The organism is Moorena bouillonii PNG (assembly GCF_001942495.1).
GTDB lineage: Bacteria > Cyanobacteriota > Cyanobacteriia > Cyanobacteriales > Coleofasciculaceae > Moorena > Moorena bouillonii.
Map to the genome: position 1 here is coordinate 510,918 of NZ_MKZS01000001.1, position 115,343 is coordinate 626,260.

Annotated in this window: 100 protein-coding genes, 2 tRNA genes and 4 pseudogenes (1 of these 106 only partly in view); 51 read left to right on the plus strand and 55 right to left on the minus strand. The window is 43.2% G+C overall.

Annotation, left to right across the window (positions count from 1 at the left end; all coding sequences use genetic code 11):
- Positions 1-92 precede the first annotated feature (92 nt).
- Positions 93-452 carry a Nif11-like leader peptide family natural product precursor gene (locus tag BJP37_RS02180; RefSeq protein WP_075896114.1) on the minus strand — a complete coding sequence of 120 codons (360 nt, stop codon included), beginning with the start codon at positions 450-452 and terminating at the stop codon, positions 93-95.
- Positions 453-1,481: 1,029 nt separating this feature from the next.
- Here BJP37_RS02180 and BJP37_RS02190 point away from each other — a divergent pair.
- From BJP37_RS02190 to BJP37_RS02210, 5 genes are all read left to right on the plus strand, one after another.
- The gene (locus BJP37_RS02190) at positions 1,482-2,279 is read left to right on the plus strand and encodes a PD-(D/E)XK nuclease family protein (RefSeq protein WP_198953935.1); all 798 of its coding nucleotides are present in this window, start codon (positions 1,482-1,484) and stop codon (positions 2,277-2,279) included.
- 268 nt (positions 2,280-2,547) lie between these two features.
- On the plus strand, positions 2,548-2,736 hold the full coding sequence (locus BJP37_RS02195) for a hypothetical protein (RefSeq protein ID WP_075896118.1): 189 nt from the start codon (positions 2,548-2,550) through the stop codon (positions 2,734-2,736).
- A 197-nt stretch (positions 2,737-2,933) separates the two neighbouring features.
- Positions 2,934-3,185, plus strand: a complete 252-nt coding sequence (locus tag BJP37_RS02200; RefSeq protein ID WP_143727430.1) for a hypothetical protein — start codon at positions 2,934-2,936, stop codon at positions 3,183-3,185.
- A gap of 12 nt (positions 3,186-3,197) precedes the next feature.
- Positions 3,198-5,354, plus strand: a complete 2,157-nt coding sequence (locus tag BJP37_RS02205; RefSeq protein ID WP_075896122.1) for an AAA family ATPase — start codon at positions 3,198-3,200, stop codon at positions 5,352-5,354.
- 167 nt (positions 5,355-5,521) lie between these two features.
- On the plus strand, positions 5,522-6,118 hold the full coding sequence (locus tag BJP37_RS02210) for a hypothetical protein (protein WP_075896124.1): 597 nt from the start codon (positions 5,522-5,524) through the stop codon (positions 6,116-6,118).
- Positions 6,119-6,215: 97 nt separating this feature from the next.
- Here BJP37_RS02210 and clpB read toward each other — a convergent pair whose 3' ends face one another.
- Positions 6,216-8,855 carry an ATP-dependent chaperone ClpB gene (gene clpB / locus BJP37_RS02215; RefSeq protein WP_075896126.1) on the minus strand — a complete coding sequence of 880 codons (2,640 nt, stop codon included), beginning with the start codon at positions 8,853-8,855 and terminating at the stop codon, positions 6,216-6,218.
- A 323-nt stretch (positions 8,856-9,178) separates the two neighbouring features.
- On the minus strand, positions 9,179-10,030 hold the full coding sequence (gene fghA, locus BJP37_RS02220; protein ID WP_075896128.1) for an S-formylglutathione hydrolase: 852 nt from the start codon (positions 10,028-10,030) through the stop codon (positions 9,179-9,181).
- A 140-nt stretch (positions 10,031-10,170) separates the two neighbouring features.
- Here fghA and BJP37_RS02225 point away from each other — a divergent pair, with 140 nt between their 5' ends.
- The 3 genes from BJP37_RS02225 to BJP37_RS02235 all read left to right on the plus strand — a co-directional run bounded on the left by BJP37_RS02225 (position 10,171) and on the right by BJP37_RS02235 (position 14,137).
- Positions 10,171-10,428 (plus strand): glutaredoxin family protein, encoded by a 258-nt coding sequence (locus BJP37_RS02225; protein ID WP_075896130.1) that lies wholly within the window; start codon positions 10,171-10,173, stop codon positions 10,426-10,428.
- A gap of 647 nt (positions 10,429-11,075) precedes the next feature.
- Complete coding sequence (locus BJP37_RS02230; protein WP_075896132.1) at positions 11,076-12,596, plus strand: UDP-N-acetylmuramoyl-L-alanyl-D-glutamate--2,6-diaminopimelate ligase; 1,521 nt, start codon at positions 11,076-11,078, stop codon at positions 12,594-12,596.
- A 104-nt stretch (positions 12,597-12,700) separates the two neighbouring features.
- Positions 12,701-14,137 (plus strand): DICT sensory domain-containing protein, encoded by a 1,437-nt coding sequence (locus BJP37_RS02235; protein WP_075896134.1) that lies wholly within the window; start codon positions 12,701-12,703, stop codon positions 14,135-14,137.
- 13 nt (positions 14,138-14,150) lie between these two features.
- On the opposite strand, the gene BJP37_RS02240 is transcribed toward BJP37_RS02235, so the two are convergent.
- The gene (locus tag BJP37_RS02240; RefSeq protein ID WP_075905685.1) at positions 14,151-15,881 is read right to left on the minus strand and encodes a sensor histidine kinase; all 1,731 of its coding nucleotides are present in this window, start codon (positions 15,879-15,881) and stop codon (positions 14,151-14,153) included.
- Positions 15,882-16,183: 302 nt separating this feature from the next.
- Between BJP37_RS02240 and BJP37_RS02245 the strand changes: the two genes are divergently transcribed.
- Both BJP37_RS02245 and BJP37_RS02250 read left to right on the plus strand, forming a co-directional pair.
- A complete protein-coding gene (locus tag BJP37_RS02245) occupies positions 16,184-17,368 on the plus strand; it encodes an NAD(P)H-quinone oxidoreductase subunit H (RefSeq protein WP_075896136.1) in 1,185 nt (394 codons plus the stop codon).
- 392 nt (positions 17,369-17,760) lie between these two features.
- Entirely contained in the window at positions 17,761-18,105 is a 345-nt protein-coding gene (locus tag BJP37_RS02250; protein WP_075896138.1) for a hypothetical protein, read from the plus strand.
- 60 nt (positions 18,106-18,165) lie between these two features.
- On the opposite strand, the gene BJP37_RS35395 is transcribed toward BJP37_RS02250, so the two are convergent.
- Positions 18,166-18,375 (minus strand): hypothetical protein, encoded by a 210-nt coding sequence (locus BJP37_RS35395; protein ID WP_143727431.1) that lies wholly within the window; start codon positions 18,373-18,375, stop codon positions 18,166-18,168.
- A gap of 390 nt (positions 18,376-18,765) precedes the next feature.
- On the opposite strand from BJP37_RS35395, the gene BJP37_RS02255 reads away from it, so the two are divergent.
- Positions 18,766-20,034 carry an MFS transporter gene (locus BJP37_RS02255; protein WP_075896140.1) on the plus strand — a complete coding sequence of 423 codons (1,269 nt, stop codon included), beginning with the start codon at positions 18,766-18,768 and terminating at the stop codon, positions 20,032-20,034.
- Between the two features lie 9 nt (positions 20,035-20,043).
- Here the strand turns inward: BJP37_RS02255 and BJP37_RS02260 are convergent.
- Positions 20,044-20,117: transfer RNA gene (locus BJP37_RS02260), tRNA-Arg, on the minus strand.
- A gap of 75 nt (positions 20,118-20,192) precedes the next feature.
- Between BJP37_RS02260 and moaC the strand changes: the two genes are divergently transcribed.
- The gene (gene moaC, locus BJP37_RS02265) at positions 20,193-20,687 is read left to right on the plus strand and encodes a cyclic pyranopterin monophosphate synthase MoaC (protein ID WP_143727432.1); all 495 of its coding nucleotides are present in this window, start codon (positions 20,193-20,195) and stop codon (positions 20,685-20,687) included.
- Positions 20,688-20,789: 102 nt separating this feature from the next.
- On the opposite strand, the gene moaB is transcribed toward moaC, so the two are convergent.
- Positions 20,790-21,311, minus strand: coding sequence for a molybdenum cofactor biosynthesis protein B (gene moaB / locus BJP37_RS02270; RefSeq protein ID WP_075896144.1), 522 nt, complete (start codon positions 21,309-21,311; stop codon positions 20,790-20,792).
- 92 nt (positions 21,312-21,403) lie between these two features.
- Here moaB and BJP37_RS02275 point away from each other — a divergent pair, with 92 nt between their 5' ends.
- Positions 21,404-21,682 (plus strand): 2TM domain-containing protein, encoded by a 279-nt coding sequence (locus BJP37_RS02275; RefSeq protein WP_070390954.1) that lies wholly within the window; start codon positions 21,404-21,406, stop codon positions 21,680-21,682.
- Between the two features lie 284 nt (positions 21,683-21,966).
- Complete coding sequence (locus tag BJP37_RS02280) at positions 21,967-22,281, plus strand: DUF3181 family protein (RefSeq protein ID WP_075896146.1); 315 nt, start codon at positions 21,967-21,969, stop codon at positions 22,279-22,281.
- A 136-nt stretch (positions 22,282-22,417) separates the two neighbouring features.
- Here BJP37_RS02280 and fba read toward each other — a convergent pair whose 3' ends face one another.
- The 4 genes from fba to BJP37_RS02295 all read right to left on the minus strand — a co-directional run bounded on the left by fba (position 22,418) and on the right by BJP37_RS02295 (position 25,168).
- Positions 22,418-23,497, minus strand: a complete 1,080-nt coding sequence (fba, locus tag BJP37_RS02285; RefSeq protein WP_070390956.1) for a class II fructose-bisphosphate aldolase — start codon at positions 23,495-23,497, stop codon at positions 22,418-22,420.
- Between the two features lie 47 nt (positions 23,498-23,544).
- Positions 23,545-23,709, minus strand: coding sequence for a hypothetical protein (locus BJP37_RS38225; protein WP_158069360.1), 165 nt, complete (start codon positions 23,707-23,709; stop codon positions 23,545-23,547).
- Between the two features lie 451 nt (positions 23,710-24,160).
- Positions 24,161-24,232, minus strand: a tRNA-Lys gene (locus BJP37_RS02290).
- 66 nt (positions 24,233-24,298) lie between these two features.
- Positions 24,299-25,168 (minus strand): aldose epimerase family protein, encoded by an 870-nt coding sequence (locus BJP37_RS02295; RefSeq protein WP_075896148.1) that lies wholly within the window; start codon positions 25,166-25,168, stop codon positions 24,299-24,301.
- Positions 25,169-25,248: 80 nt separating this feature from the next.
- On the opposite strand from BJP37_RS02295, the gene BJP37_RS35400 reads away from it, so the two are divergent.
- Both BJP37_RS35400 and BJP37_RS02305 read left to right on the plus strand, forming a co-directional pair.
- Entirely contained in the window at positions 25,249-25,470 is a 222-nt protein-coding gene (locus tag BJP37_RS35400) for a hypothetical protein (RefSeq protein ID WP_143727433.1), read from the plus strand.
- A 954-nt stretch (positions 25,471-26,424) separates the two neighbouring features.
- Entirely contained in the window at positions 26,425-26,736 is a 312-nt protein-coding gene (locus BJP37_RS02305) for a DUF6679 family protein (RefSeq protein WP_008182036.1), read from the plus strand.
- A gap of 376 nt (positions 26,737-27,112) precedes the next feature.
- On the opposite strand, the gene BJP37_RS02310 is transcribed toward BJP37_RS02305, so the two are convergent.
- From BJP37_RS02310 to BJP37_RS45310, 3 genes are all read right to left on the minus strand, one after another.
- The gene (locus tag BJP37_RS02310; RefSeq protein ID WP_075896152.1) at positions 27,113-28,747 is read right to left on the minus strand and encodes an MBL fold metallo-hydrolase; all 1,635 of its coding nucleotides are present in this window, start codon (positions 28,745-28,747) and stop codon (positions 27,113-27,115) included.
- 10 nt (positions 28,748-28,757) lie between these two features.
- A complete protein-coding gene (locus tag BJP37_RS38230) occupies positions 28,758-28,934 on the minus strand; it encodes a hypothetical protein (RefSeq protein ID WP_158069361.1) in 177 nt (58 codons plus the stop codon).
- Positions 28,935-29,382: 448 nt separating this feature from the next.
- On the minus strand, positions 29,383-29,505 hold the full coding sequence (locus tag BJP37_RS45310) for a DUF8629 family protein (protein ID WP_044492584.1): 123 nt from the start codon (positions 29,503-29,505) through the stop codon (positions 29,383-29,385).
- Between the two features lie 599 nt (positions 29,506-30,104).
- On the opposite strand from BJP37_RS45310, the gene BJP37_RS02315 reads away from it, so the two are divergent.
- The 3 genes from BJP37_RS02315 (at position 30,105) to BJP37_RS02325 (ending at position 33,111) form a co-directional block, all read left to right on the plus strand.
- Positions 30,105-31,157: an ABC transporter substrate-binding protein gene (locus tag BJP37_RS02315; RefSeq protein WP_075896154.1), complete on the plus strand. Its 1,053-nt coding sequence runs from the start codon at positions 30,105-30,107 to the stop codon at positions 31,155-31,157.
- 243 nt (positions 31,158-31,400) lie between these two features.
- A complete protein-coding gene (locus tag BJP37_RS02320; RefSeq protein ID WP_075896156.1) occupies positions 31,401-32,159 on the plus strand; it encodes an ABC transporter ATP-binding protein in 759 nt (252 codons plus the stop codon).
- A 121-nt stretch (positions 32,160-32,280) separates the two neighbouring features.
- Positions 32,281-33,111, plus strand: coding sequence for an ABC transporter permease (locus BJP37_RS02325; protein WP_075896158.1), 831 nt, complete (start codon positions 32,281-32,283; stop codon positions 33,109-33,111).
- Positions 33,112-33,311: 200 nt separating this feature from the next.
- On the opposite strand, the gene BJP37_RS38235 is transcribed toward BJP37_RS02325, so the two are convergent.
- Both BJP37_RS38235 and clpP read right to left on the minus strand, forming a co-directional pair.
- Positions 33,312-33,455 (minus strand): hypothetical protein, encoded by a 144-nt coding sequence (locus BJP37_RS38235; RefSeq protein WP_158069362.1) that lies wholly within the window; start codon positions 33,453-33,455, stop codon positions 33,312-33,314.
- A 39-nt stretch (positions 33,456-33,494) separates the two neighbouring features.
- Positions 33,495-34,097 carry an ATP-dependent Clp endopeptidase proteolytic subunit ClpP gene (clpP, locus tag BJP37_RS02330; RefSeq protein WP_070390968.1) on the minus strand — a complete coding sequence of 201 codons (603 nt, stop codon included), beginning with the start codon at positions 34,095-34,097 and terminating at the stop codon, positions 33,495-33,497.
- A 705-nt stretch (positions 34,098-34,802) separates the two neighbouring features.
- On the opposite strand from clpP, the gene BJP37_RS38240 reads away from it, so the two are divergent.
- The 3 genes from BJP37_RS38240 to BJP37_RS02345 all read left to right on the plus strand — a co-directional run bounded on the left by BJP37_RS38240 (position 34,803) and on the right by BJP37_RS02345 (position 37,871).
- Positions 34,803-34,943: a QAALIT motif small membrane protein gene (locus BJP37_RS38240; protein WP_158069363.1), complete on the plus strand. Its 141-nt coding sequence runs from the start codon at positions 34,803-34,805 to the stop codon at positions 34,941-34,943.
- A 667-nt stretch (positions 34,944-35,610) separates the two neighbouring features.
- Positions 35,611-36,663, plus strand: a complete 1,053-nt coding sequence (gene lpxD, locus BJP37_RS02340) for a UDP-3-O-(3-hydroxymyristoyl)glucosamine N-acyltransferase (protein ID WP_075896162.1) — start codon at positions 35,611-35,613, stop codon at positions 36,661-36,663.
- Between the two features lie 422 nt (positions 36,664-37,085).
- Complete coding sequence (locus BJP37_RS02345; RefSeq protein WP_143727434.1) at positions 37,086-37,871, plus strand: hypothetical protein; 786 nt, start codon at positions 37,086-37,088, stop codon at positions 37,869-37,871.
- Positions 37,872-38,004: 133 nt separating this feature from the next.
- Here BJP37_RS02345 and BJP37_RS02350 read toward each other — a convergent pair whose 3' ends face one another.
- The gene (locus BJP37_RS02350) at positions 38,005-38,592 is read right to left on the minus strand and encodes a peroxiredoxin (RefSeq protein WP_075896166.1); all 588 of its coding nucleotides are present in this window, start codon (positions 38,590-38,592) and stop codon (positions 38,005-38,007) included.
- A 169-nt stretch (positions 38,593-38,761) separates the two neighbouring features.
- Here BJP37_RS02350 and BJP37_RS02355 point away from each other — a divergent pair, with 169 nt between their 5' ends.
- Complete coding sequence (locus tag BJP37_RS02355) at positions 38,762-38,914, plus strand: CAB/ELIP/HLIP family chlorophyll-binding protein (RefSeq protein ID WP_070390973.1); 153 nt, start codon at positions 38,762-38,764, stop codon at positions 38,912-38,914.
- A 423-nt stretch (positions 38,915-39,337) separates the two neighbouring features.
- Here BJP37_RS02355 and rpoD read toward each other — a convergent pair whose 3' ends face one another.
- Positions 39,338-40,459 (minus strand): RNA polymerase sigma factor RpoD, encoded by a 1,122-nt coding sequence (gene rpoD / locus BJP37_RS02360; protein ID WP_075896168.1) that lies wholly within the window; start codon positions 40,457-40,459, stop codon positions 39,338-39,340.
- Positions 40,460-41,387: 928 nt separating this feature from the next.
- Positions 41,388-42,056, minus strand: a complete 669-nt coding sequence (locus tag BJP37_RS02365) for a polysaccharide deacetylase family protein (RefSeq protein ID WP_075896170.1) — start codon at positions 42,054-42,056, stop codon at positions 41,388-41,390.
- Positions 42,057-42,082: 26 nt separating this feature from the next.
- Here BJP37_RS02365 and BJP37_RS02370 point away from each other — a divergent pair, with 26 nt between their 5' ends.
- A complete protein-coding gene (locus BJP37_RS02370) occupies positions 42,083-42,631 on the plus strand; it encodes a hypothetical protein (protein ID WP_143727435.1) in 549 nt (182 codons plus the stop codon).
- A gap of 81 nt (positions 42,632-42,712) precedes the next feature.
- On the opposite strand, the gene BJP37_RS02375 is transcribed toward BJP37_RS02370, so the two are convergent.
- Positions 42,713-43,234, minus strand: a complete 522-nt coding sequence (locus BJP37_RS02375) for a DUF4330 domain-containing protein (protein ID WP_075896172.1) — start codon at positions 43,232-43,234, stop codon at positions 42,713-42,715.
- A 431-nt stretch (positions 43,235-43,665) separates the two neighbouring features.
- Here BJP37_RS02375 and BJP37_RS02380 point away from each other — a divergent pair, with 431 nt between their 5' ends.
- Entirely contained in the window at positions 43,666-44,574 is a 909-nt protein-coding gene (locus BJP37_RS02380; RefSeq protein WP_075896174.1) for a M48 family metallopeptidase, read from the plus strand.
- 61 nt (positions 44,575-44,635) lie between these two features.
- Here BJP37_RS02380 and BJP37_RS02385 read toward each other — a convergent pair whose 3' ends face one another.
- Positions 44,636-45,382: a metallophosphoesterase family protein gene (locus tag BJP37_RS02385; protein ID WP_075896176.1), complete on the minus strand. Its 747-nt coding sequence runs from the start codon at positions 45,380-45,382 to the stop codon at positions 44,636-44,638.
- A 577-nt stretch (positions 45,383-45,959) separates the two neighbouring features.
- On the opposite strand from BJP37_RS02385, the gene BJP37_RS02390 reads away from it, so the two are divergent.
- Entirely contained in the window at positions 45,960-46,559 is a 600-nt protein-coding gene (locus BJP37_RS02390; RefSeq protein ID WP_075896178.1) for a MiaE family protein, read from the plus strand.
- Between the two features lie 120 nt (positions 46,560-46,679).
- Here the strand turns inward: BJP37_RS02390 and BJP37_RS02395 are convergent, their stop codons facing one another.
- Together BJP37_RS02395 and BJP37_RS02400 are read right to left on the minus strand one after the other, a co-directional pair.
- Positions 46,680-47,333, minus strand: a complete 654-nt coding sequence (locus BJP37_RS02395; protein ID WP_075896180.1) for an HAD-IA family hydrolase — start codon at positions 47,331-47,333, stop codon at positions 46,680-46,682.
- A gap of 54 nt (positions 47,334-47,387) precedes the next feature.
- Positions 47,388-48,584, minus strand: coding sequence for an NAD(P)/FAD-dependent oxidoreductase (locus tag BJP37_RS02400; RefSeq protein ID WP_075905689.1), 1,197 nt, complete (start codon positions 48,582-48,584; stop codon positions 47,388-47,390).
- A gap of 131 nt (positions 48,585-48,715) precedes the next feature.
- On the opposite strand from BJP37_RS02400, the gene BJP37_RS38245 reads away from it, so the two are divergent.
- Together BJP37_RS38245 and BJP37_RS02405 are read left to right on the plus strand one after the other, a co-directional pair.
- Positions 48,716-48,865, plus strand: coding sequence for a hypothetical protein (locus BJP37_RS38245; RefSeq protein ID WP_158069364.1), 150 nt, complete (start codon positions 48,716-48,718; stop codon positions 48,863-48,865).
- Between the two features lie 97 nt (positions 48,866-48,962).
- Positions 48,963-49,607, plus strand: coding sequence for a hypothetical protein (locus BJP37_RS02405; RefSeq protein WP_075896183.1), 645 nt, complete (start codon positions 48,963-48,965; stop codon positions 49,605-49,607).
- Between the two features lie 410 nt (positions 49,608-50,017).
- Here BJP37_RS02405 and BJP37_RS02410 read toward each other — a convergent pair whose 3' ends face one another.
- Positions 50,018-51,439, minus strand: a complete 1,422-nt coding sequence (locus BJP37_RS02410) for an IS200/IS605 family element transposase accessory protein TnpB (protein WP_075896185.1) — start codon at positions 51,437-51,439, stop codon at positions 50,018-50,020.
- A 78-nt stretch (positions 51,440-51,517) separates the two neighbouring features.
- Between BJP37_RS02410 and tnpA the strand changes: the two genes are divergently transcribed.
- A complete protein-coding gene (gene tnpA / locus BJP37_RS02415) occupies positions 51,518-51,940 on the plus strand; it encodes an IS200/IS605 family transposase (protein WP_075896187.1) in 423 nt (140 codons plus the stop codon).
- 417 nt (positions 51,941-52,357) lie between these two features.
- Here tnpA and BJP37_RS43195 read toward each other — a convergent pair whose 3' ends face one another.
- Positions 52,358-52,480: a hypothetical protein gene (locus tag BJP37_RS43195; protein ID WP_269086935.1), complete on the minus strand. Its 123-nt coding sequence runs from the start codon at positions 52,478-52,480 to the stop codon at positions 52,358-52,360.
- Positions 52,481-52,758: 278 nt separating this feature from the next.
- Here BJP37_RS43195 and BJP37_RS38250 point away from each other — a divergent pair, with 278 nt between their 5' ends.
- From BJP37_RS38250 to BJP37_RS44500, 3 genes are all read left to right on the plus strand, one after another.
- A complete protein-coding gene (locus BJP37_RS38250) occupies positions 52,759-52,941 on the plus strand; it encodes a hypothetical protein (protein WP_075896191.1) in 183 nt (60 codons plus the stop codon).
- A 137-nt stretch (positions 52,942-53,078) separates the two neighbouring features.
- Positions 53,079-53,456: an ISAs1 family transposase gene (locus tag BJP37_RS34120; RefSeq protein WP_081431037.1), complete on the plus strand. Its 378-nt coding sequence runs from the start codon at positions 53,079-53,081 to the stop codon at positions 53,454-53,456.
- Positions 53,389-53,655 (plus strand): ISAs1 family transposase, encoded by a 267-nt coding sequence (locus tag BJP37_RS44500; RefSeq protein ID WP_143727436.1) that lies wholly within the window; start codon positions 53,389-53,391, stop codon positions 53,653-53,655. The genes BJP37_RS34120 and BJP37_RS44500 overlap by 68 nt, the downstream gene beginning before the upstream one ends.
- Before the next feature lie 186 nt (positions 53,656-53,841).
- Here BJP37_RS44500 and BJP37_RS02435 read toward each other — a convergent pair whose 3' ends face one another.
- The 3 genes from BJP37_RS02435 to BJP37_RS38255 form a co-directional block, all read right to left on the minus strand.
- Complete coding sequence (locus BJP37_RS02435) at positions 53,842-54,144, minus strand: hypothetical protein (protein ID WP_075896193.1); 303 nt, start codon at positions 54,142-54,144, stop codon at positions 53,842-53,844.
- Positions 54,145-54,453: 309 nt separating this feature from the next.
- Positions 54,454-54,588, minus strand: a complete 135-nt coding sequence (locus BJP37_RS43200) for a hypothetical protein (RefSeq protein ID WP_269086936.1) — start codon at positions 54,586-54,588, stop codon at positions 54,454-54,456.
- Positions 54,589-55,277: 689 nt separating this feature from the next.
- Positions 55,278-55,442: a hypothetical protein gene (locus BJP37_RS38255; protein WP_158069366.1), complete on the minus strand. Its 165-nt coding sequence runs from the start codon at positions 55,440-55,442 to the stop codon at positions 55,278-55,280.
- Between the two features lie 225 nt (positions 55,443-55,667).
- Between BJP37_RS38255 and BJP37_RS02440 the strand changes: the two are divergent.
- From BJP37_RS02440 to BJP37_RS02455, 4 genes and pseudogenes are all read left to right on the plus strand, one after another.
- Positions 55,668-55,847 (plus strand): annotated as a pseudogene (locus BJP37_RS02440) (MerR family transcriptional regulator); the annotation flags it as partial.
- A gap of 928 nt (positions 55,848-56,775) precedes the next feature.
- On the plus strand, positions 56,776-57,126 hold the full coding sequence (locus BJP37_RS40635; protein WP_198953936.1) for a hypothetical protein: 351 nt from the start codon (positions 56,776-56,778) through the stop codon (positions 57,124-57,126).
- A gap of 150 nt (positions 57,127-57,276) precedes the next feature.
- Entirely contained in the window at positions 57,277-57,663 is a 387-nt protein-coding gene (locus tag BJP37_RS40640) for a hypothetical protein (RefSeq protein WP_075896197.1), read from the plus strand.
- 244 nt (positions 57,664-57,907) lie between these two features.
- Positions 57,908-58,189 (plus strand): annotated as a pseudogene (locus BJP37_RS02455) (DNA-binding protein); the annotation flags it as partial.
- 169 nt (positions 58,190-58,358) lie between these two features.
- Here BJP37_RS02455 and BJP37_RS02460 read toward each other — a convergent pair.
- A complete protein-coding gene (locus BJP37_RS02460; RefSeq protein WP_075896199.1) occupies positions 58,359-60,710 on the minus strand; it encodes a hypothetical protein in 2,352 nt (783 codons plus the stop codon).
- Positions 60,711-61,713: 1,003 nt separating this feature from the next.
- On the opposite strand from BJP37_RS02460, the gene BJP37_RS02465 reads away from it, so the two are divergent.
- Complete coding sequence (locus BJP37_RS02465) at positions 61,714-61,950, plus strand: ribbon-helix-helix domain-containing protein (RefSeq protein ID WP_075896201.1); 237 nt, start codon at positions 61,714-61,716, stop codon at positions 61,948-61,950.
- Between the two features lie 221 nt (positions 61,951-62,171).
- On the opposite strand, the gene polA is transcribed toward BJP37_RS02465, so the two are convergent.
- The gene (gene polA, locus BJP37_RS02470; RefSeq protein WP_075896203.1) at positions 62,172-65,177 is read right to left on the minus strand and encodes a DNA polymerase I; all 3,006 of its coding nucleotides are present in this window, start codon (positions 65,175-65,177) and stop codon (positions 62,172-62,174) included.
- A 307-nt stretch (positions 65,178-65,484) separates the two neighbouring features.
- Positions 65,485-65,667 carry a hypothetical protein gene (locus tag BJP37_RS35420; RefSeq protein ID WP_143727437.1) on the minus strand — a complete coding sequence of 61 codons (183 nt, stop codon included), beginning with the start codon at positions 65,665-65,667 and terminating at the stop codon, positions 65,485-65,487.
- 492 nt (positions 65,668-66,159) lie between these two features.
- Here BJP37_RS35420 and BJP37_RS02475 point away from each other — a divergent pair, with 492 nt between their 5' ends.
- From BJP37_RS02475 to BJP37_RS02490, 3 genes are all read left to right on the plus strand, one after another.
- A complete protein-coding gene (locus BJP37_RS02475; RefSeq protein ID WP_008178810.1) occupies positions 66,160-66,336 on the plus strand; it encodes an NblA/ycf18 family protein in 177 nt (58 codons plus the stop codon).
- Positions 66,337-66,829: 493 nt separating this feature from the next.
- Positions 66,830-67,708, plus strand: coding sequence for a universal stress protein (locus BJP37_RS02485; RefSeq protein ID WP_075896207.1), 879 nt, complete (start codon positions 66,830-66,832; stop codon positions 67,706-67,708).
- Between the two features lie 81 nt (positions 67,709-67,789).
- Complete coding sequence (locus BJP37_RS02490; protein WP_075896209.1) at positions 67,790-69,031, plus strand: SH3 domain-containing protein; 1,242 nt, start codon at positions 67,790-67,792, stop codon at positions 69,029-69,031.
- 218 nt (positions 69,032-69,249) lie between these two features.
- Here BJP37_RS02490 and BJP37_RS02495 read toward each other — a convergent pair whose 3' ends face one another.
- Positions 69,250-70,236 (minus strand): aldo/keto reductase, encoded by a 987-nt coding sequence (locus BJP37_RS02495; RefSeq protein WP_075896211.1) that lies wholly within the window; start codon positions 70,234-70,236, stop codon positions 69,250-69,252.
- Between BJP37_RS02495 and BJP37_RS38260 the strand changes: the two genes are divergently transcribed.
- Together BJP37_RS38260 and BJP37_RS44190 are read left to right on the plus strand one after the other, a co-directional pair.
- On the plus strand, positions 70,235-70,381 hold the full coding sequence (locus BJP37_RS38260) for a hypothetical protein (RefSeq protein ID WP_158069367.1): 147 nt from the start codon (positions 70,235-70,237) through the stop codon (positions 70,379-70,381). The two genes, BJP37_RS02495 and BJP37_RS38260, sit on opposite strands and share 2 nt — an antisense overlap.
- A 1,448-nt stretch (positions 70,382-71,829) precedes the next feature.
- Positions 71,830-71,952, plus strand: a pseudogene (locus BJP37_RS44190) (ACT domain-containing protein); the annotation flags it as partial.
- A gap of 232 nt (positions 71,953-72,184) precedes the next feature.
- Here BJP37_RS44190 and BJP37_RS02505 read toward each other — a convergent pair.
- The 3 genes from BJP37_RS02505 to BJP37_RS02515 all read right to left on the minus strand — a co-directional run bounded on the left by BJP37_RS02505 (position 72,185) and on the right by BJP37_RS02515 (position 76,429).
- Entirely contained in the window at positions 72,185-74,410 is a 2,226-nt protein-coding gene (locus BJP37_RS02505) for an NHLP family bacteriocin export ABC transporter peptidase/permease/ATPase subunit (RefSeq protein ID WP_075896215.1), read from the minus strand.
- 90 nt (positions 74,411-74,500) lie between these two features.
- The gene (locus BJP37_RS02510) at positions 74,501-74,692 is read right to left on the minus strand and encodes a hypothetical protein (protein WP_075896217.1); all 192 of its coding nucleotides are present in this window, start codon (positions 74,690-74,692) and stop codon (positions 74,501-74,503) included.
- 123 nt (positions 74,693-74,815) lie between these two features.
- On the minus strand, positions 74,816-76,429 hold the full coding sequence (locus tag BJP37_RS02515) for an NHLP bacteriocin system secretion protein (RefSeq protein WP_075896219.1): 1,614 nt from the start codon (positions 76,427-76,429) through the stop codon (positions 74,816-74,818).
- A gap of 309 nt (positions 76,430-76,738) precedes the next feature.
- Here BJP37_RS02515 and BJP37_RS02520 point away from each other — a divergent pair, with 309 nt between their 5' ends.
- On the plus strand, positions 76,739-77,560 hold the full coding sequence (locus tag BJP37_RS02520; RefSeq protein WP_075896221.1) for a SirB1 family protein: 822 nt from the start codon (positions 76,739-76,741) through the stop codon (positions 77,558-77,560).
- A gap of 49 nt (positions 77,561-77,609) precedes the next feature.
- Here the strand turns inward: BJP37_RS02520 and BJP37_RS02525 are convergent, their stop codons facing one another.
- Positions 77,610-78,074 carry an SRPBCC family protein gene (locus tag BJP37_RS02525; protein ID WP_075896223.1) on the minus strand — a complete coding sequence of 155 codons (465 nt, stop codon included), beginning with the start codon at positions 78,072-78,074 and terminating at the stop codon, positions 77,610-77,612.
- A 972-nt stretch (positions 78,075-79,046) separates the two neighbouring features.
- Between BJP37_RS02525 and BJP37_RS02530 the strand changes: the two genes are divergently transcribed.
- A complete protein-coding gene (locus BJP37_RS02530; protein WP_075896225.1) occupies positions 79,047-80,666 on the plus strand; it encodes a mechanosensitive ion channel in 1,620 nt (539 codons plus the stop codon).
- Between the two features lie 128 nt (positions 80,667-80,794).
- Here the strand turns inward: BJP37_RS02530 and BJP37_RS02535 are convergent, their stop codons facing one another.
- Positions 80,795-82,288, minus strand: a complete 1,494-nt coding sequence (locus tag BJP37_RS02535) for a GTP-binding protein (RefSeq protein WP_075896227.1) — start codon at positions 82,286-82,288, stop codon at positions 80,795-80,797.
- Between the two features lie 214 nt (positions 82,289-82,502).
- Between BJP37_RS02535 and BJP37_RS02540 the strand changes: the two genes are divergently transcribed.
- The 3 genes from BJP37_RS02540 to BJP37_RS02550 all read left to right on the plus strand — a co-directional run bounded on the left by BJP37_RS02540 (position 82,503) and on the right by BJP37_RS02550 (position 89,368).
- A complete protein-coding gene (locus tag BJP37_RS02540) occupies positions 82,503-82,778 on the plus strand; it encodes a hypothetical protein (protein WP_075896229.1) in 276 nt (91 codons plus the stop codon).
- Between the two features lie 78 nt (positions 82,779-82,856).
- A complete protein-coding gene (locus BJP37_RS02545) occupies positions 82,857-84,218 on the plus strand; it encodes a P-loop NTPase fold protein (protein WP_075896231.1) in 1,362 nt (453 codons plus the stop codon).
- Entirely contained in the window at positions 84,164-89,368 is a 5,205-nt protein-coding gene (locus BJP37_RS02550; RefSeq protein WP_075896233.1) for a WD40 domain-containing protein, read from the plus strand. The genes BJP37_RS02545 and BJP37_RS02550 overlap by 55 nt, the downstream gene beginning before the upstream one ends.
- Here BJP37_RS02550 and BJP37_RS38265 read toward each other — a convergent pair whose 3' ends face one another.
- The 4 genes from BJP37_RS38265 to BJP37_RS02565 all read right to left on the minus strand — a co-directional run bounded on the left by BJP37_RS38265 (position 89,369) and on the right by BJP37_RS02565 (position 96,703).
- Positions 89,369-89,527 (minus strand): hypothetical protein, encoded by a 159-nt coding sequence (locus tag BJP37_RS38265; RefSeq protein ID WP_158069368.1) that lies wholly within the window; start codon positions 89,525-89,527, stop codon positions 89,369-89,371.
- A gap of 211 nt (positions 89,528-89,738) precedes the next feature.
- Positions 89,739-93,356: a two-partner secretion domain-containing protein gene (locus BJP37_RS02555; RefSeq protein ID WP_075896235.1), complete on the minus strand. Its 3,618-nt coding sequence runs from the start codon at positions 93,354-93,356 to the stop codon at positions 89,739-89,741.
- A gap of 44 nt (positions 93,357-93,400) precedes the next feature.
- Positions 93,401-94,921, minus strand: a complete 1,521-nt coding sequence (locus BJP37_RS02560; protein WP_075905691.1) for a group II intron reverse transcriptase/maturase — start codon at positions 94,919-94,921, stop codon at positions 93,401-93,403.
- Positions 94,922-95,452: 531 nt separating this feature from the next.
- Positions 95,453-96,703, minus strand: a complete 1,251-nt coding sequence (locus BJP37_RS02565; protein WP_075896237.1) for an acyl carrier protein — start codon at positions 96,701-96,703, stop codon at positions 95,453-95,455.
- Between the two features lie 190 nt (positions 96,704-96,893).
- On the opposite strand from BJP37_RS02565, the gene BJP37_RS02570 reads away from it, so the two are divergent.
- Positions 96,894-98,057 (plus strand): IS4 family transposase, encoded by a 1,164-nt coding sequence (locus BJP37_RS02570; RefSeq protein ID WP_075896239.1) that lies wholly within the window; start codon positions 96,894-96,896, stop codon positions 98,055-98,057.
- On the opposite strand, the gene BJP37_RS02575 is transcribed toward BJP37_RS02570, so the two are convergent.
- The 11 genes and pseudogenes from BJP37_RS02575 to BJP37_RS02615 all read right to left on the minus strand — a co-directional run bounded on the left by BJP37_RS02575 (position 98,026) and on the right by BJP37_RS02615 (position 111,346).
- Entirely contained in the window at positions 98,026-99,657 is a 1,632-nt protein-coding gene (locus tag BJP37_RS02575; protein ID WP_075896241.1) for an AprA-related methyltransferase, read from the minus strand. The genes BJP37_RS02570 and BJP37_RS02575 overlap by 32 nt on opposite strands.
- 434 nt (positions 99,658-100,091) lie before the next feature.
- Positions 100,092-101,072 carry a class I SAM-dependent methyltransferase gene (locus BJP37_RS02580; RefSeq protein WP_075896243.1) on the minus strand — a complete coding sequence of 327 codons (981 nt, stop codon included), beginning with the start codon at positions 101,070-101,072 and terminating at the stop codon, positions 100,092-100,094.
- Positions 101,073-101,389: 317 nt separating this feature from the next.
- Positions 101,390-101,997, minus strand: a pseudogene (locus tag BJP37_RS35435) (IS1 family transposase); the annotation flags it as partial.
- Between the two features lie 1,156 nt (positions 101,998-103,153).
- Positions 103,154-103,684 (minus strand): hypothetical protein, encoded by a 531-nt coding sequence (locus BJP37_RS02590; RefSeq protein ID WP_229415167.1) that lies wholly within the window; start codon positions 103,682-103,684, stop codon positions 103,154-103,156.
- A 133-nt stretch (positions 103,685-103,817) separates the two neighbouring features.
- The gene (locus BJP37_RS40650) at positions 103,818-103,958 is read right to left on the minus strand and encodes a hypothetical protein (protein ID WP_198954357.1); all 141 of its coding nucleotides are present in this window, start codon (positions 103,956-103,958) and stop codon (positions 103,818-103,820) included.
- 462 nt (positions 103,959-104,420) lie between these two features.
- Complete coding sequence (locus tag BJP37_RS43205; protein ID WP_269086937.1) at positions 104,421-104,555, minus strand: hypothetical protein; 135 nt, start codon at positions 104,553-104,555, stop codon at positions 104,421-104,423.
- Positions 104,556-104,610: 55 nt separating this feature from the next.
- Complete coding sequence (locus BJP37_RS02595) at positions 104,611-104,874, minus strand: hypothetical protein (protein ID WP_198953937.1); 264 nt, start codon at positions 104,872-104,874, stop codon at positions 104,611-104,613.
- A 42-nt stretch (positions 104,875-104,916) separates the two neighbouring features.
- Positions 104,917-105,780 (minus strand): DNA alkylation repair protein, encoded by an 864-nt coding sequence (locus BJP37_RS02600; RefSeq protein ID WP_075896244.1) that lies wholly within the window; start codon positions 105,778-105,780, stop codon positions 104,917-104,919.
- 315 nt (positions 105,781-106,095) lie between these two features.
- Complete coding sequence (locus tag BJP37_RS02605; RefSeq protein ID WP_075896246.1) at positions 106,096-107,505, minus strand: hypothetical protein; 1,410 nt, start codon at positions 107,503-107,505, stop codon at positions 106,096-106,098.
- Entirely contained in the window at positions 107,505-107,948 is a 444-nt protein-coding gene (locus BJP37_RS02610; RefSeq protein WP_075896248.1) for a hypothetical protein, read from the minus strand. The genes BJP37_RS02605 and BJP37_RS02610 overlap by 1 nt, the downstream gene beginning before the upstream one ends.
- Positions 107,949-107,959: 11 nt before the next feature.
- The gene (locus BJP37_RS02615) at positions 107,960-111,346 is read right to left on the minus strand and encodes a CHAT domain-containing protein (protein ID WP_081431438.1); all 3,387 of its coding nucleotides are present in this window, start codon (positions 111,344-111,346) and stop codon (positions 107,960-107,962) included.
- Positions 111,347-111,788: 442 nt separating this feature from the next.
- Here BJP37_RS02615 and vapB point away from each other — a divergent pair, with 442 nt between their 5' ends.
- The 3 genes from vapB to BJP37_RS02630 all read left to right on the plus strand — a co-directional run bounded on the left by vapB (position 111,789) and on the right by BJP37_RS02630 (position 112,775).
- The gene (gene vapB, locus BJP37_RS02620; protein ID WP_075896252.1) at positions 111,789-112,019 is read left to right on the plus strand and encodes a type II toxin-antitoxin system VapB family antitoxin; all 231 of its coding nucleotides are present in this window, start codon (positions 111,789-111,791) and stop codon (positions 112,017-112,019) included.
- Positions 112,016-112,405 (plus strand): type II toxin-antitoxin system VapC family toxin, encoded by a 390-nt coding sequence (locus BJP37_RS02625; RefSeq protein WP_075896254.1) that lies wholly within the window; start codon positions 112,016-112,018, stop codon positions 112,403-112,405. Before vapB ends, BJP37_RS02625 begins: the two co-directional genes overlap by 4 nt.
- A gap of 169 nt (positions 112,406-112,574) precedes the next feature.
- A complete protein-coding gene (locus BJP37_RS02630) occupies positions 112,575-112,775 on the plus strand; it encodes a hypothetical protein (protein WP_075896256.1) in 201 nt (66 codons plus the stop codon).
- 259 nt (positions 112,776-113,034) lie between these two features.
- Here the strand turns inward: BJP37_RS02630 and BJP37_RS42110 are convergent, their stop codons facing one another.
- The 3 genes from BJP37_RS42110 to BJP37_RS02645 form a co-directional block, all read right to left on the minus strand.
- Positions 113,035-114,723, minus strand: coding sequence for a mechanosensitive ion channel family protein (locus BJP37_RS42110; protein ID WP_229415168.1), 1,689 nt, complete (start codon positions 114,721-114,723; stop codon positions 113,035-113,037).
- Positions 114,724-114,952: 229 nt separating this feature from the next.
- On the minus strand, positions 114,953-115,102 hold the full coding sequence (locus tag BJP37_RS41870) for a hypothetical protein (protein ID WP_214607739.1): 150 nt from the start codon (positions 115,100-115,102) through the stop codon (positions 114,953-114,955).
- A gap of 7 nt (positions 115,103-115,109) precedes the next feature.
- Positions 115,110-115,343, minus strand: partial view of an AI-2E family transporter gene (locus tag BJP37_RS02645; protein ID WP_075896260.1) — the final stretch only. 867 nt of this gene lie beyond the right edge of the window; only the last 234 of its 1,101 coding nucleotides appear in the window; its start codon lies beyond the right edge, outside the window — the gene reads right to left on this strand; the stop codon is at positions 115,110-115,112.

Sequence of the window (115,343 nt, forward strand, 5' to 3'; positions counted from 1 at the left end):
AGCGGGCTATAGAGTTTGCACTGTGTACGTTATAAGCTTTATGTCCCCCTGTCAGGTGTCGGAATCAACCTGAGCTTATTGCTCAAACTTCCTTAGATAGTATCGTCTATGACAACGCCATACATTGGCTGAGGCCACCAATCTTTAGGCGGCCAAAAAACCACTCCATACATTGGCTGAAAAATAGGTGGTTTTATGCCCATACCTGTAGTAGCTCCACCAAAAACAGCTTCTAGTTCTTGTTGATCAAGATCCCTCAGACCATCCTCAGCAGCACTTGACTCCAACAATTGGCCAGTATAGTCTTCAAGCTCCTCTTGGGTGAAGTCATAGCCAGCGCTTTGCACGATTTGGCGACATTCATCTTTACTGTTTACTCCTTGAATTTGGGCACGGAATGCTTGATCAGTGCCTAGCCTTTCGTAGAAGGCTTTAACATTTTCTAAAGACATAGTTTTCTCCTGAAATTACTGAAATACTGTTGGTAGCATCGGTTAAAAAACAGTACCGTAGCTAGGGCAGTATTTTCTGAAATAGATGAAGTTTTCATCGATAATAAAATTTTATTCAATATAAAAATTAATTAAGTAGGCTTTTAAAATTTTGTTGCGACAAAACTTTAAAATTATGTCCCAAACCTTGCTGTATGGGATAAGAAAATTATTTCCTTAGGGGGAGGATAGCAGCATCATTACTATGGCAGCAACACATGACGATAGTGATCAGGACTTACCCACAACTGCATCATCAATAATATATTAAGTAATAATACCCATTATTAAAAGTATAAGGACAGCTCCAGATGGGAAGATGGGCTGAGGGGGTGACAAGCAAGGTAAAACCGTTACTGGGTAATAATTTCAGGCCATCTGTAACAAAAAGATACATGCTGTTTTGGGCTGACGTTGGACGTAGTTATAAAGGTTTGAGCTTGCCATTAAATCATTCGTAGGGTCAATTTGGGAGTTTATCTTTACTGATATAATTGGCATCAAAGTCTTATATAGTAAGCTTTTCAGGGCTCATGTCACCCCCTCAGGAAGATGGGGAAGCTTTTTATTAAGGGGAATTATACGGAGATGAGATGACAATAAAAACAACTAAATTTCGAGATATAACTAAAACAATTATGTCCCTAAAATCTGTGGCAATCAAATTTTCGATTGGCGAGTTAGCCCCAGGGGGAAGCGATCGCGTAGCGTGGCCAAACGCGCCCCGCGTGGCCAATAGGCCAAGGCCAATCGCATTCGATATCTGTGTGGAAACTTCCACCTCTTCCGCTAAACTAGCTAATATAGCGTTTCTAAATGAAATCTAAACCTAGGAAGTATTTTTTTCTTGTTCAAGAAAAGTCTGTATATCTTTCCCCTATTGCCTTTTGCCCGCCCCCCTTATTAAGGGGGGTTAGGGGGGATTCCTCTTGCCTTTTTCAGCAATTCGTGTGTTTACAACCCAGATACAAACGCCCTTATCATTGACCAGTGTCTCCTCCTGCACCTCTGACTCGTCTATCCCAAGGACAGCTGAACGTATTAGAAACCTGTCCCCGTAAGTTCCAACACATTTACTTTGACCAGTTGGGAACACCCGTGTCTCCCGAACAACAAGAGCGTCTTACTTGGGGAAGCCGCTTTCACCTACTAATGCAACAGCGGGAACTTGGGTTACCAGTCACATCCTTAGTAGAAGAGGATACCCAACTCGACTACTGGCTCACTGGTTTAGTCAATGCCGCACCAGAACTTTCCCACCCAGAGCCTGAAAGCTTCCGGGAAGCCGAACATTGCCGAACCCTGTATTTTCAAGGTTATCTGCTTACTGTGATCTATGACTTATTGATTGCAGGGGAAGACACTGCTCAAATTCTTGATTGGAAGACCTATCCTCAACCTAAAAACCGCGAGTGGTTAGGCCAAGACTGGCAAACACGCCTGTATCTCTACGTCTTAGCTGAAACTAGCGATTATTGGCCAGAACAAATTTCCATGAGTTACTGGTTTGTCAAATCCAAACCCTCTGCCCAGAGTCTTAAATTTACCTACAATAGCGCACAACACCAGAAAACTAGGGAGGATTTGACTCAGTTGTTGACCCAGTTGGCTGGGTGGCTACAAGGCTACCAAGATCAAGGTTTAGCTTTTCCTCAAGTAGCAGCATCCCTTGGTCGATGTGGTGATTGTACCTTTGCAGTGCGTTGTCAGCGTTACGGGAATAGGTTGAGTAACGATAGTACGGAATTACTACCCAATTTAGCTGATATCCAAGAAGTTTCCCTTTGAGCTACCACCCCTGACTGGGTTTGCTAGTAGCACGAGTAAGAGTTACAAAGAGTTAAGCAGAGATCCCTGGGGAACCTCTGCTGTAGCTAGTGCGCTAACCAGCCCATAGGCTACAAAGTCTGGTCGAACTAGATTTAAGCAGACTCAGTGCCGCTGGCTTCTTTGCGTTTCCTAAGGTTATAATAACACAAAATATCTAAATAACACAAAAAACTTAAAATACCTATTGAATTGTTTACCCCTTAGTAGGATAATTGGGAGGTCAAAGTTGTCAAAAGATGTGTCAGAAGAAAAACAAGTTAGCTATAAACTATTTTTGCCTGAATCCTTACGGGCAAAATTCAAATCTATGTGCGCTCTCAAGGGAGTCACCATGAATCATATCTTATTGGAGTTGATTGAAGAATGGATAGAGGAAAATAAACCTGCTTCATCCCCTAAGCAGAAGAAGAGTTAATCCGCTGATCTAGGTTGAACAGTGCTGAATGCGAAATGGTAAGTACTAAGTGCTGAGTTATTTATAACCAGCTCATAGTCTATTATGATAGCGCTGCTCTTCCTGACGGTCACACCGTAAGCCTATGCGCTACTTGAGGGGCTACTTGAGGTGCTATCAGCCTATGGGCGTAGCGCATAGGCTTACAGGAATAATTAATGCGATTGGCCGTAGGCCACGCTACGCGAACGCTAATGAAAGACAATTCTAAATTATTTGAGGAACTGAAAGATCAAGCCATTGATTCAGACCATGAGCAAGGGTTGATAGCCCTTAGTGAGGAATTGCTCAAAGAGTTTGATAGCGGTTCATCACAAGCGGTGACTGGTATGGCTCGTTATCGGTTGGAAAAACATCGAAGTGCTTACAAAAAAGCCTACACAAAACTGATGGCTACCATTGGTCTATGAGGAAGGGTTTCTATGGAAAACTATCGACTGGTATCAGTCAAGGTAAAGGGGTTTAGAGGCTTTCCTGAACAAGCCGGAGAACGGGAATTTCGCTTTGATCAAGCCTGCACATTAATTGTAGGAGCTCAGGGGGGAGGCAAAAGTAGTACCCTGAATGCGATTGAGTGGTGTCTATTTGGCAAAGATGTCGCTAATAAAAGTGCTACTAAAATTGAAGAGCGCAAGAATTGGTTAGTGAAAAACCAATCTTCAAGGGAGACTACTGTCGAAGTTATCTTTGAAGGGAATGGGGAAATCCTAAAGGTATATCGGAGTGACCGCAAACGTCGTGGTAATCCCAAGTTTTACTATCAGATTAATAATGGCTCGTGTCATGAAGATGAAACTGAATTGCGGGTGCTACTGGGTGTAGAATTGTCTGACTACATGAGTTGTGTGTACCTACATCAAGAAACTATCAGTGCGCTACTGATTCAGGAACCAAAAGAGCGCAAAAATGCTCTGGATCGCCTCATGGGTTTGACGGATTGGCGCAATTTATTGGATGGAATTAAGCGAGCTAAAGCCCAGGAAGAATTTAAGAAAATTGATCAAGAGTTTAGTCAGATTATCAGCAAAATTGAGACAGCAAAAGCGATTAAGGAAAATGACTTAGGTCTAGCGGAAGAAGAAGCAATTTTTCATGATATTCCCCTGAGCCAACTATCCCTCAATGGAGCAAAAGCTATTTGCCAAGGGGTTGAAAATGCAGTTGAGACGTTTGCCAAAGACTATGGATTGCTGGTTCCCTCTTTACCAAAATACCAAACTAGTGATGATTTGGAACGATTTGTAGATGGTGGTAAGGAAGCAATTAAGCAATTACGTAATGCGCAACCCGACTGGGAACGGCAGAAAGAATTGCTGAATCAGCAAAGTGAATTAAATCGTTTGAAAGCTAACGTTGAGACCAAGGTTATGGAACTCAACCAAAAAGAAAACGAGATTCAGCAACTGGAAGCTCAATACGGCACGCTCTCAGGAGTTGTGGAAAAAAAAAATCAAGTTGAACAAGAAGAGTTACCGGCAAAGAAAGCGAGTCGAGACACTATCAACAATCGTGCCGGTATCATTATCGAAACCCTGAAATTTTTGGATTCAGTACAGCCAGATAAAGCACAGAATTGTCCCGTTTGCTCTACACCAATTAATCCAGTTCAGTTGCGTCAGGAATTAGAATCCTGGCAGCAAGACATGGCGTTACAGCTAAAACCGATTCAGAAGGAAATTCGGAAATTAGAAACAGCAGTAGAGGAGTTCCAGAGATTGATTAAAACCTTGGAGCGGTTGCAACGGGAACGATTAGATAAGGATAAGAGATTACAACAAGCAAAAAATGCGATCGCAGTAGCTTTAGAAACAGAAATTAATGACTCTGCTCACGCTCTGGCTCTCCTCAATCAAGCCATTACTGACGTAGATCAGGAATTAGGTAGGATTCGTACCGCAGTTGAGCAAAGTAATCAGCGTATCGATAGCATTGATCAAGACTTAGAAAACATTAAACGGATTATTACTGTCCTTCGTTATCGCCAAGAGGTGGATAATTTGTTTTCGATTCAAGATTGCCCTGAATATAAAGAAGTTGAAGCAGCAAAAGCTGACTTGGAAGCCTTCTGTGACCGATTGTTGACTATTGGTGAAGCTGTACAGGAAGTGCTAGGAAACTCAGCTAAAGAAAAAATCGATGCTACCAGAGCAGCAATTTCTAGTATCTATCGTCAGCTAGCCCATCGTAGTGACTTTCCAGATATTGAGATTGACCCAGACAAATATGAAGTGATGGCGGTGGGATATGGAGAGTCAGAAGTTGCATTACGACTGTTGAACAAGGGTGATATTAATTGTGCTGCTTTGAGTATATTTCTAGCCCTAGCCACCTCAGAGCAATTGACTCATAATATCGGCTTCATGGTGCTAGATGACCCGTCGCAAAATCTAGACCCAGTCCATAAAGAACGGTTGGCTGAGGTGTTGGATCAGGTATTGGATAAAAAACAATTGATTATTGCCACTTCAGAAGATGATTTCGTCGAGCAGCTGAGTTTCAAGCTAACTAAGCCCAACCAACTCTACCGATTGGGACAGTGGACACCAACTCGTGGACCAACTATCGAGGCTAATGGGTAATAGAATGTAAAATTAAGAATGTAGAATTAAGAATGTAGAATTATATATTCTGGCTTCTGGCTTCTGGCTTCTGGTTTCTGGCTTCAACCTTTAATTTTAAATTTTATCCCTTCTCAATTCTCAATTCTCAATTCTCAATTCTCAATTCTTCATTCTTCATTCTGCATATGGATGCATCAACATTAAACCATTTAAGCAGCATTAAACAACACCTGAATAGTCGGTCTAGAAAGGACAATGGGTTTGGCAAAACTTGTCAAATTTTCCTAGCGATTACCTTCTGTCGCTTGGGTTTTCAGGTAGAAAACTATTCCTCTCAAGGTGTAGATATCGATAGTTGGAATCACTCCTACTTTCCTAATATTTCCATTGAAGTGAAGACTACCACCAAACATACGGTGACACTAGGACAGAAGGATGTGGATGGTTTGAAGAAAAAAGCGAGAGAAGGATATGAACCTATCTTTGCGGTTTTGAGATTAGAGTTATTGTCAAGTTGGATTATCGCTAAAGCCAAGGGAATTAAGGCAGGTAATCATCCTTTAGGGAGACTACAAACCTCAGTAAGGGCAATGCCCGAATTGCAAGATCAGGTGAATCAGATATTCTCTAGGGTTGTCAATGACTATGGCGCTATAGTATCAAGTATTCCAGCGGAAGAAGTTCTCACCTACTTGGATAAATGTTTGGATAGGGAGAAACTAAAAGTATTGCCAAAAGGAAGTGTTATGGGACTGCCTGCAGGGCATAGGTTTCAGGGTTAGGGTGTGTTTTTTGCCCTAAGCATTCAGCTGATAGCTGATCGCTAATAGTTGAATCCTTAGGGTTGCAGCACACCATAGCCTTGAACCTTTCTCAACTTCAATTAGACTCACTAATAGACTCACTAATCAACAACTGAGCAGGCAATCGCTGAAAGGAAAGCCGTTCATTGTTCACATCCACAAAGATAGTGTCCCCATCATTAAATTCACTCCTGAGAATTCCCTTAGCGATAGGAGTTTCCAACTCCCGCTGAATAGCTCGCTTCAGGGGTCGTGCTCCAAACACCGGATCATACCCTAATTCAGCTAAAAAGTCAAGAGCTGCATCGGAGAGTTTCAGGGACATCTTGCGCTCTGCTAACCGTTGCTCTAAGCGCAGGGTTTGCAGCTGGACAATATTGCGCAACTGATGTTTTTGTAAGGTATGGAAAATAATAACCTCATCAATCCGATTGAGGAATTCAGGGCGGAAACTAGAGCGCATGGCTTCCATGACCCGACTCCGCATTTCCTCATACTTGGAGTCATCCCCAGCTACATCCAGAATATACTGGGAGCCAATATTGCTGGTCATGATAATAACGCTATTCTTGAAATCTACGGTATGCCCTTGAGCATCAGTCACTCGACCATCATCAAGGATTTGCAGCATGACATTAAAGACATCCGGGTGTGCTTTTTCGATTTCGTCAAATAGAATTACCGCATAGGGACGTCTACGGATGGATTCGGTTAACTGACCTCCTTCTTCGTAACCCACATATCCTGGAGGAGCACCAATCAGTCGGGAAACGGTATGCTTTTCCATATACTCGGACATATCGATTCGCACCATAGCCTCTTCGGTGTCAAACAGATAGGCTGCTAAGGCTTTTGCCAATTCTGTCTTACCCACACCGGTAGGACCGAGGAAAATAAAGCTAGCGGTGGGACGATTGGGGTCAGCTAATCCAGCACGCGATCGCTGAATAGCATCGGCAACAGCAGTAACGGCTTCCTCTTGGCCAATCACCCGCTTGTGTAGTTCTTCTTCCAGGTGCAGTAGCTTCTCTTTCTGAGACTCTACCAGCTTACTAATCGGAATTCCAGTCCACTTAGAGATAATTTCCGCAATGTCAGCTTCTGTAACTTCTTCCCGCAGCAGGGATTGACTACTGGTTTGGTTCTCGGCTAGCTGTTGCTCAACAGTTTCCAGGGATTTTTGCAACTCGGCTAACTTGCCGTATTTTAGCTTAGCGGCTCGGTTGAGGTCATAATCCCGTTCTGCCTGTTGAATTTCTACATTAACTCGATCAATCTCTTCCTTAATCCCCTGAATCCGGTCAATCACATCTTTTTCTGATTGCCACTGGGCATTCAACGTACGCTGTTCTTCTTTTAGATCAGCCAGTTCTTTTTCCAGTCTTTCCAGTCTTTCGATGGAGGCGAGATCAGTTTCTTTTTGTAAAGACAACCGTTCCATTTCCAGCTGGATAATTTTGCGGTCAATTTCATCGAGTTCTTCTGGCTTGGAAGTAATTTCCATTTTTAGCCGTGCTGCCGCTTCATCCATTAAGTCAATGGCTTTGTCTGGTAAAAAGCGATCGCTAATATACCGAGTAGACAAGGTCGCTGCTGCCACTAAAGCACTATCGGCAATTTTAACCCCGTGGTGAACTTCATACCTTTCTTTGAGACCTCGTAGAATCGAGATAGTATCAGCTACACTAGGCTGGTCAACATAGACCTGCTGGAAGCGTCTTTCGAGTGCTGCATCTTTTTCAATGTACTTGCGGTACTCATCGAGAGTAGTAGCACCAATACAGCGCAATTCACCCCGAGATAACATTGGCTTGAGCAAATTTCCCGCATCCATTGCTCCTTGAGAAGCACCAGCACCGACGACGGTATGGATTTCATCAATGAACAGGATAATTTTGCCTTGGGAATCCGTAACTTCTTTTAGTACCGCTTTCAGGCGTTCTTCAAATTCTCCCCGAAACTTAGCCCCAGCAATCAATGCGCCCATATCCAGAGCAATCAATTGTCGGTCTTTGAGGGATTGAGGCACATCACCCGCTATAATCCGTTGTGCCAAGCCTTCAGCAATAGCAGTTTTCCCAACACCAGGTTCCCCCATCAGCACTGGGTTATTTTTAGTACGGCGCGAGAGAATTTGAATCGTGCGCCGAATTTCATCATCTCGGCCAATAACTGGGTCAAGCTTTCCCTCCCGCGCCGCCTCTGTCAGATCACGTCCATATTTTTCCAGTGCAAGATATTTGCCCTCTGGATTTTGGTCGGTCACTTTCTGATTCCCTCGAATGTCAGCAATGGTAAGTTTAAGCCTATTTTCATCTAGTTTAAACTCCTGGAATAATGACTTACCAAAGCGGTCATCTTTCAGATAAGCCAGGATCAGATGCTCAATGGAGATATAATCGTCTTGGTATTCTTTACGATAGGACTCTGCTCGGTCTAGCAAGCTATTCATGCTGCGTCCTAGGTAAACGGAGTCGCTATTACCAGAAACCTTAGGTTGTTTTTTGATAAAGGATTCCGTTGCTTCCCTTACCCCTTGCACAGAGACTTCCGCTTTGTTCAGAATACTGGTAGCGAGTCGATCTTGATCCAGCATCGCCTTCATCAAGTGTTCGGTTTCGATTTGTTGTTGCCGTGCGGCTTTAGCAACATCTTGGGTGTGTGCGATCGCTTCCCAGGCTTTTTCGGTAAACTGGTTAGGGTTACTTGGTTGCATCTCTAATCACTCATTCCTCTAACTGTTCACAATTCTAAAAAACCCAGTGCGATCGCATAGATCGGTCTTCACGTCTTCTTTTTGGGATATTGCCGTCCTCAAAGCCAGGTAATACCAATTCTTAAAAGTAGGACGTAAGCTATCAGCTATCAGCCATTAGCTGATAGCTGATAGCTTAACTTCCGGTTCATAGCTTAACTTCCGGTTAATTGTCTTCCAGTTAATTCTTAAGTGGTTAATCTTAAGTGGTTAATTGCCAATTTTACATTTTCCATTTTCAATCCTTGACTTTTTCAGCAAGCTTGGGATTGTCTGAATTTTGTTCAATCCAACAAAGCCTCAGCATGATGGCTGATATGGTCTTTTATAAAGGTGGCGATAAAGTAGTAACCATGGTTATAGCCGACCTGGAGACGGAAAGTCAGGGGCTGATCTGCTTTTTCACAAGCCTTCTCAAACACCTCAGGGAGCAACTGCTGCTTCTCGTAAAAGGGGTCAGCGGTGCCTTGGTCAATCAAAATTGTATGGTTATAGTTGGCTGTCAGCACCAGTTCGCTGGCATCGTAAGCTCGCCATTGCTCTTGGTCTGTCCCGAGGTAATTGGTGAATGCCTTCTGACCCCAGGCGCTGCGCATGGGAGCAGCAATGGGAGCAAAAGCAGAAACAGATAGGTACTGCTTGGGGTTCCTTAAGGCACAAATTAATGCGCCATGACCACCCATAGAATGACCAAATATACCTTGTTTCTCAACTTGCGCGGGGAAATTTTGGGCAATTACCTCCGGTAACTCGTGGACAACGTAGCTATACATTTGGTAGTGAGCTGACCAAGGTTCAAGGGTGGCATCTACATAAAAACCGGCACCAGAACCCAAATCCCACTCATCGTCCTCACCTGGAATTCCTGTATTTCGAGGGCTGGTATCTGGAGCAACCAACATCAATCCATGCTTGGCAGCAAATCGCTGAGCAGCTGATTTTACCATAAAGTTCTCTTCTGTACAAGTCAGACCTGACAGGTAATATAGAACTGGAACGGATTGGACTTTCGCCTGAGGGGGTTGGTATACGGAAAACCCCATCTGTGTCTTACAATTCTGAGAGTGATGAGTGTAAAAACCTACTGTACCGCCAAAGCAACGGTTTTCTGAGACGAGGCGAAGGTCTGTGGACATGGGGCTGGTTCAAATGGACTTACCATGAAGGCGAATGTAGCTGTCCAGCATTTTAGCGTTTCTTCAGGTATGTTTGCCGAAGCTGCACTTATCTTTATTAAACTATCTTCTAAATTAACAATTTTCAACTAACTTGCCTGATGGAATTAATTCTTTACAGTAAACCCGGTTGCCATCTTTGTGAGGGATTACTTGAAAAGCTAGAGATGATTGAAGGCTTAAACTTTAAGCTAGAGGTTCGAGACATTACGAGTCGAGAGGATTGGTTCCAATCCTATCAGTATGAGGTGCCAGTACTATGTATCAACCACTGTAGTCAGGAAAAGCTCCTGCCTCGCCCCTCTCCTCGTGCTAGCGTTGAACAATTGCAGCGAATGTTACGGAATTCCCAAGGCTGAAAGCCCCGTGTTTTTAAACCGGGGATGAAAGCCAGTTAGCGACTTTAGTCGCCTAGATGCAATTTCACCAAAAAGGTTGACACTTGCCTAGCGCTAGAGTATCATTTAGATATGGGTACAGGCTGAAAAACCGAGGCTGAGCCGGGTCAGAGACCCGTAACTTATTGACCTAAAAGTAGTAATGCCCGGAGGGTAGGGAAAGTCCTCCTTAAAAACCCAATCATCAACTAACAATTGGTGTGTGAACTCAGCAAGACACAACTTGAGAGAAAAATGGTACGGCGGGGCACGCCGGAACCAAGTGAAACAGGAAAGCAACGGACTTTATAAGGCACTTTTCATAAAGTAACTAAACGCCTAAGGAGACTAGCCCGCTGGGTCTTTCGTGAACTAGACTAGGATCTTTGTCTTGACGGGATTCAGGTTTAGATATTGCCACTCGGACACGGAGGTTTAAGGCCGGTCGTAGATCTAGGAATCCCCGTCTTTTTAAAGCGGGGAGTGTCAAGGAAATATTTCCCTGTTAGTGAGTCAAAATAGGCGATACATCAGGTTGACGGTTTGACGGTTGACGGTTTGATGGTTGACAGTTGACTGGTGGCTGTGATGATTCGGTAGATCTTATAGTGTCGTTTGGTGCGATAAATATGAAGCTAAGGGAATTATTAGCCAAAATTGCCAATAGTGTGAAAATGCCTAGCTCCGAGGGTCTTGATTTGGTCGTTACAGGCATCTGTACCAATTCCCACGCCTGCCAACCGGGGGATTTATTCATCGGGATGCCAGGCACTAGGGTAGATGGTGGAGAGTTCTGGGAAAGTGCGATCGCATCTGGGGCAGTGGCAGCGATAATTTCTCCCCAAGCGGCTGCCAAACACCCCCCCAAGGAACTTTCACCAGAAACAGGAGTTTGTGTAATTGCCGCCGATGACATGACCACCGTGTCTGCTCAAACTGCAGCAGCCTTCTACGACTACCCAGCACAGCAGCTAAGACTGATTGGAGTCACTGGTACCAATGGCAAAACTACCACTACCCATCTGATTGAATTTCTGCTCGCTCGTAGCTCTAGTCCTATCCCCACAGCACTTTTGGGTACCCTCTATGCCCGTTGGCCAGGTTTTGAGCAAACAGCAAGCTACACTACACCATTTGCTGTTGAATTGCAACAACAGCTCCAGTTAGCGGTCAAAGCAGGTGCGCAAATGGCAGTGATGGAAGTTAGTTCACACGCCTTAGCCCAAGGTCGAATCCAGGGCTGTCCGTTTGAGGTGGCGGTGTTTACCAATCTCACCCAAGACCATTTGGACTACCACCAGAACATGGATGATTACTTCAGCGCTAAAGCTAAGCTGTTTAGTGCTGACTATCTCAAAGGTAGGGCAATTATTAATGCTGATGACTCCTATGGAGAGCGGTTAATCCAACAGTTACCAACTGAGCAAGTATGGAGCTATAGTATCCAAAACCCATCCGCTGATTTCTGGACGAAGGACTTAAGCTATGAGCCAACAGGGGTTAGAGGAATTATGCATACTCCAGTAGGAGAGGTTAGCTTTAATTCGCCCCTAGTGGGTCAATACAATCTGTCTAACTTGCTCGCAGCAGTAGGAACAGTTTTAGAGCTGGGTTTGGATTTAGAATCAGTAGCAGCAGCCTTGGCTCAATTTCCAGGAGTGCCAGGGCGGATGGAACGGGTGCAAATTCAACCGGAACAGGATATTAGTGTAATTGTCGATTATGCCCACACCCCAGATAGTTTAGAAAACTTACTCAGGGCATCACGACCCTTTATTGAAGGCAAGATGATTTGTGTATTTGGCTGTGGTGGTGATCGCGATCGCACCAAGCGTCCTAAGATGGGGAAAATAGCGGCTCAGTTAGCTGATGTTGCTGTAGTAACCTCGGATAACCCTCGCACCGAAGACCCAGAAAGCATCTTAGATGATGTTTTAGAGGGGATTCCTAAATCAGTGGAACCAATGGTAATTTGCGATCGCGCTACCGCCATTCGGACTGCCATCTTGCAAGCACAACCAGGGGACGGAGTGTTAATTGCTGGTAAGGGTCACGAAGATTATCAAATTCTGGGTACTGAAAAAATCCACTTCGATGACCGAGAGCAAGCCCGAGATGCTTTGATGAGTAGGCTACAGGTTATAGGTTAGCAAGTTGACAGCTATTTTAGCGGGCAGGTTGTAGATTATCACATGGAAGGTCAACGTTTAAGCTTGAACCAAACCACCTTTAACCAAACCACCTCTAATCCTAAATGAACCTGCCACCTAATCCAGAATTGTCTCTCTACCAGCTGGTTTTAGAGACTCTTGCCTCTCCCGAGTCTCTGAAAATCACTCCTGTCACCCTGAAATCTCTAGTCAGAGCAACCTTTGACCTGCTAATTGCTCAAAACATCTCAGCCACAATTTGGGTCAAGCCACAAGCTGAGGGCTGGCACAGAGAAATACAACGGTATCAACAACACGTTGATTTACCCACAACGATTTATCTGTGCCACGGTTTAGAAGATGACTGGGAAGAGGTAGTTAACCTCAACAAAGATTCTCAACTGTTTTCCCTACAGTTGGAGACTGACTCTCAACTACAACAAGAGTATTTCTTACTCATTCTCTGTGAGAACTATAGTAGTTTAATTGTGGCTTGCCAGCCTGAACTATCGGAATCGGAAAATTTAGCTGATCGTGAACTCACTCAACCATTGTTAGCTGTTTTTACCGTTGATCAATCAGTAATTAGGCAGTTTTTAGAGGGGTTAAGCACAGTTATTGGAACCACTACAGCAAAGCAACTCAGCCATTGGGAAACCCTTTTACCTCCCCCTCAAAGCTCTCATCATACACTACTAACCCAGTTGTTGGTTAAACAAGTACAACGTACAGAAGAAATTGTTCAGGATACCCTGGCAACACAGCCAATCGGGGAGACTAACCCATCACCGCCATCACCCCCAGCAGTTCCTGAGCCGGTTGTGGTAGGGAAGAATTCCTTATCAAGGGTTGAGCCTTATATGAGTAATGAGATACTCCAGCGAGTGGCTCAGGAATTACGGACACCGATAACGAACATGAAAACTGCCCTGAAGCTGCTGGATGCCTCACAGATGAAGCTAGCCCAACGCCAACGTTATATTGGGCTTCTTTATAAAGAATGCGATCGCTTAAATTCCTTAGTGGCTGGATTACTAGAACTGGTTCAGCTAGAAGGTGACCCCCAAACTGATCAAACTTTGCCGTTGCAGCTAGCAGAGATTGTTCCTGGTATTGTCAGCACCTATCAACCCCTCGCCCAAGAAAAAGGCATCCAGCTCGGCTACACCATTCCCGCCAATCTCCCCTCAGTCTTGTTTTCAGAGGTGGGATTGAGGCATATCGTGATTAATCTATTGCACAACAGTTTAAAGTTTACTCCCTCTGGCGGTAAGGTTAGAGTACAGGCAACTCGTAAGGGCAAGTATGTTCAGCTAATATTTAGTGATACAGGTATTGGCATTGCTGAAAGTGACATACCTAAGATTTTTGACAGTTTTTATCGGGGTCGGTCAACACCTAGGGAAGACTTTGGTGCAGGGATAGGTTTAACCATTGTGCAACAATTATTACAACGGGGTGGTGGTTCGATTTCAGTAGTTAGTCGATTCGGGCAAGGTTCCCAATTTAAAGTGCTGCTACCAATTGCCTATAAAGCCTAAAAAGAGGTAATGGTCAACCAATCCCAGGGAGGGGTGTCTTAGCCAGGTCAGCTAACGGTAAAAATACTGTCATAACCTCACCCTGTTGGGGTCGTTGCTTAACAATTAGTTTACCGCCCAACGCCTGGAATAGATTTTTGGTCACATTCAAATTCAAACTGATACTACCCGTTTCTGGCTGGAAAGTCAGCAGCTGACCAAGGGACTTCAATGTCGGGCAATGGTCGTCAGCAATTGTTTCCGGATTAATCTGAGACTGGAATTGTAACTTCAGCTGGTTTCCAGCAGGTGTAACCTGTAACTGGATATGACCCCCTGTTGGAATAGACCGGGTGAAATTTTCCATCAAGCCAGTTAGTACCTGATCTAGCAAGGCAGGATGGCTGACCACTGTTGGCAACTGTTGCGGTAAGACTACATCTAGGGTTAAATTACGTCGCTGTGCTTGTTTTTGCCAGCGGGGGATGCTGTTGTGAAAAACCCGAGCCAGAGATATACAGGTCAGGCTAACAGGGGTTTGCTTGGCTGCTGTGGTTTCTAATTCTACTGCCCGGAAAATCAACTCCATACGGTTGATTTGTTCGCTACACTCATGGTCAATAATTTCTATACGCCGCATGACTTCTGGAGGCAAGTCACGACGTCTAAGCAGTAGTTTAGTCAGCGTGTGAATTGTAGTTAGGGGTGTCCGGATTTCATGGGTTAGAGCTCGGAGCAGCTCAAGGTCAGGTGTAGCTTCAGAATTTTCTTTTGGGTGAACAGCAGAGATTCTAGGAAAGCCTCGCGCTTCATTTTTCACCAATCGTTGCCAGTTAGGCTCGCTTCCTTTCTGTTTCTTGGCAAAGGGTGTACTAGAAGACCCATTTTGTGAGTTACTACCAGTTTTGACCGTATCCCTGTGATCCTGAGGTTGTCTTGGCTGAACCATTCTTGACTCCGATATTGTCACCGGTATAGTCTGGCTCAGTTCTACTGAAGGCAGTTCTGGTAAATTCTTCAGAAGCCCACGACCAAAGTTCATTACAATGCGGTAATCGGGGGGCTTTGGCACAAATTTTTCCATTAAAGCTTCCAACTGCTTGAGATGATGAGAACTGCTCAGTAATAGTCTACGGTGCAGTGATGTCCAAACACGTTGGATATCTTCTGGGTCAAAGGAGAATTGAAAGCCTGGAACCCCAAAGTGGTCTTCTCCAGAGACCATGACTAAGCTAAAGTCTTTGGTAAACACTAAACAAAACTGCTCGTTAGCTAAGGGGTCTCCTGGAAACAGGGGTAACCTGTAGGTCGTATTTTCTACAAATGGAGTAGTCTCAGGTTGAGCCGGAGGTAGCTGGAAGGGCATAAAAGCCCAAGCATTCAAGGCGTCGTTCGTAAAAATCCCAGTCTCGAAACTTGCCAGTAGCTCTCGATCACTTAAGACTGGTGCAGGACCAGCTAGAATTAATCCTTGCTTCGAGGAGTGTTCGGGATTATGGCTTGTTGATCCATTTCCTGAAACCGCTGGCAACAGCAACTGTTCCAAGGTAGCGATCGCACTTTGCCATTCCCGTTGAGCTTTAGCTGCTGCTGCCCTATGCTTAGGGCTAGCCCCTTCTCTTGTCCTGTGACTGCTAGCACCTATTGAACAAGTTTCAATCACAGTTGCTTGCTCTGAGGAAAGAGCAACCTTGTCATCGCTTCCAATTAGTTCCTTTTGGGATAAAATTTCACTTATACTTGGTAATAACCACCTTGGAACCACAATCCACCCCCGATGCACAGCTAGTGCAGTAATTCAAACTATCAACTCCTTTGATAAAGATGGTAATGTGATTGCTGATAGTTTAAGGATCGTAGAACCGAACTTCTACGTAGCAATTCCCGTTAACCTAAGCATTGGAAACAAGGAGCTTAAACAGAAATTAACAGTTTGAATTAAGAATATCAAATTTTTCTTGCATTGTTAGAGTTAACAAGATACACCACCTATCTGCCTCTGTTTTGGTAAGCTAATACCTAGCGGCTAACACCTAGCAGCTAACAGTTGGGGCAATTAATCAAAATATGGCAAAGATCGAGACCAGAACCGAACCCATGGTGATCAACATGGGTCCCCACCATCCCTCCATGCACGGCGTTCTCCGCTTAATTGTCACCCTGGATGGGGAGGATGTGATAGATTGTGAGCCGGTAATTGGCTACCTGCACCGAGGCATGGAGAAAATTGCCGAGAATCGCACTAACATTATGTATGTCCCTTACGTGAGCCGATGGGACTATGCAGCAGGGATGTTCAATGAGGCAATTACAGTCAATGCCCCAGAGAAATTAGCAGATATTCCGGTACCCAAACGTGCCAGCTACATCCGCGTGATCATGCTGGAGTTGAATCGGATTGCCAATCACCTGCTGTGGCTTGGACCATTCCTAGCAGATGTGGGTGCCCAAACCCCATTCTTCTACATCTTCCGGGAACGGGAGATGATTTATGACCTATGGGAAGCTGCCAGTGGACAACGGTTAATTAACAACAACTACTTCCGTATTGGTGGAGTTGCTGTTGACCTACCCTATGGATGGATCGATAAGTGCGAAGACTTCTGTGACTACTTTGACCCTAAAGTTGATGAGTACGAACGGTTAATCACCAACAACCCTATCTTCCGCCGGCGAGTTGAAGGTATCGGTACCATTAGTAGGGAAGAAGCGATTAACTGGGGACTTTCTGGCCCGATGCTACGAGGTTCTGGAGTCAAGTGGGACTTGCGCAAAGTTGACCACTACGAATGCTACGACGACTTCGATTGGGAAGTACACTGGGAAACCGGGGGTGATTGCTTTGCCCGGTATGTGGTGCGGATTAGGGAAATGCGGGAGTCCGTTAAGATTATCCGTCAAGCCTTAAAAGGACTTCCCGGTGGTCCTTACGAAAACCTAGAAGCCAAGCGGATGGCAGAGGGTCGCAAATCCCAGTGGAACGACTTCGATTATCAGTTCATGGGCAAGAAAATTGCCCCTACCTTCAAGATTCCCAAGGGCGAACACTATGTCCGTCTTGAGTCTGGGAAAGGAGAACTAGGAATTTTCATTATTGGTGATGATAATGTCTTTCCTTGGCGTTGGAAGATTCGTCCACCCGATTTCAATAACTTACAGATTCTGCCCCATATCCTCACAGGAGTCAAAGTTGCCGATATTATGGCCATTCTCGGTAGTATTGACATTATTATGGGGTCAGTAGACCGTTAAAGTGGGTTAATGGTTCTAGGTAATAGGCTCAATGGCTCTAGGTTTTAAACTAACGGGGTTCTGGCAAAGTTAGTTAGCTCCGCCTCAAACACGGAAGCTCTCAACTAGCCGTCTTTTAGTATTAGCCGTCAGCTATCAGCCGTGAGCTTTTGGCTCACGCTACGCGAACAGCTATCAGCCGTCAGCCTTTAGTCTTGGTATTTGGTTGATAGCTGATAGCTTACCATTAGCCTCATATCTAGAAGTTAGGCAGCTAAGATTATCGGCTATTCCTCCTATTCTTTGCTAGACTAGGAGGAATTTTTGATTTGTTGTAAAACTGTGATGTTAAGACAGCATTTAGGGAATTCTAGGAATGTAGCTTCAAAGACTGAAGAGTAAATTTGCTGTCTATGAGTGAAAATCCCCCACCTATTAAAATATTACGTCAGCGCCATGTAGGCTGGGATAAGCCTACCGAGGAAAATCTCAAAACTATTAAAACTATTGAGTTGTTATGGCGGAATTTGTTCGAGGCAATTTTTGATCCCATTGAAGATAACTGGTTAGAGCATTGGCAAAAGCTATACACAACCATTCTAGAGGTTTGTTCTGATAACGAAGAGCGCCGCATTACTCTAGTCTACCTGGGCAATGTTAAGGATTTGACAAAAGAAGCTAGGGAATGGAAAATGTTGGTGACTTACCTGGAGAATACTAAAGACTGGGCTAGAAAATCGATTATTAGAGGCTCGTGAACCGTTAAATAAAATGGTAAAAATGATGGCGCTTCGCGTAAGCCAAAGGCTTGCTCAAAATTATCCTTGATACATTAAAACCTCTACAGGTACTAACAGCAAGACCCCTATCCCTTCTACAAACGCTTTGGGGAATAGTTTTCTGATAATATTGAGTGCTCCATTATCCGCTACCGGTAGGTAGCCAAGCTTGACCTTAGTTGTTGCTGCGTTCGCGTAGCGTGACCTACGGTCAATCGCATAAGCGCGGAAGCTGAGGCCGTAGGCCACGCTTTGCGTTCGCGTAGCGGAGGCCTTTGGCCACAACGCTTCATCCCGTAGCGGCTCTTTTAGAGCATCGCAATCCTAATTAATTTGTGAAGAATAATAGGTCGTGAGATTCTTCCCCCAACCTTGATCAACCCATTACCCGATCACCCTGTCTCAGCCTCTGGGCAAAATGTTAAGAAGAGTAAACTAGAGAAGTAGTATAAAGTCCAGTTAATTACTTCCCAAATAGTCCCCGGATTTTTGGCTGTTCGCGCTTTGGCTGATGGGTAATTGTCAATTACCCATCAGCCAAAGCGCAAATAGTCATTACCCGATCAGGACTATGATGATTAGTCAACCGGATTTTCTCTAACTATCTCAAGTGCCAGTTTTCTCAGGATTATAGAGCGCGTGAAAGTTTTTCAGACCCTGGAAGGGCAGCAACGCCAAAGTTTGCTGATTTTATTTACTGTTGCTCTGCTATTTTGGTCAAGCTTAACGTCTTTGTTGCCAACCCTACCGCAATATATTGAAGACTTGGGTGGGACTAAGCAACAGGTCGGGCTAGTAATGGGTTGCTTTGCCATTGGTCTGTTGCTGTTTAGAAACCCACTGGGGCGTATGGCAGACCTGCGCAGTCGCAAGTTGGTAGTAATTATTGGTACTAGCGCTGTAGCTTTAGCGCCTTTGGGCTATCTATTTACCCAGTCGATTAGCCTGTTGATGGTGGTTCGAATGTTTCATGGCATCAGTATTGCAGCCTTTACCATCGGTTATCTGGCTCTAGTCACCGATTTGTCCCCTGTTGACAAGCGGGGTGAGTTAATTGGTTACATGAGTTTGGCAACACCGATTGGTTTAGGTCTCGGACCAGCGCTGGGGGGTTTTCTACAAGAAGAGGTTAGCTACACAGTTTTATTCTTAGTGTCTGCAGCTCTAGGTGGGCTGGGTGTGCTGTTAGGGAGTCAGATTCGTGAACCAATCAGGCATGCTACACCTGACCAGGAACAATCAGAATCTTGGTTAAACTCGATTTGGCAGCTATTGGTCAAACTATGGCAGTTGTTAACCAGCCCTGCTCTTGGAATTCCAGCTTTGGTAATGCTGTTGTTCGGTATAGTATTTGGAACAAAAGTTACCTTTGTCTCTGTGTTTATTCGAGAGACTGGTATTAATCTCAATCCAGGATTGTTTTTCACAGCTGCTGCGATCGCTAGTTTTGTGATTCGTGCATTAACTGGTCAAGCATCTGATCGCTATGGACGAGGAGTTTTTATCACCGCTAGTGTGGTTTGCTATATCATCTCAATGTTGATGATTTCCCAGGCTGAAACGGGAGTCGGATTTTTACTAGCTGCTTTATTAGAAGGAGTTGGCGCTGGACTATTCATACCGATGATGAATGCTTTGATGACTGACCGCTCCTCTGCTGACGAACGGGGTCAGGTATTCGCTGTCTGCATTAGTGGCTTTGATTTAGGGATTGGCCTAGCTGGGCCGATCTTTGGTTATTTCGCCGACCTGTTAGGATATCGAGGAATTTTCTCCTGTAGTGCTGGTATAGCATTTTTGGCACTGATTATCTTTATGACCCAGTCCAACAAAAATTTATCCCGTTCCCTCAGATTCTCCATCGGTCGTGAACGGGATTTATATGCTATAGACACTAGGATGCCTTAGCTTAGTAAACGGGCTAGGAGGGATTCGAACCCCCGACACCGTGGTCCGTAGCCACGTGCTCTAGTCCACTGAGCTACAAGCCCTTAACTGCTGCCACTTTTCTGTGGGTCAACAGTTACTTATCATAACACATAGATCAAAAATTTTGCAATACTCTTGTGGAAATCAATCGCTCGCTATCCCATCTCGATAGTCAAGGTCAAGCTCAGATGGTCGATGTTTCTGGCAAAGAGCTTACCAAACGTCAGGCACTAGCCGCTGCTCAGGTACGGATGAAAACCGCAACCTTCAACACCATCCAAGCTGGTAATGCCCCCAAGGGTGATGTCTTAGGAACTGCTAGGCTGGCTGGGATTATGGCAGCAAAGCAAACTTCCCAACTGATTCCTCTGTGTCATCCCTTGCCCCTACACAAGATCGAAGTTCAAGTGGAACCTGACCCCCAACTACCGGGATATCAGATTCAGGCATCTGTGACTACTAAAGCTGAAACTGGTGTTGAAATGGAAGCACTAACAGCAGTTTCTGTTGCGGCTTTGACCCTTTACGATATGGCCAAAGCGTTGGAAAAGTCTATCGAGATTGAATCGATTCGCCTGTTGAGTAAGACCGGAGGTAAATCCGGGGATTACCACATCTCAGGCGATTGCTAAGTTAAGGAATCAGATCAAGTCAAGTTGGGTCAGAACTTAGCGCTGATCCACTGATGCACTTAGTTGCCAATTACCGTTTGAACAGGAAATCTATCGCTAAGATTAGGTTTCTCGCAAACGTGGCATCAGTTCCACGAGATTACAGGGGGAATTGCCCAAATCGAGTTGGTCTTTGATAATCTGCTCCCAACCTGTCCGACAAGCTCCAGAAGATCCAGGCAGACAAAAGATGTATGTTCCGTTAGCCACACCAGCCAGGGCACGAGATTGGATAGTAGAAGTCTTAATCTCTTGGTAGGAAATCATGCGGAAAATTTCACCAAAGCCCTGGATTTCCTTATCCAGCAGGGGTTGAATCGCTTCTGGTGTGCCATCTCGACCTGTAACGCCAGTTCCTCCTGTAGTCAACACTACCTGTACGGATTCGTCAGCAATCCATCGGGAAACCACCTCACGGATTTTGTAGATGTTGTCTGGAACAATAACCTTTTCCGCTAAGTGATGCCCCGCCTGGGTTAAACTCTCAACCAGCAGCTTACCCGACTTATCCGTGGCTTCGGTACGGGAATCGGACACCGTCATGACTGCAATATTTAAAGGAACAAACTGTTTGGTTCGGATCATGTTCAATCCAACATTAGGTTCTAAAATTAAATTAACTGACTAGGGTTGGTATCAGACCAAGCCGTTACACAACTAAAAACTGACAAATATCTATGCCTCCTCGTTGGCCTCGTAAACCTGACCGACGTGATCCAGCCTACCGTCGTTTAGATGACCGCATGAACTTTGCTGTACATGTGGCAATTTTTGCTGCTTGTAATTCAGGAGTGTGGTTTTTCAGAACTATACAGTATGCTCAATGGACTTGGGCATACTGGTTTACTGGTCTGTGGGGATTGATTTTAGTAGGACATGGGGTTTATATATTTGCGATCGCAAACTATACCCCCCTGCCTACTCAAGAACCTCCAACCGAATCCCCTCAAGGATGAAATCACCGAAGATAATTGTAGTAATTGATTTTCGGTTAACTGTTGACGGTTAACTGTTGACGGTTAACTGTTGACGGTTAACCGAAAGCCAGCAAATAAACTCCAGTCTTTTAATACAAGGTGATAAGCAAACTTTTTTGAGGGAAACTTTAAACTTTAAACCTTGGCCTTTGGCCACGCTACGCGAACAACTTTAAACCTTGGCCTTTGGCCACGCTACGCGAACAACTTTAATTATTCCTTAGATCTCCCAACATGTAATTAATTAGAAACAGCTAATTACCATGGCTAATCCAACTTCTACAGAAGCAATCGAAACTCTCGCTGCTGAAATTGGCGACAAGGTATATATTGATGTAGCCAAATGGCATCTTTATCTCAGAGATGCCCATCTACATACCACTTTGGCTGAACAATTTTATCCCCTATTAATCGGTAACACTAATACAATCACAGAAGACCAGATGATGCCAATCCTGCAAAGCATTTCTGTGAAGCTAGGTGGTGGTAAACGGCAAGTTCCCCTAGCAGATTTGCTACCCATGCAGTGTCAGATGGATCTAATCGATATTCTCGAAGAGTATCAAAGACAGCTTTAAGTATCTGAAAATAGGCAATTTTCAAATAACTAATCACTAATAACAAAAAATTGGGTAACTTTAACAGCTACCCAAATAATTCTGCTTGTTCTTGGTTCACCAAAACAGCAAAGGTTTTCCTGTGAAGCGTTAAAAACTAGGCAGTTACAGCTTTTTTCGCCACAGCACTTAACTCACCGTTGGCATACTTAGTTGCAAAAACATCGATAGTCGCTTGCTTGATCTTGCTAGCATTACCAGCAGTACCAAAGGCTTCGTAACGCTTCAAGCAAACCTGCTTCATATATTTGATAGAAGGCTTGAGGAAGTGACGGGGGTCAAAGTTAGAAGGATCTTTGGCAGCAGCTTCTCGGATAGCAGCAGTGATAGCTAAGCGGTTGTCGGTGTCGATGTTAACCTTACGGACACCGCTCTTAATACCCTTTTGAATTTCTTCAAGGGGTACACCATAGGTTTCAGGAATAGAACCACCGTACTGGTTGATCATGTCAAGCCACTCTTGAGGCACAGAGGAAGAACCGTGCATCACCAAGTGAGTGTTAGGCAGACGCTTATGAATTTCTTCAATGCGACTAATAGCAAGAATTTCTCCAGTCGGCTTGCGGGTGAACTTGTAAGCACCGTGGCTAGTACCAATAGCTACAGCTAGAGCATCAACTTGGGTGCGCTCAACAAATTCAACTGCTTCGTCGGGGTCGGTCAATAGTTGGTCGCGACTCAGAGTTCCTTCAAATCCGTGACCATCTTCTTTGTCACCTTTACCGGTTTCCAGTGAACCTAGGCAACCCAGTTCCCCTTCAACACTAACACCGATAGCATGGGCAACTTTTACTACTTCGGCAGTAACACTGACGTTGTAATCGAAGCTGGCTGGAGTCTTAGCATCAGCTTCCAAGGAGCCATCCATCATCACACTGGTGAAGCCGTTACGAATTGCCGAATAGCAGGTGGCTGGGCTATTGCCATGGTCTTGGTGCATGGCAATGGGAATATGAGGGTAGGATTCCACCGCTGCTGTGACCAGATGGCGGAGGAAGTTCTCACCTGCATATTTGCGGGCACCACGAGAAGCTTGTAAGATTACCGGACTATCCGCTTCTTCAGCAGCCTGCATGATAGACAGGATTTGTTCCATGTTGTTAACGTTGTATGCTGGAATCCCGTAGCCGTTCTCAGCTGCGTGATCCAACAGTAGCCGCATGGGTACAAGTGCCATATTATATTCCTCCTAACTTTGTTTGTTAGCTATTCCGGCGAGAAGCCTCACGTCTGACACTCCCTAGTGACTCGTGAACAGAATCGCCAGTCCAGACATGTCAATCTAGTTGCTTCTAGACAGCGATGCAGCGAGGTAGCGCGGTCTTGGGGGGAACCCCCATGAGCGACTACCAGTGCGGTCTTGGGGGGAACCCCCATGAGCGACTGCATCAAGACAGGTTAATTCTTTAGATAATCTTAAGATATTTTGCAGCTTTTATTCAAATTTCTTGATTAGATCATCTAGACAAAGCTGAGTCTATAAAACTGGACAAAAATTACCAAATCTATAAAATAATCCCCAAGTACCCCTGGGAAAAATCTGGATAAACAGTAAAGTATAGGTAGTTTTGCCAAGAGTTTTTAGAACAGGTCCTAACCTTTCTGATTGGAGCAATAATTTAAGGTTCCTTGGCGCAAGCGGGTTCTGACAAGCCCAGGAAGTATCCCTCTTAAAACACAGAGGTGCTCAAGTATCCCTGTTGTACCTAGTCCCTTATAGTTACCTAGTACCTCATAGTTACCTAGTACTTATTTAATAGTTACCTAGTACCTAATACCATTAGCCTCATATCTAGACGTATCAATAGATAAATAAGGCTAACTAACAGTTAGCTAACAATGGGTCGCCCGGGACTCGAACCCGGAACTAATCGGTTAAAAGCCGAGTACTCTACCATTGAGTTAGCGACCCGGTAAGCTTTTCTAAAACATACCTTTACTAAGAATATCACATTGATAAGGAAATGTCTAGGGAAATTTAGAAAAATTTCGCCGTTAGCCTCACCGATGTCTCACTACTCTCTCCGGGAGCTAAGTGAGTTAAATTTTCCCCAGTGTTAAGAGCGTTACGGGGAGCACTCCAAGGTTCAAGGCAATAAAAGTCCTTGCCTTGAACTGTCCAAAATACCAAGGTCGAGAAAACATCAGTGTAGGTCAATGCGATCGCTAATCCCCGTTCGGGATCAGTAACACTGGCCGTATTATTACTCAGTTGCCCAAACGCTACATCAATTTCATCACAGCTAAAATCAAAACTGCCAGTGAAAGGATGTACTGCTTGAGTTTGCTTCTCCTGATACTCCGATGCAGGAATATCAAACTCCAGTTTAGTTTTGTCAGACGTCAAGAAGTAGGGATGGAAACCTGTGGAAAAGGGCATCGGTTCAGCGGAATGATTAGTATAGCGCTGGTCAATGTCTAGGGTGTTGCCCTTTAATCGATAGGTAAAGGTAACTTCGAAGTCAAAGGGATAGACAGAGCGAGTTTGGTCATTACTCTTGAGGGTGAGAGTCAACACTGCCATGTCATTGGTTGCACTATCAGTCACCTGCCAAGGCAAATTACGGGCAAAGCCGTGTTGTTTGAGAGTATAGTCTTTGCCAAGGTATGTATAAGTATCATTAACTAAGTTTCCACAGATGGGGAAGAGGATGGGAATGCCACCCCGTACACTCAGATTGGGATCTTTAAAGCGTTCTGCATCAAGATAAAAAATCTCGTGACCTTGGATATTCCACCGAGTGACAATGCCACCCCGTTCAGGAACCACTTCTAATCGAGACTGGGCATTGTGGTCAGTGAGAATGTAAGTTTCGTATTGGTCTTGACTGCGTACGATCTCAAACACTGGCTTTTCTCCCTTACGATTTAAAATCAGCTTTATCTATTGAGCGCCTGACCACTTTTAGTCACAGCAAGAGGCTATTTTTGAGTGACTCTGACTGCGACCGATGGCAGGTTGGCAGGTTGGCAGTTTTTTTTCCCAAATTCATGCTTAGTGCCAAGCACGTACAGGGATTAGTATGTCACAATGATGGGTATGTGGAACCTGTAGACACCTACCAAAATGCTTGCTCCTTGAACCAGAAGGCTTTAGCCACGCCGACGTTTATCAGCAGTAGGGTTTCTCCTGCTGTATCCTATAAATAGCCAAGTCGGTGACAAACCTGACAGCTAAGAAGACTAAGGGGAACGGCACAGCTCTTTTTGAGCCAAGTTCGTTAGTAGTGTGTTTAAAGCGCCACAAAGCGTGTGAGTAAAATCCTACTGTCAACGTTGCTAGTACCCGGTTTTTAACCCCATGAGCAACATCCGCTCACAATCCCCTATTTTTAACTTGGGGGAGTTTTCGGATTCTTACTCCATTGCCATCGATAGCAATACTAGTGGAATCTAAGTTTCCAAATAACTATATAGTAACCATACCCCCAAACACCATCTCTGAAAGACTACAGCACCATTGCTGGCAAGCAGCAGAAATGGGTTAGGGAGGTATAGGATACTGAATTAAATCAATTAAGGGATGTAGCGCCGACCTGAGGGAGTTTCCCAAATTCGCGTTCTGCATCAAGACAATGCATAAAAACAATGCATAAAAAACTAATCAATCACACGAGCAGGGTTGATAAACTCAAACTCGCTTCTAATGCATGCCTTACTCTCAAGCAATGAACATAAAAGACTATTAAGCTATTTTAATCTTTAACAAGGAATAGACAAACCCGCTTAATTCCATGTTAAGTTAACCAAAAATGATTTCAAGCCAACCCCTACCCTTTAGGGCTGGGGATACGAGGAGTGAGCTACAATTATTGCTAATCCTTTAAATACTTGGAATCTATTTTTGCTGCTGATGGCGGCTCGACTACTCAAGTAAATGGTATTTTAGTCGCCAGAGCCAACAAACAAAGGATCTGGAGTATTCCTACTCTGGTGGCTCAGGTTTATTTTAGCCTTCAATTCTATCTCATCATCCCAATGATGGAGAGAATCCCGCCAATTCTATTCGTGGGAAGGATGTCAAAATAAAGTTGTTTCTAGAGAAACCCAACCGCTTACTTCACCAGTAAAACCAAGAGTTATCTGCAACAGGAGAAGCCGAATATGCTACACCGCAAGATTTATCAACTCTGCTGCGATGGTCGTGAGGTCTGCGTTTTCTTGCGGGATCAGCAACGTTGGATTGAACACGCCCGCATTGTTGATATCGAGGGAGATTTAGTCACAATTCGTTATGAAACAGACGAAGAGGATGAGATCAGTTCCTGGGAAGAAATGGTCCGCTTGGAAAGCATAGGCTCTGTGAGTCACAAGCTAGCTTCTGTTTTCCGAGGTAATGTTGATCCGATAGTCTCTGATGATTGTCCGGAGGCTGAACAAATTCACCCCCGCTCCCAAGACTTAAATCAGGACTAGATTATTCATTGTTAATGGACAACCAACCGTTAAGGGTGAGTAAAAGCTAATCGAAAATGTCGCAGAGTCTACCAAAAACTATTATTATTTGTTAGACTTAAATTAAGGTAACACCGACAGGGATTATTATGTAACTTAAATTAAAGCCGAAAACCAAGGGTTTAATAGTTGCGCTCTCTATCCCGGTGGAACCAACTTTTTTGACATTTTTATGGCGCTCGCGGGATATTCCGTCAGAGAAGCGCGGAGATACCCCCTGGATGCGAAAGCATCTTGCCTTGGCGGACGAGGGTCTATCTTGGTAGACTTTGGTAGCTAAAAAGTATCGGAAAATTGATAACTCACAACTAGCTAGCAATTTGCCCTTAACTATTCGTTACTCAAGGGGTTCTATCCGTTCAAAAACTGGACAGTACCCCTCCAGTGTTACTTTAAAACCATAGAGAGCTGAGGCTGGATTCCAGCAGCGCTGCCCTCTTTGGTACAGACAATTACCACAACACTCGATATTAATTGGTATCTTGGCTCTGCCCCCTTGTTTGAGTAGTTCTCGTTGTGACAATCCCCGCAAGACCAGTTCTTCTCCTTGCCAGCGGGCTTCTACTAAACCAGTATCAGCGAAATTTTGCCAACGAGGATCCGTTACGATCGCCGTTGAAAGAGTGATATAGACAAGTGTATCTAATTCATTCAACTCTCCTTCATAGTTTGTTTCCGTTGGTAGAGCTGGTCTGATAAAGGTATCACCAATGGGAAGTTCTACCAGTGTTCCTGCTGCTGGCGTATGGAGGTGATATCGATTTTGTAACTCTTCCAAACCAGCAAGATCAGCTAGGTAGGTAGGAGAACCGTGAACAAAAATCACATGTTGAGGTCGAAGATTATGAATCAACTGGGTGGTGCCCAGACAATCCCCATGTTGAGCCAGCAGATAAGTTTCAACCTTAAGCCATCCGTAGTCATCGATTAGATCCTCCAAAGATTTAAGATGTTCCGGTTGCAGGACAACCCAAGAACGGTTCTCTTGCTGCGAGTACTCCCTCCAATCTATGTTTAAGTCAGTGAGGATAATACAGGGAGATTTACCGATAGCATCTCGCTGCTGGGGATCTAACCGCCGCACCCGAGGACGTACCCGCTCATCCCAAAACAAGGCTTGATGTCGGGCAAAATTTTGTACTGAGCTGGGAAAGTGAGACAGCAGTTCTAAGTAAGCATTACAACCAGCAGCCACGGTTCCATTGACCCAAATATCAAGGTCGCGTCCTGTAAAGTTGTGATGAGAGCGCAGGAGCATCAGGATTTCTTGACCTAGGCCTAAGGTAGGCACTGGCAACACAACTGAGTTATTGGTAGCAATGGCCTGCTCAATACGCTCTACTAGTTGATTTTCTTGTTGCCGCCGATGGGGATGTCGAGCAGTGCCATAACTGCCTTCTACAATTACCACATCCGGCTGTGTCCCCCTGAGCGATTCAAGGGATAATCCCTCCACCAGCCGTGAGTTAGACAGGAAAAAGTCACCGGTGTAAAGCAGTCGGTAAGTTCGATGGCGAGTTGTGTAAGTGAGTAAAAATGCTGCTGCTCCTGGCAAGTGTCCAGCTGGGAACAATTGAGCAGTGAGTCCCTCACAGAATTCTACAGGGGTAAGCCACGGGAGAGCTTGACAAAATGGGAGAATATCCTCAGGAGGCAGTTCCGGCCAGTTGAGTAGTAATAGTTGAGTCGTTACCTCACTGGCGTAGATTGGTAATTGTGGAAAAGTTTGGTGAAGAGCCAGCAATCCCTGACTATGGTCTGAGTGAGCGTGGCTACACAGGACTAAATCTGCTGGTGGTATCCCATCGATCTGTAGGGGGGAAATGTCTTCTAATCCACAATCAAGGAGAATGCGGTGTGGCCCCATCTGCACCAACAAACAAACCCCTTCTGCACCATGACCAACACCGTAAGGAAAGCAGGTTAATCGGTCATCCTGATCAGAGGATGCTACTGGGCGTTGATTGCTCATGAGCTTCAACTTAAATTTTAGCTAATCTGGCTCCGTTAACCCACGTCTTACTAATCAGGGAAGGGTGAATGATTAAGCCTTGGAAGAGGCAGACAGCATCGGCGATCGCCAACGGAAAATAAGGTGGAACTATTTTTACTAAGGCTGCATCTTCCTTGAACGGAAAATTCAACGGATTCTTCCCCATTCAAAACAAACGTGGTAGAGTTGTCACTCCGTAGCAATTTAGAGGGGTTTGTATGCTGGATATACCCTATAGGTCACTCTGGAGTCTATGAAAATCCCACACCCTACCCCTTAGGGTGGGTGTGGGTAGTTCTCAACTAGTTTCCCTTCTTTCGAGGTCAGAGTCAATAGGGGATAAGGGTTGCCAAAAACATTACCACAGTAGGAAGTTAACTAAGGAGGGACTGGTGAAGTCCCTCTAAGTGAGGATTTCAATTTTTTGACACTCCCCATGCCTAGAAAGCAGGGGCTTGGGAAAACCCCCTTAGCCCCCTCACATTCCACGCTCTTTGGTCAGCTTCTAGCCCTTAGCCTCTGCTGTGATGCCAGATGCGTGGGTTTTTCCAAGGCTAAACGATGAAGGCTTTTTGAAAGCTCAGCAGCTGACCGCTAAAGTAAATACTGGAAGCTTAGTGTGCAGAGCCGTTGCCGTGATAATCGTCTGAATCATAAAATCCGTTCTTAGTCCCAAAAAACAGGCACAAAGCAGTAAAAGCAATTGTTAGTACCACTAAAACCAGTTTTACTTCCATTTTCTTAATAACTCCTCATGGCTGTCAGAAAAAACCGTCACGTTCATTGTAACTCCCTCTTTCGTCGAGAACCTACCTCAATCCCCTGCCTAAGCTGTCACGTACTTAATTTTTGGGTTGAGGCTGATGGGGAGATGGGGAAATGGATCTCGGGAGAGGGTTTCACCGTTTGTTTCATAAGATGAACAGATTCAATTTAGATGCGTGTTAGCTTAAAAGCCATGGCTACTGTAATATTTTTATATTGCTATATGATTATATTTAATTAATTAGAGCGAGTATGGTATTATTTCTATCGGTGTGTTTGTTGGGGTTTAAACGCCAAAGTAATAGTCAGCTTAGAAAAAATGGCAAGTACAAAGTACCAGCTTAGTGAGTACAGCTTAGTGAGTACAGCTTAGGGAGTAGCAGCTTAGTGCGATCGCTATCGGTAGTAACTTAGGTAAATTACGCACTATCATAGAAGCTGCTAATCGCGAACCTATACCAAACTCAAGGTTTTTCCCTACCAGACCGTTCTAGTTTGCCTAAAGCTGCACCATTTAAAACCACCACAACCAGATCATCTCAATTACTGCTCTAGCCGGTTCAATTTTTGTATGAAAGAAATCTATAAAATTAAGCGTCGCCAATTCATTAAACTTAGCTCGATAACTCTTGGTAGTAGTGTTTTGGCAGCTTGTAATAATCAAACCTCTACACCATTAACTACAGAAAAAAAAGGGAAATTAGATAAAATAAAATTTGCTTTGGGGTGGAAAGCTGAAGCAGAATACGGTGGTTTTTATCAGGCTGTCGCTACTGGAATTTATCAAAACTATGACCTAGATGTTATTATACAACCAACAGGTCCTCAGAGCAATCCCACCCAATTATTACTGGGGGGAGTAGTTGATTTAAGTATGGGACAGGCTGTTGATGCTATTAGAGCAGTCCAACAAGGTATTCCCAAAATTACTGTAGCAAGTATCTTCCAAAAAGAAATACGAATTCTATTGGCTCATCCAGGGGTAGGCAATGACTCTCTGGCACAATTAAAAGGTAAACCGATTTTTGTGGCTCCTGGAGCCATCACAACCTATTGGCCCCTACTCAAGGCAAAATACGGTTTTACCGATGACCAGAAACGCCCCTACAACTTTAATGTTAGCCCTTTCTTAGTAGATAAAAATTCAGCCCAACAGGGAATTTTGACCTCTGAACCTTACATTATAGAAAAACAAGGAGGCTTTAAGCCCAATATATTACCCTTAGCAGAGGCTGGTTATAATCCCTATAGTTTCACCATTGAAACCACGAAGAAACTCGTTGAAACTAACCCCGACCTGGTTCAGCGATTTGTTGATGCCTCAATCAAAGGATGGTATAGCTATCTAGAGAATCCCGAACCAGCCAATGAGCTGATCAAAAAAGATAATCCAGAGATGAGTGATGACCTCATTGCCTATGGTCTGGATAAGCTTAAAGACTATGGTATTATCATCTCTGGGGATGCCGAAAAACTTGGCATTGGGGCAATGACCGATGAACGTTGGGAAAGTTTGTTCAATGAGTTAGTTACGGTTGGTGTACTTGATGCAAAGACTGATTACAAACAAGCCTACACCTTGGAATTTGTCAATAAAGGAGTAGATTTTTATACAAAAAATTAGTTAACATTATATATTAGTTATATACATCTTAATATCCAAGTTAATTAGATATTGTTATTATACATTAATTTATATCTAGTATTGCCAATCCAGATTGATAAGTTCAAATATTAACCGATTCTTAAGCAATGATTATACCTCTTGCAAAAGTATTTTTATGATACTGTTTTTATAAATTTTTTTCCGCTGTTACCTGTTACTTCCGACTTCGGCAAGAAGTCTATTGCTAATAACTGACAATAGATGAACCAAAAACCAGCTATTTCTCTTACCCATGTCAATAAAACTTTTGACAATGGTACTGTAGCGCTAAAAGACCTAAATCTCAACATCAATAAGTCCGAATTCATCAGTCTGGTAGGACCATCGGGATGTGGCAAGAGTACCCTGCTACGCATCATTGCTGGACTAAGCACTATGAGTTCGGGAAACATAGAATGGAGCGATCGCGCCCACCAAAAGGAGATAGCTTTTGTTTTCCAAGAAGCAGCTCTAATGCCTTGGGCAACGGTAATGGGAAATGTGCGATTGCCTCTTAAATTGGCTAGGGTCTCTAAAAAAGTTGCTGATCATGCTATTAAAGAAGCGCTCCAATTAGTTGGACTGGAAAGTTTTGCCCAATCCTATCCCCGTCAACTATCCGGTGGCATGAAAATGCGAGTCTCTATTGCCAGAGCTCTTGTTACTTCTCCCAAGGTATTGCTGATGGATGAGCCGTTTGGAGCCTTGGATGATATCACTCGTACTAAGCTTAACCTGGAGTTACTTGATTTGTGGAGTCAGAAACACTGGACTGTGGTTTTTGTGACTCACAATATTTATGAAGCCGTATATCTATCCAATCGGGTGGTAGTAATGGCAGCTCGTCCAGGTCGAGTAGTGGCGGATATAACTATTGATGAACCATCACCACGTAACGAACAGTTTCGTACATCCTTAGTTTATACCAAATATTGTCAGAAGGTGGCTGAGCAGTTGTCAAAAGGGATGAATTATGAGTGATAATTTCTAAATTATTAGATTATTATTTAGACATAACTGATAAATTATGATTATCAAAAATATGACTATAAATTTTACAGCTATAATTTTACAGCTATATTAAACGGTATCTAATAATTTTATGAAAAAAAATCAAGCCTTCGTTCTGGCAAAGCTAAAACTGAAGCATTTGTTATCTATCGATATTATAGCCCCTGTGGCAGTGGGAATCCTGGTGTTGATGGTGTGGGATATCTCTGTTCGAGTGACTAGTACGCCCTCCTACATATTACCAGGTCCTTTGCTAATTATCAAGGTATTAATTAGGGACTGGAACAGTTTATTTCAGCCATTGCTGATCACCATAAAAATCACTGTAGCGGCCTTTATAACAGCAGCAGTTTCAGGCTTGCTAATTGCCATGTTAATGGCTCAGAGTAAGTGGATTGAAAAAAGCTTATATCCCTATGCAGTAGTTCTGCAAACAATGCCTATTGCTGCGATCGCGCCTTTAATTATTATTTGGCTGAGGAACAATACCTTCGCTGCTTTGGTAATTTGTGCTTGGATTGTAGCATTCTTCCCGATTATTTCTAATACGACGTTTGGTTTAAATAGTATCGATTCCAACTTAAGTGACCTGTTCCGGCTTTACAAAGCATCTCGCTGGCAGACAATGCTGTATCTGCGATTACCAAGTGCTTTACCCTATTTTTTAGCTGCATTACGTATTAGTGGTGGATTAGCCTTAATCGGAGCAATAGTAGCTGAGTTTGTTGCCGGTACAGGCGGTGCTAATTCAGGAATTGCTTATCAAATGCTAATTGCTGGCTACAATCTCGAAATTCCCCGGATGTTTGCTGCTTTGTTTATGATTAGTAGTCTAGGTATTTTGATTTTTGTACTCTTGACCACCTTATCCAACTTGGTTCTGGGGCAATGGCATGAAAGTTCTCTCACCAGAGATAATTGATTTGATAATTAATAGTAAAGCAGCTATTAAGATTAATTTTTTATATGATTCGATTTCGATACAAGCGAAAGTCTGAATCAAGATAAGTAAAAAAATCTAGATGTACCTCACGCTAACTAAGAAATCCGATATCCGTTTTCATTTCCTATAGCTGAAGTTACCTTTTGGTGATTGATTTTATTTTTACTTTCCATAAATAACTATATATAGTTATTTATGGAAAGTAATGGCTTAACTCCTGTGATTAACTGCCTATTGTTAATTTCGGGAGTCACTTCAGTAATAGTCCGGACTTGGTTAGCGATCGCTGTAGCATCTCCCCAAACTAACGTCTTAGTTGACACTCCCCGTCTATGGGCGAGCAGGGAGTGTCAACTAAGACATTATTGTGTTGGGAGAGGGGTTGCTATGGGACGTCGCTCAATGACCTGGTCGATTAAACCATAGTCCTTAGCCTCAGTCGCTGACATAAAGAAATCCCGCTCGGTATCCTCCTGAATCTTTTCCAGTGGCTGACCGGTATGTTCTGCTAAATAATTGTTTAGCTGCTGCTTGTGGTACAGGATTTCTTTTGCTTGGATTTCTATATCGCTTGCCTGTCCCTGTGCTCCTCCCAGTGGCTGATGAATCATAATCCGGGAGTGAGGCAAGCTCATGCGTTTACCCTTAGCACCAGCACTGAGTAAGAAAGCCCCCATACTAGCTGCTAGTCCAACACAGATAGTGCATACGTCCGGAGCAACTTGATTCATCGTATCGAAAATGCCCATGCCCGCAGTGACTGAACCGCCAGGAGAGTTGATGTACAGGTAAATATCTTTTTCCTGGTCATCGGCTTCTAGAAAGAGTAATTGGGCAACTACTAAGTTAGCTAAGTCAGAATCAACCTGTTGTCCGAGGAATACAATACGCTCTCGCAACAAACGAGAGTAAATATCAAAGGCACGTTCGCCACGACCGGATTGCTCGATAACTGTAGGAATCATAAAAAATAAGCGTGAAATTTGCAAACCCCGTGTATGGGCGACTGGGGAGGAAAAACAAAGGAAAAGGGCGGTTAAAACCGTCTTGGATCAATGTGGGGAGAACAGATGCAGTTCATACCCGTTCCTGTTAACAGCCTCAAGCCCCTATCGAAGCAAGAGGTCATGTTTGCCTCGCGGCTTGTTATCGGTAGGTACTATCCTGTCAGAATGAAGAATGGCACTGTCTTACCCCTTGTAGGACTGTTTAAGGATCTGGTTAATCAGCTTCGGACTGGCATTCCATCCTAAGGTAGGAACTTTCACCCTTGCCGATAACCTAGACTTCAGAGGTCTTAGGCTGGTCAGCGATCTTGCTTGACTAGGCTAGGGAGTGCTGTCTAGGCAAGAGTGGGGTGCTGACTTAAGGTGGCTAGTAGATTGGTTTTCCTTTACATTGTAGCGACTACCAAACTCTTGCTTTGGTTCTAATCTCGGGTACCCCTAATCTATTAAATTACACAGAATGATTTAGGATCAACCCTTTGCACTGTGCCAGTCACTGAGGCGGAACATATAACTTGGCACTTATATGGTTGCTTAAATAAACTGGTAGAGTTAATTACCTTCACGGGTGTATCAATTTTTATAAAGTTCGTATCTCAGTTAACTAGCATCGTTTCCGATTGTTTCACCAAGACTAAATATTAGGAATGAGGAGTGTGGCTCGTGTTTAAGAAAGTTTTTCAGGCGCTTACTATCACAATATTGCTTAACTTACTAGTTAGTATTAGTCCACCAGATCCTCAACAGTCTGATGGTTTACCACAGTTACAGGAAACCCCAAAAGTTTTATCAACTTTACTATAGCACCACCAGACATGATTGATTAGTCATTAGTCATTAAACTTTCGAGGTCTTAATTAGTTCCATCTATGGATGGAACTAAGAAACTTGTAGACTAATGACTCAATCATCCAAGGGCAATCGGAGTCATGGAATAAGTTAATCCCCAGGAAAACCCAATCTAACTAAGGCATTGTGAATCCCATTTGACACTCCCCGCCCGCTTATGGACGGGGATTCTTGCTTCACTGAGGGGACTTGTTTAACCAGGCCGGAGCCAGGAAAAATAGGGGTCCCCTCTCCACAAGCGTATTTGGTCTCTAACCTAGGTTTCGGTGTGCCCCACCGTACCTTTACTTTTTTTTTAGAGATAGATACTTTTTTATATCTAAATTTTTCATAGACGTTATAGTCGTGCTTACCAAATTACGCAATACGTATCTAATACATATTTTTTACGTTGTCTACTTATGATTAGATCATACCTATCTACATATTAGTTTATTACTTATACTTTTATTATAGCACACAAAAGGAAAAGCCGTCGTTCGCGTAGCGTGGCCAAAGGCCAACGAAGGACGGGGCTTTAAACCCAAATCTTTTGGTAACTAACTCAATAGCAATGGCGGTTAGTCACCAATTTATCCTATCATTCCAGATGTGAAATTCCACACCCACCCATTGCTGAGCCATGAAATTTAGTCTTTTAATAGAACACCTGGGTAGTACAGGGTCTTTGTGCCATAGCCTGAATAGCGATACAGAGCTTAACCCTGAAATTACTGGAGTTGCTCCCATCGATCAAGCAACCCCAGGCACTCTCAGTTATATTGAGGGACCCAAGTTTGCCCACATGGTAGAAAAAACCCAGGCGAGTGCCTTAATTTTGTCCCTGGATGAAGCATTACAGGCAAAAGCGACAGAAAGAGGTATTGCTTGGGTAGGGACATCTGAACCGAGATTACTATTTGCTCATGCGATCGCATGTTTCTATCAACCCTTTCAACCAGAACCAGTCATCCACCCCAGTGCAGTGATTGACCCAGATGCTCAGTTAGGAAAAGATGTCTATATTGGACCCAACGTCGTAATTTTAGCAGGGGTAAAGATTGGCAATCAGGTTTGTATCCATCCTAATGTAGTAATATATCCTGAAGTAGACATAGGCGATCGCACTGTTCTACATGCCAACTGCACTATTCATGAACGAAGCCGCATTGGTAACGATTGTGTAATTCATAGTGGTGCAGTCATTGGTGCTGAAGGGTTTGGCTTTGTGCCAACTCCCCAAGGGTGGTATAAAATGCAACAGTCTGGCTACACGGTCTTAGAAGATGGGGTGGAAGTTGGCTGTAACAGCACTATTGACCGTCCAGCGGTTGGGGAAACTCGGATTGGACGCAACACTAAATTAGATAATTTGGTACATATTGGTCACGGCTCCGAGGTGGGACAAAACTGTGCCTTGGCAGCCCAAGTCGGATTATCTGGAGGAGTCAAAGTGGGTAATCAAGTGCTGCTGGCGGGTCAGGTAGGAATTGCGAATCAAGTGAAAGTTGGGGATGGAGCAATTGTGACCGCTAAATCCGGAATCCACAAAGATGTAGAACCCGGAAGTGTAGTGTCTGGCTATCCTGCTATTTCCAACAAACTCTGGCTAAAAATATCTGCCATCTACAATCGGCTTCCAGAAATGTATAAAATATTAAAACAACTTGAGCGAAACTTTAAATATAAAAAATAAATAGGAAAAGTAAAAAAACTGACTAATCTTTGCTGTGCCTTTTGCTCTGATTTGAGAACAGTAAGTAATTAAGCTTACTTGAACAGACCCCTTGACAAAATCTTCATATTTGAGATTAGCTTATGGAGAGATAAAAATCTGAATTTGTCAAGGTTATAGTTAATCGTTTCTTCTCGGAAACTTAATGAATAAATATCAAAATATAAATAGTTTGTAAAGATTACCTAGATACATTGACTTTTAATTAAACAACCGTGTAAAAATTTACACAATACGTTCATTAGTCATTAGACGATCATCAAACTGATCAGATTAATCAGGGTGTTAATACGGTTGGTGCTCATGTCAAAAGTTAAGATTGCCTCTGATTTTTCTGGAATCATCGTCGTTTCAACCTTTAGCGTTCTAGAAAAATTAATTTTATGTCCACGTCTCAAATGCCAAAACAGTCCACCTTAAGAAAAGAAATCAACTATCTGGTTGACTCCTCTAGTTTTTCTAGTGCTGAGGAACCAGTTAAATTAGTTAATGGTGGCTTTGAAGAAGGACTCAAAGGCTGGCAAAAGCTAGGACCAGGCGGGATCAAAAGAGCTAGTTTTGGCATTACTCCAACAGAGGGAGAAAAGCAACTTTTACTCAGAACTAGCAATACCGAAGTCACCAGAACAGGTCAGCCAAAAGCCCCATCAGCCTCTAAACTGGAAGAGTTTTTATACCTGTCCACAGGAACTCTCGATTGTATTGCCCAGAAAATTTTAGACACCGTTGGCATATGTGGTACTTCTAGCAAGGTAGTCAGAGGTGCTGCTATCCAACAAATTATTACCCCTGGTCTTGGTGATACCTTAACCTTTGATTGGAATTTTCTCACCAATGAAGACGTGGGAGATGAGGCTATTGTTGCCGACTTCGCTTTCGTTTGCCTTAGTTCTCCCAAGTCCCAAATTGTCTATGAATTAGCTAACCCCATCCTAGGAGTTTTTAGTCAAGCACCGAACAACTTTTACCACCAAACCGGATTTCAAACATTTACTCATACCTTCACTACACCTGGAACCTACAGCCTAGGCTTTGGTGTTGTGAATGAATTGAGTAATCAAACTCAGTCTGGACTAATCATTGACAATGTTCAGCTAACCAGCGCTACTGTTGATGATCCGGCTTCGCTACTCAGCTTGCTTTCAGTAGCCTCCTTTAAGGAAGCTTAAATAGGACTTAGGCACTCAAGCTATATGTAGAGCTATATCTAGAAATGAGTTGATTTGGTTAAACTCTATCTATAGATATTAGACCAGAGATATTAGACCAGAGATATTAGACCTGATCAATGCATAAATCTTGTTAAAGCTTAATCCTTAGTAGCAAATCAACCCACCAAGGAGTAGAAATTAACTCATCCAGGCTAGCCAGTACTTCGGTGCTATGAATTGCTGGTCTTACACCAAGGAATATTTTCCGTAGAATTCCTTCTGGATCAATGATATAGGTATGGCGTAGGGACATAATACCTAACCAAGAACCATAAGCCTTGCTGACAGAGCCATCGGTGTCAGCTAAAAGTGGGAACTGTAAACCCTCTGAGTCACAAAACTCGGCGTGAGAATCGACATCATCCACGCTCACCCCTAGGATCTGCACATTTCTCTTTATGTATTTGGGCAAATCTTGCTGAAATCGCTGAGCTTCCAAGGTGCAACCACTAGTAAAGTCTTTGGGATAGAAATAAAGTACAACCCAATGACCTTGATAATCCGAGAGGGACACCTGACCCTTACCAGTATTAGTTGGTAGGGTGAACTCGGGTGCGGGTTTATTGAGAGGAAGTTGTTTGCCACCGAGAGCATGGGCAGGGTTGGGAAAATTTATCCAAGCTAGCAAAACGATAAAGCTAGCCAACAGACTGCTGAGAAATGCGCGACGAGAGATCATGATGAAAACAGGAAATTATGCTTCACATAAGTTTACATCATTGATGAACTAAGACTTTATACACAATTCATCCCGGTTGGCTATGCAGATAATTGACATTTAGCCAATAATTTGTTACATTTTTTAATATAAACGGGCTACACAGAGTAAATTAGCGGAGCAAAGAACAATGTCCAATCAAGAGTCTAACGAAGCCAAATTCGGTTTCACCTCTAAAGCAGAAAACTTAAATGGTCGTCTAGCTATGATCGGTTTCATCGCTGCTTTAGTCACAGAATATATTACTGGTCAAGGTGTACTACACTTTTTGGGCTTAATGTAGTTCCCAATAGTTAGTTAAATTTGTCAATCTCAATAAATAGCTGGAGTTCAACACTAGAACTCCAGCTTTCTTATGTGTTTTTAGCTGATTCCATAGTTTGTTCTACGGAATGTCAGCTAAAATATCAAAACGGTGCGACCCCGTAATTTAATTCTTCAAAGGGAAAGCGCACCGGAACTGATTTCTGGATAGGAATTGGGGTAAGGAATGTGATACAATGCCTGTTTGAATACTTATCATGTTTGGTTGATAGCCAAGTGAAAATTGAAAATTAAAAGTTGTTAGGTGTCAATTGACGATTAACATGCATGGCACCAACCGTATTATATGTGATTAACCAGACTTCATAGTGACTCCCTATTCCCCACCCAGTAGATACAGCGATAACAGAAAACCCTGATTGCTATCAAGCAGCAGGGTTTTCTATCGGATATATTCCTTGAGAATGCTATTGCGATTTGGATGGCGTAGTTTGCGAAGGGCTTTAGCTTCAATTTGTCGAATCCGTTCCCGCGTCACGTTAAAGATTTGGCCAATTTCTTCCAAAGTCTTCATCCGTCCATCATCTAATCCATAGCGTAGACGCAGTACGTCACGTTCCCGGGGACTAAGGGTATCAAGGACACTTTCTAGATCTTCCCGGAGTAGATTTTTGGAAACCTGATCTTCTGGGGTTTCACCATCGGCTTCAATAAAGTCTCCCAAGCGGGAGTCTTCTTCTTTACCAATAGGTGTTTCTAAGGAGATGGGAAGTTGAGCTGATTTGGCAATGAATCGCAACTTCTCGATGGTCATTTCCATCCGATCTGCAATTTCCTCTTCTGTGGGCTTGCGACCCATTTCTTGAGAAAGAAGTTTAGTGGTTTTCTTAATCCGCGAGATGGTTTCATAAAGGTGAACGGGTAAGCGGATAGTCCGGGACTGGTCAGCAATGGCACGAGTAATAGCTTGACGAATCCACCACGTAGCATAAGTGGAAAACTTGTAGCCTTTTTCGTGGTCAAATTTTTCCGCAGCCCGGATTAAACCTAGAGAACCTTCTTGAATCAAGTCTTGGAATGAAAGTCCTCGATTCATATATTTTTTGGCGATGGAAACCACCAAACGGAGGTTAGACTGCACCATTTTTTCCTTAGCCCGCCGACCGACGTGTAAGCGGTAACGGAAAGCTGGCAGCTCCATATCGACCTCTGTTGCCCATTCCCGATCTCCAGGTTCCCGGTCTAACTGCTCAAACAAGCGCTCCCGCACTCGTTCTAATTCCAACAAATCAGCAATTTTACGGGCTAATTCAATTTCTTCATCAGCTCTGAGTAGACGAATCCTGCCAATTTCCTGCAAATAGAGGCGAATTGAATCTTCTGTATAGTGCTTCTTTTTGCTTTGGGTTCGGCGACGGTTAGATCGCCCCTTACCAGGCTTAGTATTCTCCTCATCCGGTTGAGCGTCCACCAAATCATCTCGGTTCACGTCATCCTCAATCAAGACTTCTAAATCGCTCTGAGGTTGAGCGATTGTTGCGAGTAATTCATTTGCCTGGGTCATGTTTTTTCCTCATGCTCCTTCAGTTTCAGACCAGTAGATGATGTCCGTTGATCTACTTAAGATAGCTTAGTCAGTGAGAACCTTGTTTGTTGCACCCTATGGTGGGTCGAATCGCTTCAGCCGTAGGAATTAGATCGACTCTATTTCCTTGGACTTAACTTGCAGTGAATCTACTATCCATTTAAGTGTTAATACTGAATTTTGGGAAGACTTTTTGATTGTAGCCTTATTTACAAAATTTTGCTCTAGTGTTTATCTGAAAAATTTAGCTTATTTATCTGGTCAAAAGCTTTGAGAAAGTGTAGCAATAAGTACCCACTTTCCCTTATGCCTAGAATATAGTCACTATTTTAGTACTAATGTTCTATAAAACCCGACAGACAGACAGTTGGACTTCACTAAGTTAATTAACTTGTCCTGTATGATAACCATTGACAAGCTCTGGGGCTAGGTAATGATTATTTTGCATTACTCTTGTAACACATAAACTTAACCAATGTAGTAAGACCCTAAGTGAAAGTACTGCCAATTAAGTTCATTTAACCAGCTCCTAATTCCCTATTCCTGCGTAAGGGAATGGTGAAGCAGGGCATCTGAAATAGTCCAGAGAAAGACGATCTCAACATTGGGTAGGGGAAGCAACTCTCCTTGTCCGATAGAGCTTTCGGTTGATCATTATTTTAATTTCTAATTTTAATTTTTACGTTTTGCTCATTCTTTTTAAAATTTATCAGATTAGCTGAGCACTACATATAGCGTTATAATCGATATTATACTCTATATGTAGTATATATAGTAGGTATTTGAACTTGAGTAGTTCACTACAGGAGTTCCGGAGATGGAAAACCGGAAGCGTCTAGCAAAGCAATTTTTATAGGAGTTTACGGTGCAGTCAGCGAGAAAACCTTAAGTCAATTAACATGCACTACTAATTTTCCTGCCATAGCTGGTTAATACTAACAAACTTGTAACCTTGGTGCAATAGCTGAGGAATTAACTCAGCCGTAGTTTCAACCACATCTTGTCCTCCATAATAACCATCATGTAAGACGATCAGGGAACCGTTTTGAACCTGCTTTAGGACTCGCTCCACGATTATACTGACACCAGGACGTTTCCAGTCTTCTGGGACAACACTCCACATTACTGATCTATAGTTCCACTGGTGCAGTATATTCAAGGTTCGGGGCGTAAATAATCCGTTAGGGGGACGAACATCTTTTACCTTGTCTGGCTGAATCTGACAAGCTTGAGCGATCGCGTCTTGGGTAAGGAGCAAACTCTGCTTAAGGGCATCCCGTTTTAGAAAGGGAAAAGACTGATGGTAATATCCATGGAGTCCCAACCAGTGACCTTGTTGGTAAACTTCTCTGGCGACACTGGGGGCTTGGTTTACGCAAACGCCCAACCAGAAAAAACTTGCTCTGACTTGGTAGCGGTTTAAAACTTGCAGTAACTTGGGAGTGTAGTGTGGATGGGGTCCATCATCGAAGGTCAGTGCGATCGCAGGTGAATCCGTTGCTCCTGACCACAGGCAATTGGGAAAGGCAGGTTTGAGAATTTGATACAGAATAGGGTATAGGGGAGCAAATTGCATTTAGTCGTAAGTTTGGATGGGGTGGAGTGAATTTGACTAGTTTCCATGTCCTACTTGATCGCATTTTCCGGCGTCGCCAGATTATCTTGATGTTGATCGGCTTTTGTGTAGCAGTAGTGCTTAGCAGTTGTAACACTGTGATTATTACTGAGTATGAAGCTACAGCACTAACCACCTTAACCTGGCGAGTTGAGTATTCTATTAATTCAACAACTGATAGAGATCCCGATGTTGAGGAGTTTGCTTCCAAGTCCGTAGTCAACCGCAATGGTGAGAAACCAGAAGGTGCTGTAACAGGACCTGATGACAAGGGGTTATGGTGGCCAGTTGTCCCACCAAAACCAAGCATTGATGAGGTAGAACAGCGTCAGCCACTTCATCATAAGCCTAGCAAGCCAGAGCTGTTGCGTACAGTTAAATACGATATCACCTATAAAGAGGGAGCACAGATAGTTACACTACCTACTAATTATGACGTTTACCGGCAAGTTGCTAGAGCCTATCCTTACCAGAAACCTCTACGGCTTACCCTGGGAATCAATGATGCTTCGGTGCAAAAAGCTGATACTAAGTGAGGTCAAGCCCTCCCTTGCGGGTGCGAAGCGTGTGGGGTCTATGGCATCAATTCTTAGTTAAATTGACCCCATCACTCGTGATTATTCTACTCTGACATTAATCACACTGGCGTTGAAGTTATAATCTCTACCTTCTAACTCTACCGGGGTACCAATTTTAATCTTGCTATTGCCCAACACTACTCCATCTTTGGTGATTGTTGCTTTACCACCTAAGGTCAGTAACATATTAATCCCATAAAAGCTAGGTCTGGGATCTGGTAGTTCTTTGATAGAGCCATCTGGTTGTGGCACCAGGACACTTCTACGCAGAATTTTGACAGATTTGACGTCAACCTGACCATAGGGTTGCTTACGAATAACAATATTAGTCTTCTTGGTCTCCTCCAACTGATTGACCAACACATCTGGTTCAAGCAAGCTTAACCCCCGGACAATAACATCTACTTCTACTGGTTTGGTGCTATTGAGTTGGGCAACGGAACCAGACTCACCAGGAAAGAAGAAAATTCCTACAACTACCAACAAAATCACCAAGGCAGCACCGAAGTCGATAATGCTCACCTTGCCAAACAAACGTCCTTTAGAATCTACAATAGCCATAAAATTGGTTAGGTGTTTTTGTGAAAATTGTATAGTGTTAAAGATAACTCCTTAAGGTTCGCTGGCTCTAGGTTGAATGGCTAAGGGGTTTCTAACCTAGTTATCAAGGGCTATTCTTAAAGCAGGTCGGCTGTTAACTGCTTTTGATGTACCTAATACCTCATAACTAATACCTATAATTAAAGTTATCCATAAGTGGTGAGTGAGAGTAACGAACACCGGGTTTGTCTGTGGAACATATTACCCTATTTGGGGTTCAACCATAACGAGGAATGCTACTGGTCAGTAATTATGGTAGACAACTCCTAGTAGAGAGTTGACTTATGATGTTAAAGACAAGGCTCCTCTACAGCAAGCCATGGCTGCAAACCCTTTTTCGGGACAAATAGCTAAAATAATCTCTTTTCGATTTAATAATTCATAATTTTGCTATGTTAAGCAATATATTATCGATTTACTCCCGTTATCGACGTCGTTTGTTGTATCCGTTAATCAGCATGCTTCTATCCCTGAGTCTGGTGGTGGGAACAGCTCAGGTTGCCCAAGGGGTTCCCTGGTTAGAGCTGCTATTGCGTGGTATTCAGATTATCCAGTTATCTAATATGTCTGATCAACAGGAAGTCCAAATTGGTCAGCAAATTAATCAGCAACTTGTTAGCAAGCAATTTAAGCTCTATCGCAATCGGGAAATTAATCGCTATGTTGATCAAATTGGTCAGCGACTAGCTAAAAGCAGCGAACGTCCAAACATTAACTATACATTCCAGGTGGTCGATGATGCTAATATTAATGCTTTTGCTACTATGGGAGGATTTGTTTATATTAACACGGGTTTAATCGCAGCAGCAGACAATGAAGCTCAACTGGCAAGTGTGATAGCTCATGAGATTGGTCATATTGTAGCTCGTCATAGTATCCAGCAAATTAGGCAAGCCGCGATCGCTAGAGGTTTAGCAGAAGCGGCTGGAGTTGATAGCAGCACGATGGTTAATCTGGGCGTGGAATTCGCACTACGTCGTCCCAAGAGTCGTCAGCATGAGTTTGAAGCGGATGAACTAGGTATCAAGAACTTAAAACAAGCAGGCTATGCTCCGATAGGATCACTAGACTTTATGAAAAAACTCCTCAAGCAAAGAGGCTCTATTCCAGGATTTCTGAGTACTCATCCGTCAACAGCAGACCGAATTGATTTCTTGGAGCAGTCTATCGATTCAAATCGTGCCTATGTTGGTGATGGATTAAACAATCGGGCTTACAAAAACAAAACTCGTGTAGTCCGCAACCAGAAAAAAGCTGCCCTCAAAAGGACAACAGGTCGTGGAGGGCGAGTGCTCAGATAAGCACAGCTATCTCAAGAGCAGGAAGTTTGCTCAATAGTCTTTTTGTTAACCTCTATCACCCTCACGAGGTACTCAATACTTGACGTCGGCGTATTTTACTAGGTTCTATCTTGGTCACGGCTTCTTCCAAGGGGAATTGGCGAACATCACCCCGAAAGACGTTAACTTGATAAACAAGATTATTGGTAATGTCTAGACCGGTCATCCAACCACTTTTGGGATGATAAGCACCAGTGTCTATATCTAGCCAACCACAACCTTGGGCTATGGTACCGGGAGCCACTCCTGGTAAGGTGAAAGTCATGGTGTGACCCGTGATGATCAGCTTGTCGAGAAAGTAAGGTTCACGCATACTGTGAAATTCATCCCGAATCCAACAAAATTGCTCAACGGTTTGATCCTCAATGGTCATGCGAGGATTAACCCCAGCATGAACTAGCCAGGTATCTCCTAAATCAATGTAGGTTGGCAGTGTTTTGATCCAATCAAGGTGATCTTGGGAGACTTTTCCACCATAGCTGTTGATAGTACTTTCACCACCACTATAGAGCCAGGCTTGTCTTGTTGAGTTAGGTACTGAATTGTTACCTATAATTTCTAGTAACATCAGCTCATGATTACCTAATAAACAGGGGTGAGCGTTTTGCTTGACAAATTCCACAACCTGAGAACTCATCGGTCCTCGATCAATCAAGTCTCCAAGAAAATAAACGGTGTCGTCACTAGTGGGCGCGATCGCATCCAATAAGGCCATAAGAGGATTATAGTGACCATGAACGTCACCGATAACAATACGACGGTGGGTCATTACTTTACTTATCCAAATTTAATTGCGTTAAATATCAGGTAGACCCCTTCATAAAATTTAAGTTTAATGGCTTTAGGCATCAGAGTTCTAGGTTAAATGGCTAAGCGGTTTATGACCAGGGTATGAAGCACCCCTCCTCAAGCACAGAGGCTATCAACTGCTTGTGTTGTACCTAAAACCTAATACCATTAGCCTCATACCTATTTATAGATTGATGCACCTATTTTTTCAGAGTGGTCTTCCTTTTAAGAGATTTGCTATTCCTGAATAGAGTCGTTAAGTGTAATAGTTTGAAGAATAGGCTCAACTAGCTAGTTTAACTTGTCTTATAAGTGTCTATGTGTAGTATCTATGTAAATTTATCATGAATTACCCGGATTTACTACGGGTAAGTCGGGGTTTCCGACGCAACTTGTTGCTAAAAAAGCGGGTATTGAACCCAGTTTTTGACAAGATTACACCTGCACCTTAACAATACGGGGATTGACACAATTCAGTTAAAATTAATACCATCGCCTACCGATACCAAAGCCTGTCTGCAATAAACAAGCCAACTACTTTGATTTGAACAAAAACCGTGTCTTCTTCTGGTCTGCCTTTGATTAATACCCTCAAACAACCTACTAGCCAGGCTTGGATCGAGCAAGCCCTTGCAAACCTTGATGTTATTTTACTCGACCATTCCCATTGTGAACGTAAAGCGGCTGGAGTAGCACTGAATTTAATGTTTCGCTACCCATCCTACAGTAAACTTGTGCGTCAGCTGACGGTCATTGCCCGTGAGGAACTAGAACATTTCGAGCAAGTTAACCAGTGGCTAGAAAGACGTAGCATTCCCTTAGGTCCCCTTTCTTCACCACCCTATGGAGCTGGATTGAAAACTCAGATTCGCCGAAACGAACCAGAACGGTTGTTGGATTCTTTACTAGTTGCTGGACTGATCGAGGCTCGTTCTCACGAACGTTTGGGATTACTAGCAACTCACTGTTGTGATCCATCTCTAGCAAAATTTTATCGTAGCTTGATGGCATCTGAGGCTCGTCACTATGGTGTTTACTGGGTACTGGCTGATACCTATTTTGAGCGAGTACTGGTAGCTCAGCGGTTGGATGAGTTAGCAGTTAAAGAAAGTGAGTTGCTGGTTACCCTTTACCCAGAACCAAGAATTCACAGTTAGCAGCCAATATGCTCAAAGAAGCAGCCAAACCATACCAGAGCACCGCTTATTAACCAGAAACTGTTGTGGAAAACAATTGGTGCGTTCGCGTAGCGGCGACCTAGGAGCATCGCGTTTAAGTTAAGTCATTGGTTTGCGTTTGATCAAAAATGCTCTCAAGCCAGCTGCCTGAGCACCTTGATAGTCTTGTTGAAAACTATCACCAATATGAAAAGCCTCCTGAGCACTACAGTGATGTTTTTGTAAAGCAGCAGCAAAAATCTGTGGATCAGGCTTGGCAAAGCCAGTTTGGGTAGAAATTGTGATGGAGGAGAAAAATTCTTCTAATTTTAGAGCTTTTAAGACAAGATGGAGACGGGAATCAAAATTTGATACGACACCCAACTCAATACCAATATGCTGCCATGCTTTCAGAGCTGGGATAACATCCGGATAAATTAACCAAGGTTGACCAGTGGCAAAGTGGGCATAGAGTTCGTCAAAAAAATCAATGAAATCGGTGAACTGGTCAAGTACACCAACTTGTTCAAAGGTGCGGGAGGCAATCACCCACCACCATTCAAATTCTCGCTGGGGAATTTCTTCAGGATCTGTTTCTGGAAAAACCGCTGGTTCTGCTGAGGCGAAGGCTTTGACAAAGGCTTTGTCCAAAGCTGAAGCAGGTACTGTAACCCCAAATTGATTAGCGATCGCACTATAAACTTCCCCTACACTCCCTTGAACACCAAATAGGGTACCGACAGCATCTAGAAAAATTACTCGCGGTTTTTCCATGGTTAATGGTTAATTGTTAATGGTTAATTGTTCATTTTTCCTGTATGTATGTCTTTATGTTCCAGACAGAAGATCAGTTAATGGTTGAGTAATCCAGTTCATGCCCACTTTCAGTTGGTGCTCTATAGTTGGCATCCGATAAAGATAGGCAAGTCGCCGCACTATGTGGGCTAAAGGACCATCCAGCTTGACACCTAAACCAGTAAGAGTTGCATTGTCTTTCCCCAAAGTCATCATCTCTCCTAACTGCTGGTAACGGAAGGGCAGCAGGGGACGCCCAGTTAAAGAAGCCCAGACATTCCAACCCACATAATCGGCTTGCTGAAAAGCGGATTGAGCTGTATTGGGAACTGGTTGATTATCAGCATCTCGGCAATCCGCTAGATCACCTAGGGCAAAAATTTCGGGATGGTCAACCACTTGTAACCTTTGGCTGGTGACCAGCTGACCACGCTGGTTTTGTTTGAGCGGAAGCGATCGCACAACTGGTGTCACTCTTGTGCCTACTGTCCACAGCACTAAATCTACGGGGATAGTATCCACCTGTCCTTTATACAAAAGAGAAATGGTGTCAGGTCCAATGGACTCAACACTGGTTTCCAAATCAATCCAGACCTTTTGTTCATTCAAAGCTTTGCGTGCTGCCTCTCGGTTAAAGTCCGTTGATGTTCTTAGAATCACATCACCGAGTTCAATCAACCGCAACCTTCCGCGCTCTCCCAACCGTTCTGCTAGATGGCAAGCTAGTTCCACACCAGAGTAACCTGCACCAACTATAGCGATCCGGATTTTATCTGTATCGGATTCTTCCAAAATCCGTAAGCGTTCTTCCAGGTGATAGGCATCAGTAATAGTTCGGAACGGGATAGCATACTCAGCCACCCCAGGCACCTGCTCTAGGGGGGTTTCTCCACCTAGGGCTAACACCAGGCGATCATACTGAAATTCCGCTCCAGTCTCTAGCTGTACCTGCTGCTGTTCTACATCAATGCCTGCTACCGCTGCCTGAGTAAACCGTACACCTGTGTTTGCTAACAATTCTTCATAGGGTGGAGCAATTTCCCAGGTTTGTAGTTCACTAGTGATCAGTTCATACAACAGCGGTGAAAATAAGAACCGATCATTTTGATCAACCAAGACAATTTCTGGTTGTTGGGGCTTTTCCCAAGGCAGCTGGCTTAAGCGTAGGGCTGTATAGAGACCCCCAAAGCCTCCACCGAGAATGCAGATTCGGGCTGGTTGTTTAGTCATGGTTGATTGAATCGGGGATGTCCTCCACGGGGGAACTTCTTTTAGCATAGCAAGGCGATTACAACAGGGTAGCTGGGTTTCACCTCCCCCAAAGTTAATACCAATTCTTCAAAGTAGGACTACAGATGCAGATGGGGAGATCGGGAGTGTCGGGAGTGTCACGAGTGTTGCGAATGTCGGTAGATGGCAAGATTAAATTGATCTATAGCCCTAATGCGCCAGAATTGGGATATAAGCGTGAAAATGATTTCAATTTTTATTTGAAAGTTTCTATTTTTTAACTGTTTTATCCTGATCAACCACGCTCTACCTTGAATATGGATTGATGTAACTGTTGCTTTAGACAACAGCTAGAAGCATTGTTTTGAGCGAAGCCAAATGAAAAGTTTTCAACACTATCTAGCTCCTGTTGCGATTGCAGCAATTGTCGTTGGTTTCAGTAGCTATGGTTTGGTGAGTGATAACAATCCTGGTTCCCAGAAAACTCCTGTAGGGAATCTATCTCCTGAACCAGCCACCGAGGCTAGCTCTAGCACTGGTGTAGTACCCACTAATACTAGTCTACCTAAGATTACTGTACCTACGGAAGAAACTCAACCAGGAACCAAGGTTGGTAAGGTCGCGCTTAAGGCTACAGTCAGCCAAGGGAGTAATAATAGCAATCGAGCTAACCCAGTAATTCTTAATGTCTATCGGGCTGACAGTCAGTGTCAGTCTCTGGTATCTGAACAGGTAGCTGTACCAGTAGGAAATCCAGTAAATACAGTTATAGGAAAAGTTTTAGAGACTGGTAACTCCAGTGACTTTAATGTATCGGGATACCGTGTCAAGATCAATGCCAATACTGGTGTAGCTACCGTCGATTTGCGCCTATCACCAGATTCCCAGCGGCAGTTTGTCTCCCTCTCCACTTGTGAGCAATTTGCCCTTTTCGGTAGTTTGCGTAAAACTCTTACTGCGAACTCTCAGTTGAATATTAAAGATGTTCGCTTCACAGAGCAAGGAGAAGATATTTATCTTTAAACTGTTCGATCAAACTTACACAAAACGTCAGTTTATGACGCTTTCAGAGGCAAACCCCATCTAAATTCCAAAACCCTTATCCAGTAATGATTTCATCAATTGATAAAAACCCGGACTCGATTCTCTTGGTGCGCGTTCACCCTTGTCGGGAAACCCGACCGGGGTCGCACCGTTGGTGAAATCCTCACCCCGCCAGCATGTACAAAAATAAGATTGGTTTGCCCTGCCCTGTGTACTCATCCGACGCCGAAGCTACTGCTTTCGGAGGTGGGATGAATTGCGGCGGAAGCTAATGAATGGATATTTTTGTTTGTCGAGAGCAATCTGGTTTTGTTTAGATTTGTCCAAGTTTTTATGAGAAGTATCCTTGAACGCACCCCAGCTAAATTAAAAATTCTAGCTGGGGATTCTTATGCTAGGTTGGACTCAGATAGCTTCCATAAACTACTGAGCGTCACTGGCGTTCTCAGCGTGTGGGAGGAACTTCTGCCTTCCCAGACCCTAGTAAATTTCGCGTTAGTGAGCACGGCATACCAATATCTAGCGCCGATGTTGTAAGACGCAGATAAGTCGGCGTTATAGCGCTTGCCGTTCTTGAATCTGGCGAGGGAATACTTTTTGTTGCTGCGGGAAATTAAGCCAGACCCATCAAACCCATAAGCACTGGTGTATTTAGCGTTAACCTTGACGACGTTCCCGCCTAACTCGCTCTTATTCTGGATGGCAAGTTCCACAATCCGGTCTTTACACCATTGGTGGAATCGTTGCTTTTGGAGAGAGCCGTGCTTACCCCCTTTTGCCTTCCAGTTTGACAAGTCCTCAAACACAATCACCCTCACTTGATGAGCGATTCCAAAGTCTATTACAGCTTTGGATACGACTTGAGCAATGTGTTCGTTGATCTGTTTGGACTTGCGATACAATCCCTTGCAGAACCCTTGAGGCAAATTCCTTTTGGTTATCTTACGGGTTTGCTTGGACTTAGTGGCAATACGCTGCTTGCGTTGGTCACGGCGGTCTATGTCTCTGGCGGGGGAAATAAATTTCCTCGCTTTTACAGTACCGTCCCGACTAACGATAGAGCAGGTCGCTGTGGTGTTAATTCCTAGGTCTACCGCACAAACCCAATCAGATTCCGGCAGTTCCTTAATTGCGATCTCGACGGGCATCGACAGATGAACGCTGCGGCCGTTAGCAATTAAGGAAGGGGACATCAGTTTGTTGTCTTGACCTAGATGGCGGCTTTTTCCCGACGAACGAACAGGAATAGCCAATAGCCATACCCAATCCTTACCGTTCCAAACCTTGAGGTCTACAGCGTTAAAATTAGCGTTATAGCGAATTTGTTGACCTTTGTACAAAGCTGGGTAGCTGTTACAGAAGGCAGTAAGCTTAGGGGACTTGTCGTGTCGGTGCTTTCTGTTGCCTCGTTTCCAATCCTGCCAGCGAGTCACAAAGCTGCTAACAATCCCTAATGCGTCTTGGATGGCAGCCCGTCTTAGGTAGCTGGGAAACTTGCGAAACGATGGATGGTTATTGATGGCTTTTTTGAAGTACCAACCATATTTAGGATTGGGATTATCTGCGGTCTGGTGAACCAACTTCTCCAGGGTGTTCACCCGTTCTTTGGCAGTTAACCCCAACAGGGCAGACCAATTCCAATAGGCGATTAGTACCAAAGGTTTTAGGAAATGGCGGTACTCTTCCACCGTCAGAATAGCTAAATTACGCTGATGGCGAGTCAAAGACAGCGACCAGACATCAGTTCTGATCAACGACGCTGACTGCCACTTTTTGCGCTTAGTTCGCTTTTTAGCTTGCTTCCGGCTCATGGAGAAAGACTTAACCAATACCAAATATATTTTAACTTGCTAAGATTTAGTTGTCAATTTAGTTGCCGATACCGCTCTATGGATTTCAGGAGACTCAAGACTCGCTCCAACTCGGCATTTCGGTTGCTCTATCACTTGGTACTAGTGACTAAGTTCAGAAACAATTCCCTAACAGGGGAGATGCTCGAACGCTTGGAAGACATTTTTAGGGCTACCCTAGCAAAATGGGATTGTGAACTGATTGAATTTGGGGGGGAGAGTAATCACGTCCACGTTTTGTTTGAAGCTATCCCCAGTATTGACTTGTCAAAGCTAGTAAATAACCTCAAAACTGTTTCCTCTCGACTAATGCGGAAAGAGTATGCAGCTCATCTAAAACGTTTTTACTGGTCAGAAAAACCGATGTTCTGGGGTGGCAGCTATGCTTTGATTTCAGTAGGAACACAAGCTCCATTACAAAAGCTGATTGCATATGTCCAGAATCAGGAAAAGCCAGAATAAGGATGCTGCGCTTTGTTTATTGGTTTCGCTAACCCCACCGCGCATCAAAGATTCTAGGTGGGGACTGCGCTCAACATTTTGTTCAAAACGACCAAACGCCCTTCTCTTCGGTTGTGACCAAGAATAGGCTCATAGAATCCAGCTACGGTTATACCTTGACTATGATCTTCTACAGCCAATACACGGTAGCGGGTATGGGGATCTTCAGGAGCTTTACAAAAGTGCTGGTGAGAGTATCCTGGAAAAAAGTATTTTATATTTCCCTCCATAGAAGTATATAGCACAACATCGGCGTTATTCACAGCCCTATAGTGCCAGGGTAATCGCACTTAACTTTAGATCAGATTTACTTGACAAAAAGGCTGTAATACTTACTTGCTCTGAGATTGTAGACAATATTGGTTCAATCGTGCTCCACTAGCTAATATCGTCTCTCCTTCGGTTAATTGCCATGACTAAAGGATTTGCACCAGGGTAATGCTCAACACCAACATCCAGTTCGAGGCCATCTGCTCCTGTTAAAAGGGTCAAACGCACCATTATCGATGAACTGAAGAACTTAGATGACCCCAGAACAAAGCGTAAACCAGACCATCTGCTGGTAGATATTGTAGCGATTGGGATCAAGCGCCACTTTAGCTGGAGCAGATAATATGGTGGCGGTCGCTACCTAAGGCCCGTGAAGAATACGAGTGGTTAGCCACCTTGTCTTGATGCAAAGCGCGAGTGGGGGAAACCACGGCAGTTGCTCATGGGGGGAACCCCCAAGACCGCACTGCCTCCCCAAGACCGCGCTGCATCGCTTTTGGAGTTGCCAAATGGGATACCGTCTCACGATACGACGCTCGCGAGTGTTTGCCCTGATTGACCCAGAACAGTTTCATGACTTTTTCTTGCGCTGGATAGAGTATCTGACGGCTCAATTAGATATTAAGCTAATTCACATCGATGGTAAAACCGCTCGTGGCTCTTACGACCGTCAAAGCAAGCTCAAAGCCTGACCTAGTGTGAGTGCTTGGAGCAATGAGCATCATATGGTGTTGGCTCAACAGCAAGTGGATCACAACTCCAATGAGATTACCGCTATCCCTGAGTTGACTATTGCTATTGGACATCAACAGAACGACTATCACTATTGATGCCATGGGCACCCAAACCACCAAGGCCCACGCAAATCATCAAAGAGGGGGGTGACTATATTCTGGCACTCAAGGCTAACCAAAAGACGCTATATAAAAGAGTCAAAGCATTCTTCAAGGAAGCGGTTGCCTCTGGGTGGGAGGGTATTAACTATAGTTATTACGATGCAACTAATGCAGGCCATTACCGGATTGAATATCGTCAAGTGTGGGCGGTACCAATTAGCCAAGTACCCAATCTTGGAATTGCCAAGAAATGGACCCGATTGAAGACGATTGTCATGGTTCGACGCAAACGTACCCTTTGGAATGATCAAACAGACAATCCCTCCTACTACATGTTTCTGTTTGGATGCCGATGCTGCACTGATTGCTGATTCGATTCGCTCTCATTGGAGTATAGAGAATAGTCTGCACTGGGTCTTAGATGTGACCTTCAAAGAAGACCAAAGCCGCATACGCATCGGCCATGGCCCTGAGAATATGGCCTTGCTGCGACGATTATGCATCAACTTGAATCTTACGCCATCCATCAAAAGACAGTATCAAGACCAAACGCTTTCGAGCCGCTCTTAGCCATGATTTCCTGATTGATTTGCTCAGACTTGATCACGAATAGTCGGCAAATTTATCCGTATCCAACATCCATCAACTGATGGGTTACATTCTTTTGAGTTGACTGAGATTCTATGGCTCATAGAATCTATTTTAGACTACCATATTGTCATAAAAACAGTCACAAATACTACCGTTTAAGGTCATTTACTTTGGCGAGCACCTACCTGTCATTTGCCTTTTTTTGTCAAGTACGATTTCTACTAAATAGCTGCGATTACCCTGCCTATAGTGCTTTTCTACCATCCCTTGCTTAGGCAGATACTGCTTTTTGCCGTTGATATCAATACATAGATCGGCAGAAAACATATTACCAATTTGTTTGGGTAGATAGTCCTCTCCCAGAGCCATAACATTGGTCACTATATGTGAACCTTCATATCCAAAAGCATAAAAATGATTATCCAAAAAACGACCATTAATAAAGTCATTAATTCTATTCTTTGTCATTTCAGATATAACTCGATTTGGGGTAATATCCAGAAATTAAATTACTTGTTTAATCTTCTCTGTTACCGATGATGATAGATAATTTTCGTTGACAACCAGTTTTCCATAAAATATATCAAGCAAATCAATCAAGGTTTTGAATTCGCCATATTCACAAATGGGTTTTTCAACAATTATATTAGCGCTATTGTTGATTTATACAATAGTTTGAATTGTTTCAACGTGAAATTTAGTTGGGCAACAAATATCCCAAAAAAAAGGCTGTAGTTCTGCCGCTTGTTCAAAATAACATACCTTTATTCCTCTTTTTTATGCATCTTTTTGTTTAACCGGATCGGGATCAATAATCGCCACAGTCTCTATCCCAAGATCGCGTAATAGTTTCTCATGTAAGCTGGCTACATGGCCATCACCTACACGGACACAACTAAGTTTTTCAAACATTTGTAAAGTAAGGTAGTAGACTTTTTAGATAAGAGCTGATTTGTCAACAAAAAATAAAGAAGCTAATCTTCGGTTCTTGAGTACCTTTTGTGCTAAAGTCCCAGTTAAACAACTTATTATAACAGGGTAAGCGCCAGAAGGAATAAGCCTAGGATTATTCATAAAAATACCGCATTATTTTTATGAAATTAAATCTATTGCAAGTACATGTTTACGATAGTCTAGGATAGGGGTTTAACCCCACAATTAACCGATATCTGGCTAATGATTATTATGAGCCATTTTGTCTGCTGCTGACCCTGTATTTTATAAAGTAATTATTAAGAATCAATATGACGTAACCCAAGTCTGATCATGGCGGTATAAATCACAGGGCAAAGGCATCTAAATGCTATAAGCCTTAGTCAGAAGAGATTTCAAAATTAATAAGAATAAATACTTATCGGATGAATCTCATATGCAGTAAATATTTAAAAATAAGATGCGTTTACCTTGCTATAAATCAGCGCTTCACTGACTTGTGGTAGCAATTCATAGTCCGATGTTCGGATATTTCCTGGATGGCTCGTAAGGCAATTCCCGCGTTGCTTAGTTGGGTGAGTCTTGTCCTGCGGAAACGTAAGCATTCAGCCGTCAGCTATCAGCGAACAGCGATTAGCGCTACTTGAGGTGCTATCAGCTTATGGGCGTCACAGGCTAGAAGCCTGTGCCACGTTGAGGTGCTTTTGAATAAAATAAACTGACTGCTGACCGCTGACCGCTGATAGCTGAATGCGTAATTTACCCTTTACCGTGTCTTCCTGGGAATAGGTAGTCCGCTCATTTAGGGTGTAAGTTTTTCGAACATTTGTCAATAGGCTAACCAATACTACTCGGTTAACGATACTGCTAGCGAATCAGGGGTAAGAGCCCTCACCATATAGCACTACGCACTATGGTGTTTGACAAATTAATAAAAATTAAAATCGCTCAATCCCTTGATTACTAAGTTTTTTCTTTACTATTGCCTATTGCCTCTTGCCTCTTGCCTGGCGCGTAGCGCTATATCACTGCGCTCCTCTATTCTTTCAGCTCCATTAATATGGGGTTGGTGTACTGAAGCGGCATCTCTATTAGGAATTTCTTCTCGACGATTGCGCCAACTCCTAGAGAAGGGTCGGGTGCGGGGTGCCTATAAAAGCGGGAAATTCTGGATTATTCCTCTGTTTAAGCATTTGCCGCAAATTACTAAAGGTAATCGTGGACCAAAGGGGAAATGGCCTGACGGGGTGACAAACAGCCTTAAAAGCTTTACGGGGTGTGGGGTGTGGGGTGATGGGTGTAGCTTTCAAGGGTATGTTTTTTAGATTTGGGCATTCGCCTAGGTATTACTCAACAGAAATACATTTTGAAACCCAAACCCCAGGAAGGATTTGAGTATTCAATAAAAATCATTAAGTGACGAATTCTGCTTGATGGCTATCCCCTGACGGGGCGATGGCTGAGACACTTGCACCAACTTGAAAATTTGTTTTGGTAGGTAACTATTGACAAAAGAACTTCGGGTAGCGGTCACACAGAGCGACTGTTGGAGTACTGAAATTTATTTTCATCACGTTCGTTACCCGCGTTGTTTTGTACTGCTGCCACCATGACGTACCCGCGCCCGGCGCGGAGCAAATGACATTAAATAGTACTCAGAAACAGGGAATTTATCAAATGTGTTCCATAGTCAAATAATTATTGTATATTAAAGCCGGGTGACATCAATCACAGTGAACAAAAATCGTCCAATTACTTATCAACAATGGTTGCGGGTGGTCACCCTTAAAAATGCCTCATTTAAGCAAACCACAAGCAGTAGTATTAGGAATGTGGAGCTTTGCTATTGCGATGACTCATCCGCAGTGGTTTATCTACTGCGGTGGTGTTTTTGGGGGAAATTCTAGAGCAACCAGAAAACACAATTCGAGAAAGATTAAGGCAATGGTATAATAGTAAAGTCGATAAAAACGGAAGAAAGCGTAGAGAAATCCAGGTCGAACATAGCTTTGTTCCTTTGTTACGCGCTTATATTAAGTTGGTGGTCATCAGAGGAAAAAAGTTTAGTATTAGCTGCGGAGGCTTCCACATTGGTAGCGCGTTTTACTTTATTAGTTATTAGTGTGGTTTATCGAGGTTGTGGAATTCCTGTAGCGAGCGAAAATAGTGAGAGCAAACGAAAAAGGCAGTTGGAAACCCTACTGGCTCAAACTCTTAGATTCTCTTCAAGAGGGTGTTCCTTGGCCAAAAGGCCACGCTACGCGAACCGACTGGTTGGTGATTGTCACTACAGACAGAGGTTTATACGCTGATTGGTTCTACCAAGCGATTGAACAATTGGGTTGGCATCCATTTATGCGTATTAACCATCAGGGATATTATCAATCCTCACGCCTAGCAACAATTTGTTCCTCTTTCAGAATTAATTACTCAAGTGGGGCAATCTTGGAGTGGAAGCGATGCAGCGCCTTCACGCGGGGGTTTCCCCCACTCGCGCTTTGCATCAAGACAAGGTAACTTGTTTGAAAACCAACAGTCTGTCTTGCACTCTTTTAGCTCAATGGGATTCTGGCTATGCCGATCCTTGGCTAATCGTAACAGATTTGAGTCCTCAACAAGCACAGAGAAAGTTGGTATGGTATGCGCGGTTGGATTGAATGTCAATTCATGTACATCAAACGAGGTGGTAAAGGTAGTCATCACACTAAAATGAATGACCCTGGCCAAAAGGCCACGCTACGCGAACGACGAGCAGAACGTCTCTGGTTAGCCATTGCTGTTGCTACTTTATTTTTAGTCAGTATTGGTGGAGAGGCCGAGGCGAATTTGCCAGCAAGTAGCTTACCTCCTTTAGATGATGAAATGAGCTCCTCCGCTCAGACAAAGGAAAATCCGAGCATACCAGAAAAGCAAATTTTATTGCTAAAAACTAATCCTACTCGATTTTTAAGTTGTTTCAGACGAGGATTTTTAAGAATTTTGGCATCTGCGATTAAGGGCATGCCTTTACCTACAGGTAGATTTATTCCCGATTTTTCTCCTGCCCCTGGATGAATCTTAAAAACATACCCTTGAAAGGATGGGTGTAGGGGAAGATTTTGAGCTGGCGGAGTTGCGACGGGACGGTTAAATCAGGTTTCGGACTGATTGTTATCGCTGGGCTCACTCCAAATTACCTGTCTTGATGCAGTCGCTCATGGGGGAAACCCCCGCGTGAAGGCGCTGCATCGCTTCTATTTTACCCACCCCCCACACCCCACACCCCATACCCTGTCTAGTTTTTAGCCTTGTTGTCACCCCCTCAGGGAAATGGCGCACTAGTCGTCCCCCAGCTTTAGCTAAGATTAATGTCAATCGCAATCACATTGGCTCGAATATGAAGAAAAGCCCGGAAGACCGCAAGCCAGTGATTTCAGTAAAACGAAAGGGCACTAATCTTTACGGTAATGAAGTGGAAATCCTCGGTCCGTGTAAGATTGTGTATCAGCCGGATAATCCACTCGATTGTGGCGCTCGTTTGTGGATTGAAACCTTTAGTGATATCCACTTTGTTGGTGGGAGTTTTCCGGCTAGTAGCTGAGTCGGTCAAGGCTTTGCGATTATTCAAAATTACCTATTTGATTATTTGGCCTTGCATCAAGATATTGAAGTATGAAAGCGCGATCGCCTAGCCCGGTAGCTCAAACTAATGACTTGACTCAGCTAGCAGTATATTGTGGGAAAGTTATCACCAAAAATAGTTATAACTCTTACTTACAACCATTTCCTTCACAACTTTGATATCTATCAGGAATAGTGAATTCACCAGTAATTTCGGATTTGAGTGGAATCTTAACCATGTATGGCTTAGCGGAACCATACCTCTGAAGTAGATAACCGACAATCAAAACTCCTTTCTTGATTTCGGCCTTTTTACGCACATTCAACAGAGCCTCGAAACCATCTTCAGGGTATGTGATCAGTTTTAAAGCTTGATCGATTTTGTCAATAGCGCTATTAATTTTAGTTTTATATTCATCTGAGTCTCTTCCTCGCTCAAGAGCCTGAGATACAAGGTCCTCGGCTTCCTCGAATAACCTGTTGATCATATTAAAAGTTTTTGCATCATCAATTTCTGTTCGCCCAAAAGCAAAGTCATCGCATAATTCATTAACTAAAGAAGCTCTCCAAGTCCCCCTTCTTATTCCTGATTCAGGGTCTATTGATACTTCTATACGCAAATTTTTTAAAGTAAGATTTGCTCCTTGAACACCATGAACTGCAACAAACATATGGGGATTATAAACAAGATCATCGAATGTCGGTAATTCCCTTTTTTTTCCTACTGTTTGAATGACTATTGGCGTCTCTTCTAGTAGCTTTTTAATTGAATTTGTACTTATAAATCCAGTGTTTATTAGTTCTAATATCTTATCATTTATAGTTTGAGTCGATCTTGTGGCGATTGAGTCACGGTAATCGGAAGGAATTTTACTTTCATCCTCAATAAAGATAGTTATAAAGTCTTTTACTTGAAGCTGACCTTCCACTCCCATAAAGGCGTAATACATGTCTAGAACCCCTGGACTATCATCAACTAAACCATCTATACGAACTGGCAGATCAGTAAACACGTAGGGTCGTGTATCATAGTAAAATAATGTATAATATGTAGCTGTTCCAAGAAACTCTTGTAAGTTCTTCTCATGCGGATCGAACCAACGCCAAAAATTCTCGTTTTCCTTATTTAGAAATGTCAACAAAGGCCAAGCCTTACCATCTTCTGTTTTAAATGTACGAGTGGGAATAGCTGTATAGTCTGTGCCTGATTTACAAGTATCAAATTTTTTTCCTGGATCTGGAATCAAATCCTTGGAATAAATACCCAGAGCTCTCAAGCGAGTGCGCTCTTCAGGAGACAATAAGTTATTTGATTTTCCTAGTTTTATCTCTTTATTAGTGTCATTTTCAACTTTTAATATGTCACCAATATTGTTGTTTTGACAGTGGATAGTATACCACCATCGAGTGCCCTCATCACGATTACCAATTACCTTAACTCCCACATACTTCGCATTATCAGGAATATCGTCACTAATATCTTTTTCATGATGCCCTGACGTTGGTCCATCCTCAAAAACACGAGACCCCTCGTGAAAAATCTCCAGTCTATCCGGAATAGTAAAAAACTGATACTCCAAAGCGACTTTTGGGTTTGTACCTGGTGGGATCTTAAATAGATCAGTCCTAACTTCGCTCTTTCCATCGTATGTATGAGGCTTATTACATTGGACTGGAGCTTGACAACTAATTGCTTGTATGGTTTGATTTCTGCTATCGGGTAGTAGAGAGTCTGCTAATCCTTCTCTACCGAAAGTTCCAGCCCAGGCTAGCAGTCTTGCTTCATCAGAAGTACCTAGTTGTGCTAGGTTTAAGTTCTTTAAATTAGCATTATCCAGTGTTGCTTGTAAGCGCTGCTTGACATTGGATTCACATTTTTGTTTTCCTGTGTTCTTTAATGCTATATAATTTTCTGAGGGGTTAGCATTGGCTTGAGACAAGGTTATGGTTTCTATGGGTTTACCGGATGCACCATAAATAATAGCCTGACTATTGCTAAATTCAGCTTTAGTGCCATCAGCTAGAATAATTGCCTGCACTTTATTTTGGTCATCGTATTCAATTTTGAATTCAGATAACCGCTCTTTAATTTCTGATTCCTGTAGTGGGCTTTGTCCACCTACAACGGCTTTTGGTTTCGGAACTGAAACACCTTTAAAGGCAATCTCATAGATCCGAAATTCTTCTTCTGGTAAGTTTACCTGCATCCGTTGTTCTGCCCCTGTGGATGGAGAAACGATTAGCACTTCGTTATATCCGGCAGAATAGGGTGTCTGTTGAATAACACCATAATCTTTAGCCAGGGCTCCAAACAGTCGATCCACCAACTCTTCAATTGAACGGGGAATGCCATAGGGAATAATTTCATCTACTGCGTCATCAATCGTGTCATTTATCACGTCTTCGATTTCTTCATTAATTCCCCCAGGAAGTTTGGGAACTTTAATCTTTGGAATAAGATCGTCTAAACCAAAGGCCCAGGTGTAATTGGCTGAAAACACTATGGATAATGTGACTAAGGATGACCGAAAGATTAGCTTTGGGATTGAGAACTTGGTTCGGGATACTTGTGCCATGATCAGTGTGTAGGAATGGAACAATTATCTGAAGAGATATCTGATAGAGACGTTGAGCGTTATGATAAATCTTCTAGATATAGAGCACCTGGAAACTGAATCTGTAAATCACTGGAAGCGTTATTTGGCTGTTTAATAATTTAGTTGGACTGTAAAAAAGTCCAGTAGGGTGCGTGATAAGACGGGCTCCCTCTAATTTTATAGGTAGCCAGTATTGGGACAGTCCGTCCCGTAACGCACCACTGGATCAAACAGCATGGATTGAGATGCATCCCTTTTAGAGTGACCTGTAGACGATTACAGGATCTTGCACATTACGATTAGTAAGTGGCTCCCATCAACTTACTAATCGTGACAATTTGTAAACTGACTCAAGCATTGGATAATAAGGGTTGGATTGATTACAATCTCAAATCAAATTATCAATCAGATAGTTAATATAATATTTTCTACCTCGACTATATTAACTAGACATACAGTCAATGTAGGCGAAGCTTTGATGAAGTATTACTCAAGTTTTATTAATATTGAGTTAAGCAGGGCTTTCACATTTCATCCTAAAAGGGTGACAAGCATACTGTAACTCTTGTAAAATCTAGTAAGTAGATAGGTTAAATTATCCGTTAAATAGTGTTGGATTCACATTTGTGAAAACCTTTTGAATACAGGCTTCCAGCTTCATTATCGAATTATGAATTTTAAGCTTTATCTATGCCTACCTAGTCTATAATTTTGATAATCTACATTAAATGGATAATTTGCGGAGCATGCAAGGAAAATCTTTCTTAGGATTGCTTAGGATTGGCAGCTTAGTAGCTTTAATAGTTGGTAGCCAGGGGAGGATTAATGCTCAAGTGCCGTCACAGCTATTTTAATCTTGGTATAACCAAGGTATAATCAAGAATTAGGTCTTATTCCTAAAGTCACTATGAAAACTGAAATTTCACTTCCAGACTCAGTTTTTGAAGAGGCAGAAGCCCTTGCTCAACAGATGGGCTTGTCGCGTAGTGAACTCTACCTAAAAGCATTAAAAGCTTATCTTAAAAGGTACAATCGCAATCAAATTTTACAGAAGCTGAATGAAGTCTACTCTAAAGAGTCTTCTGAGCTAGATCCAGTGATGGCAAAGATACAATTCATGTCTCTAGCTCATGAGGAATGGTAATGTATCGTCCTAACGCTTACCACTAAGCTGATGAGTGCGATCGCACTATTGCTGGCGTTGCTGATTCTGAGTATGGTTTCGCCCCCCTAGCCCCCCAATTCTGGGGGGAAAAACTGTCAAAGTCCCCCAGAATTGGGGGATTTAGGGGGCTTTAATAAAACCAGATGATCGCGCATTCATTCCTTAATTCAGCAACCCCCTATTCCCTATTGCCTATTGCCTTATTTCGCTTCCATCCAATTTTCCCCAGCATGTATTTCCACAACCAAAGGAACAGTCAACTCAACTGCGGATTCCATAGTTTCCCGAATTTTTACCTGCAATTCTTCCCATTCATCAGGGGGAATTTCAAAGATTAATTCATCATGGACTTGTAATAGCAACCGCGCCTGATAGTTCTGTAACACTTGATACAGATTAACCATAGCAATTTTAATGATATCAGCGCTGGAGCCTTGGATTGGGGAATTAGCTGCTGCTCTTAATGACCCAGCATCATAGGGATTGATACCCTTAAGTTGATCGAGATCAATCTGATCAAGAGGCTTACCTTGCAGCCTTCTAAGACTGTTACCACCAAAGCTAAAGTAGCGACGGCGTCCGAGTATAGTTTCTACATAGCCTTGTGCGATCGCTTTTTTCTTGGTTTCCTCTAAATACGCAAACACTAGAGGATAGCGCTGGTTCAATCGATCAATAAATACTTTCCCTTGAGCTGCCGATACCTTAGCTTCCTGAGCAAACCGTTGTGCTCCCATGCCATAAATTACGCCAAAATTAATTATTTTACCCAAGCGCCGCTCTTCAGCAGTAATGTCTTCCTTTTCAAATAACATTTGCGCTGTCAAGGTATGGACATCCGCTTGAGTTTGGTAAGCTTCCACTAGCACTGGCTCTTGACTCAAGTGGGCTAGGATTCGTAGCTCAATTTGGGAATAGTCAGCAGATACCAACAGCCAACCGGATTCTGGAATAAAACCCTTCCGAATCTGGCGACTAAAATCAGTACGAATAGGAATATTTTGTAAATTAGGACTAGAGGAGGATAATCTACCAGTTGTGGTCACGGTCTGGTTGAAATCCGTATGTACTCGTTTAGTATCGGAACGCATCAGTGCTGGTAAAGCATCCACATAAGTAGATTTCAATTTCGATAAGCTACGGTACTCCAGAACAGCATCTATTACTGGATGGTCTCCTTGTAATTTAGCTAAGATAGTAGCATCGGTAGAGTAACCGGTTTTGGTTTTACGAGACTTCCTACGATCTAACCCTAGTTTCTCAAACAGTAACTGACTCAGCTGTTTAGGGGAACCTAAATTAAATTCTTGTCCAGCATCTTGATAGGCTTGCTGTTTAATCGCCACTAAATCCTTTTCCAGCTGTTGAGAGAACTGTTCCAGATAATCCTTATCAATACTAATCCCCTGGTATTCCATCTCAGCTAATACTGGTTCGAGGGGTTGCTCTACCTCTAGCAACAATTGCTGCAAAGCTGGAATTTTCGCCAATTCTTCTCGTAATTTAGAAACTATTCCGAAGGTGGTATAAGCATCCATCCCACAGTAATTAGCTACCGTGGGAATGTCTAAATCTCCGATAGTTTTCCCTTTTGGAACTAAGTCATCATAACTTTTTGCTTCTATTCCTAAATAGTGCAGCCCTAAGTCACTAAGTTTATGGCTAGTTTCGGGATTGAGTACATAACTAGCTAGCATCGTATCGAATACCACTCCTGCTAGCTGAATCCCGTTACAACGGAAGACTAGTCGGTCAAATTTCGTATTTTGTAAGACTTTGGGATAATCTGAGCTTTCTAAAATTGGACGTAGGGATTCTAAGACCATATCCTGGTCTAAATTAGTCCCATCTTTATGACCGATAGGAATATAAGCAACATCAGTTAGTTCTTTTCCCCAACAACAGCCAATCCCCACCAACTGAGCATCCCGTGGTTCCAAATCACTGGTTTCTGTATCCCAAGCCACAGGATTTCCAGCATCGGTATAGTATTTTAGCTGTTCAACTAATTGATTGAGCTTGTCTACAGTATCGATAATTTGTGGTTGAATCGAACCAGTATTAGACCCTTGCTGTTGAAACTCTTCCGTTTCCGCTGCACTGAAAAAGGAAATACCCTGATCTTCTTGAGTATCAGTATTGCTATCAGTATCCCTATCAGTATTATTATTCGTATCACTATCAGTATCATTTGGGGCATCAGTTTGGATATCCTCTAGCACTACGCCACCAAAGCGCTGCTGTAGTTTATCTATTTGACTGATAAATGACTTTAACTCTAATTTCTCCAATAGCGGTTTGAGCACTTGAGGATCGAATCCTTGGAGCTGACACTGGTCTAAATCAATATCGATAGGAGTATCAAATCGCAATTGAACCAAATAGCGAGCATGCTCAGCATCTAACTTACCGACTTCCAGCTTTTTCTTAACCGCACCCTTAATACTATCAAGGGAAGCATAAATATTATCCAGGGTTTGGTATTCTTTGAGTAACTTAACTGCAGTCTTTGCTCCGATGCCCTTAACTCCAGGAATATTATCGGATGGATCCCCACAGAGGGCTTTATAATCGACGACTTGAGAGGGTAAGACTCCCAATTTTGCTTCTACTTCTTCTAAGCCATATTCCGTTGGTCCAACTGTAGCACCCCCTCTAGCAAAGGCACCACTGAGATATAAAACGGTAATTCCTTTATCTGGAGCAACGAGTTGAAATAAATCGCGGTCGCCAGATACAACTTTGACACGATAGCCTTGATCAATAGCTTGGTGAGCTAAAGTTGCCAATACATCATCAGCTTCATAACCAGGAGAGGTTATTACTGGGATTCTTAACCCTTCCAGTAACTGCTGGAGATTCTTGATATCTGGGAGGAAATCTTCTGGTGTTTCGGTGCGATTGGCTTTATAAGTAGCATCGGCTTGTTGGCGAAAGGTGGCTTCTTTGGTATCGAAAGCAATTGCGATCGCATTCGGGTTTTCTGACTCCATTACCTCTAGCAAAGATTTAATGAAGCCAAAACAGACACTGGTCGGAATTCCAGTTTTAGTCCGTAATCCACCCTGACGACTTTTGGCAAAAGCAAAATAGGAGCGAAAAGCCAGAGAATGACCATCAATTAGGATCAGTAGGGGGGATGTTGCCATTGGGTCATCATCAGGGAGTGAGGGAGAGTTGTCAGAAGAAGTAGTAGATCTAGGCATAGCCCTATTGTAGCGGTATTGTAGGGATTGCTTGTTTGTTGCCAGCTAGGGAATTCCGGATTAAGTGAGGCTGAGCAGGTAATTAAGAAGGATGAATGCTTAACTGTCTAGTAGGCTCTAAGTCAACTAGCTAATCTTAAGTTAACTATATTTAATTAACTACTATTCCGTTATGGTGCTAGTTGGATCTGACACCATGGGAACGCGCCCCGCGTGACCTAAGGTCAATCGCGTAGCGTCGCCCAAAGGCCAATCCCATCGAGGCGGCTCACTTAACTATGATTGTATATGCAATATAGTTAACTAACTATATTGCCGTTGTGGTACTGGTTGTACTAATTCGGCGTTGCCTCAGTCTTTGAATGAATAGGAGTAGAGTGGGCATCCTGCCCGCCCGAAAATAAGCATGAAACTGGCAAGATGCCAGTTCTACGCAAGATGCCAGTTCCACGCCTGATGGCCATTCCACAAATAAGCATGAAACTGGCAAGATGCCAGTTCCACGCCTGATGCCGATTCCACGGCAAGATGCCTATTCTACAGGTGCGACCCAAGGCCGCGAGGGATTGTTCGCGGCCTTGGAGGCGCGCACCTATTGTGTTTTATCGAATTGTGTTTTATCGAGTATAAGAAACAGTTATAGCACTATGCATTCAGATGTTTGACATTCATAAACTCCGAAACGTGAGTCTAGCTGACTTCTGACTTCTGACTTCTGACTTCTGACTTATAACTTTCGCGTAGCGCTATATACCGAATTAGACAGCATCAATTCTAGCCAGGGAACTTGCTAGAAATAGTCTAGGTCATATATAACCTCAGAATGGATCAAATCCTGGTCATTTTGTCAAATACTTGTTACGATTCTTCATTAAAGGTCAGATAGGTTAACGGTTGATACATTTACCGATACCTAGCCTGATCTAAACTAGGGCTGCTCTAGCCAGCCAAAACCCATGATTAGTTTTTAAGGAGCTCAACTATGTCTAAACCAGTAGAACTTTCCCTGGAGCAAAAATTTAACCTGCGGTCCTTTGAATCTCAGGTCCAGAAAATGAGCCGTGAGCAAGCTCAGGAATTCCTAATCAAACTCTATGAGCAAATGATGATGCGTGAAACAATGTACAAAGAAGTCCTAAAACACGAGTGGGGATTATAGCTAAAGCCCTAGTCTGATTGTTATTCGCCTTAATTGAGTCGCGACCTCCTTCTCTTGCTCAATTCCGTAGGTAGGAAAGGAGCTGGGGATGCTGGGGCGTAAACTCGAATTATATTAAGATTTAATTAAAATTAAAATTGATTGATTCAACTTATTGTTAACTATTATTATCAGGCTAAGTATTATAACCGCAGGCTTGCTTAAAGGTAAGCATATGCGCTACGCGCACGCTACGCGAACAGCGGTCAGCGGTCAGCCGTCAGTAGAGGTAACAGAGATTAAACGAATGCTTACCTGTTTGATTGAAAAGCTGATAGCTGATAGCTGATAGCTGATAGCTGATAGCTAACGGATTGGCAATAACCCAATTCAGTCTAGGCAAGTCAGGATCATTAGTTGATAAATTTGTATAAATTAATGCAAAACTATCCACAGTAATTGTAAAGTGTTCTAGTCTCAAAGAAACTCTAAGAAAAAGCCATCCTCCCTGCATATGTTTCAGCATTGCCTAATCTGCACCGATTTCTCTGACGGTTTATATCGGCTAGTAGAGTTTGTCCCCAGTTTAGCGGCTGGTGGGATCAAGAAAATAATCTTCTGCCACTTTGTTCCGCTTTGGGAAGAGGGAGAAATACCTCGCATTGATGAAGAAGGAATAGAACAAGCTCGCCGCCGCTTTGAAAACGGTTTGACCAATATACCTGAAGGGGTAGAGGTTCACATCGAAGTGACCTCAGGTCGTCCTAGTGACAGTATTCCTAAAATCGCCAAACGTTACCATGCTGATGTCATACTGATTGGCACGCCAGTGCGCAGCTTATTACAAGAAAAGCTTTTCGGTAGCACTACAGCAACCTTGAGCAAGGAATGTAGTACACCATTGCTAATGCTGCGACCACAACTGATTTCAGCTTACACCTGCGAAGAACTCGATCTACGCTGCCAACATCTATTCCGGTATTTGCTAATTCCCTATGACGGCACTACAGCGTCTCAATCTGTCGTGGAAAGGGTCAAAGAGTATGCTAAACAAGCACCAGATGACTCACTAAAGCAGTGTATGCTGTTGTGGGTAGTCAGTGAAGGGGGGCGCAAAGAATTATCTAAAGAGCCTCAGTTACAAAAAGCTCAAGACAAGCTAGAACCAGTAAAAGCAGAGTTAGAACAGCTGGGCTTACAGGTCAATACGGACGTGCGAGTGGGCAATCCCCGTGAAGAGATTTTAGACACAGCCTTAGAATATGATATTACTGCGATCGCAATCTCTTCCGATCACAAAGGGAAATTCTTAGATTGGTCAGTGCGTAGCTTAGCGGGTGATTTAATGCGCAGCAGCTGGCACCCTGTTCTATTCTTGCCACCGCGAAGCTAGGAATCGAGAGTCTGGGGTTTTCTCGGGGCTTCTAATAAAATAAAGCCATTCCACTTTGATAGTGAATAATCAATCCAACATATGATCAGAAAGATTAGTGGTTGGCGAAAATTACTAGTGGTGTGCATCTCTGTGGCGCTAGCTTTTACAGCTTTTCCTGCGCCATCTTATGCTACTAGTCCTGCGATCGCTCAATTTACCCCATCGTCTCGTTTAGAAAACATCTCATTTGAGAACCAAGCAAAATTTCAACTAGCTGCGGCTACAGACAAATGCCGCAAAGTAGTGACTAGAGGCAGTGATCTCAATGTCCGCAGTGGACCCGGTAGCAATTACCGGATTATCGGTTTAGTCAAAAACGGGTCTGAGGTTACCCTTGAGCAAATAGTAAACCAAGACTGGGCAAAAATTTCTTCTCCCTTGTCAGGTTATATTTCTCAGCGGTATCTCCAATCCTGTCCACCACCACCTAAGCAGGAATGTCGAATAGTTTCTACCAATACTGGCAGGGGTCTGAATGTACGTCAGAGTCCTGGTGGTAAGATTATTGGTGACTTGGACAATGGCGCTCAAATCACTATCGTCAATAGCAGTACTAATGGTTGGGTACAGGTTGTCTCTCCCCAAAAGGGTTATGTTTCCGACCGGTATCTTAAACCTTGTCCACCACCTCCTCCCAAAGAAGAATGTCGTCTAGTATCGACTAATGGTAACCCGCTAAATGTGCGTGCGACCCCTGGTGGTACGATTGTCGGTGTTCTAGAAAATGGTACTAAAATCACTATCAAGGGTACTAGCACTGATGGTTGGGTACCGATTGTTTCTCCCCGAGAAGGTTATGTGTCTGAGCGGTATCTTCAACCCTGTCCCACTGTCAAAAAAGAGTGTGGTACAGTTACCACTACTGGTAGTGATCTGATAGTGCGTTCAACCCCTGGTGGTCCAAGTATCGGTACATTAAAAAATGGTACCGAGGTCAAGATTGAGAGTATACGTGCAGATGGCTGGCTGAAGATTTCAGAACCCATAATCGGTTATGTGTCTGGCAAGTATGTTAAAATAAAACCTTGTCCAACACCACCACCATCTGAAGAGGATTGTCGGCAAGTTTCAGCACCACAGGGTTTAAATGTCCGCAAAGCACCGTCAAATGATGGCGAGATTATTGGAATTATCGCTGATGGTTCTAAGGTAACGATTGTTAATCGTGGTAGTAATGGCTGGGTTCCTATTTCTGCGCCCTTACAAGGTTATGTTACTGGCAAGTATCTGATCTATTGTCCTGAGTATAAGCCAGAAGAGCCGTCAGCACCAGTAGGTTAAGCCTTAAATCTAGCAGAAGTCAGAAGTCAGAAGTCAGAAGTCAGAAGTCAAACTCTTGCGCTTACTTAGGTTTGAGACTTTTGTCATATCCTAACTGCCCTGGCGACTGCTATATCTCGCAGCATTGTTGATAGGCGATTCAGCTAAGATTGTAGGGTGCGTCAATGACGCACCCTAGTGCTGATCTGTAGGTATCCAGGGTATACGTTGCTACAGTTTTAGGTCCACCGCCGGAAAAATGTACTGTCTTGCCAAGCAGAAGCTGTGCGTGCTTCAATAGCAGTCATTTGTGCTGAACTTAAGGATTGAAATGCTTGGGCTACTTTAAAATTAGATTCTAATTGCTTGACGGATTCGGCAGCAATAATACAACAATGTACTCCCTCTAAAGACAATACATAACCCATGGCTTGCTCCATTCCATCTAACACACCATTTTTGAATAACTTGCCATAAGCTGGAACTTTCATAGCAATCACTCCTACATTTTTCTCTCGCGCCACTGGTAAAACAGTTTTAGCAAAAGGACGAGGATGGTGAACATCTGCCGCATTCAGAGAAATTAAGGTTGTATCAAAGGGATAGCGCCGCAACCCCTCTGCAATCACATCCGGTTCATGGTGTCCGGTAATGCCTAAATATTTGACAATTCCTTGTTCTTTTGCTTCTTCAAAGGCTTTGATAGCGCCATTGGAACTAAAAATCTGATCTAACGTTTGGTGAAAAGACACGTGATGTAATTGCCATAAATCGATAGAATCAGTTTGAAGGCGTTTAAGCGATCGCTCTAACTCTCGCCAAGCCCCATCTCGATCTCGTTGTGCTGTTTTTGTTGCTAAAAATAGATTAGAGCGATAAGGGGGTAATACCTTACCCATATAGTTTTCGCTGGGGCCATAACTAGCTGCCGTATCAAAATAACGAATTCCAAACTGTAATGCTGCTTCAATTTGGGCGACGGCATCAGCTTCTCGATTCATCTTCGACAAAGGGGTTTGTCCTGCACCTCCCAACCCAAAGATTGGAACCTTAACCCCCGTTTTACCTAACACTCGTTCTGGCATTGTAGCTGCTGTTGGCAGTTGAATAGCTGCTTTTGCTGACAGTTGAGACTGCTGTTTATGCCATGCTGCACTTCCCACAATACCACCCGCAGCAGCAACACTGGTCACGATAAACTTACGTCGAGTTGTTTTGCGTGTCATGGCTAGCCTATTCTACAGTAGCTTTGCTCATATTTTAGCGTGGTTTCTGCAAGGTAAGCATTTAGCTGAATGCTTAGGTATTAACGTTACGGAAATTACCTTGATGTTGAGTCTAGACGAATCAGATATTATCTTCTATAAGTAGTCGGACATAAATAAACGGTACTGTCTCAAAAACTGTCAAAGCCTTGTAACCTTTACACCAAAAGGTTTTGTCGATATTTGCAAAACTTTATATAGCACCCAAAACTTTTGTCCGACTACTTAATGGTTATTTATCTATTAGATTCATTCAAAATAATTGTTAGTTCATAAGTTAAAATAAATTTACCCACTGCAACACTACTTTTATCTTGTCCCGATCAACAAGGGCTTGGGGAGCATGTCAAATTCGAAGAACAAATGTACTAAAATAACTCATGATTCCTGCTCAAGCCCCGAAAACACTCTAGTTCAAGCGTTTCTAGTTCAAGTGTTCTTACAAAATTGACCTGCTTCCGGATTGAACGCTTAGCAGCTTTGTTTCCTTAACCGATATTATTTGAGAGTCGTCGCCGTTACTTACAAAGATTCCTCAAACTCCCTCAACTGAGTGTAACTTTACTATGGTTTCCAATTATTAAACATCTAATTCAGACTCATTGCCCTCAATCTAAACGTCTATTTATTGCTCTTGATAGAACTCAATGGAAGCAATACAACTTATTTATGGTCAGCGTAATTTGGTCGAAACGAGCTTGGCCGATTTATTACAAGGGGCTACCTTTTATGCACTGGACTATGGGGTTATTTTTCTCATCATAAGAGACTCTTAGCCGAATCGAAGAAGCTGGACTATCCTCGCAATACACGACCACTTTTAGAACGAATGCCTGAGGCCAGGCAAAGCTCATTGAAGTGGCTCTCGGGTGAGAGTTCGTATAAAGGTCTAGTCGCCCCCCGCCGATATTAACCCTGAAGACATCTAAGTACTCGAACTCCCCTACAGCAAGGCTAATGGGGCCATCATCGTCCGGGGGATTAGACACCCAATGAACTCGAACTGGATCAAAGTCATCTGTCTCTTCTTTCCCTGCACACCAGCTCACGACTTTTCCTGTGCATCCTTTTGCAATATTACTCCCCCGGTTACGGACTCGAACCCGAACAAAAACACTTGACTCCCATGTCTCGATAATTTGAGCGTGCTTTTTAAAAGGACTCTTGTCTTCATACGTAACCTCAAGCTTTGGACGCCGCCTACTCCATTGCAAACTCAGAAGCGATAAAAAGAGCGCAATTACCGAGGTAATTGTTCTGATATCATCCATACGCTTAGTACTCAGACGGTGTTTGTCTTAGACTATTGTGCCACTCTTTAATTCCTACAAGGGTGATCGCCTTAAATTCCCCAAAAAAAACCAACCAGGGGGCATTCCCACAGCAGGATTAAACTTACTCCTCAACCATAACTTAGAAAATAACGGAACATGGTCTATGCAAAAGAGAGCATGTCAAATTCGCAGAACAAATGTACTAAAATAACTCATAATTCCTGCTCAAGTCCCGAAAACACTCTAGTTCAAGCGTTTGTAGTTCAAGTATTCTTACAAAATTGACCTGCTCCCAGGGCTTGTGGCTAAGATTACGAACTTTATTTATTCCAATGGTGGAAATATTATCCACGCCGATCAACATACAGATTTTGCCACTGGAATCTTTTTAACCCGAATTGAATAGATGACCATTTTTGAATTCAAAATACAAAAGACAAAATTCAAAATGAATAGCTTTATAATGTAAGCTATCAGCTAATGCGCTACAGATGGTGCTACTTGAGGTGCTATCAGCTAATGCTTAGATGGGCAAATCCCCAGACTTTCAATTCAATAAAATCTCGAACTCTTAAATTTTCCCAAATGAGGTTTATTTTAAGCTGACTGCTGACAGCGGTAGGCTGAATGCTTAGCTAATAACTAGAACTAATCAACTGCCCATAAACTCCCCCTTGCTGCCACAATTCCTCATGGGTACCCCGTTGCACCACCTTACCCCGCTCCAGAACAATAATCTCATCACAATCTCGAATCGTACTCAATCGGTGGGCTACAATAATACAAGAAATACCCCGACGCCTGAGATTCTGGTCAATAATCGTTTCCGTTGACCCATCCAAGGCACTAGTTGCCTCATCCATCACTAAAATCGCTGGGTCATTAACCAACGCTCTAGCAATTTCCAGACGTTGACGCTGACCCCCACTTAAATTTCCAGCTCCTTCCATCAGTTGGGCTTCATATCCCCCAGGTAGTGCCTGAATCACCTCGTGAATTGCCGCATCCTGACAAGAGCGCATTATCTCAGACAGGGGTACCGTCTTATCCCACAAGGTCAGATTATCCCGTACTGTCCCCCCAAACAGAAAAATTTCCTGTTCCACCATTGCTAAGGAATTCGTCAACACCGACCTGGGAATCTGCTCTTTTGGAATGGCATCAAATAGAATCTGCCCTGACCAAGGTTGGTATAAACCAGTTACTATCTTTGCTATGGTAGACTTCCCCGAACCACTACCCCCTACTAGCGCTACCCTTTGACCAGGTTTCAGGGTCAGATTAAAGTTCTCAATTAACGGTCGATCTATCCGGGAATAGCCAAAGGTAATATTGCGTAATTCTACATGACCTTGAAGGCAGACCTGGAGAGTGGGAAATGAATCAGATTCTGCTTGATCTCGCCTTCGACCTGCCACTGGATCTTGGGGTCGGTTAGGGGAATGAGCTGTTTGAGCTAACCCTTCGGTCAACTGGGGGTCAATCGGGTTGCCCAATACATCATCCAAGCGATTGAGGTCACCATCGAGTTCCTGGAGAGTACTGCCAAACCTGACTAACTGGTTGACAGGCTTCTGAAAACTGTTCATCAAGCTTTGAAAAGCCACTAACATCCCAATACTGAGAGATCCTTCCATTACCCTTAGACCCCCAACTGCCAAAATTAGCATAGAGGTTAAGGAGGTTAGCAGAGGCGGTAAAACCCCTAAAACCTGGTTTGCTACTTCCAGTTTCTGCTGACCATTAACCGCTTTAGCATAGTAACCGGACCACCTGGCAAAGAAATCCGACTCTGTTGCCGATGCCTTGACACTTTCTATGCCCTGTAGTCCAGCGATCGCTACCCCAGCTGCCTTACCCCGGTCTAGGGCTAATTGCATATAGCTGTCCACCCGCTTACGAGCCAGCCATTGTAAGGTCAAGACATTTACCAAGGCAAAAACTATAGCAATTACAGTGAGTACCCCATCATAGGCAAACATCACCAGGGCATAAAAGATTACCATTACCGAATTAATCACTGTTGTTGCCAACTGACCCGAAAGCACGTCAGCCACTTTGTCATTTAGCTTAACCCGATTACTAATTTCTCCAGCAAACCGCTGGGCATAAAATCTTGCTGGTAATCGCAGGATGTGCCAGAGAAATTGGCTGGACATTCCTACGGATAACTTAATTTTTAGTTGTCTCAAATACCGCAATTGTAACAGGGTCAACACCCCCTGCAGGAGCACCGTAATTGCCATGGCTAAAATCAAGGGACGTAGCCAATCAGTGCGACTTTCGACTAACACATTATCTACAAAAATTTGATTAAAGACGGGAATAACTAAGCCAGGGAAAACTAATAAAAATCCTACTATTATACAGTATGTAATTGCAGGAATAGACCCTTTTAGTCGTAACCATAGCGCGAATGTAACACTGGGTTTTTGACCCCCTTTTTTAAACTCTGGTCCTGGTTCAATTACCAGCACTACCCCCGTGTAAGCCTGATCAAATTCCTCGCTGGTTACCCGTCTTGGACCAGCAGCTGGATCATTGAGAAAGACGATTTTTTTACTAAATCCTTCTACTACTAGGAAATGATTAAAATTCCAAAACACAATAAACGGAGGATGCAATTTTTTAAGGTTAGCCAGGGATTTTTTATAACCCTTGGCTTGCATTCCATAACGCCTAGCAGCTTTAACCAAATTAGATGCTTTAGAGCCATCGCGGGACACACCACAACTAACCCTAAGTTCCTCTAACGGCACAATCCGACCATAGTAACTCAGAATAATTCCTAGAGCAGCGGCACCACATTCTACTGCTTCCATTTGCAATAGAGTGGGGGTTTTGATTCGTTTTTGTTTCATTGTTTACTGTTGAAAGTTGAAAGTTGAAGGTGGGTTTGTTGTTCGCGTAGCGTGGCCAAAGGCCAAGGTTGAATGTTGTTTGTTGAAGGGTTAAGGGTAGGTTGAAAGTTGAAAGTTGAAGGTGGGTTTGTTGTTCGCGTAGCGTGGCCAAAGGCCAAGGTTGAATGTTGTTTGTTGAAGGGTTAAGGGTAGATTGTTCGCGTAGCGTGGCCAATAGGCCAAGGTTTGTTTGTTGTTCGCCTTTGGAGTTCGGTGAAGGGTAGGTTTTTTGGTTATTCGCATTTGGCTAATAACCTTGGCCAAAGGCCAGGCTACGCGAACAAACTTTCAACTTTCAACTTTAAACTTTCAACTTTAAACCTTCAACCTTCAACTTTCAACTTTCAACATTAAACCTTTAAACCTTCAATAAATCCCACTCCATTCCCGCAAAATCGGCAAGACAAAGCTAATCGGCACACGCTCTTTTACTCTCACCCTAGCGGTGGTAGTAGTTCCGGCAGAAATTTTCAAGTCTGGACCATCGGAAGATGACCATTGGTAGCCACTAAACGTGGTATTATTTGGTTCTAATTGAGCGTAGACTTCTATCATTGCTCCCCCCTGACCAATCAGATTATCTACTACTTCTGGATTCCCCACTACACTAGCTGCTCCCTCACGAGTTACAGGATAGGGTGAAACTGAAGTAATTTTGCCCACAATGCCACCAAATCGTTGTCGCTTGACTGTATCCGGTGTAATTTGAATCAGCATTCCCGGTTGAATCTTTTTCCCGTCCTTGACCGAGAAATAGGTAATGCCCTCCATGCCATCACTTTGTCCCTTAACTGTCATGGTGCCGAGCTGGGTTCCGGGTTGAACCACTTGTCCCCTAACAGCAGCAATTTCGACAACGCACCCAGCGTAAGGACTCAGAATTTTACTCTTGTCTGCCAGTTGCTTTTCCAGTCGAGCAATTTCTAGCTTCACGTCCTGAATCTGATTGCTTCGTTGATTAGAACTTTCCAAATTCTGTTGGTCTAAACGTTTTTCCTTGGTATCCAACTCTTGTAACTGTGCTCTGATTTGGGATATGGTATTAAGATTATCCAAATATTTTTGTTGCGCCTCAGTTTCTCGAACACTGAGTTCCTCTAACTTTACTTGAATCTCACTAATCGTACTGAGATTCTGTACGTATGTGCCTTCTGTTTCAGTTTCACTAACATCCAGTTGCTTCAACTGTGCTTCCAGCTCCGAGATACTCTGCACGGCTTGGCGATACTCTTGTTCCGCTTGTAAAACAGCATCTTCGGCAATTCCCCCTACCGCCGACAGTTCCTGACGCTTTTGCCATCTCCGTTTGAAAACTGGGACTTGAGCTATAAGATCCCTGAGCCGTTGTTCTAAGCTTTGGCGCTGCTGTGCGATCGCTTTCAATCCCTTATCCTGTAATACTGGAGTCAGAGCCATGGCATCCCGCAGCTGTTGGTTTAGACTTTGACGCTGTCGAGCGATCGCAGTAAAGTTTTTCTCTTTTAGTACAGGAGTCAGAGCCATGGCATCTTGCAACCGTTGCTGTAAGCTAGCTCGCTGCTTTGCGATCGCATCCGTTTCCAGTTGGGTTAGCTGAGTTGAAATTAAATTGCTATCTCTATCCTGTACCTGCAATTGACTTAGTTTCCTCCGTTGCAGCTGTAACTGCTTTTTGAGTTCAGATGGGTCAATGGTTGCCAGTACATCATTTTTCTCAAAGCATTGCCCCTCCCCGACATTTAGAGAGTCCAACTGTCCAGATATAGTGGACTGAAACTGTACTAGCCGCCGGGGACGGATTAGTACTCCTTGACCGGTGACAGTGATGGGAATCCGTCCAAAAATACTCCAAATCACAGCCAAAAACACCAAACCCCCCAAAGCCGCTAAAGGTAGCCAATCCCTAGGATTAACCACTTGCATCAACTGATCCAGCCGTTCTGGGGAAGATAGCCGTTCAAGTGATTCTTGGCGAAACAGACTTTTCTTGTTCTTGAACATCTTTAGAACAATTTTTGGAGTTACATAGCAATTCTATTTAAATTGTCAACACTGATAGTTATATGAAATATAAAAAATAATACTATACTAGTATATATCAATTGTAAAGGAAACAAGCAACTAAAATAACAACGAACGAAATTCGGATTTTTATCATAACACTAAAAAATTATCAGATATCTTTACACTGTCCCCTATTCCCTATTCCCTATTCCCTATTCCCTATTCCCTATTCCCTTTTTCTATCAATCTTATGTTTACCTATCAAATAAAAATACTATATACTCAAAGTAGCTGACGGAATTTTAGATGGACTTTAACTCAGGGCGTCAAGGGTTTTACACAGAAATAAATCAGCCAGATGACCAAATTCATTTGGCAAAAGCAGCGCTTTATATAGCTCAGGAGGAATACCCGGATCTGGCTATTGATGATTACCTCAATGCCTTAGATGTGATGGCATCTGAAGTAGAAGAGCGCTTGCCAAAGGAACGCTATCCTCTCCGAGTAATTAAAACTCTTAATCAGTATTTATATGATGACCTAGGATATTCGGGTAATAGGAGTGATTACTACGATCCCGGTAATAGTTTCCTCAATCAGGTAATTGATCGGCGCACAGGTATTCCGATTACTCTTTCCGTGGTTTACCTGGAAGTCGCTCGACGCCTTGATTTTCCCATGGTTGGTATTGGGATGCCAGGGCATTTCCTAATTCGCCCACAGTTTGAGCAGGTGGGTATCTTTGTGGATTCTTTCGATGGCGGTGAGATTTTATTTCAACAAGACTGCGAGGAACGACTAACCCAAATTTATGGTCATCCGGTAACCCTACAACCACGTTTCCTAGCACCGGTTAGTAATCGGCAGCTGTTGGCACGGATGCTCATGAATCTTAAATTAATTTATCTCAATCGCCACGACTTACCTAGAGCGCTAGCCGCAGTTGAGCGCATGTTGTTATTGTTTCCTAATACACCGGTAGAACTGCGGGATCGGGGGCTGATTTACTCCGAGTTGGGATATTTATCACAAGCATGCCAGGATTTGGAACATTATTTGGAAATCCTTCCCCAAGCTGAGGATGCTGATATCATTCGTCGGTTACTTGAACAGATTGCAAATAGGTAAAGACTTCTATGGATGGGCTTGATTAACCCTAATCCATAATCCCTAATCCCTAATGACTACACTCACGTCGGTAAATCTCCTCTGCTACTAACTTAAGGCGTCTGAGTTGGGCTTTCATATCATTCTGAGTCCATTGGGCAGCAAAGCTGTTGAATCCCCAGCTAACGATGGGGTTGGGAATTTCAAATTCAAAACGGTTGACCAAACGGGTGCCTTGTTCAGCTGGCTGACACTCCCAGCGGTCTCGTCCTTTGAAAAAACCCTGGAACTGCCAAACCACTAACCCTGGCTTGCGGTCGATAACCACACTCTTGAGAGTGGGCTGCAACCAGGGAATGTTAATAATAAACCGCGAGCGACTCCCGACATCAGTACTCCACTGCCCCACTGATTCACAACGCAAAATCGGGTTGAGCCAGCGATGCATTAAGCTCTGGTCAGTGATACAGCGCTCGACAATGGTGGCGCTCGCATTAATTTTAATGGATTGTTCAAAAAATTGGGCGTTTTGCATGTAAAATTTCGACATTATTGGACTATCTTGATTACGGTGGCAGCTAGCCACACTACCAGACCACTAGAGTTGTGAGGAGGAAAAATTAATCAAGACTTGATTTTTGTACATCAATTGGCTCTAAATATAAGGGTTACGTCTTGAGTGACTGACAAACCTACCAAAAAATCTTTCAGCTCCCGAGTGTCCGACGTCACATCGGGGGAAATGACGATTCAACACTCCATCAAGTTACCCAGCCTAATTTAGGGAGTAAGACCCCCTAAGCTAACTAGTTGACTGCGTCGGCAACTATGGGTAAATTCTATCAGCACTCCTGGGTCAAGATTTGTCAGTTAGGCAAGATTAAGCCACATCTGTGGAAAATTTGAGGAGTAAAACGTTCTCCATGAACATCTCAACCTTTACTTTTAAATATTATCGTCGTACCTTCTGCTCAAGGTTATTTTCAGTCAGCACCCTCCTCTGAAGAGACCAGGCTTAGATCGCCTCCCTTCAGGTAGCTGACCAGCCTAAGACCTTGACCGAAGGGGTTGCCCTTCTGGTATTGCGTCTACGTTGTTGGCAAGTGTTAAAGTTCCTACCTTGGGGTACTTTGCCCGCTCCAAGCTCTAGAACCGAGTCGTTAAACACTTAGACCAGGGGTAAGACAGTGCGGTTCGGAAAGTACCGACCAACAACGTTGGCCAGGCAAACCTTACCTTGTGCAGAATCGGCGATTCCGGCTTGAACTGGAAAGCACAACAACTGCACCTCTTGTTGTCCAGCTCTTTTTGGGACAGCAGCCTATAGCGCCGCGTCGCGGTTCCTGATCGGGTCACCAGACGCGCAGCTTTACCGCTGCCAAACTTATCTAGTTGAGACGATAATACCGTGCTCCTCACCAGACCAAAGTAGTCACAAGGAACTTAAGGAACTTAAGAAACTTAGGGTTGCCTGTGACATTGGACAATTTAATTAAGAACAAAGACTATGAATGGAACTTCGGAAGGTATCTTCCAAATTGTAGGAGTTGGTGTGCAGCCATCGGCACACCTGGTTTTAGCCCAGACAGGATTTACCGCATTAGACCAAGTTTTGGCAGATGGGGGAACCACCTTACTGAATGTGGTTAAAGCGATCGCAATCTTAGTCATTGGTCTTATCCTGGCTAAGATTGCTGCTGGTATTACCAAAGCAGTAATGAATCGCACCAATATTGACAACAACATTGCTCAGTGGGCTACTGGCGGCCAGCCAGGAACCCAGCCTCCTCCAATTGAGCAATGGTTATCCGGGGCGGTTTTCTGGATTATCATCGTTTTCACGGTAGTGGCGGTTCTAGAAACCCTCAAGCTAGATACGGTTTCTGGACCCCTGAATAGTTTTCTAGACACCATCCTTGGCTTCCTGCCCAGTGTCTTTGGTGCGGCGATTCTCTTGGGCGTTGCCTGGTTACTGGGAACTATCGTCAAGATGATAGTAGTCAGGACGCTCAATGCATTGAATATCGATCAGCGCTTGGGTGAACAAGTCGGGGATCGTGGCACTAGTCAGTTCTCTGTGGCTCAAACCATTGGCAATTCCCTGTACTACTTAATCTTCCTACTGTTTCTGCCATCGGTCTTAGAGACCCTAGGCTTACAGGGAACTCTCGATCCAGTACTAAGTATGCTGGGTGAGATTTGGGGGATTGTACCCAATATTGGCGCAGCCATAGCAATTGGTGCTATTGGTTGGTTTATTGCTCAACTTGTGCAACGTCTTGTCACTAGTTTTTTGACAGCAGCAGGTGCGAATCAGATCGGGGAGCGGTTTGGACTCAGTACCTCTGGTGGCCGCTCCCTAGCCGGGATTATCGGTACGATTGTCTATGTACTGATTTTGATTCCCGTTGCTACCGCTGCCCTTAATGCCTTGCAGATCCAGGCCATCTCTGGACCTTCGATCGCAATGTTAAGCCAGGTGACTAATACCATCCCCAAACTCTTTGCTGCGGCTGGTATTCTGGCAGTTTTCTACGTAATCGGACAGTTTGTTAGTGATCTGGCCACCAACGTCCTGACAGACCTTGGCTTCAACAATCTATTCAGCTGGCTAGGTTTTTCTGTCAGCGCTCCTAGCACCACTGATCAAACAGCAGAATCAGAGACACCACAGAACCCACTTACCAGTCGCACCCCTTCTGAGCTAGCGGGACTGCTTGTACTGATCGGTATCATGATCGCTGGTATTGTGGCAGCAACGGATGTGTTACAGATTCCCGCCTTAACTGACATTGTTGGTGGGGTCGGTTTCATTGGTGCTCGGGTGCTGTCCGGGTTAGTAGTCCTTGCTATCGGTCTGTTCCTAGCTAATTTTGCTTTCAACTTGATTACTGGCTCCGGCGCTCGCCAATCCAATATCCTGGCACAAGTAGCTAGGATTTCGATTATTGCCTTTTCTTTAGCCCTAGGTCTACAACAAATGGGCATTGCCCCTGATATTGTGAACTTAGCCTTTGGTTTACTCTTAGGCGCAATCGCGGTTGCGATCGCATTAGCCTTCGGTCTCGGAGGTCGCGATGTTGCTGGTGAGCAAGTTAGAGAATGGCTAGATTCTTTCAAAAAGTAAGTCCAAGTTATTCCCGTAGCGTGGCCTATTGGCCAAGGTTGTTCGCCCTTTTTGAATTAAGAATTAAGAATGTAGAATGTAGAATTCTTAATTCTTAATTCTACATTCTGCATTCTGACAGACAACCTTCAACCTTGAACTTTTGATAATCTTGCCCTCAATTCTCCTTTAATGCGATGGAGAATTGAGGTTTCGTCTAAAGAGGAGAGAATTCGTCTAACAACGGCTTTTGGTCCATCTTCTCCCCAGGATGCGCCATTAGCTAAATAGGTTTTGGTAATTTGTCCAATACCATAACCAGAAACTCCAGCAACACTAGCTTGGGTGATGGCAACCGACATATATGGCGCTAGGGAAACCCCACCGGTGACAGGGGCAGAAATTCCTAAAATACTTTTTAAGCTACTCAATCCCAAGTTAGCCAAGAGTTCACTAGCACCAATACCGCCCATACTCATAGCAATTTTTTGTAATAATTGAATAGCTCCCTGCTCAGTCATAGCAATACCATAGAGACGGGATAACGTAAGAATCATTACCACATCAACTACAGTAGCGGTGAGGATATCCACAACAGTAACTGGATTCAGAGCAATCACAAATGCTTTAGTTATCACTGCTTTCCAGATAATTTGATTAGCACTGTCATCCCGAATCTTCATTTTTCGGTTGACCAAGTTTTCATTCAACTCATCAGCGTAAAGCATGGTGTTAAGAGCAACAAGGGATTTCCCTTCCCGATGTAAAATCTCCAGAATTTTTAGTTTCAAATCTTCAATTTGGGGTTTCCCTCGGCGGCGCTTGACCTGAATGCTGCCATTAGGCGATCGCACTGCTACAGATACCAAAGGTGAAGCAGCAACCATCACAATTTCTGCTGGTGAAAGCAACTGCTTGACCCGTTCATCCCGAATTTTTCTGTAAATTGCCATGCGATCAGCATCGGGATATTGGTCAATCTTGTTGAACACCAGTAACATCGGTTTACCACTAGCTCTTAACTGAGATAGAGCTTGGTACTCTACCTTAGTCATATCACCAGCAATAATAAACAACAGTAAATCTGCCTGTTTAGCCACCTCTAGGGCTAAGGCTTCCCGAGTTTCCCCATCTACTTCATCAATCCCTGGGGTATCGATTAGCTGAATTTGGGAATTACCAATACTGGGTAGGGCAACCTGTAGAATATCCTGTTGGCTATGGGTTGGACTATGGGTTTCTTGACTAGAGGTTTGACTAGGGCTTTGATTATGGGGCTGCCAATGGGCAGTTTGAGCATTCTGGGTCACCCCATGTAGGGCACCAGTTTCAAATACAGGTTGACCGACTAAGGCATTGAGTACAGAGGATTTCCCCCGTCCCACCATGCCAAAGGCAGCAATTTGGATACAGGTATTTTCCAGCTTCTCAAGCAGATTGCCCAAGTCTTGGATTTGAGCATCTAAACCAGCTTTTTCTCTACGGGATAGGTCAAGGTTAGCTACCAGATCCTTGAGCGAGTCTTGTGCCTGTTTGTAGTTCAGTTCTGCCTGGATTTGCTCAAAACCTGAAATTGCGCTATCTAAATCCTGGTCAAGATCTAGAGAGTTAACAGAGTCAGACTCAGGCCAGAATTCGGTCAAAACGGCACCTCCTGCTTAGGATACTTCTGCTTTCGATCCTAGAGCATCAGTTCAGGAATCACTTTTGAGAAATCACCCGTCATAGAGTTAAATGCTTCACAGCTTACATCCATTATTCATCCCTTGCGACTTCCTGATTCCAACCCACAGCTGTAGAAGATTTAATCATTGCTTTACACCATTGGTTCGATGGAAACCATAGGAGAGATATGAGATGATCAGCCAATTATTAAGTGTTAGTCTAACCTTGCCGATGCTACTGAACTTAGGTCAGAGTCTCACGGATACCCAAATACTAAATTATGGTAAAGTTAGCAATAATAAACCAACATGGACAAATTTTCAGGGTAAACTCGATAGTCAAAACCCACCGTCGTTATCCTTGGCCAGCCGGGATGAAACAAAAGACGAAGAACAAAAATGTGAGTGGCTAGACATATGTTCAGAATTTAGGGGGGCATCTTTATTGGTTAGCGAAACCCTTTTATAAAAGGTAAGTTAGGTGCTACACAAACGTGGTAATTAGCATTGTCCTGCGACTAAATCAGGTAAGGAAAATTACGCTATAATGGTACTAGATCTGCCAAGATTCTACAAAGCTTGTAATCCCAGCAAGCCCCTGAGCATGGGAGATGTCAATGATAGAAAATACTATATTGATTTTTCCCCAGTTAGAGGAAATAAAATTATTGAGTCCCTCAAGCGAACCATCACCCTAATTTCTCCAGATGAGCCGACTTGTCAGCTGTTTACAGGGCATATTGGCTGTGGTAAATCCACAGAATTACTTAGACTAAAAGCTGAGTTAGAGCAACAGAAATTTCATGTGGTTTATTTTGAGTCGTCTCAAGATTTAGACATGGCTGATGTTGATCTAAGCGATATTTTGCTGAGTATAGCTGGTCAAGTCAGTGAAAGTCTGGAGAAAATTAAAATTAATATAAAACCAGGCTATTTTGTCAATCTTTTTACAGAAATTACCGATTTTTTGCGGACACCAATTGAATTAGGTGCTGAAGCAGAATTGTCGGTAGGCATTGGCAAAATAACGGCTAAAACTAAGGAAAGTCCTAAACTGCGGCGTCGATTGCGGGAATACCTGGAACCTCGCACGAGTGGAATCTTAGACTCGATTAATGAAGAACTACTAAGACCTGCCACTGCTACCCTGAAGAAAAAGGGCAAAGCGGGACTAGTGGTGATTGTGGATAATCTGGATCGGGTGGATATTCGCCCCTTACCCTCTGGGCGATCGCAACCAGAATACTTATTCATTGACCGGGGTGAACAGTTACGCCGACTCAATTGCCATATTGTTTACACAATTCCCTTGGCGTTAACTTTCTCCAATGAGTGCGAAACCCTGAAGAATCGCTTAGGTGGTGGACTCACTCCTAAAATATTACCGATGGTGCCAGTTAAACTGCGCACAGGTAAAGAGTTTCCCGATGGCATGGCCTTGCTACGAGAAATGGTACTGGTTAGAGCTTTCCCCAATCAAACTACTGAGGAACGATTTGCTTTGCTCCCGGAGGTATTTGATAATATAGAAACTTTAAACCGCCTGTGCCGAATTAGTGGTGGTCATGTGCGCAACTTGCTAGGATTGTTGTTTGATTGTCTTAGGCAAGAAAACCCACCGATTCCCAGTGAGTGTTTAGAAAATGTGATTCTCGAACGTCGCGATTATCTGATCTCATCAATTACTGATGAGGAGTGGGAATTGCTGTTTCAGGTGGTGCAACAGCAAAAAGTCAGGGGTGATACGGAATACCAAACTCTATTGCGCAGTATGTTTGTCTTTGAATACCGCGATCGCGATGGAAATTGGTTTGGTATAAATCCAGCATTAGAAGAGGCACCGCAGTTTAAGTCATGGTTGAAACAAAATCACCAGCAGACGCTGCCCAATACAACGATAGTACATTAAAGGCTCTCTCTAGAGCGATCGCATTTTCACAAGGGGAATTTTCCCTTGTGATCGTGCGATGTAACTACCAGGGTTTGCAACAACAGATGCTGCAACGCCTCAAAGCACTGTGTCAGCCCCAATACCAGATTACAGAGTTTATCATACCGCCATCGGCTACCACCCTTTACACCACCATCCAAAACTACGAACATAGGGAATTGGGACGTGGAGAGGACAAGGGGATAGGCAGATGCGAGCACAGGGAGAGTTCTAGCCCCATCAACCCTTCATCCCCTGACTCTCTTACCTCCTCGCCCCCTCATTCCGCATTACTGATTGTTGGTTTAGAGTCAGTGGTTGCCCTTGAGGAATTACTTACCTCTACTAATCAAGTCCGGGATGAGTTTCGTAAACGCCTAACCTTTCCTCTAATATTGTGGGTTAATGACCAAGTACTCCAAAAACTGATGCGGTTGGCACCAGATTTTGGCAGTTGGGCAGCCACTCCCCTAAAGTTTGAACTGACCACCACAGAGTTAGTCAATTTTCTCGGACAAAAGGCTCAAATGGTATTTGCCTGTCTATTGAACTCTGGAGAGCCTTCCCCCTCAAGCACCCAAGAGATCCCAAATCCTAACCTCCAACCAACCAACATTCAACCAAGCAACATTCAACATTCCAACCTTCAACCAAGCAACCTTCAACCAACCAACCTTCAACCAACCAACCTTCAACCAAGCAACCTTCAACCAACCAACCAACCTTCAACCAACCTTCAACATTCCAACCTTCAACCTCCCAACCTCCAACCTCCCAACCTCCAACCAACCAACCCCGATATTTGTATTACCTATTCCAGGAACTCAGCACTGCAAAACCAACGTCGATTTGAACTGGATTTTGCCCTAAAAGATTTACACAGTCGTGGCATTACCTTGGACAAGGAATTAGACGCTAGTCTAGAATTTGTTTTGGGTCTAGATGACTATAGAAGCGATCGCATAAATCTAGCCAAGAAGCGGTTTCGTAAAAGCTTAAAAGTTTGGCAGCAAACGGATAACTTAGAACGGCAGGGGTTATTATTATTTTATCTTGGTTTGTGTTACTGTCGCCAAGCTGACCAAAATCAAGCGCATAAACAGCGCTATTGGGAAGAAGCTTGGCCGTATCTGCATCAATCTATGGGAATTTTCACCCAAGCGGGGCGTCACGATCTGGTGGCTATTTTTATTAGTAAGCTAGCTGAACTGCTGCAGCATCTACAAGCATGGTCATTCTTACAAACCACCTCTCAACAGGCTCTGTCGCTTCATGAAACCTATGGGACTCAGGTACAACTAGCCCAAGATTACGGCTTTCTGGCAGAAGTAGCCCTTGAGCAATCCCGATGGGACGATGCTGGTCAATTGGCGGAGAAAGCTCTATTAATTTTGGTTGTTGCTGCTGATGATCAGCCCCATGACCAAGGCTTGCATCCATTGCTATTAGCCCAGCTCTATCGACTATTTTTGGTAAAATCCCAAGGAAAGCAGGGAAATTTAGCAGAAGCGGTCAAGCAGCTGGAAAAAGCGAGTCATAAACTGGCAGATGCCATAGAATCCAGCAATTATCGCTATGAGCCTCAGCGTTACCTGCATCTGTTGGAACGATTACGTAGCCTTTACTTTGAACAAGGGCAATACCTAGAAGCATTTCGGATTAAACAAGAACAACGGGCAGTGGAGCAGCTGTATGGCTTCCGTGCCTTCATTGGTGCTAGTCGTCTACAGCCACCACGAGGAGCCAACAATCCCAGCTGGCATGGCGTACAGCCACAAGACCTTATTCCCCAGGAAATGGCAGCTTCCGGACGTCAGCGAGATGTAAACCGCTTAATGGAACGGATTACCCGTGCTGATCACAAACTGACAGTTATTCATGGTCAGTCAGGGGTTGGAAAAAGTTCCATTGTCCATGCCGGATTAGTGCCAGCACTCAAAAATAGACCCCTTGGCGATCGCATTGGGTTACCGATTGTGGTGCAAGTTTACACCGATTGGGTGGGGGAACTCCATAAACACTTGGCCGATCAACTATTAGGAAATGGAAATGAAGACCCCTTGCTCAGGGAAAAATTTCTAAACTCTAATGGTAACGCCCTAATTGATTCTGTCCTGGAGCAATTACAACACAACGCCGACAATAACTTATTAACGGTTTTAATTTTTGATCAGTTTGAAGAGTTTTTCTCCGTTTATTCCCATCAATCCCAACGAAAACTGTTTTATTATTTTTTAGTAAATTGTCTTAAGCTACCCTATTTAAAACTAATTTTTTCTATCCGAGATAACGCCTTACATAAATTACTAGAACTAGAACATTATACTTGGGACGTTATAGAAAGTAATATCTTAGATAAAAAGATTCGTTATCCATTAGTAAATTTTTCCTTAGAAGATGCTTATTCAGTTATTCAAAGCTTAACCCATCGGGCTAATTTTTATTTAGAGCCAGCTTTAATTGATGAATTAGTCAGAGAATTAGGAGCTGAAATTGGAGAAGTTCGTCCCATTGAGTTGCAAGTAGTAGGAGCTCAGCTTCAAGCTGAAAATATTACTACCTTAGCTCAGTACCAGCACCTTGGTCCCAAAGCCAAACTAGTGGAGCGGTTTTTAGAAAAAGTTATTAAAGATTGTGGTCCTGAGAATGAAACAGCGGCTTGGCTAGTGTTGTCGTTACTCATTGATGACAATAAAAATCGACCCCTTAAGAATCGCTCGGAGCTAGCCATAGAATCATCCTTAGAAGACCATACATTAGATTTAATATTAGAAATTTTTGAGAAATCAGGATTAGTATTTCTATTACCAGAAGTTACGATCAACCGCTATCAACTGGTTCACGATTACCTGGTAGACGTTATCCGCCAGAAAAAGCAATCGAAACTGCAAGCAGAATTAGAAAATCTGCGCCAGAAAGACAAACAGAGCCAGGATAAAATTGAGCAACTGGTTAAAGAACAAGAACTGCAAAACCAACTGGCTAAAATAACTAAAAAACAAAGGAAAACCGAAGAAAAGCTGAATCGAATTCTCAGGCAACGATTGCGAGAAGCACGTTGGGCAGGAATGGCACTGTTCAGTCTGATGGTGATTACCGGTATACTTGGGGTTCGCTACGCTATCAGTAAAACCAACAACCATTTGAGTGACCTGAGCTACTCCTCAAAAGCTCTAGTTGATGCCAACAGAACCTTAGATGCCCTCATCCTCAGTTTAGAAGCCGCCCAGGAATTGCAGCAATCCCTTGGGGTTAATCCAGAAACCCAGACACGGGTAGTCACTGCTCTACAACAGGCAGTTTATGGGGTCAGAGAACGTAACCGTTTAAAGGGACATCGCGATTGGGTTAGTAGTGTCAGTTTTAGCCCAGATGGTAAGCTGATTGCCTCTGGGAGTCGAGACAAGACTATCAAACTTTGGCGCAAAAACGGTACCTTGCTAAAAACGTTGCGAGGTCATTGGGCTGGAATCCACAGTGTCAGTTTTAGTCAAGATGGTCAGATCATCGCTAGTGGTAGTGAAGACAAAACTGTGAAGCTGTGGCGTAAGGATGGATCCCTGGTAATGACCTTAGATGGGCCAGATGGGCATACCAAAACAGTCCATTGTGTTAGGTTTAGCGCTGATAGCGAAATGATCGCATCGGCTAGTGAGGACAAAACCATCAAACTATGGAGTAAAGATGGTGTTTTACTCCAGACTCTAACCGGTCACAGTGATTCAGTGTTGGGGGTTAGTATTTCTCCCAATGGTCAGTTAATTGCTTCTGCCAGTAAAGACAAAACTATCAAACTTTGGCGCAGTGACGGAACACTGGTGAAAACCTGGCAAGCTCATACACAACCAGTGGTGAGTGTCAGTTTTAGTCCTGATGGCAAGACTATTGCCTCTGCTAGTACAGACAACACTGTCAAACTCTGGCACACTGATGGAGAATTAATTGATACCCTCGAAGGTCATCGTAATTGGGTTCTCGATGTCAGTTTTAGCTCGGATGGTCAGAGGCTAGCTACGGCTAGTGCTGATCACACTATCAAACTCTGGAACAGTGATGGGGAATTAATCGAAACCTTGGCTGGACATAGCGAGATGGTGCTAGATGTCAGTTTTAGTCCGGACAACAAGACTATTGCATCTGCTAGTGCAGACAAAACCATTAGACTCTGGGCCAGTGACGGAGGGATACTGGCACCGATCCGCCATAATCAAACCGTCAGAAGTGTAAGTTTCAGCCCCGATGGTGAAATGATTGCTACTGCTAGTGCCGACAATACCATTCAACTGTTGAGGCTTCAGGATCGTACCATAAAAGCCTTCTCTGCTCATGGTCAAGGGTTGACTGGAATTAGTTTCAGCCCTGATAGCACGATCATGGCTAGCGCTAGTGAAGATAAAACGGTGAAACTCTGGAATTTAGATGGCTCCTTGCTTCATACTCTAGAAGGACACCAGGATCAGGTTTGGGGAGTTAGTTTTAGTCCCGATAGTAAGTTAATTGCTTCTGCTAGTGCTGACAAAACCGTTAAACTCTGGAATTTAGATGGCACCTTGTTCAAGACCTTAGAGGGACACCAGGATAAAGTTTGGGGGGTCAGTTTTAGCCCAGACAGCAAACAGATTGCCTCTGCTAGTAATGATGGCACGGTAAAACTCTGGAATCGTGATGGCAAGTTGCTCAATACCTTGAAAGAGCATAATGATGCTGTCAATTGGGTCAGTTTTAGTCCAGATGGCGAGATGATTGCCTCTGCTAGTAGTGATGGCACCGTAAAACTCTGGAATCGTGATGGCAAGTTGCTCAATACCTTGAAAGGCCATAATGGTGCCGTGAATTGGGTTAGTTTCAGTCCTGATGGAACCTTAATCGCATCTGCGAGTAGTGATACAACAGTTAATCTTTGGAGTCGGGATGGACATTTAATTAATACCTTTAAGGGACACAACGATTCGGTATTTGGAGTTAGTTTTAGTCCCGATAGTAAGTTAATTGCTTCTGCTAGTAAAGACAAAACAATGATTTTGTGGAATTTGGATGTGGATTATTTGCTACGGCGCGGTTGTAGTTGGTTGTACGATTATTGGCACCATAACCGTGAAGGTCAGAGGGATAAGCTTTGTGGATTTTAACTATAAGGGAGTAGGGAGTAGGGAGTAGGGAATCGGGAGTAGGGAATCGGGAATCGGGAATCGGGAATCGGGAATTGGGAATCGGGAATTGGGAATCGGGAATCGGGAGTAGGGAATCGGGAATTGGGAATCGGGAAAAATCCTGGTAGTGGTATACAATTCTTGACTTTAGCTCCCGAAACCTTAACCAGACCAACGCCTACATCACTACATCTTTACCAGTACCATCAAAAAATCAAATCAAAGGAGTTTTTTCCTACTCTTACCTGCTCCGAAGCTCCCTCTATATAACGTTTTCAATTAGATCATGAAACCAAATTCTGAGTTATCAAAACATCAAAAAATCCTAGGTTTTCTTTCCTACTATTCCCTACGGTGCGCTTTCCGTAGGCGAATTAAATTCGCCACGGGTCGCACCGCTCCCGACTCCCGACTCCCGACTCCCGACTCCCGACTCCCTATTCCCTGTTCCCTGTTCCCTATTCCCTCTTCCCGAATGACAATCAAGATTGGGCAATATCTGCTCCACAGGAGTCCCGTTAAACGGTTGCGCCGTCAGAATAATCGTGCCATCCTTTGCTATTACCCAGCCTTGGGCTTCGATAATCACTTTTTTGTCTTGACGGGGTCTGACTAAAGATTGCTGCGGTAATGGTTGTCTGGTGTTGGCTAACCTAGGGCTCCTTCGCCACCCCACTGTTCTGTGGGCATTAATCACTGGATTCTCTGGAGTTGGTGGTAAACCCCCCTTTCCGGTAATGATAAAGGAACTCCCGCCAGCAATCCGATTATTCTCAAAGCCACAAAGGTCATTGGCGAGGATGGCTTCTGCATCTACCGGGCTTCCTGGTAATTCGGTTAAGCCTGAGGTGGGGTCTACCTGTGGGATGTTGAGTATGACTTGACCGTTGAAGGATGAGCCAAGCTCAGAAGTGGCAGTGATGTCATTGTCTGGAGTTAGACGATCCCGAAACTCTAAACCAAAGATGCCTTGGGCATTAATCTCAACACGACCTCCTGAACCTTCTTCAGCATTGGCGGTGATATCGCTATTTCCGAGACCGACTAGGGTATCAGTATCAATGGTGATATTGCCCCCATCAGTATTGTCGGCATTAGTTAGAATCAAGCTTCGGTTGAGGAGTCGGATGTCACGAGCTTCTAGGATAATATTGCCTTTTTCTCCTGCTGTTTCTGCTGTGATGATTCCTTTGTTGTCAAGGAAGATGGAGTTAGCATTAATCTCTACCTTGCCTGCTGAAGTTCTCTGTTCAAAACTTCTAGCACTAACTTCTGCTCCATCAGAGATTATTAACTTGTCAGTGGTAATATTCAACAACTCTCCGGCATTTCCTGTGCCTTCAGTTAGAGTAAACAAGCCGCTGGGAAACTCACCATCGGCTGAGGTACTAGTACCAATGATTTGAACACTAGAGGAGGCATTGACAGTCACATTTCCCCCGTCCCCTTGACCAAAAGTGGCAGCTGAAACTTGTGCTCCATCTTTGACAATTAACTTGCCAGTGGTAATATTGAGATCTCCCGCTTTTCCTTTCCCTTGAGTTTGAGTAGACAAGCGACTGAGACGCCGACCATCAGCTGAGGTACCAATCACTTGAACCGTAGAGGAAGTATTCACATTCAAATCTCCCCCATTCCCTTCACCAAAAGTGCCAGCTGAAACTTGTGCTCCATCAGATACAATTAATTGCCCAGTGTTAATACTCAAATTTTGCGCATTTCCTATCCCTTCAGTTAGAGTAAACAAGCCGCTGGAAATCCTGCCATCGGCTGAGGTACCAATCAGTTGAACAGATTCAGAGGCATCCACAGTCAAATTTCCCCCATCCCCTTCACCAACAGTGGCAGCTGAAACTTGTGCTCCATCAGATACAATTAATTGCCCAGTGGTAATATTTAACTCTCCCGCATTTCCTGTCCCTTGAGTTTGAGTACGCAAGCTGCTGCCAATCCGACCATCGGCTGAGGTACCAATCACTTGAACCGTAGAGTCGGCATTCACAGTCAAATCTCCCCCGTCCCCTTCACCAAAAGTACTAGCTGAAACCGCTGCTCCATCAGATACCATTAACTGCCCAGTGGCAATACTCACATTTCCTGCTTTTCCTATCCCTTCAGTTTGAGTAAACAAGCGGCTGGTAAACCCACCATCTGCTGAGGTACCAATCAGTTGAAAAGATTCAGAGGCATCCACTGTCACATTTCCGGCGTCCCCTTGACCAATAGTGCTAGCATTAACAACTGCTCCATCAGAGACGATTAACTCCCCAGTGGTAATACTGACATCTCCCCCTTTTCCTATCCCAGAAGTTAGAGCAAGCAAGCCGCTGCGAGACCGACCATCGGCTGAGGTACCCATCACTTGAACCTTGGAAGAGGCATCCACAGTCAAATTTCCGCCGTCCCCTTCACCCCTTGTGCTAGCATCAAAAACTGCTCCATCAGAGACGATTAACTCCCCAGTGGTAATACTGACATTTCCCCCTTTTCCTATCCCAGAAGTTAGAGCAAACAAGCCGCTGGGAATCCTACCATCGGCTGAGGTACCAATCACTTGAACCTTAGAAGAGGCATCCACAGTCAAATTTCCGCCGTCCCTTTCACCCAAAGTGCTAACTGAAACAAATGCTCCATCAGAGACGATTAACTCCCCAGTGGTAATACTGACATCTCCCGCTTTTCCTATCCCAGAACTTAGAGCAAACAAGCCGCTGGGCAACTGACCATTAGCTGAAGTACCAATCACTTGAACAGTAGAGTCCGCATCCACTGTCAAATTTCCGCTGTCCCCTTCACCAAAAGTGCTAGCTGAAACTTGTGCTCCATCAGAGACCATTAACTGCCCAGTGGTAATACTCACATCTCCCGCTTTTCCTGTTGCTCCTGGAAGAACTAGGGCTCCCAAGAGGCTGCGAGTACCATCAGACGCACCAACCACTCGCACAGATTCAGTGGCATCCACTGTCAAATCTCCCCCCTGTCCTGAGCCGGATACATTAGCACCTATAATAGAACCATCCTCAAGACTCAACTGAGAAGCTCGAACCTCTATCCCACCGCCACTGCCACCCCCTTCAGTATTCGCAAAAACCAAAGAGCGATCGCGTAAACTCACATTAGCCCCCTGCACCTGGATACTGCCACCACCAAAGCCACTGGTAGTGACAACAGCACCCTCGGACAAACTAATATCCTGAAACTCTTGAACTGCTGAATAATCCAACCCAAAACTACTATCCGTTGGGGTCAAGTTAACCACACCATTACCCACACTCCCCAGCTCAATGCGTCCATCCAATGCAGCTATAACACCACCAGGAATAGTAACCTCACCACCAATTAGCCCTAAGGTTTGACCATTTGGTACCAGAAACAGACTAGACTGATTAGTAATACTCCCTGGATTGGATCCATATTGCAACCCAGATGGAATATTAATAGTTAATAACGGTTTATCATTGGGATTTTTTGCGCTGAATACTGTGCCATCGTCAAACAACACACTATCAGCAGTACTCCCAAAAAATGAGCCTCCCAGATCTAGTCTGCTATTGGAACCGAAGACAATACCATTGGGATTTATCAAAAATAAATTAGCATTTCGCAATACTCCCAGAGTCCCCAAAATATTAGAAACATTTGTTCCAGTTACCCGACTCAGGATGTTGGCAACTCCTGCTGGATTCGCAAAATAAACTCGCCCAAACTCGGCCACATTGAAATCCGAAAAGCTGTGGAAGAGATTACTGTCTCTAATCGCTCCACCTTCTATCAAATCTGCCAGGGCACCATTAATAGTCACATTGGGTGTTACTACAGAACTTTCATTACCGAGGGTATTATCTGGGGTTATTTGCCCTAATGCCGTAGTTGCACCCAGTAGAGAACAAAGAACAAAAGGACTTGCTGCGACAAGTTGGTCAATCCGAGGTTTATTAGAGTCGATGCCCGGTATTATCCGGGGCACCTCTCCTTCAAATCCGTACGTGAAGGTTTCCCCTCATACGGCTCCTAGGTGTCCTTGTCTTTCGACTTGCCCCCGTGAATATATTGGTGACAGCTTTGGTGAACAGCCATTAGGTTGTTTATCTTCCAGTTGTCATGATTTCCATCAATGTGGTGAAGGTGTACCTTTTCCTCACTAACGAATTTCAGTCCGCAATATTCACAGGAATGGTTTTGCTTCTTTAAAGCCTCTGCTGTAGCATCGAAGTAGAGCTTAGAGTTTCTCTGACTCCAATAGACTAAATCTCCGTCATATGGGGATTTAGTCCCTTTTACCATTACGTGTTTATTTTGTTCATACTCAACTGCGGGGAAGCTTTTCTTGCATAGCTTATTGGCCTGATATCGGTTCGTCTTTTTTTCCTTGCGGAATTTTCGATTTGCCGTGTTATTCATGAACCATAATCTATCTCGGGAGCTGCTCATGTCACAGTTTTTGTGGTAATTCCTCCATCCACGTACAATGGGGGCTAGTTTTTTGGCTTTAGTTTCCGCACCATAATTCGAGCTGTTGACTATGGTCTTTATTTTCTTACGGATGTTCTTATGATTCTCCACTGAGGGAGTGCAATGAAACTTTCCGTTTTGCTTGACACGCATGTGCCATCCCAGAAAATCGAATCCATCTGTCGTTTTGGTTATCTTGGTCTTTTCTTCACTGATTTCCATCCCGCGCTCTGCCAAAAATTTCTTGATTTTATTCAAGATTTTTTCGGCGTTATCTTTTGGTTTTAGGAATATGACCATGTCGTCCGCATAACGAACGCTAGGGTGTATATCCTCTATTCCGTCAAGTGCAATATTGGCTAGTAGTGGGCTGACTACACCTCCCTGTGGGGTTCCTTGCTCAGGAAATTCCAGGTCAACTCCGGCCTTAAGGCATCTGAATATCCCAGTCTTCAAACTTGCTGGTGCAATTAACCTGTCCATGATGGACTTATGGGAAATGCGGTCGAAACACTTTTTAATGTCTAGTTCTATTACTCTCTTGTTGATGCCTTTGCAGAACGAGTTTAAGTTTTGGAACACGTACTTTTGTACATCATGAGCACTTCTACCTGTCCTAAATCCGTAACTACGGGCGTGGAATGTGGCTTCGTGTGCTGGTTCGAGGGCGAATTTTGCTAGACATTGCCATGCTCTGTCTGTGATGGTAGGTATCTTGAGTTTTCTTATTTTCCCATTTTTCTTGGGAATTGGGATTTCGCGAAGACCGGAGTGGTGCCAGTCAAGGGCATTTCCCTTCATTATCTCAAGTACTTTAAACCTTTCATTACAGCTCAGTGCGGTTTTGCCGTCTATTCCGGCGGTTTTCTTGCCCTGATTGAGCTGAGTCACTTGACGTATGGCCAAAAGTTGAGCTGAGCGGGATTTCAGAATCAGTTTCTGTAGAGACCGAGCTTTCCTCAAGTCACCAGCTTTAACTGCTTTATATACGCGCCTTTGTAGGCGGAAAAGGTTTTTCCGGAGTTGTTTCCAGTTTTGTCCTTTCCAAAGGTCACTAGATTTTTGTCTGTGTCTACCCATACTCTCCATTGGTTTGTATATTCTGAACACCCGTGCCCAGTTTTGAACACATCTTACCCGGTGGTGGGGATTAGGCTTTGGCATAGCTTACTGAGGTTACGACCGTTCCTCCGACCCTTTTGTTTATTGCCACCGTTTTTACTCGTTCCATCATCCAGATTGTTTTGATGATTTAGGGCAGTCCAATTTGCCTATCCTCTTCTCGGGGTTACGACTATCAACAGGAAAACGTCGTGAGAATTAAAGGATGAAGTCCACATGGTTTGTTTCAGATTGTGGCTTCTGCGTAAGACACTTTTCTAGGACTTGTTTGCCCATGTCATCTCCTCCTTAGCGGTAGGGAACCTAATCTGTTTCAGTCCTAATTCCGCCCTGATGCCAGCGTCACTCTGTAGGTTGCCGCCTACTCGGTGTGGCCAGATAGAGAGTCACTTGTCCCTTCAAGGGGTGGATTTTCACCACCATCCGGAAGATAGTTAGGATTTTGAGGTGTTATCCTCACGAATCCCCTCACTCATACCCCTCTAGCTTCTAGAGGCTCCTAGTGAGAACGAGCCGCACCCCATTACGCAGCAGTGACCAGTATTCTGCAGTACTATTGACGCCACCAGGAAGCCGACAAGCCATGCCAATAATGGCAATTAAATCCTCCGATTGCGCTTCGTAAAAATCATAATCATACTCTGATTTTATTTCCTTTTCATTTTCATTGAGGTCATACAATGACCTGATAATAGACTGTTCTTGCTCGAATTTTTGATTGTTAAAATAACCGATGATAGCTTTTGGTGTTCCATACTGGAAGAAGAAAGTCGGTTCGAGTTCTACACCAAAACGATCGCTCAGAAGAGTTCTTAATTCTAAAAGCTCTAGAGAATCTAGTCCCATTTCCATCAGAGGTCGTGAGGGACTATAAGCCGTCATGCGTTGCTCACCCAATATATAACGGATGCATTCTTCTACGAGGTTTTCCTCGGATTCCTTGCCTTTTTTATTGAAATAACCGATGATAGCTTTTGGTGTTCCATACTGGAAGAAAAAAGTCGGTTCGAGTTCTACCCCCAAACGATCGCTCAGAAGAGTTCTTAATTCTAAAAGCTCTAGAGAATCTAGTCCCATTTCCATCAGAGGTCGTGAGGGACTATAAGCCGTCATGCGTTGCTCACCCAATATATAACGGATGCATTCTTCTACGAGGTTTTCCTCGGATTCCTTGCCTTTTTTATTGAAATAACCGATGATAGCTTTTGGTGTTCCATACTGGAAGAAAAAAGTCGGTTCGAGTTCTACCCCCAAACGATCGCTCAGAAGAGTTCTTAATTCTAAAAGCTCTAGAGAATCTAGTCCCATTTCCATCAGAGGTCGTGAGGGACTATAAGCCGTCATGCGTTGCTCACCCAATATATAACGGATGGATTCTTCTACGAGCTGCTCCTTGAATTGGTTTTCTTTTACCTCAATGCTTTTCGTTTCTAGTTCATTGGGCTGGAAAATGTCTTTTTTCTTGACAATATGAGCACGATCGATATAGCTTTGAGGATCAGTTATACCATCCAACTGCTCAATGCCACTTATAGTGAACCAATAGAGCAGAAATTCCAGACATTGAGCATCCCATCCCTTCTCTTGTATTTCCGGCAGAAAATTCATGCCAATAATTTCGATCGCCGATCCTTGCGATGTAGTAAGGGAACTGAGGTTATTCCTCCCAATTGATTTGTTCGATACCTTAGCAGGTAAAATTCTCTCGGAGTAAATAACACCTAAAATTTTACCGTTCATCTCCAGGACAATTTGCCCTTTCGGAAAAGATTCGATCCGCCGCTTTATTTCTGAAAATTCTATGGGTAATGCTTCTTGTTTACCTAACAGGGGGACAAGGAGGCATGAGAGTCTTATGTAGTGAGCGATACAGCAGAAAGAGATAAAAAAAGATAGGTCAAAAGTAGCAGCCCTGACCTATCTAAACAAAATGATAGCTAAACCATACCAGAAAATCCTCCAAAATCAGCTACGTCACACAGCGTATCTATTACTAAATTTGATTGTAATCAGTCTACAATTGCTCAAACAGGTGAAGTTAGAAGTCTTAGCAGAATCCCTGCCCTTACCTATTTTGTTAGATAGCCGTCGTCGAAAAATCAGGCGATTTTTGAGACTTAAACACTTCACTATTGAAACTATCTGGTTCCCCTGCGTGACCGCTCTTTTAGAGGAGATATTTAACCCTAACGATAGGATTTATCTAGTGATCGATAGAACGAGTTGGAGTCTGATTAATATCTTGATGGTGAGTGTGGTCTATGCTCATCGAGCCTGGCCGGTTTACTGGACATCATTAGATAAAAAAGGAAATAGTAACTTGTCCGAACAAAAGGCAGTATTGAGCAAAAGTCTAGAGTTACTATCAGGCTATACTGTGGTGGTGCTGGGAGACCGAGAATTTTGCTCTCCCAAACTAGGTCACTGGCTGGGTGAACGCAAGGCATACTTTTGTTTACGGCAAAAATGTGACACCAAAATTCTGGCAGAAAACGAGGTTTATCAAGAGTTGCGGGACTATGGCTTAAAGCCGGGGATGAAAGTATTTATTAACAATCGTCAGGTCACCAAAAAAAACGGATTTGGAACGTTTAATGTAGCGTGTAAATGGAAACGAAATTACCGAGGATTGAAGACCAAAGAAGCGTGGTATATTTTAACAAATTTTGAGGATTTAGATACCGCTATTGTGTCCTATCAAAAGCGGTTTTCGATTGAAGAAATGTTTCGAGATTTTAAATCAGGTGGTTACAGTCTAGAAGGTTCCAAACTGGGCGCAGAATATCTGACCAAGTTGATTATTATTCTAGCAATTGCCTATACTAGTGCAACCCTTCAAGGACAGGAAATAAAGAAAATGGGAATACAGAAATATGTCGTACGACCAGAAACAAAATCGAAATTTGGTCGTCGCCATAGTTCTTTTTATGTTGGTCAACATCAGCATCATTGGCTCTGCTTAGGACAAATCTGCGAAAAAATTGTAGAGGAACTTTTGCAAATTAACCGCCGTTGGAGCAAGCATTATAAAAAAGGTAAGCGAGCTAGGGATCAAGCCATGTCTACGTTACAAACTCCCTTGTCCCCCTGCTAGCTTGTTTACACTTTGTTTCTAAGTCTACTAATGCGGGGATATCTGACAAATGGGGATGACGAATTGTGTAAGGTCTATTTTCAAAACAATTGAGGGAAATGCGGGTGAAGGGAAATAGTTTTGGGTATCCCTTAGACAAATTTAACTTTGGAAATAAGCCAACTTCCGCCGCAGACATCAGAAAAACATCTGCTTCTACAAGATGCTGCATTGAAAATGCATGATAGGCATCAAAATGCAAATTCTCGCTTTTGTCTAAAAACTTGTTTACCACGTCCGCCTCGAGACAGTGGACTTCTAAAATAACCAAACCATGCTTAGTTACCACAGAAGACCATCTTTCCAGGTGTTCTACTAGGCTTTGTATCATTACATGGGGAGGGATTGACTCTCCACTAGGATCAACGTAAACCCCTTGATATGAAAGTTGAGAGCGAGTTTTCGTTTTTTCTAAATTTTGGGGAGGAATAAAGGGGCGGTCATGATCGAGAAAAGAGCGTATGTGAAGTATGTTTTCAGGGTCATTAATACCATGAAGCATCAAATCTTTGACCATTTGTTCCGGATCCCCAATATCTCCTTTGAGAACCAGATGTGGTATGTCGGCTAAGGTTTTGGCCGTCACCTGTAAAGCAGCTTCGTTATAATCTACACCAATCATGGATACAGGATACCGGTCGAGTACTTTTCCTCTTGCGGATTTAGTTCGGATCGTTTCGTATACTCGCCTTAAAAGAGTTCCATCTCCACATCCCATATCTACAACGTAATTCGGCTGCTCTTCATAAGGCAACTGATTGAAAATAGATAAGATGATTTCCTCTACATCAGTAAAATACTTGTGATGTTGGAATCCACTGGCAACTACATTTAGAGTTCTATCGACGTGACTTTCACCACCGAGGGCATCTCTGCGAAACACATCCTGACAATCCCCAAACAAGATGTCGGGCATGCGAGATAACATGGGAATGTAGGAGGCTGTCGTTCCCATAATTAATGTCCGCTTTACTATAAACCGACCTATCTCCGTAAGACATAGACGGCCTTCTTGCTGATGGGCCCACCCTTTACTCACAAACAGCTCAGACAATTCCTCGCGCACCGAAGGACTCAATCCCTCGAACAAGGATTTCTGTGCTTCTTCCACAAACAAGTTGTGCTTTTGAAGTGCCAACAAAATAAGACCAACCAGAATTCCATCTAAAAAGTCTGCAATCATCGGCTCCTCAACATTCCATCTTTGGCGGGAATGCTCTATCCAGCTTTTGAGAAAACCTGAGTGCTGTTCTCCGAGTAAATAGGAATCGATGGGCAAGTGATATAAATCGAGGATGTCTTCTGGAATCTGCTGGTAAATTTCCGCTTTGTCAGTTAAAGAATATTCTCCGGCTTCATTGCGTGAAAGCCAATTCAAAGATTCCATCATTCTTAAGGCTACCTGGAGGTGTCCCCTGTTGCCCCCTAGATCCTTAACTATTTGTTCTAAGGTTATATTCTCTTGACGCCGCAAGAGGTCAAAGAAACCTTTTTGTTTACAAGCCAGAATTACGGGAATAGAGATAATTCCATGTTGATAGCGATTGATTGTGTCTAACATTATTAATTTTTAATTAACTCCAATATTGTTTACTATCAATAGGTCAGAACTTTTCAATCAAAATTTATTCTGAATAGAGATTGCCTTAATGAGTAGTCGTTAGCCTAAACTTCAGATTTCAAATTATATTTGATGTTCCAGGGTGCATCTCACTTTTTCTGTTTGACCCGGTGGTGCGTTACGGGGCTGGCTGTCCAAACCAAGCACGAAGAGGCGGAAAATTAGAACGAGCGCCCCTAACGGACCCTACAGAATATTTTCAAATATGAGATGCACCGGATGTTCCAATTGTTTAAATTTGAAGATTTTTATGTAGCGATAAATACACAGTTAGCAAATTCCTGTTTCAGATCGTCAGCAATTGCTACAGTTTGCGAGAAACCTGCTTCTTCTAGGATAGAAACCCACTGTTTTTTTGTCAATAACATTATTTCTTATCGTTTATCGTTATCATCCATTTTAAATCTCCACCATCCTTCTAATGAACCAAAGCACATATGCCACCAAATTTGAGGATCGGTCAGTTCTAAAAGAATGAGAAAACCATTTGGTTTTAGCAATTTACGCAAATTATAAAGGGTGAATAGAATGTTTTTTGTATCATGAATAACATTGTTTGCCAGAATTATATCGAAGGAATTATTGGTATATCTCTGATCGATACAATCTTTTTCTAGATCCAAAATTTTATAGTCTATAAACGGATAATTAGCGTATTTTTTTGCTCCTAGACGTAGAAAGTAATTACTAATATCTGTAAAAACATACTTGGTTTGCTTAGGTTCAAACAGAGGCAAGAGATGTGTTGTTAATCCACCCGTGCCACTGCCGACTTCGATTACATTAATTGTTGACTCTATCCTGGAATTTATCAGAATTTTAATAGCTTCTTTAATGTACTTATAGAAGACTTGGTAAGTCACACTAGATTCATACCATTTTGACATTAAGTTGCTAGAAAACAAAAGCTGAATAATAGTAGAGGTGCTTTCATCCTTCATCAGCTTGATGAGATTGTTCCCGACTCTTTCCATGAGAGATAGTTCTATGTGATAAAAAGGTAGCTGAATCATCAGCTCTTCTAAGAGCACTTTCACATCAGTCTCTTGATAGTCATACTTGACGACAATTTGAGTAAGTAACTGTATCCAGTAAAGCTTTGAAAGAGGAATTTGCTTTTCTTGAAGTTTCTGGCGACAATAATCTGTATTGCTGCACTTATTTAGTTCATTATTGTGGAAATTTAACTTTTTAAAAGCGTGCCTAATATAGGAATTTATTAATAAATCTATTTTAGGTTGCTTTTTCTTAACTTGTTGGATTTTTTTTAGGTCTTCTTCTAAATCTAGAGACTGTACATACTGCAAAATTGTTTCATTTAATACAGTATTTTTTTTTAAAATTTTACTAGACATAAAGGTGATTTAATTGATTTATGACCAATAAAAGCGTTTATAGCGGTTGTCAATTTGGTGAGGTACAGATTCCTGGGTTAATGGAAACAGCGGATCTGAAACGGAGCTAGGAAAAAAGGAGAAGAGGGAAGAGGGAAGAGAGAAGAGGGAAGAGGGAAAAAATCCGGCGTTGCATTACTGTGGGATGATTTAGAGTTTTTTTCGATAGCGATCGCTTCAAAATCAAACCCAAATGTTTAACTTCAAGTAATTGAGAAATAATTTTGTTTGTGTTTGAGATAGTAAATCAGAATCTTTATTGACAAATTTAACATCTATTTTGACTTAAAATAACAAAAGCTTTTACGATGTAATCGCGCTAGATAATGACGCAAACGACTATTCTATCCTTCGATCCTTGTCATTGATATTTTACGAACGTTCTGGTCTCCATCTAGAATAAATTGAGGGTAAACTTTATATCCATCTGCAATCCAAAAATAGCAATTCCAATGCTTGATTTTTTTTGCATAATTTTTTAAAAGTTTTGGCACTGCGATCTCCTATTACTAATTAGTAAATATCCAAGTAATCCTTGTTTAAAGCTGTCCAGACCCAAATTTATTTTTGGCTATAAATGTTTGCAGTTCATCTAGTTGATACACTTGTGGTGTTTTGTAATTTTTATGAGAATCAGGTAACTGATTACCAATCTGCTTCCCCCAACGAATTACTGTATTATGATTGACAGTAATTCTTTCAATAGCCCTAAAACCATTACCAGTTAGGTACATAGTTAAACAGTATTATTTAACTTTTTTAGAATCACATAATTTTGAATAAGACTCAATAAATTTGCGACCACAGCTCTTACATTGATAATTTTGTTTACCCCTTCTGTGACCATTTTTTCAATACTATTAGACTGACAGTTCGGGCAATTTATACTCATTTATTTCAGGAGAGTGCTAAAGTTTAACTTTTTTATTAAAAATAAATCATCCCAGAATCATGCAACGCCTCTATTTTAGACCTCAATATCATCAACTAACTGTAAATCCTGGAAAAAATGCGTATCAAGATTTTCATACATCCTACCTATGTGTTAAGTTAGCATAACAGATAAAGACATGCAAAATAATTCTGTCAATAGTTTTTGACCAAGACAGACATGAAGTCATATTATTATGTCATCACTCCTCAGTAATTAGTCATAGGTTGTTGTCAAAAACCATTAATAATCCATCCATTGGAAATGTTATAGGGTTTATAAACGATTTATGAAAATCCAGAAGCCCAAAATTTATTTTAGTGCCGCTATCGTGCCTCCGTGATAGTTTAAAATCTATTTATAATTGCTATATGGATTGACTTATGGATTGACTATTTATTGGTGACATATAGCGGTTTGGAATTAAGCTAATTACACTAACCACAACTAGGTCAATAGTCAGTAGTCAGGATTCTGGATTCTACTTAACCTACAAGCAAACCGCTATAATCTAAGCTTCATCGCTACGCTTTTGTAGTGTTCAATATCACTATAAACTAAGTCCTTTTTATTATGTTGCCAAATTGTCATAAATTAACCTTGTTTGTTTTGGCAAGAATTCCTGTCCGCCATTTCCAGATTTTTCACCCCAATTAGAACAAAAGGCTACTGGACTCTTGTGTCAGCCAGCCAGGACATGCTCTAGCACCACATTTGCCTGAAAGCCTGTTCCCAGAAGCCCTAGAAGCGCCCTGACCAACCTCTGCCCGCGTTCGAGAGCGGCATCAGGGGAATCCAGTAGTCCGGTTTAGGTATCTGGATTTTGCAGTGCTGCCGAAATTTTGGCGGTGATAGGCCAGGCTGGTGGGGAAAATAACCGAGGTAAGGCTTCATAAACGCTTAAAAACCTTCAACTAAATATCTTTTATGGGCTGACGATATCTAACTAGTTATCCTTGCTGAACTAATTTGAATTGTAAAAGCACGCTCTTAGATAAGTCAAGGCTTTTCTGTATTGCATACAGTCTTTTAAAAATCGACCTAACGTAATAATTATAATGAGCTATTCCGGTCAGAACAGAATCAATACTGTTCGGATACTCAGTGCTCTCTATTGTTCCCGTTCCAAAAGTCTCAGCAATAACCCTTCATCGAGTCCAGCCAAGCTTGTAGCAAGCACCCTGAGGGTGTCAACATAGCCAAGATACATTTCGTACTGCTGTCGCTTATCTGGAGAGATTTTGTCAAACTCGACTCCTTTTCCCCAGCGGTGAATAGTATTGGGTTTAATCTTTAATACTTTAGCAATCAAGTTGATGCACTTCTCCCGATAACCATGCTCAGATTCCAGGATTAAGATATATGACTCTGTGTAGCACGGCTGTCCGTATTGATTGACGGCTTCTAGTCCGAACCAGCGGCGACAAAATCTCCTTGGGTGCATGCCTTCTCCCTGAAGAACACTGGTTTTCAGAATTTTGGTAGCTACCTGATCAGGTTGATGCTTCCTAGTGTTACCGGCAGCATACTGGCAGTTCTGGAGATCGTCGTGAGAACTAGGACTGGCTTGAGCTATCCTGATTCCTTTGATCTGATTAATATAGTCGCGAATGCCTGTCTGAACATTTCTTGTGTATGACATAACTACGCACTCCATGATTATCAAGGAACTTTTGTACCGACAATTTGGAAAATGGGAGTAGCTCTCAGAGCGTGTTTAATGTAGATGTATTTCTTGAGGAGGTCTAATGGGTGACTTTTGACGTGATAAAATGTCACCGTCTAAACAGGACGACATCCTTTTGGAAAATCAACTCATGGTAGTCTGCTAGGTCATCAACTTCCAGGAAGTTGAGTAAAATCCTACGGACTAACCAAACTACCATTTTGGCCAGTAAGTTTAGTTTCCATTTCATCTGCATTACCTTAACTCCTGGATAGAAACCAACAGACAAGTAAGTATTCAGGGATCAGCCCCTCAGGTATCAATTCATGTCAGACAATGGCTGATCAATCAAGATAGTCAGCGGTTGTCACTGTATCAAGTATAGGAAATTGGCTTGAACTGATGTAGAGTAGCTTGTTGGTGATCAGGGCTTTATCAAGAGCTGATAGCTGGCAAGGGTAGCTTTTCAAGTAGCGCTTTAGCCCTAGGTTGAATCCTTATCCTTGGGCTCAATCTTAGTGAGAGCTCGCTCTGACTGACTGTAGAGACCATGCTCAACTAAATAATCGAAAATCTGATCAGAGTTCAACACAAGCGTCATAAGTCATGAAGGTGTAAGCACCCTTTCAAAAAAACTAGGTAGGTCGAGTCGGGAGAATTAACTCGTTTCCCTATTGACTTATCAGACCGAATTCGGGAACTTATGCGAAACTTAACAAAAGTTAACGATATCTTCGGGAATAGGGAGTCGGGAATAGGGAGTCGGGAGTCGGGAGTCGGGAAAAATAGAGGTGCGGGTAGCAGGTTGGTAGCCATGCAGCGCCCTTGATGAGGGGATTTCTGCCAAGACCTGGCTGCATCGCCTTTAGCTTTGTTGTCAGCTCTTCACCAACATTTGACTATTACAAGACGACTGTAACCCCAAGCAGGATGCCAGGAATCACAAAAAACACCCCAAGGATATAAGCAAATGCGATCGCTTTTCGTTCACTAGCCACAGCAGGGAGGGTTTCTGCACTGATAATTGGCAAGCGACAGAGGAAGGGAATGCCATAGATGATAATTACTCCAAGCACGTTGTAGAGTAAGTGAACCATAGCAATTTCTCGGTAGGCAGTGTTGGGACAGTCTGTCCCGGATGCTGCTGGTGAAATATTGCTTAACAAAAAAATGAGTCAAAGCATTGACGATATGGTGAGAGTTGGGAACTAATTAATGGCTAGTAGAAGATCCTGGGATAAACTATTCTGCTTTTTGAGAGTCCTAAGAGCGTGTTTAATAATCCAACTTGTTTCCTTGGTTGGAGATTCTTTTCGCCACCTCAAACAGGTATTTATTACCCAATCTGGATTAGATTTGCTGGCATCATTCAACCAGTTACCAACCGAACGCTGCACATAATTACTGGGGTCTGAACGAACGAATTCTAATATGGTCAAACCTGGATCGGGGTTTTTCTTCAAAGTTGGAATATGTTTACACCAAACGCCACGAGGACGAGTAGCTTCTACCGCACAGCGTCGAATATTGGGGTCTTCATCTTTAACCCACTCTGTTAGTAACTCCAAGCTATAAGCTAAATCCTCTACAAGATAGCTTCTAAGGGCATCCCAAGCGCATTCTCTGACAGAGAAACTACCATCAGCGGCGAACCTACCCATTATTTCTAACCTCTGGGGTAAGGAGAGAGTCTGGTCAGCGGCTATACTAAAAGCAGCCCAAGCTCTAACCATGTCAGAAGTATGATTAGCCAACGTTTCAAAAATGTCCGTTCGGTTCTCCTCTTCTTCTAGAGCGTTAAAGAGTATTTTTCCAATGCCTTTGAGTCCCTTGGTAATGCCTTGGTCTTGAAGTTTCAAGCTCTGATCATACAAGTTATCAATTTTTTCTTCCCAACCTATTTCTGTAAGACTATGCCGAAGCAGAAAAGGCATATCAATGGCTAACCATTCGACGAGATTGACGGTTTCAATTTTTCCGTGATTGAGTGCCCATAAGACGTCATTCTGAATTTCAGAACGCTTCCTTGCTCCTTTTCTCGCTTTTAGCCTTTCAAGTTCAACTGTGTGCATAAAAAAATTGCTTTTTTTCACATCTTGCAACCCAATAAAGTAGGGTGGTAAAAGTGCTATTATCTAAACTATAAAGTAGGGTGGGCAAAATTTTAGGCTATAGAATGATAAAAAAACTAAACGGTTTTTGCCCACCAACAGGGAATAGGGAATAGGGAATAGAAAGTAGGGTGGGCAAAGTTTTATGATCTAGAATTGCTAAAATAATCAAATTGTTTTTGCCCACCCTACAAGCTAAAAACTTTCTTTTTATTGAGCAATAAAAACTATAATTATCAAAAGAACTAAACGGTCTTTGCCCACCCTACAACCTTATCATTTTGATACCCGATGAATAATGCGATACACAATTAACCCAGCGATCGCACCAACTCCCACATGAAATAGCACAAACACGACACTGTAAGTCAAGCAAGGTGTAACACCAGCCTTGGGGCAATCTAAGGATTGTTTGGGGTATAGTTGGGTGATAATAGACTCTACCGGTTTAGCAGCGGTTTGGGAAGAAATACCACTGACCCCTAAACCAATACCCACCGAGGCAATCCAACGTTCTAATCGTTTCTCTTGTTGTGCTTGTTCAGTCTCTACGATGCCTCGGATACTACCAAGCATCTGGTCAAATAGTTGCTGACCCGGTTTGAGATAATTCAGGTTGGTTTGAATCTGACGTTTAAACAGCTCGGTTCTTTGGTTTAGGAAGTCTTCTAAAAACTCGATATTATCGTCTTTGAGACTAGATTCACGGATTTTTTTTAGCCATGTGTCATAGTTGGCGGCATTGGTAGCGATCGCAGTTTTATGATCCTCCAGGTCTCGCAGATGACCAGCATACTCAAAGGTCTGGGATGGCATCTCCGTCAGTTTCTGCTTCAGTTCCTCTAGCCTTGTTTCTGGCTCCCTTGGCAATTCCTTGAAGCCTTTAACCTCTTGTTCCAGTTGCCCATAGAGTTCCCTGGTTTGCCGATAACACCAACGGGCTTGATCATAAGCAAACAGGATTTTACTGCGACAGCACAACAGATTGAAAAAAGACAAGGAAGTCTTTTCAATCAGCTTTAAGGTTTCTGGGTGACGGTTTAACCAGACCAGAACGTGACATTGCTCCGTTGGTTTCTCCTTACCGTTGTCATAGGCAAAAATGGGGCTACCAAATAACTGCCCAAATGCCATAAACTGCGGTTTTTGGTCGGTTCCCTGGAAAAAAGCATCCACACAGGCATCTGCTAACTTTCTATCTTCCTCGGGAGTGCCCACTGGTTCCCCATAGAGCACTAAGGTTTGTCCCAAAGAAGGTTGAATAGTGCTGGCTAGCAGGCACCCTTGGGGATTTAACCGACTAAATTGACTAGCTGGAACGGTGACATTTTGGTAGTACAGGGTGAGGTCAAGGGCATAAGTATCATGAATTTTAACCGGATAGACCTCGACTGTAAGGGCAGAGCCTTCTATTTGCAGTGGTGGCGTATAGGTTAAGCGACCATTATCAGGTAATAGTTTTATGTAACGGTTTGTGATCGGTGTTTGGGTTGGAGGGGATTGTAATTTTTCCGGTAAAGATTTCAGCTCTGGGATCCCAAAGGGTTCGCTGAGGTTAGCACAGTGTTGCCACAACTGATCCGCATCCGGTCGCAACTGTCCCAGTTCTTGGCTTAAGTCTTGGCAGAGATGAAAAGCATAAAGGGTGACGCTGGGGTTTTTAATTGGCAAGGCGGTGTCAGTCATCAGCCTTTGGGAGTGTTGGGTTTTTGGGTTTCTGGGGGAGAACTCTTGCGGAGCTCATTAATCAGGGTTTCCTTTAGGTTTTTTTCCTCTTCGGCTTTAGTTTTATCAGTGGGGAATTTGCCTCCAGCTGCTCTCCTACCTGATTGGCTAGCAAGTAGATTACATGATTGGCTAGTAAGTAAAACATCTAGAGCATCGTCAATCACTGGATGAGATGTACACCACTTATCAATCTCATCTGCTAATCCCTCCACATCATCATTAGCCAGGGAATTAAATATCGCTTCGATTTCATTGCGATCCTGTTCAGAAAAAAGTAGTCCCGTGTTGATTATGGAATTAAATATCGCTTCGATTTCATTGCGATCCTGTTCAGAAAAAATATCTGGTCGCGTGTTGGTTAGCTTGATAAAATCTTTTATTAATTGAATCTCAGATTTCATAGTCTTAACTCCTATTGACCAATTGCACAAAATGCTGCCCAATGATAGGGTTTTTCAAAAGGTTTATCGCTGGGGCTTAGATCCCGAAAATCATCATTCTGCAAAAGCTGAGCCCTCAACAACCGCTTTTGATAACTTTTTATAGATAAGCTCTTAATCCAGAGCAATAAATTTTCCTTAGTCACATCCCGCAGCCAGAATTGCGCTTTATTAAGGGCAACTGTCAAGGACATCTGGTAGTTTAGCAGATTATCATAAAATTTAATCATCAACAACGCTGTAGATAAATCGTCTACTGTCCACAGGCTACAAACTACTGCTGGACTACCCGCAACGAGGAAACCACTGGGTAAACCAATGTATTCATCGCTAATGTTATCAAAGTCGATTAATCCGGTTTCACAAGCGGAAAGAGTGACAAGGCGACATTGCTCTAATTTGAGGCCAAAAATTTCCTCTAAGGTCAGAAATCCATCTTCTGTAGTTTTGTCTTGGACTATCTGTTCACTTTTCCTTTCCGCTAAAACCAGTGCCGATTTTAGGGGTGATCTTGGGTTGAAATCACCATGACAGGAAAAGTGGCAACAGTGGGCTGCTGTCAAGTTCTGATTGACTTTGACAGCAGCTTCTTTTGCCTCTTGGCTGGCTAAGACTTCAGCAGCCTGGAAAAATGATTTAATCACTTCCACTTCTAAGTTAGTGTAAACCAAATCATCAGTAGGGTTTTGAACCGCAAACAGGTGGGTAAAATCTTCTGGGCGTTTTCTGGTTTTAGCAAGTTGGAGTAGTTGACAGCTCGGGGCATAACTTACCCCTGCTGGAAAGCGATCCATCAGAATTTCCGAGTTACCTTCTCCCTCATTACTAGTAATCGGTAAACCATGAAGGGGAAACAAATGTAAATACCGATGGGGAATTAAAATTAAGCGATCGCACTCTGGGGGGATTTGCTCAATGATGTCATCAATGTGTATAATTTTTGCAAGCAAATGTAGACGGGTAGTCAGGCGACGTTGCCAATAGTCTTTTTTGTTGTAGTAGGCTCTGAGATACCCATTTACCGATTTTTGAAATTTTTTAAAGTCTTGTGGTTCAGATTGCCAAACTATGGGTTGTTGAGTTTCGCTGGTAAAGATAAAAGTGAGCAGCTTATCCCCTGTAATGTAAAATTCTACAATGGCAGTGTGGTGATCCAGCTTCTGCTGAAATTGCTCAAACTTAAAGCTAGAACCGATAGGTAAATAGTGGTCTTGTAAATCATTGCGCTGCTGTCGCAATTGTTTAAGATGTTGTGCTAATACTTTGGGATTCTCAGCTTTACCCTGTTGAATTTTATCCTGACCTTTCGCTATTTCATCCCTGTATTGTTGTAGTTGATTAGCAACATCTATAGGAAAGATAGTTTTCAGGTCACGGCTGATAATCTTTTCAACTAAATTGCCGGTTTTGCTCCGTTCAACATATTCAATGGCTGCAGTGATATTAGTTAAGTCTAGGCAAGTTTCTACCATGCCTCGATAGACTCTATTCCATTTTTCAGCTAGTTTTGTCTTGTAGTCTTCTACTCCAGAACCATAAATAATTTCATCTCGCAGGAATTCTACGGTTTTAATAGCAGCATCAAAAGCCTTGTAAGCTTCTGGGAAATTTTGAGCATCTTGGTAAGCAAAACCGAGATTGTTTTGAGTCAATGCCCATTTTTTTTGAAAATCTTTACGGGTGAAAACGTCTAAAGCCGATTGGTAGCAAGCGATGGCATCTTCTAGATTTTGTGCTTTGGGAGCTGTGATTCGCTCAGAGTAAGCACCACCGAGATTGATTTGAGTCGTTGCCCATTCATAGGGAAAAGCTTCACGGGTGAAAACGTCTAAAGCCGATTGGTAGCAAGCGATAGCCTGTTCTCGGTTTTGTGCCTTCTGACCTGTGATTGGCTCAGAGTAAGCATTACCGAGATTGATTTGAGTCGTTGCCCATTCATAGGGAAAAGCTTCACGGGTGCGTACTTCTAAAGCCGATTGGTAGCAAGCGATGGCCTGTTCTCGGTTTTGTTGTGCCTTCTGACCTGTGATTCTGTCAAGGTAAACATTACCGAGATTGTTTTGAGTCGTTGCCCAATCAACAGGAAAAGCTTCACGGATGCGTACTTTTAAAGCCAATTGGTAGCAAAAGATCGCTTTTTCTAGGTTTTGTGCTTTTTGGCCTGTGATTCTGTCACGGTAAGCATTACCGAGATTGTTTTGAGTCTGTGCCCAATCAACAGGAAAAGCTTCACGGGTGCGTACTTCTAAAGCCAATTTGTAGCAAGCGATGGCAACTTCGAGGTTTTGTGCCTTCTGACCTGTGATTCTTTCTAAGTAAGCATTACCGAGATTGTTTTGAGTGGACGCCCATTGTTCGGGAAATCCTTCACGGGTGTAAACGGCTAAAGTCGATTGGTAGCAAGCGATGGCATCGTCTAGGTTTTGTGCCTTCTGACCTATGATTCTTTTTAAGTAAGCATTACCGAGATTGTATTGAGTCCCTGCCCAATGAACAGGAAAAGCTTCACGGGTGTAAACTGATAAAGCCAATTCGTAGCAAGGGATGGCATTTTCTAGGTTTTGTGCTTTCTGACCTGTGATTCTATCAGAGTAAGCATTACCGAGATTGGTTTGAGTCCTTGCCCAATCAATAGGAAAAGCTTCACGGGTGCGTACTTTTAAAGCAAATTGGTAGCAAGAGATCGCTTCTTCGAGGTTTTGTGCTTTCTGACCTGTGATTCTTTCTAAGTAAGCATTACCGAGATTGTATTGAGTCGTTGCCCAATCAATGGGAAAAGCTTGACGGATGCGTACTTCTAAAGCCAATTTGTAGCAAGCGATGGCCTGTTCTAGGTTTTGTTCTTTGGGACCTGTGATTCTGTCAGAGTAAGCAAGACCGAGATTATTTTGAGTCATTGCCCAATCAACAGGAAACGCTTCACGGGTGCGTACTTCTAAAGCCAATTGGTAGCAAGCGATGGCATCTTCTAGGTTTTGTTCTTTCTGACCTGTGATTCGCTCATAGTAAGCAAGACCGAGATTGTTTTGAGTCATTGCCCAATCAACAGGAAAAGCTTCACGGGTGAAAACAGTTAGTGCGATTTCATAGCCAGTGATTGCAATTTCGATATTGCTAGCTTTTTCGCTGTATTCGACAATAAATGCTGCTATGGATTTTGCTTCATCTGGTTCCAATTCCGCCAGCCTAGTTGTTGCCCAATCCCGCAATAGTTCTACTAACTTATCATTCAGTTTGTCTGTATTTGCTGCCAGTAATGGGTAAACTACCTGCTGATCACCATTACTGTCTGCGGTTGCCTGTAGTACCTGTAAGAGAAAATCGAGTTGGGCATCAGATGTGTTTCGATTAACCCCCATCAACTGCCCTACAATATTCATTAAAAAATTAGACTTATCTAAATCGCCCTGGATTCGTAAATCTTCCGCCACTGCCAGCATTGTCTGCTGCAATCCCCCATCCACCAAATTCCGGTAGCTATTCAAAATCTTAGAGACTTCTTGATCATTAGACTCCGCGAGTAGTTGGTCAATCAACTTTTGATAGGCTTGGAGGCGTTCTTCGTTCATGGGAATGACAGCTCAGTCAATATACTATTTCTATTTGAGTTGTGAACGGAATCCCTTAGGGAAAGGGAAGAGACAAGGTAAGCTATCAGCTAATGCGCTACGCGCACGCTACGCAAACAGCTAACGGCCAACGGGTGATTGCTGATATTTTACTATAAATTAACTAAAAATGCTATATTAATTTATATAACTTTATCAAAACTATTTGACACACACTAAACTAGTAAAAACCATGACTATTGACACAGAAATTTTACAAACAGTGGAGAAAATGCCAGAATCCCTAAAACAAGAACTGCTCCATTATGCCAAGTATCTGATGGCAAACTACTCCCAAGATATTTCCCCAGAGCAGCATGCTGGCAATAAACGTCGTTCAGGTATCTTAAAAGGAACCTTTGTTCTCCCATTGCCTGATGATTTTGATGAACCATTAGACGATTTTAATGAATATATGGAATGAGCTCTTTCCTGTTAGACACTCATGCATTTATTTGGTTATCTGAAAATGACCAAAATTTGCCTAATAAACTAAGAGACATGATTGATGCAGCGGATAGGGTTTATCTTAGTATTGCTAGTCTCTGGGAAATTGCAATTAAGTTGAATCTTGGTAAGTTATCACTGCAACGAAGTTATCAAACCATTGAATTTGAACTTCAATCATCAGATATTAGTTTACTACCTATTGAATTTATCGACACTCGGCAAATTTCTAATCTACCCCTACATCATCGTGATCCATTTGATAGAATGTTGATTGCTCAAGCCATGAATATATCTCTAGTTTTAATTAGTCGGGATAATAAATTTGATGCTTATCCAATTCAAAGACTATGGGTTATTTGACTGACTAATAAAGCTTACAATTTTAAAGATATACTACCCGATTATCTTACAGATAATCGCTTTTTTAACTAACCCTAAAACTTTCCAAAAAAAACTTTGAAAAACCCTTGACAATTAAAATTATAATCATTACAATAATCAATGTAAACCCAAGTTGAACTTTTTCACAATGTCAGAACAATTTACTCGCAATTTCAAGAAAAAACCAACTCAGCACACTCTCAAAGGACCTCGTGAATCAGTAATCAATAGTATGCATATGCTGTATTCTCTAGGCTATGCAGAAATAGCTGAGTGGACTCCTTTCGAGCCGACCGAGATTCCAGGAGAAGTAATTACTACTATGACCAAGTATTGGCTGTTGCCATAACACCTTGTCTTGATGCAATAGCGAGTGGGGGAAACCCCCAAGACCGCGCTGCATCGCTCTCCTACAGAGACGCTCCGCGAACAAACCATGACCTCAGAGATTAAAAATTTAACTAATTATCATTGGTTAACTTATGACTAACTTTTATAAGCTTTTATAAACCGGATTTGGTATCAGTTATGAACTTTAAAATCACCCGATAAGTTGTTTGTCACTATTAGTCCTTGGCCTGATATCAAGTTCCCTATTCCCTTAACTATCAATTATTATCTGAAGTATTGTTGATTTGAACATTATTGTGACTAGTACCATGGTGACTAGTACCATGGGATTGTCTGGCCATCCACTGAGTCAATTCCTGAGATAGCTGAGTTAGGGACTCAATTAACTGGTGTGAAACGTCTACAGGAAAATTACCAGAACGGACGTGCAAATCTAGCTTAGGAAAGGGAATATCAACATGGTAATGACGTAGTATTTCTTCAATCAGAAAGTAAAGCTCACTTTTGATTTGGAACTGCTTGGGAGGGTCTTCAATCCAAACCAACAACTCAAACTTGAGGGCATTTTCCCCAAAACCAGTAAAAAATACATTAGGGGCTGGTTGATCTAAGATTTCTCGATGTTGAGAAGCTGCCTCAATCAGAGCACTACGGACTTTAATTGGATCTGAACCGTAGGCCACCCCTACGGGTAATTTTAACCGGGATACTGGATTATTGTGAGTCCAGTTGACCACTTCAGCTTCCAGAAAGCGAGAATTGGGGATAATGATTGAAACTTGATCCATTGTCAGGATTTCTGTACTCCGAATACCAATATTTTCTACTGTTCCCATCAGTTCCCCAACATTCACAAAGTCCCCGACTTGAATCGGACGCTCAAAAATAAGTACCAAACCGCTGACACATTCCTTAGCAATTCCCTGGATTCCAAAACCAATCCCCACACCCAAGACTCCAAAAAATACAGCCAAAGAACTAAAGTCGATTCCCCACAAGTGCAACAGCACAATAGAACCGATCGAGAGTATGCCATAATGGAAAATCACGGCAATAGTCTGCTGGGCAGGGCGGCTGAGATTGGTGAGGCGAAGAATCCGCGATCGCAAAACTTTTTTTACTACCTTAGCTAGGACTATCAGAGCAGCAAATAACCCAATCAAGGTTAATAATCCTAAGACAGAATAGGGTTTATCTCCCACCCAAATGATTTCCCACGTCAAGCTTTGAACAAATGTGTCGTTAAGTTGGCGGCTCAACTGGCGAGTTTGGGGAAATAGGTTACTAGTATAAATCAGGGTAAATACTAGGATAGTGACCCGGAAAAGGAGTATGAGAGTCCCGCCTGCAATTTCAGCACGTAAGGCAGGTTGGCGACGGTATCGATGGGTTGACTTAGTTAGCTTTTTGTGAAACAGCCATTTAATCTGGTGATCCCACAACGAGCCTACTCCCCAACTAGAGATGAGTCCCCATAACCCACATCCAACGGATAGGAATACCGCTTGCACGATATAGTCCTGGGTACGTTCGAGAAAAGCCCGTTCCATGGCATTCTGTACCAGTGTTTGCCAAAATCGGGCTTGTTCCTTGGGACTTCTTCCTGTTAAAGTGTCATTGGAGGTTACCGATAGCAAGTGGTTACCATTTACCTTAATCACTGGTAAGTTGTCAGTCCCAGCGATTTCTACGTCTATGGTTGGTGGTGCTGTCTCGATGATTTGCTTGAGGGTATCACTGGCGTAATCAGCCCGTTGTTGAGCAGTTAACGACCCAGCCGGTGCTACCTCAAACAGGGGACGCCCATCCACGAAAATAGTTACCCGATTTAGATTGTCCTGAGCCACAATTGGCGCAGCTGCAATCAGGAAAGCGATCGCCATCGCTCCAATTACTACCAAGATCACTTGCCTCAGCCAATATCGGCAGCGAAAGAAGGGATTCATTAGCTACCAAAAATATTCCAGTTGAGAGCCAGGAGGCTTTAGACCCTTCTAATAGGAAGCCAAAGAAAGGAGAGCCTAGTGTTAACTGTACTTTAGTGTTAACTTTCTAGCCTCTGTAGCATTACTGAAGACAGTTAATTGGTAATTGGTAATTAGTAATTGGTAATTAGTAATTGGCTGACTATTTTCGGGGATCATATGCGCGAAGCGCACGCTACTTGAGGTGCAGTCAGCCGTCAGCCTTGGCCACGCTAGACGAATGGCTCACGCTACTGACTGATTGCTGATTGCTAATAGCTGATTGCTGATTGCTGATTGCTGATTGCTGATTGCTAATTGCTAATTGCTGATTGCTGATCCCTCCAAGTATAGTGATCATACTAACCCTAAAGGGAAAGAGCATTTGAGGCATCTGAGTCAGAAGCTGCCGAGATAGTAGCAGCATTTTGTTCCGCCTCCAGTTTCGGCTTCAAGTACAAATTTTCTAGTACCAGAGCTGCACCAGCTACCCAAGGGGGAACAATCAAAGCACCAAGAATCCCCAAAACCTTTGCACCACCTAGCACTGCCAACAACTGATATAAGGGGTGAACTCTTACAGAAGACCCCACCAGTAGGGG

Coding starts and splice junctions, on each gene's coding strand:
- fba (WP_070390956.1), bottom strand. CDS start 23,497: ATGGCACTTGTACCCATGCGGCTACTGTTGGATCACGCAGCTGAGAAC.
- BJP37_RS02560 (WP_075905691.1), bottom strand. CDS start 94,921: ATGGGTAGACACAGACAAAAATCTAGTGACCTTTGGAAAGGACAAAAC.
- BJP37_RS02205 (WP_075896122.1), top strand. CDS start 3,198: ATGGAAAACTATCGACTGGTATCAGTCAAGGTAAAGGGGTTTAGAGGC.
- BJP37_RS44500 (WP_143727436.1), top strand. CDS start 53,389: ATGATCAAACAGACAATCCCTCCTACTACATGTTTCTGTTTGGATGCC.
- BJP37_RS02615 (WP_081431438.1), bottom strand. CDS start 111,346: ATGGGGGTTAATCGAAACACATCTGATGCCCAACTCGATTTTCTCTTA.
- BJP37_RS02475 (WP_008178810.1), top strand. CDS start 66,160: ATGTCTAAACCAGTAGAACTTTCCCTGGAGCAAAAATTTAACCTGCGG.
- BJP37_RS45310 (WP_044492584.1), bottom strand. CDS start 29,505: ATGGAAGTAAAACTGGTTTTAGTGGTACTAACAATTGCTTTTACTGCT.
- BJP37_RS40650 (WP_198954357.1), bottom strand. CDS start 103,958: ATGAAATGGAAACTAAACTTACTGGCCAAAATGGTAGTTTGGTTAGTC.
- BJP37_RS02230 (WP_075896132.1), top strand. CDS start 11,076: ATGAAGCTAAGGGAATTATTAGCCAAAATTGCCAATAGTGTGAAAATG.
- BJP37_RS42110 (WP_229415168.1), bottom strand. CDS start 114,723: ATGAATCCCTTCTTTCGCTGCCGATATTGGCTGAGGCAAGTGATCTTG.
- BJP37_RS02630 (WP_075896256.1), top strand. CDS start 112,575: ATGTCAGAACAATTTACTCGCAATTTCAAGAAAAAACCAACTCAGCAC.
- BJP37_RS02315 (WP_075896154.1), top strand. CDS start 30,105: ATGAAAGAAATCTATAAAATTAAGCGTCGCCAATTCATTAAACTTAGC.
- BJP37_RS02435 (WP_075896193.1), bottom strand. CDS start 54,144: ATGACAAAGAATAGAATTAATGACTTTATTAATGGTCGTTTTTTGGAT.
- BJP37_RS02375 (WP_075896172.1), bottom strand. CDS start 43,234: ATGGCTATTGTAGATTCTAAAGGACGTTTGTTTGGCAAGGTGAGCATT.
- BJP37_RS02405 (WP_075896183.1), top strand. CDS start 48,963: ATGAAAAGTTTTCAACACTATCTAGCTCCTGTTGCGATTGCAGCAATT.
- BJP37_RS02565 (WP_075896237.1), bottom strand. CDS start 96,703: ATGAACGGTAAAATTTTAGGTGTTATTTACTCCGAGAGAATTTTACCT.
- BJP37_RS02380 (WP_075896174.1), top strand. CDS start 43,666: ATGTTAAGCAATATATTATCGATTTACTCCCGTTATCGACGTCGTTTG.
- tnpA (WP_075896187.1), top strand. CDS start 51,518: ATGGATTTCAGGAGACTCAAGACTCGCTCCAACTCGGCATTTCGGTTG.
- BJP37_RS02180 (WP_075896114.1), bottom strand. CDS start 452: ATGTCTTTAGAAAATGTTAAAGCCTTCTACGAAAGGCTAGGCACTGAT.
- polA (WP_075896203.1), bottom strand. CDS start 65,177: ATGCCTAGATCTACTACTTCTTCTGACAACTCTCCCTCACTCCCTGAT.
- BJP37_RS02395 (WP_075896180.1), bottom strand. CDS start 47,333: ATGGAAAAACCGCGAGTAATTTTTCTAGATGCTGTCGGTACCCTATTT.
- moaB (WP_075896144.1), bottom strand. CDS start 21,311: ATGATCCGAACCAAACAGTTTGTTCCTTTAAATATTGCAGTCATGACG.
- BJP37_RS02250 (WP_075896138.1), top strand. CDS start 17,761: ATGAGTGAAAATCCCCCACCTATTAAAATATTACGTCAGCGCCATGTA.
- BJP37_RS02225 (WP_075896130.1), top strand. CDS start 10,171: ATGGAATTAATTCTTTACAGTAAACCCGGTTGCCATCTTTGTGAGGGA.
- BJP37_RS02525 (WP_075896223.1), bottom strand. CDS start 78,074: ATGCAAAACGCCCAATTTTTTGAACAATCCATTAAAATTAATGCGAGC.
- BJP37_RS38260 (WP_158069367.1), top strand. CDS start 70,235: ATGGCTAGCCTATTCTACAGTAGCTTTGCTCATATTTTAGCGTGGTTT.
- BJP37_RS38230 (WP_158069361.1), bottom strand. CDS start 28,934: ATGGGGAAGAATCCGTTGAATTTTCCGTTCAAGGAAGATGCAGCCTTA.
- BJP37_RS02590 (WP_229415167.1), bottom strand. CDS start 103,684: ATGTCATACACAAGAAATGTTCAGACAGGCATTCGCGACTATATTAAT.
- clpP (WP_070390968.1), bottom strand. CDS start 34,097: ATGATTCCTACAGTTATCGAGCAATCCGGTCGTGGCGAACGTGCCTTT.
- BJP37_RS34120 (WP_081431037.1), top strand. CDS start 53,079: ATGCCATGGGCACCCAAACCACCAAGGCCCACGCAAATCATCAAAGAG.
- fghA (WP_075896128.1), bottom strand. CDS start 10,030: ATGTCCACAGACCTTCGCCTCGTCTCAGAAAACCGTTGCTTTGGCGGT.
- rpoD (WP_075896168.1), bottom strand. CDS start 40,459: ATGACCCAGGCAAATGAATTACTCGCAACAATCGCTCAACCTCAGAGC.
- BJP37_RS43195 (WP_269086935.1), bottom strand. CDS start 52,480: ATGGTGCGTTTGACCCTTTTAACAGGAGCAGATGGCCTCGAACTGGAT.
- BJP37_RS02385 (WP_075896176.1), bottom strand. CDS start 45,382: ATGACCCACCGTCGTATTGTTATCGGTGACGTTCATGGTCACTATAAT.
- BJP37_RS02625 (WP_075896254.1), top strand. CDS start 112,016: ATGAGCTCTTTCCTGTTAGACACTCATGCATTTATTTGGTTATCTGAA.
- BJP37_RS02350 (WP_075896166.1), bottom strand. CDS start 38,592: ATGATCTCTCGTCGCGCATTTCTCAGCAGTCTGTTGGCTAGCTTTATC.
- BJP37_RS02515 (WP_075896219.1), bottom strand. CDS start 76,429: ATGTTCAAGAACAAGAAAAGTCTGTTTCGCCAAGAATCACTTGAACGG.
- BJP37_RS02495 (WP_075896211.1), bottom strand. CDS start 70,236: ATGACACGCAAAACAACTCGACGTAAGTTTATCGTGACCAGTGTTGCT.
- BJP37_RS02490 (WP_075896209.1), top strand. CDS start 67,790: ATGATCAGAAAGATTAGTGGTTGGCGAAAATTACTAGTGGTGTGCATC.
- BJP37_RS02365 (WP_075896170.1), bottom strand. CDS start 42,056: ATGCAATTTGCTCCCCTATACCCTATTCTGTATCAAATTCTCAAACCT.
- BJP37_RS02540 (WP_075896229.1), top strand. CDS start 82,503: ATGATCAGCCAATTATTAAGTGTTAGTCTAACCTTGCCGATGCTACTG.
- BJP37_RS38225 (WP_158069360.1), bottom strand. CDS start 23,709: ATGCAGTCGCTCATGGGGGTTCCCCCCAAGACCGCACTGGTAGTCGCT.
- BJP37_RS38245 (WP_158069364.1), top strand. CDS start 48,716: ATGGGGAGATCGGGAGTGTCGGGAGTGTCACGAGTGTTGCGAATGTCG.
- lpxD (WP_075896162.1), top strand. CDS start 35,611: ATGAAATTTAGTCTTTTAATAGAACACCTGGGTAGTACAGGGTCTTTG.
- BJP37_RS02600 (WP_075896244.1), bottom strand. CDS start 105,780: ATGCACACAGTTGAACTTGAAAGGCTAAAAGCGAGAAAAGGAGCAAGG.
- BJP37_RS02610 (WP_075896248.1), bottom strand. CDS start 107,948: ATGAAATCTGAGATTCAATTAATAAAAGATTTTATCAAGCTAACCAAC.
- BJP37_RS02245 (WP_075896136.1), top strand. CDS start 16,184: ATGGCAAAGATCGAGACCAGAACCGAACCCATGGTGATCAACATGGGT.
- BJP37_RS02400 (WP_075905689.1), bottom strand. CDS start 48,584: ATGACTAAACAACCAGCCCGAATCTGCATTCTCGGTGGAGGCTTTGGG.
- clpB (WP_075896126.1), bottom strand. CDS start 8,855: ATGCAACCAAGTAACCCTAACCAGTTTACCGAAAAAGCCTGGGAAGCG.
- BJP37_RS02325 (WP_075896158.1), top strand. CDS start 32,281: ATGAAAAAAAATCAAGCCTTCGTTCTGGCAAAGCTAAAACTGAAGCAT.
- BJP37_RS02530 (WP_075896225.1), top strand. CDS start 79,047: ATGAATGGAACTTCGGAAGGTATCTTCCAAATTGTAGGAGTTGGTGTG.
- BJP37_RS02410 (WP_075896185.1), bottom strand. CDS start 51,439: ATGAGCCGGAAGCAAGCTAAAAAGCGAACTAAGCGCAAAAAGTGGCAG.
- BJP37_RS02345 (WP_143727434.1), top strand. CDS start 37,086: ATGTCCACGTCTCAAATGCCAAAACAGTCCACCTTAAGAAAAGAAATC.
- BJP37_RS02580 (WP_075896243.1), bottom strand. CDS start 101,072: ATGTCTAGTAAAATTTTAAAAAAAAATACTGTATTAAATGAAACAATT.
- vapB (WP_075896252.1), top strand. CDS start 111,789: ATGACTATTGACACAGAAATTTTACAAACAGTGGAGAAAATGCCAGAA.
- BJP37_RS02520 (WP_075896221.1), top strand. CDS start 76,739: ATGGACTTTAACTCAGGGCGTCAAGGGTTTTACACAGAAATAAATCAG.
- BJP37_RS40640 (WP_075896197.1), top strand. CDS start 57,277: ATGTACATCAAACGAGGTGGTAAAGGTAGTCATCACACTAAAATGAAT.
- BJP37_RS02510 (WP_075896217.1), bottom strand. CDS start 74,692: ATGCGAATAACCAAAAAACCTACCCTTCACCGAACTCCAAAGGCGAAC.
- BJP37_RS41870 (WP_214607739.1), bottom strand. CDS start 115,102: ATGATCACTATACTTGGAGGGATCAGCAATCAGCAATTAGCAATTAGC.
- BJP37_RS02605 (WP_075896246.1), bottom strand. CDS start 107,505: ATGACTGACACCGCCTTGCCAATTAAAAACCCCAGCGTCACCCTTTAT.
- BJP37_RS02505 (WP_075896215.1), bottom strand. CDS start 74,410: ATGAAACAAAAACGAATCAAAACCCCCACTCTATTGCAAATGGAAGCA.
- BJP37_RS02575 (WP_075896241.1), bottom strand. CDS start 99,657: ATGTTAGACACAATCAATCGCTATCAACATGGAATTATCTCTATTCCC.
- BJP37_RS02550 (WP_075896233.1), top strand. CDS start 84,164: ATGGTTGAAACAAAATCACCAGCAGACGCTGCCCAATACAACGATAGT.
- BJP37_RS02485 (WP_075896207.1), top strand. CDS start 66,830: ATGTTTCAGCATTGCCTAATCTGCACCGATTTCTCTGACGGTTTATAT.
- BJP37_RS02320 (WP_075896156.1), top strand. CDS start 31,401: ATGAACCAAAAACCAGCTATTTCTCTTACCCATGTCAATAAAACTTTT.
- BJP37_RS02570 (WP_075896239.1), top strand. CDS start 96,894: ATGATAGCTAAACCATACCAGAAAATCCTCCAAAATCAGCTACGTCAC.
- BJP37_RS02275 (WP_070390954.1), top strand. CDS start 21,404: ATGCCTCCTCGTTGGCCTCGTAAACCTGACCGACGTGATCCAGCCTAC.
- BJP37_RS38250 (WP_075896191.1), top strand. CDS start 52,759: ATGGGATACCGTCTCACGATACGACGCTCGCGAGTGTTTGCCCTGATT.
- BJP37_RS02235 (WP_075896134.1), top strand. CDS start 12,701: ATGAACCTGCCACCTAATCCAGAATTGTCTCTCTACCAGCTGGTTTTA.
- BJP37_RS43200 (WP_269086936.1), bottom strand. CDS start 54,588: ATGTTTGAAAAACTTAGTTGTGTCCGTGTAGGTGATGGCCATGTAGCC.
- BJP37_RS02200 (WP_143727430.1), top strand. CDS start 2,934: ATGCGATTGGCCGTAGGCCACGCTACGCGAACGCTAATGAAAGACAAT.
- BJP37_RS02210 (WP_075896124.1), top strand. CDS start 5,522: ATGGATGCATCAACATTAAACCATTTAAGCAGCATTAAACAACACCTG.
- BJP37_RS02545 (WP_075896231.1), top strand. CDS start 82,857: ATGGTACTAGATCTGCCAAGATTCTACAAAGCTTGTAATCCCAGCAAG.
- BJP37_RS02465 (WP_075896201.1), top strand. CDS start 61,714: ATGAAAACTGAAATTTCACTTCCAGACTCAGTTTTTGAAGAGGCAGAA.
- BJP37_RS02280 (WP_075896146.1), top strand. CDS start 21,967: ATGGCTAATCCAACTTCTACAGAAGCAATCGAAACTCTCGCTGCTGAA.
- BJP37_RS02355 (WP_070390973.1), top strand. CDS start 38,762: ATGTCCAATCAAGAGTCTAACGAAGCCAAATTCGGTTTCACCTCTAAA.
- BJP37_RS02310 (WP_075896152.1), bottom strand. CDS start 28,747: ATGAGCAATCAACGCCCAGTAGCATCCTCTGATCAGGATGACCGATTA.
- BJP37_RS02305 (WP_008182036.1), top strand. CDS start 26,425: ATGCTACACCGCAAGATTTATCAACTCTGCTGCGATGGTCGTGAGGTC.